This is a genomic window from Nocardioides zeae (genome assembly GCF_030818655.1).
Lineage (GTDB): Bacteria > Actinomycetota > Actinomycetes > Propionibacteriales > Nocardioidaceae > Nocardioides > Nocardioides zeae_A.
In genome coordinates this window covers 2625746-2741088 of record NZ_JAUTAN010000001.1, presented here as the reverse complement: position 1 = coordinate 2741088, position 115343 = coordinate 2625746, and the positions used below count along the sequence as shown (strand labels likewise).

Here is a 115343-nt window from a genome sequence, read left to right as displayed (position 1 = left end):
CTCGGCACCGTCCTCGCTGCCGCCGGCTCCCTGGACGTGCTCCGCGACGGCGGCGACGGCGTCGCGGATGCGGTCGAGCGACGTGATGATCGAGCAGCCGCCCTGCTCGGCGAACCGCAGCGCGGCCTCGACCTTGGGGCCCATGCTGCCGGACGCGAAGTGACCCTCCGCGGCGATGTCCCGCATCTCGCCCACGGTCACGCGGCCGAGCGGGCGGGCGTCGGGGGTGCCCCAGCCGATGACGGCGTTGTCGACGTCGGTGGCGATGACGAGCACGTCGGCGTGCACGAGCCGGCCCAGCAGGGCCGCCCCGAGGTCCTTGTCGATGACGGCCTCGACGCCGGTGAGCGCGCCGTCCTCGCCACGCACGACCGGGATGCCGCCACCGCCGGCGGCGACCACGACGAAACCGGCCTCGACGAGCGCGAGCACGGCGGGGGCGTCGACGATCTCGCGGGGCTGCGGCGACGGCACGACGCGACGCCAGCCCTTCTCGCCGCGGTCCTGCCAGTGCTGGCCCTCGGCGACGAAGCGCTGCGCCTCGGCCTCGGGCAGGAAGCGGCCGACCGGCTTGCTGGGCTGCAGGAAGTCGGGGTCGTCGGCGTCGACGACGGTGCGGGTCACGAGGGCGGCCGCGCGGCGCTCGATGCCCTCGGCGGTGAGCGCGGCGTCGAGGCAGGTCGTCAGCGTGTAGCCGAGGGTGCCCTGGGTCTGTGCGCCGCACCAGTCGAGCGGCACCATCGGGACGACGTGGGCGGTGAGCTCGTTCTTCACGAGGAGGTTGCCGACCTGGGGGCCGTTGCCGTGGGTGACGACGACGTCGGTGCCCGTGGCGACCAGCTCGGCGATCCGCGCGGCGGCCGTGCCGATGGCCTCCCGCTGGGCCTCCACCGTGGCCGTGCCGTCCGGTGCCGTCATGGCGTTGCCGCCGAGTGCGATGAGCGCGCGCACGTGGTTCTCCATCCGTGTGATCTGGCTCTCGCCGTCTGCAACGAATCTAGGCGTGTCGAGAGCGCGGGGGTACGGCGAGGGATGCCCGAGGTGGACGGCCCTCGTTGGCAGACGTTGCTGTCGGTGTCGGGGGGCGGTGCCGACGACGGATCAGGCCGGTGCGAGGCCGAGGTCGCGGCGGAGCGCGTCGCGCACCGTGGTGGGGGTGCGGCCCAGCAGGACCCCGAGCGCGAGCGGGCTGCCGACGAGGCCGTGCGCGTCGTAGTGGTCGAACATCGCGACGAGGTCGTCGACGTCCGGGCGGGTGCCGTCGGGGTCGACGGCGGCGCGCCAGTCGGCGACGGGCTGGCGCTCGGCCACGACGAGCCGGCCCGACAGCTCCGCGACCACGGCAGCGAGGTCGGCGCTGGTGAGCACCTCGGGGCCGGCGAGCTCGAAGGTGCCGTAGGTCGTGGCCGGGTCCTCGAGGACCGCCACCACGGCACCCGCCACGTCGGCCAGGTCGACGGGCGTGAAGGGCCGGGCGACGTCGTACGGGACCCGGTAGGTGCCGCTCGCGACCGCGGCGTCCCAGAAGGGGAGCACGTTCTGGGCGTAGCTGGCGGGCTGGAGCACGGTCCACCGCAGGGAGCTGGAGCGCACCGTGAGCTCGGAGGTGGCCTTGCGCAGGTGGTGCGGCATCGCCGGCACGTGGGGCTGCAGGACCGAGTGGAAGACGAAGCGCCGTACGCCGGCCCGTTCGGCGGCGGCCACGACGTCCGCCGTCAGCGCGTCCTCGGCGGGGTGCATGTTGGGCGGCACGTGGTGCACCGCGTCGACGTCGGCGAGCGCGGCGGCGATCGCGTCGGGGCCGGCGTCCAGGTCGACCAGGCGGGCCGCGGCGCCCTGCTCGCGCAGGGACGCCGCGGCCTCGGGCCGGCGGACCAGGGCCACCGGCTCGTGGCCGGCCTCGAGGAGGCCGGCCACGACGGCGGCGCCGGTCTTGCCGGACGCACCGGTGACCGCCACGCGCAGGGTGGGGCGGGGGTCGGTCATCGGCTCAGACGAAGTCGTACGGCGAGCTCGTGGCCCCGCCGGACAACCGGGCGTAGCCGGGACCGCGGTCGAAGAACGGCGCGTCGGCGTCGCGCTCCGAGCGCACCTTCTCCCGCAGCGCGGTGGTCGCGTCGACGTCGACCTCCGGGGCCGCGGTGCCGTCGGGGTCGACCTCGCCGGCGAACACGACGCCGTAGTCGGCCTCGGCGGCAGCGACCGACACCTTGCGCCACCAGACGTCGCGCGCCACGTGGGCCGGGTCGCGGTCGAGCGGGTCGCCCCAGCCGCCGCCACCCGTCGTGCGGATGCGGATGACCTCGCCGGCCTTCACCTCGACGGCATCGACGAGGGCGTCGACCTCGCGCTCGTTGGGGCCGTCCGGGTCGATGGTGACCCGGAACGGGGCGCCGGCCTTGCCGCCCTTGACGCCCCAGCACGACAGGATCGAGCGGTCGGCGATCGACATGAAGTGCGCGTCCGCGAGCATGCGGATCTGCTTCTCGTAGCCCAGGCCGCCGCGGAACTGGCCCGCGCCGCCCGAGTCGAGCGCGAGGCCGAGGCTCTCGACGCGGAACGGGAAGCGCGACTCCGTGAACTCGGTCGGCAGGTTCCGCGAGTCGGGCACGACGTGGATCGTGTCCTCGCCGTCGGCGTAGTAGCGGCCGCCCGAGCCGCCGCCCAGCACCTCGCGCATGAGGTAGGGGTTGCCCTCGAGGTCGTTGCCGTAGACACCCGTGTAGCGGATGGTCTCCTGGTCGGCGGGCATCTTCCCGTCGACGGCCTTGGCGACCACGCCGGCGAGCACGCCGAGGAGGCGCAGGATGACGAACGTGCGGGCGTTGGTCGGCGCCGGGAACTCGGGCGTCAGCAGGGTGCCCTTCGGCGGGAAGCGCATCTCGATGAGGGGCGTGATGCCCTCGTTGACGTCGAGCTCCGCCATCCGCTCCGGGGTGTCCGCCAGGTTGCGGAGGATGGGCGCGATCCACTTCTTGAGGAACGAGCCGTCGGCGTAGTCGCCGCAGTGGTTGATCGGGCCCTTGGCCTGCGGCGCCGTGCCGGTGAAGTCGATGATGAGGCGGGGGCCGTTGTCGGGCCCGCCCGTCTCCTCCTTCGTCAGCGTGATGCGCTGCGTGTGCAGGCGCGGGTCGTCGACGCCGTCCTGCTCCGCGTAGTCCTCCCACACGAACGTGCCCGTCGGGATCTTGGAGAGGATCTCGCGGCGGAACGTCTGCGTGGTCTTGTCGAGGATCGCGTCGAACGCGGCGAACACCTGGTCGCGGCCGTAGCGCTCGAACAGGTCCGTCAGGCGACGGGCGCCGAGCAGGCAGGCCGAGCACTCGGCGTCGAGGTCGGCGGCCAGCGAGTCGGGCATCCGCGAGTTGCGGGTCATGATCTTGAGCGCCGCCTCGTTGGGCACGCCGCCGTCCCACAGCTTGATCGGGGGGACCATGAGGCCCTCCTCGAACACGCTGGTCGCGGTGCTCGGCATGGAGCCGGGCACCGAGCCGCCGATGTCGTCGTGGTGGCCGAAGGCCTGCACGAACGCGACGACATCGGGGCCGTCGCCCGAGTCGTGGAAGACGGGCGCCGTGATGCACAGGTCGGGGAGGTGGCCGATGCCGCCCTCCGACATGTAGACGTCGTTGTGGAAGAAGACGTCGCCGGGCTTCATCGTCTCGACCGGGTAGTCGCGGATGACCGGCTGCACGAGCGCCGAGTAGGAGCGCCCCGTCAGCTTGCGGGCGTGCTTGTCGTGGATGCCCGCGCGGTAGTCGTGCGCGTCGCGGATCATCGGCGACCGGCTGGTGCGGCCGATGGAGGTCTCGACCTCCTGCTCGACGGAGGCCAGGTAGCCCTCGACGATCTCGACGACGACGGGGTCGACGTCGACGCCGTCCGTGAGCCGGTACGGCGCGTCGCCACCGGGGGCGCGCACGCCCACCACGGTCGCGGTGTCGCTCTCGGGGGTGCTGAGGACGTCGCTGGTCACGAGAGGTTCTCCTTGCGGGTGATGAGGAGGTTGCCGAAGCGGTCGACCTCGGCGACGAAGCCGGGGTGCAGCGGGACGGTGGAGCTGAACTCCTCCACGATCGCCGGGCCGGTCACGACGTCGCCGGCACCGAGGCTGGCGCGGGCGACGACGGGCGCGTCGTACCACTGGTCGAAGTAGACGCGGCGGGTGCCGGTGACGGCGCCCTCGGAGCCGGTGCCGTCGGCGATCTCGCGCAGCTCGGGCTTGCGGATCGGGCCGATGCCCGAGACGCGCAGGTTGACCCACTCGACGGGCTGGGTGGCGTCGCCGCGGAAGTCGTAGCCGTAGAGCTTGCGGTGCTCGGCGTGGAAGGCGTCGGCGACGGCCTCGACGAGGCTGTCGTCCACCGGGCCGTCCGGCACGGGGACCCGCACCTCGAAGGCCTGGCCGACGTAGCGCAGGTCGGCGGTGCGCTGGAACTGGCGCTCGGCGGGCTCGAAGCCCTCGCGGGCCAGCGCCTCGTCGGCGTCGCGGGCGAGCTCGTCGAGCAGGCCCGACACGCGCTCGCGGTCGAGGTCGTCGTGCTTCGTGATCGCCGTGCGCACGTAGTCGTTGCGCACGTCCACGGTGAGCAGGCCGTAGGCGGAGGTGTTGCCCGGGTTGAGCGGCACGATGACGCCCTGCAGGCCGAGGATGTCGACGAGGCGGCACGCCAGCAGCGAGCCGGAGCCACCGAAGGTGACCATGCGGAAGTCGCGGGCGTCGAGTCCCCGCTTGACCGTCACCTGGCGCAGCGCGTTGGCCTGGTTCCAGGCCGAGATCTCGAGGATGCCGTCCGCGGCCTCCTCCACGCCCAGGCCGAGCTTGCCCGCGATGTCCTCGATGCCGGCGCGCGCGGCGTCGACGTCGAGGGGGATCTCGCCACCGAGCAGGTGGGGAGGGATCCGGCCGAGCAGCACGTGGGCGTCGGTGATCGTGGGCTCCTGGCCGCCCTTGCGGTAGCAGAGCGGGCCTGGGTCGGCACCGGCCGACTGGGGGCCGACCTTGAGCATGCCCTCGGGGCTGATCCAGGCGATGGAGCCGCCGCCGGCACCCACGGTGACGACGTCGATCATGGGGATCTTGCTGGGGTACGGCCCGACGGTGCCCTCGGTGGTGAGCGCCGGGTGGCCGTCGATGACGACGGTGACGTCCGTGGACGTACCGCCGCCGTCGCAGGTCAGCACGCTATCGAAGCCCGCGCGCTGCGCGATGACCGCGGCGCCCAGGGCACCGGCCGCCGGGCCGGAGAGGACCGTGGTGATCGGCTGCCGCACGACCTCCTCGGCGGAGAGCACGCCGCCGTTGGACTTCATCACGTAGAAGGGCACCTCGCGGTGCTCGGTCTCGTCGCTGCTCTCGGCGCCGGCGATGAACGAGTTGAGGCGCTCGGTGATGTTGTTGACGTAGGCCCGGATGTTGGGCTTCACCGCGGCGTCGACGAGCGTGGTGACGCTGCGCTCGTACTCGCGGTACTCCCGCAGCACCTGCGAGGACAGCGAGTAGTCGGCCTCGGGGTACTCGCGCTGCAGGATCGCGAGCGCCGCCTCCTCGTGCTCCGGGTTGGCGTAGGAGTTGAGGAACGAGACGCCGATGGTGGTGACGCCCCGGGCGCGGAAGTAGCGGGCCGCGGCGACGACGTCGGCCTCGACCAGCGGGCGCACCTCGGAGCCGTCGACCGCGAGGCGGCCGCCGACCGTGCGCACCAGGTCGACCGGCACGATCCGGTCGGGCTTGACCCAGAAGTACGAATTGCCGTAGCCGTCCGGCACGGACTGGCGGGCGATCTCGAGCAGGTGGCCGTAGCCCTCGGTCGTGATGAACCCGAGGTTCTCGACCTTCTCCTCGAGCAGTTTGTTGGTCGCCACGGTGGTGCCGTGGCTGACGGCCGTCACGGCGTCGCCCTCGAGGCCGAGCAGGCCGAGGACCTTGTCGATGCCGTTGAGGAACCCGTCGGCGGGGTTCGCCGGGGTCGAGGGCGTCTTCGTCGTGACGAGCTCGCCGGTCTCCTCGTCGACGGCGACGACGTCGGTGAAGGTCCCACCGGTGTCGATGCCGATGCGGATGCGACGCGTGGCGCTCATGCAGCCTCCAGGTTCGTTGGTGCGTTCGGAGCATTGAACCGCGCCGCTCGTGACCGGGGCTTCGTCAAAGTTGGCCGTAAAACGGTCGATTCTTCGTCAGGTGCCCACTCTGTTCGTTACATCTGCCAATCCACCCCGCCGGGTCGTGGTGCGACGCCTGCGGAAATCCGTGGGCTCACACCACGACCCGAGGGAGGAGGGGCGGGGTTGGCACAACCCGCCAAGCCGCGGCGGTGCGCTTCGGCACCCCTCCGCCCTGCCGTACGGCGCGGTGCGTGCCTAGGCTGGCCCCTCTGGTCGTCCGGGAGGGCGGCCGGCGGCCCGAGCGGCCCGAGCGGAGGAGGCGGCACGTGCAGGGACCCGAGTCCGTGGCGGCACTGGTCGACGACCTCGCGCGGGTGGGGTACCTCGCGGACGAGGGCACGGCGACCGCCGCGTGGCTGGCCTGGCGCACCTCCCGCCCGCTGCTGCTCGAGGGCGAGCCGGGGGTCGGCAAGACCTCGCTGGCGACGGCGCTCGCGCAGGTGCTCGGACGCGACCTCGTGCGGTTGCAGTGCTACGAGGGCATCGACGCCTCGGCGGCGCTCTACGACTGGGACCACCCGCGCCAGCTCCTCCACGTCCGCGCGCTCGAGGCGGCCGGCGGTGTCGACGCCGACGCGCTCGAGCACGACCTGTGGAGCCGACGGTTCCTCCTGCCGCGTCCGCTGCTGCGCTCGCTGGAGGCGCCGAGCGTGCTGCTGGTCGACGAGCTCGACCGCGCCGACGACGAGTTCGAGGCCTTCCTGCTGGAGCTGCTGAGCGACTTCGCGGTGACGATCCCGGAGTACGGCACCGTCACCGCCGAGGTGCCGCCCCTCGTCGTCGTCACCAGCAACCGCACCCGCGAGGTGCACGACGCGCTCAAGCGCCGCTGCTACTACCACTGGGTCGAGCACCCCGACCTCGAGCGGGAGACCGAGATCGTGCGCCGCTCGGTGCCCGAGGCCGACGCGGCCCTGGCCGCGGGTGTCGCCCGGGTCGTCGCCCGGCTCCGCGACGAGGACCTGCTCAAGGCCCCGGGCGTGGCCGAGTCGATCGACTGGGCGCGCACCCTGGCGGCCCTCGGTGCCACCACCGTCGAGCCCGCCGCCGCGGCGCGCACGCTCGGCGCCGTGCTCAAGTACCGCGAGGACCAGCAGCGCGTCGCCGCCCACCTCGCCGAGCTCCTCGCGGAGCCGGCGTGAGCCTGGCGCCCGCCGCCGGCCCCGCCGCCGGCCCCGACCTGACCGTCGAGCTGACCGGCCTGGCCGACGCCCTGCGCCGCGCGGGCGTCGACGTCCCGGTCGGCGGTGCGCGGGCGGCCGTCGTCGCGCTCGCCGCGCTCGCGGCGACGGAGGACGGCGAGCCGAGCCGGGGCGCGACGTACTGGGCCGCGCGGCTCACCCTCTGCGCCCGCCCCGACGACCTGACGGTGTTCGACGAGGTCTTCGCGCTGTGGTTCGACCGGGCGGAGTGGGCCGGCGACGTACGCCGCGGGGTCACCCTCCCGACCTACCGGGACGTCCCCGTGCCCGGTGACCAGGCGGACGCCGGCGACGTGGAGGTCGCCAGCGCGCCCCCGACGGCCAGCCGGCTGGAGGTGCTGCGCCAGCGCGACGTGGCCGCGCTCGACGCGGGGGACCGCGCCTTGGTCGCCCACCTGCTGGAGCGGATGGCCCACCGGCCGGCGTACCGCCGGTCGCGGCGTACCCGTCCCGGTCACCACGGCCGGGTCGACCTGCGCCGGGTCGTGCGCGAGGCGGTCCGCACCGGCGGCGACCCCGTGCACTGGCCGCGCCGGCAGCGGCGGCCGCGTCCCCGCCGTACGGTCGTGCTCCTCGACGTCTCCGGGTCGATGCGGCGCTACGCCGAGACCTACCTGCTCTTCGCCCACGCGCTCGTGCGGAGCCAGCCGGACGCGGAGGTGTTCTCGCTCGGCACCCGGCTGACGTGCCTGACCCGCGCGTTCCGTTCGTCCGACCCGCAGCGCAGCACCGACGAGGTGGCCCGGCGCGTCGTCGACTGGAGCGGTGGCACCCGGCTCGGGGAGGGCCTGGCGGTGTTCCTCGACCGGTGGGGACGACGGGGTACGGCGCGGGGCGCGGTCGTGGTCGTCGTCTCCGACGGCTGGGAGCGCGGGGACGCGACGCTGCTCGGCGAGCAGATGGAGCAGCTGCACCGCCTCGCCCACCGGGTCGTGTGGGCCAACCCGAACCGCGCCCGTCCCGGCTTCGCGCCGCGGACCGCCGGGCTGGTGGCCGCGCTGCCGCACGTCGACGCCTTCGTCGACGGGCACAGCGTCGCCGCGCTCGAGGCGCTGACCGACGAGATCGCCGGAGGACGACGTGCGTGAGGTGCTGGAGGCGGCCCGGGCCTGGTGGGCCGCGGGGGAGCGGTTCGCGCTCGGGACGGTCGCGGCCACGTGGCGCAGCGCCCCGCGGCCGGCGGGCGCGACGATGGCCGTCGGACCCGACGGCACGGTCGTCGGGTCGGTGTCGGGCGGGTGCGTCGAGGGCGCGGTCTACGAGCTGGGCCGGGACGTCATCGACTCCGGCGAGCCCGTCTTCCAGCGCTTCGGGGTGTCCGACGACGACGCGGCCGCGGTCGGGCTGACCTGCGGCGGGATCCTCGACGTGCTCGTCGCGCCGGTCGACGCCGAGGCCTTCGGGCTCTTCGAGGCGGTGGCGGACAGCATCTCCGCCGAGCGACCGGTTGCGCTGGCGACGATCGTCGACGGGCCCGCCCCCCTCGGTGCTCGACTCGCCGTGTGGGAGACGGAGGCCTCCGGATCGCTCGGCAACCCGTCGCTCGACGCCGTCGTCGCGGCCGAGGCCCGGGCCCTGCTGGGCGTCGGTGAGACCCGGACACTGCGCACCGGCCCCCGCGGCGAGCTGCTCGAGGACGACGTCACCGTGCTCGTCGAGGTCTTCGCGCCGACGCCGCGGATGATCGTGTTCGGCGCCATCGACTTCGCGCGGGCGACCGTGCGGATCGGGAAGGTGCTCGGCTACCACGTGACGGTCTGCGACGCGCGGCCGCTGTTCGCGACGCCGGCCCGGTTCCCCGAGGCCGACGAGGTCGTCGTCGACTGGCCGCACCGCTACCTCGCCGGCACCACGACCGACGAGCGCACCGTGCTCTGCGTGCTGACGCACGACCCCAAGTTCGACGTGCCGCTGCTGGAGGTCGCGCTGCGGGGCCCCGCGGCGTACGTCGGGGCGATGGGCTCCCGGCGCACCCACCGCGACCGGCTCGACCGGCTCCGCGAGGTGGGGGTCACGGACGCCGAGCTCGCCCGGCTGCGGTCGCCGATCGGGCTCGACCTCGGCGCGCGGACGCCCGAGGAGACAGCGGTGTCGATCGCGGCGGAGATCGTCGGGCTGCACCGGGGTGGGACCGGACGGCCGTTGACGGAGCTCGAGGGACCGATCCACGCGGGCCTGCTGCGGGCCGATCCGCCGGGGGTCGGGTGAGGCTGCGGGCCGGCGTCGTCGCGCTGGGTCTCGTGGTGACGGTCGCCGCCCTCGCGGGCGCTCCAAATGTGCGGCTGGGACAGGCCTGAGGCCATCCGGACTGTCCCAGCTGCACATTTCCGGGCCGGCCGGGGCCAGGTCGGGGCGAGCTCGGACCGGACCGGACCGGACCGGGCGAAGAAAACGCGGACGGCGGGCAGCCAAAGGGCCGTCTGGACCGATCCAACCGAGGGCCGGGTCCGCGTTTTCCTCCGCCGGCCCGAGCCCGTCCGCGTTTTCTTCTCGGGCCGTCCGCGCCGGACGCGCCCGAGCGGCTCTGCGAAATGTGCAGGTGGGACACGTCCGCGTCGATCCGGGGTGTCGCAGCCGCACATTCCGGGCGCCCGAGCTACAGCAGCCGCCCCGGCCTACGCCGCCACCCGCCGCTCCGGCCCGAGCAGGGCGCCGACCACCACCTGCGCGACGGCCGCCACGGCCAGCAGGAGGAACGGCACGGTCCACGACCCGAGCGCGTCGTGCAGCGCCCCGACCCCCGTCGGGCCGCCGGCGGCGACGCCGTACGACACGAGGAACGCCATCCCCGCGAGCCGCGCCGAGTCGTGGGCGGTGCCGGCGTGCTCCACGAGCTGCGTCAGCCCCAGCGTGAAGGCGGCCCCGTTGCCGAACCCGAGGAGCAGCACGATCGCCCACGGCACCGACTCGGGCGCCACAACGAGCGCGGTGAGGGCGACCGCGTTGACGGCGCCGGCCGCGGCGTACAGGGCCCGGCGGTCGCGCACCCGGTCGACGACGAGCGGTACGGCGAGGGCGGAGGCCAGCTGCGCCGCGCTGAAGCCGGCGAGGAGCAGGCCGGCGGCGCCCTCGTCCCAGCCGCGGTCGGTGTAGGACGGCGCGATCCAGGCGAGGAGCGCGTAGAACATGATCGAGCTGGTGGTGAGGTAGCCCGTGACCAGCCACGCGGCCGGGCTCCGCCACGGCAGCCGGGCCGGGGCCGGCGTGGCGTCCGCGGCGCGCACGGGCACGGGGCGGCGCCCTGCCCGCACCACCCACCAGACGGCCGCGACGGCCGCGGGCACCGCCCAGGTCCCGAGGGCGAGGCGCCAGCCGACGGCGTCGGCGAGCGGTACGGCGAGGGCGGCGGCCAACGCGGCCGTCGTCATCATCGCGGCCATGTAGGCGCCCGTCATGGCACCGGGCCGCCGCGGGAAGTGGCGCTTCACGGCGCCCGGCAGGAGCGCACCGACGACGGCGATGCCGGCCCCGGCGACGAGCGTGCCGCCGACGAGCACCGCCGCGGGACCCCACGGGCGCACGGCCACGCCGACGGCGATCGCGACGGCTCCCACCGCCAGTGCGCGCTCGAGACCGAGACGTGCCGCGAGCAGCGTCGCCGCCGGTGCCAGCACCCCCATGCAGAGCACGGGGAGCGCGGTCAGCAGCCCGACGGCGACGCTGCTGAGGCCGAGCGCGTCCTGGAGCTCGCCCACGAGGGGCGGCACCGAGGTCAGGGGCGACCGGGTGCTCGCGGCCACCGCCACCAAGGCGGCGACGACCGCGAGGCGCCCGGCGCGGCTCACCCGAGCGTCGGTGCGGCAGCCGCCAGCGCCTGGACGGCGCCCTCGAAGCACTCCATCGGCGGGGTCACGAGACCGGCGCCGACCTGGCCGACGCCCGCGACGCGACCGGCCATGCCGGTGTTGATCTGCGGGAGCACGCCGGAGCCCAGCACCTTGGTCACGTCGATGCCCGTGGGCGTGCCGCGGAAGTCGAGGATCGGCACGCCGAGGCGCTGGTTCTCGGCGGTGGTGATCTGGTACATCAGCCGCGTCGCGGTCAGCGCGTCGCCGACCTCGCCGCCGATGAACCGCACGATCGCCGGGGCCGCCGCCATCGCGAAGCCACCGATGCCGGCGGTCTCGGTGATGGCCGAGTCGCCGATGTCGGGGTTGGCGTCGTCGGGGCCGTAGTCGCCGAGGAACATGCCGTTCGGCGTCTGCGCCGGGCCGGTGAACCACTGCTGGCCGGTGCCCGAGACCTGGATGCCGAAGTCCGTGCCGTTGCGGGCCATGACCGTGACGACGGTCGAGCCCGGGATGTCGGCGGCGGCGCTCGTGATGAGCTTGCAGGTCGGCATGACGAGGTTGAGGGCGAAGTGGTCGTTGCCGCCGATGAACCGCACGACCTCCGCCAGGCGCAGCGGGTCCACGCCGGCCTCGAGGATGTCGGGCAGCAGGTCGCGCATGAACATGAGCGTGCCGGCGCGGTTGCGGTTGTGGCCCTCGTCGCCCATCTGCACCATCTGCGCGACGATCGCCAGCATGTCGAGCTCGGCGCCGCGGTCGCGGGCGCGGCGCACACCGCTCTGCAGGGCGGGGCCGAGCACCTCGCTCATCCAGCGGAGGCGGGTGACGACCTCCTCGCTGTACGCGCCGTACCGCAGCACCTTGCCGAGGCCCTCGTTGAGCGAGCACCACGACGTGCGGCCGCTGGAGGGGTCGGTGAGCTCGAAGACCCACATCGACGGGCTGACGACACCGGCCATCGGGCCGACCGCGCCGCGGTGGTGGCAGGGCTCCCAGGTGAAGGTGCCCGCGGCGAGCTTGCGCTCGGCCTCCTCGGGACCGCTCGCGAGGCCCTCGAAGAGCACCGCGCCGATGAGCGCGCCCCGGAGCGGTCCGGAGGCGCGCTCCCAGGTGATGGGGGGACCGGCGTGCAGGAAGTGCCCGGGCTGGAGGTCGAGCGCCTCGCTCGCCAGGCGCACGTCGACGAGCTCCGCGCCCGCGGCGAGCATGCGCTCGGCGGCGAGCCTGTTCGCCTCGACGCGACGCGGGTCGGCGAGCACGCGCGCCAGCGCGGCGGAGGTGCCGGCGGGCGGCGGGGTCCAGTCGACGTCGGTGACGTCGACGCCCTGCGCGCGCAGGGCGTCGGAGAAGAGGGCGACGCCGGTGCCGACGACGGACGGCGTGCCGTCGAGAAGGTCGAGGGTGTTCATCGCTGGCCTCCGGAGACGAGGGCGACCGCGTAGCGGGTCGCCGCGGCGTTGGACGAGAAGACGGAGGCGCCGGCCGCCGCGAGGGCGGCGGCCTGGGCCTCGAGACCCTGCGGGTCGGCGTCGGTGCCGCACAGGGAGATGACGACGGCGAGCTCGCGGCCCGCGTCGGCGGCGGTACGGCGCGCCGCGGCCACCGCCGGCGCCAGGTCGCCCGCCGGGTCGGCGTGCGCCCCGTGGCCGAGCACCACGTCGAGGAGCACGACGCTGGTGGCGGGGTCGGCCGCCTCCTTCTCGAGCCGCGCGAGACGCAGGCCCGGGTCGATCATCGGGTGGGGACGGCCCTGGGTGAGGGTGTCGTCGCCGAAGTCGATCATCAGGTGGCCGTCGTGCTCGAGGCCGGCCGGGAGGGCCAGCTCGGGCCGCAGCGGGATGTTGGAGCGGATGTCGCCGAGGGTCTCGGCGGCGATGAGCATCGACTCGTCGCAGAGCGTGCCGCCCGCGAAGAGGCCGCGCAGGGCACCGCTGACCCGGGGCGCCTCGTCGGGCACGCCCCACGTGGGCCAGGCGGGACGGTCGACGCCGAGCTCGGCGAGCACCTTCTCGACGCCGGCCGTGATGGTCGGCTGGCCCGCCCCGAGCAGCACCAGGTGCACGGGGGTGGCGAGCGTCGCGGCGTACTCCTGCAGGTCGGCCGCGACCGCCGGGTGCGGCGGCTTCGAGACGACGACGATGACCTCGGTGGCCGGGTCCGCGTCGAGCGCGGCGAGAGCCGCGCGGGCGGAGAGGCCGCCGACGGCCTCGGACAGGTCGCGCCCGCCCAGGCCGAGGCAGTGGGAGACGCCGACGCCCGCGGTGTGGAGCAGGCTGGTGAACTGCTGGGCGCCGGTGCCCGACGCGGCGGCGACGCCGACCGGACCGCGGCGCACGACGTTGGCGAAGCCGAGGCCCACGCCGCCGACGATGGCCGTGCCGCAGTCGGGGCCCATGACGAGCAGGCCGCGGTCGGCCGCGGTGCGCTTGAGGAGCACCTCGTGCTCGAGCGGCACGTTGTCGCTGAAGACGAGCACGGAGCTGCCCGCGTCGAGGGCGCCCATGGCCTCGGCGAACGCGTGCTCGCCCGGCACGGAGACGACCGCGAGCGGGGCGCCGCTGCGCTCGACCGCCCAGCGGGTGGTGCGCGGGGCGGGCTCGCCGCCGAAGGTGTCGCCGGAGCCCCCGCCGCGGCCGATGGACGCGACGGCGTCCTCCATGACGGCCAGGGCGGCCGCGACGGCGTCGTCGCTCTCGGCGGAGACGGCGACGACCATGTCGTTCGGGCCCGCGTCGGCGGGGATCTCGAACCCCATGCCGGTCAGCACGTCCAGGTTGAGCTCGGTCGCCATCGCGACCTGGGCCTTGTGGACGCCGGGCGTCCCCGCGACGGTCGCGGAGACCTGCATCAGGGAGACGGAGTCGACGTACCGGCCCCGTCGGACCTCGACGTGGTGGACGTCGGTACCAGTGGCGCTCATGCGCAGTTCCTCTCGGTGGACGGCACGGGGGAGGGGAGGGAGCGAGACCCGGCGACCGCGAGCAGGCCGTCGCGGATCCCGTCGGCCAGGTCGGCGCCCGAGGTGTGGCCGAGGGCCAGCAGGGCGGCGACGTGGTGGTCGAGGTCCCCGAGGGCGCCGGTGACCTCGGGGACCTCGGGACCGGGGGCGAGCAGGGTGGTGAGCACGCGCCGTACGGCGGGGGTCGCGCGCCCCTCGGCCGCGGCGGCGAGCAGCAGGCGGGACGCCGTGGTGGTGCGGGTGCGGGCCAGGTCGAGCACGACGGCGGCCGCGGCGTCGGTGCCCGGCGTGCCGAGCAGCCGGTGCACGAGCAGCACGCCGGAGCACAGGTCGTCACCGGTGGGCGTCAGGCCGGGGCCGCGTCCGATGAGCGTCGGTGCGTCGAGGGCCAGGGCGGCCGGGGTGGCGAGACCGCCCGTCCAGGTGTGGTCCACGGCCGGCCAGGGGGCGTGGGTGGCCGCGGTCCGGGCGGTGACGCGGTCCCGGGCCGCGGCCAGGCGTCGGGCCGCCGTCGCGGGGTCCGCGGCGTCCAGCCCGGTGGTCCGGAGCCGGCTGTCGGTGTGCGCGCGGACCGGCACGACCACGTCGTCGCAGCGCAGGGCGCCGTCGCCGAGCAGGATCGGGTGGGTGGAGCGGGCCGCGAGCACCTGCTCCCACGCGACACCGCGCGGGAGGCGCACCGCGTCGGGCACGACGACGGCGTCGTGGTCGACGAGCGCACAGACGGGCTGGCCCGTGCCGGCGTCGACGAGGTACGCCGCGGCGCGGGCCGTGAGCGCGACCCGCAGCTCCCGCGGTCGGGCGGCCACGCGGGCGCCCAGCGCGAGGTCGGCGTCCGCTGCGGAGGTCACCGCACGGACGCTAGTCGGAGCGGGTACGGTCCCCCCATGTACGAAAGTGCCAAGGATCACGGCGACTCTGGACAAGTGTCGCCCATGATCTTCGATCGCCCGGTGCAGGAGTCCTGGGGCTACGGCATCTCCGTCGCCCAGATGCTCGAGCTGCCGGAGCTGGCGGGCACGACCTGCGTCGCGGGGGCCGCCGGGCTGCGGCGCCGGATCGAGCGCCTCAACGTCATGGAGGTGCCCGACATCGGGCCCTGGATGCGGGAGCAGGAGCTGCTGCTCACGACCGGCTACCCGCTCCGGGAGGACCCCGAGCAGCTGGTCGACCTCGTCGTCGAGCTCGACGAGCGCGGCGCGGCGGGCCTCGGCATCAAGCTCGGTCGCTACGTCGACGAGCTCCCCGCGAGCGTGCTCGCGGAGGCCGAGCGCCGCTCGTTCCCCGTGCTCACGCTGCCCGACCTCGGCTTCGACGACGTGCTGTCCGTCGTGCTCTCCGAGGTGCTCAACCGGCAGAGCGTGCTGCTCGCCCGCTCCGAGCACCTCCACCACGAGCTGCTCCAGCGGATCACCGCGGGGGAGGGGCTCGCCGAGGTCGCCGACCACGTGTCCCGGCTCGTCGGGGCGCGGGTGCTCGTGACGACCGCCGACGGGCGGGTGCTGGTGGAGACCGACCGCACCGAGCCCGGCCGCGCCGCCCACGGCCCCGAGGGGATCGGGGAGGACGACGGCCTCGAGCGCGACCCCACCGGACGGGTGCGGGTGGAGACGCTGGCCTACGGGTTCAGCGACGGCCCCCCGCAGCGCATCGTCGTGCCCGTGGTCGCCGGACGTCAGGACCACGGCCGCCTCGTCGCGACGGCCACGCGTCGCACCCTCGAGCCGGCCGACGAACACGCGCTGCGCCGCGCCGCCACGGTCATGGCGCTGAGCATCACGAAGCAGCGGGAGCTGGCGGCGGTCGAGAGCAAGTACGAGGGCGACTTCCTGCGCGACGTGCTGGCCGGCCGGGCCGGCGACCCCGAGGAGGTGGTCGCCCACGCCGCGATGCTGGGGTGGCGCTTCGGGCAGCCCGCCGTCGTGCTGGTGGCCCAGCACGACGACCCGCCGCCGCCCTTCCGGCCCGCGGCCGGCGCCGCGCCCCCGCAGGACCGCTTCTTCGCCGCCTGGCGCTCCGTCGTCCGCTCGGCCGACCCCGGCGCCGCCGTCGTCAGCCTCGGCGGGGAGGTCGTGGTCGTCCTCGGCATCGACCCCGGCCGGGGCGGCGACGTGCGCGACCTCGTGCGGCCCTTCGTGACGCGCGTCGCCGGCGACGGGGGCGGTGGCCGACGGACCTTCTGCACCGGCCTCTCGCGCGTCTTCACCGACGTGGGCCACCTGCCCGCGGCGTACGAGCAGGCGCGGAGCGCCGTCCGGGTCGGACGGTGGCTGCAGGGGCCGGGCGCGGTCGTCGAGTTCGACTCCCTCGGCATCCACCGGCTGCTCAGCCTCGTCTCCGACCCCGGGGAGCTGGCCGGCTTCGTCGCGGACACCCTCGGCGAGCTCGCCTCCGACGACGCGGAGAGCGAGGACCTGCGCACGACGTTGCAGGCGCTGCTCGACCACAACCTCAACGTGGCGGAGACGGCGCGGCACCTGCTCTTCCACTACAACACCCTGCGCTACCGGATCACCAAGCTGGAGCGGATGATCGGCCCGTTCACGACCGACGCGCACCTGCGGCTCAACATCGCGGTAGCGCTGCAGGCGCTCTCGCTGAGGTCGGTGAGCGAGGTGTTGCCGCAACGTGTCCCTGTAGCCAGAAGTGCACAACGTGGGAGCGGTGACGCTGGCAGAAGTCGATGATGTAGCGGACGGTGACGTCTCCGTAGGCTCAGCGGACCGCGTGTGGTCGAGGCCACACGTCGGTCCGATGCTCGGGCAGCACGGCACCAGGGCACGCGGGACGTGCCGCCCTTGAGAGGAGACTGCGATGGCATTGAAGTGGACGCTCTACGGGGACGGTGGCACGCCGCCTCCGGGCGGGGTCGTCGCGCCGGACCAGCGCCTGTCGTGGCCCCGGACCATCGGCCTCGGTGCGCAGCACGTGGTCGCGATGTTCGGCGCCACGTTCGTCTTCCCGGTCATCATGGGCCTCAACCCGCAGCTCGCGGTGCTCATGTCCGGCATCGCGACGATCCTGTTCCTGCTGATCGTCAACGACAAGATCCCGTCCTACCTGGGCACCAGCGCCGCGTTCGTCGCGGCCGCCGGTGCGATCCGCGCGCAGGGCGGCGAGAGCTCCGACGTCACCGGTGCGATCCTCGTGGCCGGCGTCATCCTCTTCCTCATCGGTGTGCTGGTGCACTTCGTCGGCGGGCGGATGATCGACAAGATCCTGCCGCCGGCCGTCACCGGTGCCGTCGTCATGCTCATCGGCTTCAACCTCGCGCCGGTCGTGGCCGACCTCTACTGGCCGGCCGACCAGTGGACCGCGCTGGCCACGATGGTCTTCGTCATCGTCGTCTCGGTCGTGGTGCGCGGCTTCATCTCGCGCATCGCGGTGCTCCTGGGCCTCATCTTCGGCACCGCGTTCTCGTGGTTCCTCGACACGGTCTCCGGTCCGATCACGGCGGCGGACGGCTCCGAGGCCGACCGCATCAACTTCTCGGCCGTGGGTGCCGCCGAGTGGATCGGTTTCCCGAAGAGCATCACGCTCGCCGACGGCAGCGTGCTCTCGGGCGCGCACCTGCCGACCTTCAGCGCCACCTTCATCCTGCTCGTCATCCCGGGCGTCATCGCGCTCGTCGCCGAGAACGCGGGCCACGTCAAGGCCGTGCAGGAGATGACCAAGCGCGACCTCAACCCCTACATGGGCCGGGCCTTCATGGGTGACGGCGCGGGCACCGCGCTCGCCAGCTTCGTCGGCGGCTCGCCGACCACGACCTACGCCGAGAACATCGGTGTCATGGCCGCCACCCGCGTCTACTCGACGGCGGCCTACTACGTCGCGGCCGTCGTCGCCATCCTCTTCGGCTTCTCGCCGAAGTTCGGAGCGCTCGTCTCGGCCGTCCCGAGCGGCGTGCTCGGCGGCATCACCGTGGTGCTCTACGGCATGATCGGCCTGCTGGGTGCGAAGATCTGGGTGGACAACAAGGTCTCGTTCGGCAGCCCGCTCAACCTGGTGCCGCTCGCCGCCGGCCTCGTCATCGGCATCGGCGACGTGGCGCTCAAGTTCACCGACAACTTCTCCATCGCCGGCATCGCGCTCGGCACCATCGTGACGATCGTGGCCTACCACGCCGTCAAGCCCTTCGCCCCCGCCGACTGGCTGGGCGACGACGCCCACGGCGCGACGGCCGGCACCCCCGGCCCGACCGGCGGCCCGGCGGACGGACCCGTCGCCCGCTGAGCGTCGCCACCGGCCCTCAGCCGGACACCGCACGGACACGGGGAGGCCTGCAGGAGGGTGCAGGCCTCCCTCACCGGACAGGGAGACCATGAAGACCCCGAAGTTCACCTACCACGCACCCCGCACCGTGGCCGAGGCTCTCGACGTGCTCGCGGAGCACAGCACGGACGCGAAGGTGCTGGCAGGAGGCCAGAGCCTGGTGCCGGTCATGGCCATGCGCCTGGCCTCGCCGGCCCACCTCGTCGACATCAACCGGCTGACCGACGAGCTGTCGGCGCTGGAGGTGGACGACGCCGGGGTCCGCATCGGCGCCCTCGTGCGCCATGCCCGCCTCGAGCGTGACGAGGCCGCCGCCGCGAGCGTGCCCCTCGTCGGCCAGGCGCTGCGACACGTCGCCCACCCGACGATCCGCAACCGCGGCACCACCGTGGGCAGCCTCGCCCACGCCGACCCCTCGGCGGAGATGCCGACCGTGCTCGCCCTCCTCGGCGGGCACGTCGTCGCGCGCTCCGTCCGTGGCGAGCGCACCATCGACGCGGCCGACTTCTTCGTCGGCCCCATGGAGTCGTGCCTCGGCTACGACGAGCTGGCGGTCGCGGCGTACTTCCCGGCGCCCCCGGGACGCTTCGGCACCGCCTTCGACGAGATCTGCCGCCGCCACGGCGACTACGCCATGTGCGGCGCCGGTGTCGTGGCGGTGCTCGACGAGGCGGAGCAGTACGTCTCGCTGAAGCTCTCGCTGGTCTCCGTCAACGACGTCCCCGAGGTGCTCGACCTGACCGAGGTAGTGCGCGGCACCGCGTACGACGAGGTGGACCATGCCGTCCTCGGCGACTGGGTGCGCGACCGGATCGACCCGCCGGGCGACCTGCACGCAAGCGCCGACTTCCGCCGCCACCTCGCGTCGGTGCTGACGAAGCGCCTGACCCGTGAGGCCGCGGCGCGCGCGATCACGACGACCGAAGGAGCACGGGCATGACGAGCACGGACCACACGGACGTCGGCGAGCAGCACCTCGAGGTGCGGCTCCGCGTCAACGGGATGCCCCGCCGCGTCGAGCTGCCGGTGCGCCGCACCCTGTGCGACGCGCTGCGCCAGGACCTGGGGCTGACCGGCACCCACGTCGGCTGCGAGCACGGCGTCTGCGGCGCCTGCACCGTGCTGCTCGACGGCGAGCCCGTGCGCAGCTGCCTCATGCTCGCGGTGAGCGCCGAGGACCCACGACGTGACCACCGTCGAGGGCCTGACGGAACCGGACGGCCGGCTGAGCCCGACGCAGCAGGCGTTCGTCGACTGCCACGGCCTGCAGTGCGGCTTCTGCACCCCCGGCTTCCTCACGACCGTCTCCGCGTTCATCGAGGAGAACCCGGACCCCACGCCCGAGGAGGCCCGCGAGGCCGTCGGCGGCAACCTGTGCCGCTGCACCGGCTACCAGAACATCGTCGCCTCGGTGCTCCGCGCCGCGGAGATCCAGAAGGAGCGGGCCGCGGAGCCCGGCGCGACCGAGCCGTCCGCGAGCGAGGGGAGCGACGCGTGAGCACCCGCAGCTTCGGCGAGCCCGTCAAGCGGGTCGAGGATCCGCGCCTGGTGACGGGCAAGGGCCGCTACGTCGACGACATCGGCGACGACCGCACCCTCCACGCCGCGTTCGTGCGCACCCCGCACGCCCGCGCACGGATCCGCGACATCGACCCCTACGACGCCTACGAGCTCGAGGGCGTCGTCGCCGTCTACACCTGGGACGACCTCTCCGGCCCGACCGCGGAGCCCCTGCCCCTGCTCATCCCGCACCCCGACCTCACCCACCCGCGCACCGGCTACGCCCTCGCGCGCGACGCGGTGAACCACGTGGGCGAGGCCGTCGCGATGGTCATCGCCCGCGACCGGTACGTCGCGGAGGACGCCGCGGCGCTCGTGAAGGTCGACTACGAGGTGCTCAAGCCCGTCGTCGGCCTGCGCAAGGCGGCCGCGGCCGAGGAGCTGGTCTACGACGACATCCCCGGCAACGCCGCCGCGGTCTCGACCCAGGCGTACGGCGACGCCGCCAGCGCCGTGGCCGACGCCCCGCACCGCCTCACCTTCGAGTGGGACATCGAGCGCAGCGCCTGCATGCCCATGGAGGGCAAGGGCGTGCACGCCCGCTGGGACGCGCACGAGGAGAAGCTGACGCTCTGGACGGCGACACAGACGTCCACCGGCGTGCGGGGCGCGGTCTCGGCCAAGCTCGGCCTCGAGCTGACCCAGGTCGACGTGGTCACGCCCGACGTGGGCGGCGGCTTCGGCGTCAAGATCGTGCACCCGTGGCCCGAGGAGATCATGGTCCCGTGGGCCGCGATCCGGCTCGGCCGCGACGTGAAGTGGACCGAGGACCGGCGCGAGCACTTCGTCTCCAGCGCCCACGAGCGCGCCCAGCTGCTCACGGTGCAGGTCGGGTTCGACGACGACGGTCGCGTGCTCGGCCTCGAGGTCGACATCCTCCACGACCACGGCGCCTACATCCCCTACGGCCTCATCGTGCCGATCAACGCCTCCACGCAGCTCCTCGGTCCCTACCGGCCGGGGGCCTACCGGGTGACGTTCACGAGCCTCTACACCAACACGGTGCTCGTGACGCCGTACCGCGGCGCGGGCCGGCCCCAGGGCGTCTACGCCATGGAGCGCACGATGGACCGCATCGCGCAGTACCTCGGCAAGGACCGCCTCGACGTGCGCGCGGCCAACTTCATCCAGCCCGACGAGTTCCCGGTCGACTTCGGCCTCATGTTCCAGGACGGGCGCCCGCTCCGCTACGACTCGGGCAACTACCCGGCGCTCGCCGACAAGCTGCGCACGCTCGTGGGCTGGGACGAGTTCGAGAAGATCCGCGCCGACGCCCGCGCCGAGGGCCGCCAGGTCGGCATCGGCCTCGGGTTCTACGTCGAGGGCACGGGTCCCGGCCCGTACGAGGGCGGCCACGTGCAGGTGCTCACCTCGGGCAAGGTGAAGGTCGCCACCGGCATCACCTCGCAGGGCCAGGGCCACCAGACCGCGTTCGCGCAGATCGTCGCGACCGAGCTCGGCGTGCCCTTCGAGGACGTCATCGTCACGACGGGCGACACCCGGCGGTTCGGCTACTCCGTCGGCACCTTCGCCTCGCGCGGCGCCGTCATGAGCGGCAGCGCCATCGCGCTGGCCGCCCGCAAGGTCAAGGAGCGCACGCTGCGGCTCGCCGCCGACGCGCTCGAGGCCGACCCGGGCGACCTCGAGATCGTCGAGGGCATGGTGCAGGTCAAGGGCGACCCCTCGACCGCCGTGGGCATCGGCACCGTCGCGGTGCTGTCCAACCCGCTGCGCTACGCGTTCGACGAGGCCAGCAAGGCCGCCACCCAGTTCGGCGGCGGCCCGGTCGACTACGCCAAGCCGCCGGTCGCGCCGGGGGAGAAGCCCGGACTCGACGAGACGGACTACTACTCCCCGCCGTACTCGACCTTCGCCGCCGGCGCGCACGCCGTCATCGTGGAGACCGACCCGGAGACGGCGGAGATCTCGATCCTCAAGTACGCCGTCGTGCACGACTGCGGGAAGATGATCAACCCCCGCATCGTCGAGGGCCAGATCCACGGCGGCGTCGCGCAGGGCGTGGGCGGGGCGCTCTACGAGATCATGGCGTACGACGAGGCCGGCCAGCTGGCCAACGCCTCCTTCATGGACTTCCTCATGCCGTACGCCTCCGAGGTGCCCACCAGCATCGACATCGACCACCTGGAGACGCCCTCCCCGCTCAACCCGCTGGGGATCAAGGGCGCGGGCGAGGCCGGCGTCATCCCCACCTCCGCGGCCATCGCGGCGGCCATCGAGGACGCCGAGGGCATCCCCATCGTGCGGATGCCGATCTCGCCGTCCGAGCTGTTCGACCTGCGCCGCGCCGCGGCGTACCCCGAGCCGCTCGTCAACACCATGCCGGGGACGGAGAGCGTGCGCTGGGTCGACCCGGCGTCGGTCCTCCCCGGCAGCCCGACCCCGTCTGCGGCACCCTCCGCAGCATCCACCGAAAGTGAGGCCCGCGCGTGAAGGTCACCGGCGAAGCAACGCTGACCAGCAGCATCGACGCCCTCTGGGCGGCGTTCAACGACCCGGCCGTCCTCGTCGCGACGATCCCGGGCTGCCAGCAGCTCGAGACGGTCACCGAGGACTCCTACCGGATGACCATCAGCGCCGGCGTGGCCGCGATCCGCGGCACCTACGAGGGCGAGGTGCACCTCAAGGACAAGCGGGAGCCGCACTACCTGAAGATGGTCGCGTCCGGCGCCGGCGGCCCCGGGACGATCCAGGTCGAGGTGGACGTCGACATGGAGGCGCAGGGCGAGGGCACGCTCATCCGCTTCGTCGCCGACGCGGTCGTCGGCGGCATGATCGGCGGCGTCAGCCAGCGGATGCTCGCCAGCGTCGGCAAGCGCCTCGCGGCCGAGTTCTTCAAGGCGATCGACGACCACCTGCAGAACGGTCCGGTGCCCGTCGGCCCGACCGCGTCCGCGATCAGCCCCACCGACCAGACCGCGGCGGAGACCCGCGAGGGCGGGGCGGGCAACGCGGGCTCGGCCGAGGGCACGTCCGAGGCGCAGCGCAGCTTCTCCCGGCCGGGCGCGGTCTCGGCGCCCGCTGCGGGCGGCTCGCCGGACGCCTTCCTCAAGGGCACCCTCACCGGGGCCGGTCTCATGCTCGTCGGCGTGCTCGTCGGCGCCCTGCTCGGACGGCGGGCCCGCTGATGCGCGACGTCACCGTGGCCGCGGTCCAGGTCGCCCCGAGCTCGGCGCCGCTGACGCCCGAGACGATCGCGGGCAACACCGAGCGCGCGCTGACCTGGGTCGAGCGCTCCGTCGAGGCCACGGGCGCCGAGCTCGTCGTGCTGCCCGAGACCGTGACGACCGGGTTCGGTCCCGCGATGGGCGCCGAGGAGCTGTGGGACCTGCTCCAGGCGTCGCCGGGGGCCGGCACCGCGCCGTACACCGACCTCGCCCGCCGGCTCGGCATCCACCTGGTGTGGGGCGCGTACGAGGCCGGCGCGGAGCGCGGTGTCGTCTACAACTCCGCGCACCTCGCGGGGCCGGACGGCAGCGTGCTGGGGACCTACCACAAGACGCACCCGTTCGGCACCGAGGACATCGAGCGTGGCGGCTGGGTGACGCGCGGCGAGCACGTCACCGTGGTGGACACCGAGATCGGCACGATCGGGCTGATCATCTGCTTCGACGGGGACTACCCGGAGCTGTCCCGCATCAACGCGGTCAAGGGCGCCGAGATCATCGCGCGCCCCTCCGCGCTGCTGCGCAGCGCCGACCTGTGGGAGCTGACGACGCGGGCGCGGGCGTACGACAACCACGTCTACGTGATCGGTGCCAACGCGACGGGCGTGGACCCGGCGGGCGCGCCGTACTTCGGCAACTCGCTCATCGTCACGCCCATCGCCGAGGTCGTCGCGCGGGGCGCCAGCCACGAGGGCTGGGTCAGCGCCGCGCTGAAGCCGCAGCGGGCGATGGCGACGCTGACGCCCGGCTCGAGCGTGCCGCAGAAGTGGGACCACCTCGACGAGCGGAACCTGGCGCTGCTGGCGAACTACGCCGAGGAGCTGGCCGGTCCGGCGAACACCCCGTTCCCGCTCGGCGGTGGCCGGGTGGGATCCTAGGGGCCGTGACGACGACCGACCTCGCTCCCGCCTCCCAGGACGCTCCCGGATCGGCGGACGGTCGGCCGCCCGTGCTCGAGCTCGCCGGCGTGACGCTGCGCCGCGCCGGCAAGGAGATCCTCCACGGCATCGACCTCCGGGTCGAGGCCGGCGAGCACTGGGCGGTGCTGGGGCCGAACGGCGCCGGCAAGTCGACGGTGCTGAGCCTCTGCGGGGCCAACCAGCACCCGACGACCGGCACCGTCCACGTGCTCGGCCACCGGCTCGGGCGCATCGAGCTGCAGGCGCTGCGCCGGATGATCGGCCACGTCGACCCCCGCCACCGGGTGGCCTCGCCGCTCACGGTGGAGCAGGTCGTGCTGACCGGCCTCACCGGCAGCGCGGACTTGCCCCGCCGCTGGGAGCCGACGCCCGACCAGGCCGAGCACGCGCGCGAGCTCATCGCGAGCGTCGGCATGGGCGACCGCGCCGGGCTGCGCTGGCCCACCCTGTCGCAGGGCGAGCGGGGCCGGGCGCTCATCGCCCGCGCCCTCGTCGGCCGGCCGCAGCTGCTCCTGCTGGACGAGCCGACCACGGGCCTCGACCTCGCTGCGCGCGAGCGCTTCCTGACCGCGCTCGACGGCGTCGTCGCCGAGCAGCCCACCACCTCCACGCTGCTGGTGACCCACCACCTCGAGGAGCTGCCGAGCACGACGAGCCACGCGGCCCTGCTGCGCGACGGAGCGATCGTCGCCGCCGGCCCCGTCGACGAGGTGCTGACCAGCGCGGGCGTCTCGGAGGCCTTTGCACACCCCATCCGCGTCGAGCGCACCCACGGCCGCTGGCACGCGTCGGGGGCGTGAGGGCGGGGGCCTGCCTCGGGGGCCCGCCTCGGGCGGGCCGGGCTGGCGCCCGGGGAAGGAAAACGCGGACCGGGTGCGCCCGGGAGTCCGCGTTTTCCTGATTCTGGCCGGTCTTGGTCCGCGTTTTCTTGGTTCGGGTCCTGCTCTGGCTCGGCCCGGGCCCGGTCGGGGCGCCGAACTGGGACCTCGGTGCGGCCACGGTCGTCCCGGACCCGCCGCAGCCGCACAGTCCTGCGTGCAAGGCGGGACCCCGCGGGCCCCGGTCGGTACGACGCATGCTCGGCCCGCGTCGTACCGGGGATGACGACCCGGGACGCATGGGGGCGACCTGGCGGCGGGGCGCTGGCCCGGACGAGGAGAACGCGGACCGGCAGCGCCTGGGAGTCCGCGTTTTCCTGGTTCTGACCGGGTCCGGTCCGCGTTTTCTTGGCTCGGATCCTGCTCTGGCTCGGGTCGGGCCCGGGCGGTGCGCCGAACTGGGACGTTGGTACGGCTCAGACCCCGGCGGACCTGCCCCAGCCGCACATTTCCCGGCCCGGCCCGGCCCGGCCCGAGGCCCCGAACCCAACGGGCGTCACGCGATCGTTACGCAACCCCGCGACCCGCGAAACACCCACTTTGTTTCATCTGAGCAGACAACGTTTCCTCGCATGATCGGAGCGGCTCAGATGACCACCACCCCCGACGCACCCGCCACGGCCCCCTTCCTCGTCACGTCCGACGCGTGGAAGGACCTCCCGCGGATGGAGGACTACCCCGCGTGCGAGGGCTACATCGGCGACGTCTACGAGAACCCCGAGGGCAGCACCATGTGCTCCGGCTTCTTCGAGCTCAAGCACACGGACGAGCCGCTGGTCTACCTCTACGAGTACGACGAGATGAAGGTCGTCCTCGAGGGCGAGTTCCTCCTCGAGAACGTCGACACGGGCCAGAAGACCGTGGCCCGCGCCAAGGACGCCATCTTCTTCCCGAAGGGGTCGCGGATCGCGTTCTCGACGCCGTCCTACGCGCTGGCGTTCTACGCCGGCGACCGCAACGCCGACCTGCTCTGAGAAGGCCGGGTCCCGAATGACGACCGTGGAGATCGCGGAGACCGCGGCGACCGAGGTCCGGCTCGGCCTGCCGCACTGGCCGGCCGTGCCGGAGCCGGTCGACCCCTCGGCCGCGACCGTGCTGGTGCTCGCCCTCGGCGGCCACCCCCGCACGGCCGAGGTGGCGGGGGCCTGGGTGCGGGAGGCCGAGGGCCGGGTCCCGACGCGGCTCGTCGTGGCGGACGACCTCGTGACCGGGCACGACGACGTCGCCGCCGCGCTCGACGCGGTGCGGGTCGGCGTGCGGATCATGGTCGTCGGCCCCCAGCACGACGTGCTCCTCACCCTCGCCCGGTGCCGCGCGCACGGGGCGAGCGGGGCGGAGCTGCGCGCGTTCGTCGTCGACGCGGTCGGTCCCACCGACCTCCCCGTCTACTGCGCGCACTGCCGTGCCACGCACCGCCTGCACGGCGAGCCGGGTGGCACGGCGGTCTGCCCCGGCTGCACGCGCCTGCTCGAGATCCACCCGCACCACTCGGCCGTGCGGGGCAGCTTCCTCGCCTCGGACACCGGCGCCGAGCCCGACACCGGCGCCGAGCCCGGCGAGCAGGCCGCCGCATGAGCGCCACGCTCCTGCCCGAGGCGCCCGTGCGGTACGCGGCCCACCAGCACGCGGCGTACCGCACGGGTCCCCGGCTCCTCCGCGTCGCGGAGGTGCGCGCGCTGACGGCCGACGTCCGCCACGTCGTGCTCGTCGACCCGACGGGGGAGCCGCTGGCGCCCCACGAGCCGGGTGCGCACGTCGTGCTCACCACCGACCCGGGCGGGCCGCGCGAGAAGCGGAACGCCTACTCGCTGACGGACGACGGGTTCAACCCGCGGCGCTACGCGATCTCGGTGCTGCGCCGCGACCAGGGCTCGGCGTGGGTGCACGGGCTCGCGCCCGGCGACCTCGTCGAGGTGGAGGGCCCGCGCTCCGCGTTCGCCCCGCGCCACGACCAGCGGCACGCGCTGCTCGTCGCCGGCGGCATCGGCGTCACGCCGGTGCTGTCCCACGCCCGCGCGATCGTGCGGTGGGGCGGGAGCGTCGAGGTGCTCTACTCCTACCGGCCCGGCCACGCCGCCCACCTCGACGACCTGCGCGCCCTCGCCGCCCGCCCGGACGTGACCCTGCACGAGGCGACCACCGTCGAGGGGACGGCGGCCCTCCTCGCCGCCCGGCTCGCGGACCAGCCGCTCGGCACCCACGCCTACGCGTGCGGACCGGTCCCCATGCTCGAGGCCTACGTCGACGCGGCCCGCGCCGCCGGCTGGCCCGACCACCGGGTGCACCTCGAGCGGTTCACGGCGCCCGAGCTCGACCCGGGCGTCCCGTTCACGGCCACGCTGGCCTCGACGGGCGAGCGCCTCGCCGTGCCGCCCGGCACCAGCCTCCTCGAGGCGCTGCTCGCGACGGGCCGTGCCGTGCCGAACCTCTGCCGCCAGGGCGTCTGCGGCGAGTGCGAGGTGCCGGTACGCCGCGGCGCGGTCGAGCACCGCGACCTCGTGCTCTCCGACGCCGCCAAGGAGCGCGGCGACCGCATGCTGGCCTGCGTCTCGCGCGCGGCCTGCGCCGACGACGACATCGAGGTGGACCTGTGACCCTCGCGCCCGCCGCACCGACCGCGGCCCCGACCAGCCCCGCGTTCCCCGTGCGCGGCCACACCGCGCGCCTGCCGTGGCCGTTCCCCGACGACCTCGACGCGTTCCGCTACTCCGTCAACGTCGAGCCCGCGCGTCTCCTGCGCCGTACCGCCGCCGGCGAGTGGGGCGCGACGATCGTGGACCTCGGGGGCGAGGAGTACGGCGCGATCATGGCCGACCGGCGCCGCATCCTCGACGCCGATCCCCACCGCGTGCGGATCATGCCCGGGATGCTGCCGGCCTGCTGGGACCTGCTGCTCTACTACCTGCGGGACCTGGCCGCGTCGTACCCCGCGATCATGCGGCTCGACGAGGACCCCCGCGACCCCGACCGGTTCCGGTGGCGCAACGCCGCCCTCGGCACCGACCAGACGTTCGTGCTCGGCGACGCCGCCAGCCTGCCGTGGGACCCGATGACGTTCCTCGGTCGTGAGGTCCCCGACGACCTCCTGCTCGTCAAGGAGCGCGACGGCGAGCTCTGCTTCGACGCCGGCCTCGTGACCTTCGCGGCCGCCTGGTCGGTCTCCTTCGACGTCGGCATGACGATGGCGGAGATCCACAACCCGGTGCCGCGGCTGACCCGGGAGGGCATCACGTCGCGGGCCGAGCAGTTCCTGCGCCGCCTGCCGGTCGACCAGGTCTACCGACGCGTCAACTGGACGCTGTCGGCCTCCGGGTCGCGGCTGCTCGACGTCAGCCTCGAGGAGCTGCCGGCCTGGGCGGGCGACATCCCCGCCCTCGTCGCGGCGGAGGACTGGGGACGCCTGCAGCTCCGCATCGAGGTCGAGCACTTCATCCGGCTGCCGATGACGGGGGCGGTCACGTTCAACATCCGCACCCACATGACCTCGCTGGAGGAGATCCGCCAGGTGCCGGCGTGGCGCGACCAGCTCGCCCGCGTCGTCCTGGAGCTGCCCGAGGACCTGGCCGCCTACAAGGGGTTCCTCGACTACCGGGAGCCCGCCATGGCGTGGCTGACCCGGCCGTGAGGTGCCCGTGAGGCGGATCACCGCGCCCGTGCGTCCGGCGGAACGCCGCGGACACCGGGGAGAAACACCGTCACGTTCGACTACCCGCCACGGCACCGACCGGGGCGGCCGAGGTGGAGAGGGAGGATCGTCGTGGTCAGCATGACCCAGACCAGCGTGCCCCGCTGGGCGTGGGACGCGTCCGCGCCCGCTGCCGAGCCCGACCTGCGTGGGCGCGTGTTCACGCTGCTCGTGCTCCCCGGCGCCGGGGACGTCGCCGACCGCTGGACGGCGACGCTGGCGGGGCGCGACGTACGCCGTCAGGACTGCGGGGACATCGACGCCGCGGTCGCCGCGCTGCGTGCCGACCTCGCGGCGGCGCGGGTGGGGCACCGGGTGCTGGTGGCCGGTACGGCGCGGGAGTGCCTCGCCGTGCGCGCGGCCGGCGTGCGGGCCGGCCTCGGCGACGACGAGATGACCTTCGGTGTCGTCGACATCGCGGAGCGGGCCGTCTGGTGCGTGCACTGCGACACCACGACGCACGCGGCCGTCGAGATCGACGCCGTCGTGCCCTGCACGGGCTGCGACCGACGGCTGCTCGTCCACCCCCACGTCTCGCGCCTGTCCGGGGCGTACCTGGGGTTCATGGTCGACGCGGAGACCCTGGCGTCCGAGGGGGCGGTCGCGTGAGCGCCCGGATCGACCTCGTCGTCACGGCCGTCGACGACGCGGTGCCGGGCATCCGGTCGCTCACCCTGGGCTCGCCCGACGGTGAGCGCCTGGCCTCCTTCACGCCCGGCAGCCACCTCGTGCTCGACGTGCCGGCGGGGGAGGGGCGACCGCGGCCCGCGGCGAACGCCTACTCGCTCACCGGTGAGAGCGTCGACCCGCGGCACTACGCGATCTCGGTGCTCCGGTGCGCCCCCGCGTCCGAGGGCGGCACCGCCGGCGGCGGCTCCGCCTGGGTCCACGGCCTGGCCGTCGGCGACCGGGTCACCGCGACCCCGCCGCGCAGCGCCTTCGCGCCGGTCCACCTGGCCACGCGGCACCTGCTCGTCGGGGCCGGCATCGGCATCACCCCGCTGCTGTCCCACCTCCGCTCGCACGTGCGCTGGGGTCGCGAGGCGGAGCTGGTCTACCTGTTCCGCGACGGCCACGGCGCCCACGTCGACGAGCTGAAGGAGCTCGGCGGCGACCGGGTCACGTTCCTGGCCGACCGGGCCGGCCTCGCCGAGGACCTCGCCGTGCGCCTCGCCGACCAGCCCATCGGCACGCACCTCTACACCTGCGGCCCCGCGGGCTTCATGGACGCCGTGGTCGCGCTCGCGACGGAGCTGGGCTGGCCGTCGAGCCGCGTGCACCTCGAGCCGTTCGGCGTCGAGGCGCTCGACCCCGGGGAGCCCTTCTCGGTGCGGGTGGCCGGCGACGACCGGGTGCTCGACGTGCCCGCCGGCACCAGCCTCCTCGAGGCGCTCGAGGACGCCGGCCACGTCGTGCCCAACCTGTGCCGCCAGGGCGTCTGCGGCGAGTGCCGCGTCGACGTCGCTCCCGGGAGCAGCCCGGTGCTGCACCGCGACCTGTTCCTCGACGAGGAGACGAAGGGCGCGGGCGACTGCCTCATGGCCTGCGTCTCCCGTGCCGTCCCCGCGGCCGACGGCCGCGCCCACCTGGAGGTGACCCTGTGACCCCGCCCCCGACCCTGTCCCCGACGGTGTCCACCGCTCCCGACCTCGTCGCGGGCTTCCCGTTCCCGTTCCCGAACCCGACCTACCGCTACACGACCAACGTCGAGCCCGCGCGCGGCGTCGTCACGACCCCGGCCGGCCAGTGGGGCGCGGCGGTCGTCGACGTCGACTCCGCGTACGGCGAGGAGCTGGCCGAGCGGGCCGCGATCCTCGAGCGGGACCCGTCCCGCCACGCGGTGCTGCCCCACATGCAGGTCGCGTGCTGGGACGCGATGCTCTGCCTCATGCGCGAGCTGGCGCTGTCCCGGCCCGACGCGTTCGCGCTTGAGGTGCTCGACGACCTCGAGGGGGGCTCGCGCGCGGCGTACCGGTGGCGCAACGACCTGCTCGGCATCGACCACACGTTCGTGCTCGGCGACGCGAGCACCCTGCCCGACGAGCCGCTGCGCTGGATCACCGCGCAGGTGCAGGAGGACGTGGTGCTGCTCGACGAGCGCGACGGCGTGCTCTGGGGCGACGCGGGCGTGGTCACGTTCGCGGCCGACTGGTCCTTCGGCTTCGACGTCGGGATGAGCTTCCTCGAGATCCACGGCCCCGTGCCGCGGATCCACGCGGAGGGCGTCATCACCCGGGCGCACGAGTTCATCAAGCGGCTCCAGCCCAACGAGACCTACCGCCGCACCAACTGGACCCTCACCGTGCACCGCCGGCTCGACGTCTCCACCGAGACCTACCCCGAGTGGGGCCCCGACCGGCCGATGGTCCTGACCGTCGACGACGAGACGTTCGGGCGTCTCGTGCACCTCCGCACGGAGGTGCAGCACCTGGTCCGACTCCCCGAGTCGGGCGCCGTCATGTTCCTCATCCGCTCCTACATGCTGCCCTTCGACGAGCTCGCGCGCGTCGAGGAGTGGCGGGAGCGGGCGGCCGCCGTGATCGCGGAGCTGCCCGAGGACATGGCCGACTACAAGGGCATCGCGACCTACCGCGACCGTGCAGCGGCGTGGCTGCGCGCGCAGGCCCCGACCCCCTGAAGCCCCTCGCTCCACCCCCGAGAAGGAGAACCGCATGCCCGCAGCAGACGTCGCGTGGATGCTCGCCGCACTGGCGCTCGTCATCATCATGTTCCCGGGCATCGCCCTGTTCTACGGGGGCATGGTGGGCAGCAAGAACGCGCTCAGCATGATCATGATGACGATGAGCACGCTCGGCACCACCACCGTCCTCTACGTGCTCTTCGGCCACGGCCTCGTCGTCGGTGACTCCGTCGGCGGGCTCGGCCTCATCGGCAATCCCGACGGCTACCTCGGGTTCCTGGGGATCTACGAGGACCCGGGCGAGGCGCAGCTCGTCGACCCCTACTGGTTCGCCTTCTACATCCTCTTCGCCGCCATCACCGTCGCGATCGTCGCCTCCGGCGCGGTCGGCCGCATGAAGTTCGGCGGCTGGCTGGTCTTCTCCGCGCTGTGGGTCACGGCGGTCTACTTCCCGCTCGGCCACTGGGTCTTCGCCTACGACGGCGAGGGCACGCAGGGCGGCTGGCTGCGCAACGACCTCGGTCTCCACGACTACGCCGGCGGCACGGCGGTCCACATGTCCGCGGGCCTCGGCGCGCTGGCGCTCGCGATGGTGCTCGGCCCCCGCAAGAACATGGGCAACCGCCCCCACAACCTCCCGCTGGTGCTCCTCGGCGCCGGTCTGCTGTGGATGGGCTGGTTCGGCTTCAACGGCGGTACCGCGGGTGGCGCGAACTTCCTGGCGCAGTACGCCGTCCTCACCACCCTCATCGCCGGCTCCACCGGCATGATCGGCTTCTGCCTCGTCGAGAAGATCCGTGACGGCGCGCCCACCACCCTCGGCATGGCCTCGGGCATCATCGCCGGCCTCGTCGGCATCACCCCGTCGGCGGACGCCGTGGACTCGCTCGGCGCGATCGTCGTCGGCATCGCCTCGGGCGCCTTCGTCGCCTGGGCCTGCACCTGGAAGACCAAGCTGGGCGTCGACGAGACCCTCGACGCGTTCGCCGTGCACGGCATGGGTGGCATCGTGGGCTCGCTCTGCGTCGTGCTCATCGGCTTCTCGGGCTCGCCGGCGGGCATCGAGGGCGTCCTCTTCGGCGGCAGCTGGGACATCGCCTGGCGCGAGGTCGTCGCGATCGGCGCCGTCTGCGCCTACGCGTTCGTCGTGACCTGGGTGATCGCGAAGGTGCTCGACAAGACGATGGGCCTGCGGGTCAGCGAGGAGGACGAGCTCGCCGGACTCGACCTGTCGCAGCACTCGGAGAGCGCCTACGACCTCGAGCGCTCCAGCGGCCTCGGCCAGACCTGGTCGGAGCGTCCGAGCGGTGCGCCCACCACGGACCGCATCGCGGCCCTGGCCAAGGAGTCCGCGGCCGCGGAGGAGACGGCCCGGGCCTGACCCCTTCCTCGGCACCCACCCGCAGGGGTACGGCGCGGCGCAGGCCGCGGCGTACCCCTGCGGCTGTGGAGGAGGCGTGCGGAAGCGTCGGGCGCGGGTGGCATGCTCGACGGATGAGCTCCTCCGCGTTCACGCCGCCGCCCGCCGACCTGACCCGTCCCACACTCACGGGGTCGTTCGGGATGGCGGCGGGCACCCACTGGCTCGCCGCGGCGAGCGCGCAGTCGGTGCTGGAGCGCGGCGGCAACGCGTTCGACGCGGCCGTCGCCGGAGCCTTCGTGCTCCACGCCGTCGAGCCCCACCTCAACGGCCCGGGCGGTGACCTCATGGGGATCGTCGCGCCCGCCGGCGCCGACCCGGTGGTGGTCGACGGCCAGGGCCCGGCGCCGGCCGGGGCGACCATCGCCCACCTGCGCGCCGAGGGCCTCGACGACGTGCCCGGCAGCGGGGCGCTCGCCGCCGCCGTGCCGGCCGCCGTGGAGGCGCTCCTCCGGCTGCTCGAGGACCACGGCACGTGGGAGCTCGGCGACGTGCTCGCGCCCGCGGTGCACTACCTGGAGGACGGGCACCCGGCCGGTGCCCAGCTCTGTCGCACCATCGCCACGATGCGGGACCACTTCACCGACCACTGGCCCGACTCGGCCGCCCTGTGGCTCGTCGACGGTCGGGTCCCCGAGCCCGGCGACGTCGTGCGCAACCCGGCCTACGCCGCGACCCTGCGGGCGCTCGTGGCGGCGGGCACGGCGGCGACCGCCGACCTGGACGCGGGGACCGACGAGGAGGCCCGGGTCGCGCGCATCCGCGCCGCGCGGGCCGAGTGGCGTTCCGGGCGCGTGGGGCAGGCCCTCGTCACCGGGGCGGGACGGCCCCACCGGCACTCGTCGGGCACCGACCACGCGGGCGTGCTCGCGCTCGCCGACCTCGCCGCGGACCACGTGCGGCTCGCGGAGCCGCTCACGCTCGACTTCCGGGGCACGACGGTCCACAAGGCGGGCTTCTCCAGCCAGGGGCCGGTGCTGCTCCAGTGCCTCGCGATCCTCGACCAGCTGCCCGACGAGCGGCTCGACCCGTCGACGGCCCTCGGGGCCCACACGGTGCTCGAGGTGCTCAAGCTGGCGCTGGCCGACCGGGACGCCTACTACGGCTCCGGCGCCGACCCGGCGGTGCTCGCCCACCTGCTCACGCCGGCGTACGCCGCGGAGCGGGCCGCGCTCGTCGGCGAGACCGCCTCGCTCGAGCACCGGCCCGGGGTGGTCCCGGGGGCGACGCCCTTCGCGCCGCCGCTGCGCACACCGGCGGACGTGGTCGTCACCGGGCCGCGGGGACCGGGGCAGCCGGGACCCGCGCCCGTGGGCGTCGGCGAGCCGACGGTCGCCCGCCACGGCACGACGCGCGGCGACACGTGCCACCTCGACGTGGTCGACGCCGCGGGGCAACCTGGTGGCGCTGACGCCGTCGGGCGGGTGGCTGCAGTCGTCGCCGACGATCCCCGAGCTGGGCTTCTGCCTCGGCACGCGCCTGCAGATGACGTGGCTCGACGAGTCGAGCCCCTCGGCGCTGCGCCCCGGCGCCCGGCCGCGCACGACGCTCAGCCCGACGGTGCTGAGCCGCGACGGACGACCGTTCGCGGCGCTCGGCACGCCCGGCGGCGACCAGCAGGACCAGTGGCAGCTGCTCTACCTCCTGCGGCTCCTCGTCGGCGGGTGGAGCCCGCAGGCCGCCATCGACGCGCCCGCCTTCCACACCACCGCGGCCGTGAGCTCGTTCTGGCCGCGCACCTGGGAGCCGGGTGGCGTCGTCGCGGAGGCCCGCCTCGGGGAGGTGGTGCTGGGCGAGCTGCGCGAGCGGGGACACGTGCTGACGGTGGCGGGGGACTGGACGCTCGGACGCATCTCCACGGTCGGTCGGGACCCGGCGACCGGCTGGCTGTTCGGTGCGGCCAACCCCCGCGGTGCGCAGGGGTACGCCGCCGGTCGATGATGGGCGCGTGACCGCGCCCGCTGCTGCCGCTCCCCGCACCGACTCGCTCCTCGACCACCCGCGCAGCCTCGCCCTGCTCCTGGTGCTCACCTTCTCGACCGGGGTGGCCGACGCGGTCGGCTACCTCGGCCTCGACAAGGTCTTCACCGGCAACATGACCGGCAACGTCGTCATCCTCGGCATGGGGGCGGCCGGCGCGGACGACCTCCCCGTCGTGGGGCCCGTCTGCGCGCTCGCGGCCTTCATGGCCGGGGCCGCCGTGGGCGGCCGGTGCGTGCGGGGCCACGACGCCGGCTGGGGTCGGCGTGTCTCGCTGCTGATGATCGGGGTGGCGGTGCTGCTGGCGGTCACGGCGGCCTGCACGGCGCTCGAGGACGGCGTCGGCGAGGGCGGCGTCGCGACGGTGGTCGTCGCGGCGGTCGTCGCGGTGGCCATGGGCCTGCAGGCGGCCCTCGCGCGGCACGTCGCGGTCAAGGACGTCACGACCGTCGTCGTCACCTCCACGATCACGGGCCTCGCGGCCGACTCCTGGCTGGGGGCGCGCACGGGGCAGCCGTGGATCCGGCGCCTGCTGGCCATCCTCCTCATCGCGGCGGGCGCGGCCGTGGGGGCTCTGCTGCTGCGGGTGGACCTCGCCGCGGGGCTGGCGCTGTCGGCGGTCCTCACCCTCGTGGTGGCCGGGCTCGCGGCGTACTGGTCCCGCCCGAAGGGGTGAGCGACGACCGATCGGCGCAGGGTCGTCGGGGGGCACTCGGTAGGTTGCTGAGGTGACGCTCTGGGAGGGGGCAGGCCCCGACCTGCATGCGCGCTACGACGCCGTGGACTGGGCGTCGACCCCGCTCGGCCCGCCCGAGCAGTGGACCGGCACGCTGCGTGGTGCCCTGCGCACCATCGTGAACTCCCGGTTCCCCGCCGTGCTGTTGTGGGGCGAGGAGTTCGTGCTGCTCTACAACGAGGCCTACGTCGAGCTCATCGCCGACAAGCACCCGGACGCGCTCGGTCGCACCGCGCAGTCGGTGTTCCCGGAGGCGTGGGACGAGATCGGGCCGCTCATGCAGGGGGTGCTCGACGGCGGAGGGTCGTTCCGGGTCGACCGCACCCTCATGCCGCTGCACCGCCGCGGCTTCCTCGAGGACTGCTGGTTCACCTACTCCTACTCGCCCGTCCAGGGCACCGGCGGCCGGATCGAGGGCGTGCTCGACATCGCCGTGGAGATCACGTCGATGGTGCTCGCACAGCGACGGGCGATCACGCTGACCGGGCTCGCCGACGTGCTTGCCGGCGCGACGACCGCGCAGGACCTCCGGTCCCGGTCGCTGGCCCTGCTGCGCGGCCTCACCGAGGAGTTCGCGGCCATCGACCTGCGGCTGCCGGGCGAGCCGGTGGACGCGGGCGCGGACGGCGCCGACCTGCCGCCGGCGCCGTCCGCGCTGCTGGTGCCGACCGCGGCGTACGTGGAGGAGACCGCCGCCGGGCGCGTCGTCTGGCTGCAGCTCGGTCAGCCCGCCCCGGGGGAGGAGGTGCCCGTGCTCGTGGCCCGCCAGAGCGGCCGGCTGCCGTTCGACTACCACTACCGGCACTTCCTCCGCGGCATCGCGAACGCCCTCACGCAGGCCCTCACCCGCATCGAGCTGCTCGCGTCGGAGCGCCGGCAGGCGGAGGCGGAGCGGAACGTGTCCATCGCGCTGCAGCGCGCGCTGCTGACGCCGCCGCCGGAGCACGAGCGGCTGGCGGTGGCGGTGCGGTACGTCCCCGCGGCGCACGTCGCCCAGATCGGCGGGGACTGGTACGACGCGTTCCTCCAGCACGACGGCGCCCTCGTGCTCGCCATCGGCGACGTCGCCGGGCACGACCTCGCCGCCGCCGGCACCATGGCCCAGGCGCGCAACCTGACCCGCGGGATCGCCGTGGCGACGGTCGACGGCCCAGCACGGGTGCTCGAGGGCCTCGACCGTGCGCTCGAGCTGCTGGAGGTGCGCTCGATCGCGACGGCCATCGTGGCGCGGGTCGAGCCGCTCGAGCTCCTGGAGCAGCTCGACCCCGACGCGCAGCGCGACCGCTGGCGCTTCGTGTGGTCGCGCGCCGGCCACCCGCCCGCCGTGCTGCTCCGCCCCGACGGCACCACGCAGGTGCTCGACGCCGGCGGCGAGACGATCCTCGGCATCGACCCGGCCACCGTGCGCACCGACCTCGCCGTCCACCTCCCGGTGGGCTCGACGGTCGTGCTCTACACGGACGGCCTCATCGAGCGGCGCGGCATCCCGCTCGACGTGAGCATCAAGGAGCTCTGCACGGCGCTGGCCGCAGGGGCGCACCTCGACGCCGAGGCGCTCAGCGACCACCTGCTCTCGACCCTCGTCGTGCCCTCCGAGGAGGAGGACGACGTCGCCCTCGTCGTGCTGCGCGTGGTGTCCTGAGCCGCGTCGAGCCGGACCCGGGCACACCGCCGCCGGTGCCTCAGAGCGGGCGCCGCACCGCCAGCACCGTCGTGTCGTCGTCCTCGGTGCCGTCGCGGATCGTGAGCACCCGGTCGACCCAGTCGTCGAGGGCCACGGCGGGGTCGTAGGTCGCGAGCGAGCGCACCACCGCCGTGCGCTCGCCCATGTCGACGCCCCGGCGCTCGACGAGACCGTCGCTGTAGAGCATGAGCGTCTCGCCGGGCGCGAGCGTGAAGGTCGTGACCGGCGCCTCCGACGCCCCGAAGCCGAGGAGCGGCCGGGCCGTCATCGCGAGGTCCGCCGTGCCGCCGGGTGCGGCCAGCAGGGGCGGGAGGTGGCCGGCGGCGGCGAGGTCGACCCGGCCGGTGGCCAGGTCCACCTCGGCGGCCACGGCCGTCGCGACGTGCTCGCGCAGCAGGCTGATCATGAGGTGGTCGAGCTGGTCGAGCGTCTGGGCGACGGTGGAGCCCGCGTACATGTAGGCCCGCAGCGCCGTGCGCAGCTGGATCATCGCGGAGGCGGACTCCACCCCGTGGCCGGCGACGTCGCCGAGCACGATGACGACCCGGCCGGGCGCGATCTCGAACGCGTCCCACCAGTCGCCGCCCATCTGCACGGTGGACGCGGGCAGGTAGCGCGCCGCGACCTCCAGGCCGTCGAACTGCGGCACCTCGCCGAGCACGACGCTCTGCTGGACCGACTCGGCGACCTGCACGTGCTCGCGGGCGCGGGAGAGCAGGAGGCCCGTGACGTGCACGCCGAGCGCGTCGGCCGCCTCGACCTGCCACGGCTCCCACGGCAACGACCGACCCCGCACCACCTGGCGCCACTTCTCGAAGGAACGCCGCGGGCTGAGCCGCACCTCGGGCCCCTCGGCCGCGGCCACCTGCTTGTTGCGGGGGTCGCCGCCCCAGTCGACGGTCTGCTCCTGCTCGGGCCGCAGCCAGAGGATCCACCGGTCGGGCTCGGCGCCGATGCGGAGCGCTCCCGCGGCGTACCGGGCCACGTCGGGGAGGTCGCCGAGCCGCGGCTCGAGCGCCGACACGTCGTCGGTGTACGTCGCGTAGCTCTCCTTGTCGGCCAGCACGCGCGCGACGGCGCGGAGCTCGTCCTCGCCGGGCACGGTGCCCGCGGTGAGGAGCAGGTCGTCGTGGGCCAGCGCGGCGCCGGTCGCCCCCATGAGCGTCAGCAGCTCGGGGTCGGCGATGAGGGTCTCCAGCGGGTTCTCCGGGCTGGTGGTGATGCGGGTGACCATGCCGGCGAGCATCGTGCGGGCACGCAGCGCGGCCTCGCGGCCCTCGGCGCGCTCCCGCTCGCCGATCAGCTGCGAGGCGACCTGGGCGAGGAACTCGGCGGCGCCGCGGGCGTCCTGCGCCGGGCGGTGCGGCCCCGAGTAGTGGTGGCACGCGATGAGGCCCCACAGCTGGTCGTCGACGACCAGCGAGATCGACATGGAGGCGCTGACGCCCATGTTGCCGAGGTACTCGACGTGGATCGGCGAGACGCTGCGCAACCGCGAGGACGACAGGTCGAGGGGCGCGTCGGTGGCCGGGTCGACGATGGGGTCGAGCGGCACCGGGGTGTAGCCGATGTCGGCGATCAGCCGCGTCCAGTTGACCGTGTAGAGCCGCCGTGCCTGGGCGGGGATGTCGGTCGCGGGGTAGTGCAGCCCCAGGAACGGGTTGAGGTCGGGGCGCCGCTGCTCGGCGATCACCTCGCCGTTCCACTGCGCGTCGAAGCGGTAGACCATCACGCGGTCGAAGCCGAGCAGCTCCCGCACCTCGCGGGCGAGGTGGTCGGCGAGGTCGGCGCTCGACTCCGTGCCGCTCAGGCGGGCCATCGCGCCGCGGGCTGAGCCGTAGGACAACGACAGGCTGCCCGTGCCGACGACCGGCTCGAGCTCGATCACGACGCGGTCCCCGCTGCGCACGACGTGCACGTCGAGCTCCGTGCCGCGGAGGGCGCCGGGGCCCTCCGGCAGCACCAGCACCAGCGGCTCGGTGGGCAGGCCCGCGGCCACGCGCGCAGCGATGGTGGCCGTGGCGTCGGGGCCGAGGAGGTCGACGGGGGTGGCGCCGACGACCGCGTCGGCGGGCACGCCCAGGAGCTCGGCCGCGTTGGCCGACGCGATCACGACCGCGCCGAGGTGCTCGTCGAGCGCCAGGAGGAGGCCGTGCGGTTGGATCGCGCCCGGCACGTGGATCGGCTCGCGGTCGCAGTTGGTGAGGTCGGCCTCGGGGTAGGCCGGCGTGTGGGCCACGCCGTGGGGTCGCACCACCGGCTGGGGCACGGGCTCCACTGCTGTGCTCCTTCCCCGAGCGCACCTGGCGCCCCGGGAGGTCCGGACCGGCCGATCAGTCCGGTCGACCCTAGGGTGCGGGCGGCAGGCCGCGCCACGCGAGCGGGCCGCCCTCACCCGCCGGGGTGAGGTCCGCGGGTGGTCAGCCCCGCCGGCCGTGCGCCGCGAGCACGTGCAGCGCCCGGAGCGTGACGAGACTGCGCCACTCGGCGCTCTGCCCCCGTACCCCCTGCGGGACGTCATGCGGCGCGGCGCCCGGGGGCTGCGGCTCGCATGACGTCCCGGGGTGGGGGTGACCGGTGCCGACCGGCGGGGTGCGGAACTGTGCGGTCGGTGCGGGTCGGGTCGGGCGGGACCCGTCCCAGCCGCACAACGCGCGCGCCCTCGGCCCCGCTCTCGCCCGCGACCTGCTCGGTACGCCGCGGGCGAGCCCCGCGCCGTACCCCCTGCGGGACGTCATGCGGGACGTCATGCGGGGCGGCGCCGGGGGGCTGTGGTTCGCATGACGTCCGGCGACGAGGCGGGCGTCACCCCGGGGCGCAGGCCCCGACGGGCCACCAGACCCAGCGCGGCGGCGCCCACCAGCGAGGCGGCGCCCGAGGCGACGAGGAACCGCCAGTCGCCCAGCCACGCCGCTCCGAGCGGGGCGCCGGCGCGGGAGAGCGCGACGGGCACGGTGAGGAGCCCGACGATGCTGGCGAAGCGCGCGACGCCGAAGGTGTCGGCCACGATCGACGGCTTGGCGACGACGCTGACACCGAGCCCCACGCCGACGCACGCCACGCAGACGAGGGCGAGCGGCACGGACGTCGCGACGAGCGGCAGCAGGAGGAGACCGGTGCCCTGGACCGCGAACGCCACCGTCGCGACCCGGGCCATGCCGAACCGCCGCGCGAGCGGGGCGAGGCAGAGCCGCGAGGTGATCTGCATGATGCCGACGACCACCGGCAGGGTGGCGGCGACGGCGGGGGAGTGCCCGACGTCGACGAAGTAGCCGACCATGAGCAGCAGGAACGCCGCGACGGCCCCGGCTTGCGCCACGAGCGCGAGGCCCAGGAGCCAGAGCCGTGGGTTGCGCAGGGCGGCGCCGACCGGGGTGCCGCCGCGGCGCACGCTGCCGAGCCGGTGGCTGCGCCGGTCCGGCACGACGAGGAAGTGCGCCGGCACCGCCACCACGGCCAGGGCCGCGGCGTGCACGAGGAGGGTGCCACGCCACCCCAGCTGCGTCTCGAGCCAGCCGGTGAGCGGGTAGTAGAAGCTCGTCGCCAGCCCGGCCGCCATCGTCACGGCGAGGATCGCGCCATCGCGCCGTGCGGCGTCGGCCACGGCGACGAGCACGGCGAACGCCGCCTCGTAGGTCGACATCGCCAGCGCCATGCCGACGAGCGCGAACGCCAGGTAGACCCCGCGGATGTCCGCGGCACGTGACCAGGCGACCACGGCGAGCACCCCGACCACCGAGCCGGTCGTCATCAGCATCCGCCCGCCCCAGCGGTCGAGCAGGGATCCCACCGGCAGCGCGGCCAGCGCGCCGACGATCGTCGACACCGTCGCCGCCCCCGCCACGGCGGTGCGGGTGACGCCGAGGTCGGTGGCCATCGGCACGAGGAGGACGGAGAACGACTGGGACATGGCGCCGTAGGCCAGCGTCGAGGTGACGGCGAAGACGATCACCAGGCGACGCGCGGCCGCCGGGTCGCGCGTGGCGCGGGTGGAGCCGGGACACGCGGGGGGAGCGACCTCGGCGGTCATCCCCGCAGCAGCGGGAGGAGGCTCCGGCCCTGACGCTCGATCTCGCGGAGGTACGGCGTGTCGGACAGCACGAAGTGCGTGATGCCCAGGTCGGCGTAGCGGCGCAGCGACGTCGCCACGTCCTCCGCGGAGCCGACGAGCCACGTCGTGCCCGCGCCGCCCCCGCCGTACCGACCCGGTGCCGTGTAGAGGTTGTCGTCGAGGACGTCGCCCTGCTCGGCGAGGCGGAGCAGCCGCTGCTGGCCCTCGGCGGCCCGGCGGTCGGGGTCGTGCGCGAACTCGCCGTGGGAGCGCGCCATCTCCGCGACCTTCGCCTCCGCGTCGGCCCATGCCTCGTCGGTGGTCCCACGCACCAGCGTGGTGATGCGGAGGCCGAACTCCAGCGGCGCGTGCTCGCGCTCGAGCCGGTCGGACAGGGTGCGGAGGCGGTCGATGCGCTCTCCGACGCCGTCGAGGGTCTCGCCCCAGAAGAGCTGCACGTCGGCCTCCGTGGCCGCGACCCGCTCGGCGGCCTCCGAGGCCCCGCCGAAGTAGAGGGTGGGGTGGGGGCGGCCCGGGGTCGCGGTGATCCGCGGCGTGACGGTCGAGTTGGTGACCGAGAAGTGCTCGCCCTCGTAGGTCACGCGCTCCTGGGTCCACAGGCGACGCACCACCTGGAGGAACTCCTTCGTGCGGCCGTAGCGGTGGGCCTGGTCGCCCTCGGCGTCCCCGTACGCCGCGAGGTCGTCGCGGCCCGACACGATGTTGACGCGGAGCCGGCCGCCGGTGAGGTGGTCGAGCGTGGCGGCTGCCGCGGCGAAGTTCGCGGGACGCCAGTAGCCCGGCCGGATCGCCACGAGCGGCTCGAAGGTGGTGGTGCGCGCCGCCAGGGCCGTCGCGACCGTGAAGGTGTCGGGCCGGCCCCAGCTGGTGCCGATGAGCGCGCCGGTCCAGCCGTTGTCCTCGAGCGCGCGGGCGTGGCTCGTCAGCGTCTCGAGGCTGTTGTGGTCGGAGCGCACCGCGTCACCGCGGTGGCCGGGCTCGATCTGGTTGGGGATGTACCACAGGTACTGGGCGCTCACGGTCGTCGTTCTCCTCGGCGGGTGCGGGGGCTGGTGCGGGGGGCTGGTCAGGGGGTCAGCGGGCGCCGGCGAGGTCGGCGAGGTGGGTGAGCTGGGCGTGGCGCACGTCGTCGTTCTGGCCCTGCACGAGGGCGAACAGCGCGGAACGCGCGTGGAGCTGGGCGGTGTCGTCGGTGGCGAGGCCGCGTCCGGAACGCGCCGCGAGGAGCGCGCGCGTGAGGACGCCGAGGGCGTCGAGGGTCGCGACCTTCGTCGCGAGACGGTCCGACAGGCGGTGACCGCCCACGCCCGTGGCGGTGACCTCGTCGGCGAGGGTGTACGCCGTCGACCGCAGGGTCGCGATCCGCGGCCGCCAGGCGCGGGCGACGGCGTGGGCGTCGGGGTCCGCGGCGGCCTCGAGCTCCTCGAGCACGGTGGCGGCGAGGCCGAAGTGGTGCGGTCGGGCGTCGCCCGCGACCCCGAGGTCGCGCGCCCGCCACGCGGCGAGCGGCACGGTGTCGAGCACGTGGGAGTCCGGGACCTGCACGGCGTCGAGGCGGGCCCGCTCGGTGCGGCTGCCGGCCACGGCCGCCAGGCCGAGCGGGACGGTGTCCAGGTCGCCCGCGGGCACGAGGGCGGTCACGACCTCGAGGGCCACGGGGTCGACCGCCTCCACCGTGACGGCGTCGTTGAGGCCCCACCCGCTCACCCACGAGAGCTCGCCGTCGAGCGTCCACCCGTCGGTGGCGCGGCGGGCCGCGACGTACCGCTCCGGGAACCGCCTCACGTCGCTGACCCCGGCGCCGAGCAGCACGTGGCCGCGCAGCACCGCGGCGGCGAGCGGGGGGAGCCGACGCCCCGCGGCGGCGAGGCCGGCGAGCCGGGCCACCTGCGGAGCGTGCTGCGCCCAGACCAGCCAGGTGCTGAAGCAGGCGCCCGCGAGCACCTCGTGGAGCCGACGGTCGACGCTGCGGCCGGCGTCGGCGCCGCCGTGCGTCGTCGCGGCGGCGTGGTGGAGGAGTCCGGCGGCGGCGAGCGCGTCGACGTGCGATCGCGGCACACCGTCACGGTCCGTCGCGAGGGCGGCCGGACGCAGCACCTCCGCCGCCAGCGTGCGGGCCGCGACGACCAGCGGGTGGGTGTCCGCAGCGTCCACGGCCTCGGCGGCGTCCGACAGTGAGGGGGCGGGGCGAGAGGTGGGCGCGGTGGTCATGCGGCTCCTTCGGTCACGGTCCGGACGGGGGCGGAGGCGCATCGGCGAGACGCGTGACCACCATGTGGACAGCAATCTAGAGCAAAATTCCTAAGTTGATACGAATAGTCCACTTACAGGACACCCCGCCGCACGGACCCCCGAAGCCGCGCGGCGCTTCGAGAAGGAAACCCCCGAGATGACCCCGCCCCGCCTCCGCCAGACCCTGGCCTCCCTCGCCGCCGTCGCCGTCCTCGGGGCCGGTCTGTCGGCGTGCAGCAGTGCCTCCGACGCCGCCGGCGCCGTGGGCGACCCCGTCGCCGGCGGCACGCTCGAGGTCTACGACCCGGTCGAGTACGGCGCCTGGCAGATCACCAACACGCTGTGGTCGAACAGCAACGTGACCGACAACCTCGTCGACCGCCTCACCTGGCAGGACCCGGAGACCGGCGAGATCAAGCCGTGGCTCGCCGAGTCGTGGGAGATCAGCGAGGACGAGCTGAGCTACACGTTCCACCTCCGCGACGGCGTGACCTTCTCCAACGGCGAGCCGGTCGACGCCGCGATCGTGGCGGCGAACTACGACCAGCACGGCTACGGCGACGAGGCCCTCGGCGTCGCGCCGGACCAGTTCTTCACGGGCTACGCGGGCTCGGAGGTCGTCGACCCGCTCACCGTGACCATCAACTTCACGGAGCCCAACGCGGGCTTCCTCCAGGTCACGTCGATCTACCGGTCCGGCATCCTCGCGCAGTCCTACCTCGACCTCGACTGGAACGCCAAGGGACAGGCCGAGAACCTGATCGGCTCCGGGCCCTTCGTCGTCGCCGACGTCGAGGGCACGACGGGCATCACCCTCGCGCGCCGTGACGGCTACGACTGGGCGCCCACCGGCGCCGCCCACGACGGCGAGGCCTACCTCGACGAGATCGTCTTCACCTCGGTGCCGGAGGCCAGCACCCGGGTCGGTGCCCTGCAGTCGGGCGAGGCCCACGTCGCGCGCAACATCGCGCCGTACGACGAGGAGACCGTCACGGCCGCCGGTGGCCAGCTCCTCGCCGTACCCGTCCAGGGGCAGGTCAACAAGCTGTCGATCTCCCTCGGCGCGGACGCGCCGACGCGGGAGCTCGCCGTGCGTCAGGCCCTACAGGCGGCCACGGACCGCGAGGAGATCAACGCGACCGTGCTGTCCGACAGCTACGGCATCCCGACGAGCAGCCTCGTCGCCTCGACGCCGGGCCACGGGGACGCGTCGTCCTACCTCGAGACCGACACGGCCCGTGCCGAGGAGCTCCTCGAGGACGCCGGGTGGGTCGAGGGCTCCGACGGCATCCGGGAGAAGGACGGCGAGCGGTTGTCGTTCACGCTCTACGTGACGCCCTACTACCAGGTCTCGCAGGCGGTGCTCGAGCTGCTGCAGGCCCAGTGGGAGGAGGTCGGCGTCGAGACCGAGCTGCAGACGCCGTCGCTGACGGAGTACGAGGCGCTGCTGGCCGACGACCCGCAGGCCGTGGTGTTCCAGCAGGGCCAGCTCTCGCGCGCCGACGTCGACGTGCTGCGCACCGCCTTCGACTCGACGGCGCAGGACACGACCCGCGCCACCACCCCGGACGCCACGCTCGACGAGCTGGTCCGTGCCCAGGCCCTCGTCTTCGACCCGACGGAGCGGCAGGCAGCCGTGCAGGCGGTCGAGGACCACGTGTTCGAGAACGCGCTCATCATCCCGCTCTACGAGGAGACGCAGGTCTTCGGCCTCGCGCCCAGCGTGCAGGGCTTCGGCACCGAGGCGGTCGCGCGCGCCTGGTACTACGACACCTGGATCAACGAGTGAGGCGCTACGTCGCGCGGCGCCTCGGGCAGGCGGTCCTGGTCCTCTGGGCCGCCTACACCCTGTCGTTCGTGCTGCTGAGCGCCCTCCCGGGGGACGCGGTCTCCAACCGCATCAAGAACCCGGACGCGCAGGTCTCGCCCGAGGCGGGACGCATCCTGCTCGACTACTACGGTCTCGACCGGCCGCTGTGGGAGCAGTACGTGCACGGCCTCTGGTCCGCGCTGCGGGGTGACCTGGGGTTCTCCCTGTCGACGGGCTCGGAGGTCACGTCCCTCGTCGCGGACGCCCTGCCGTCGACGCTCCAGCTCACCGGCCTGGCCCTCGTGGTCGCGGTGCTGCTGGCCGTCGCGGTGGCGCTGGTCGCGAACTACGCGCCGTGGCGGTGGGTGCGCTCGCTCGCCGAGTCCGTGCCCGCCCTGTTCGCCTCGGTGCCCACGTTCGTCGTCGGCATCCTGGCCCTGCAGTACCTCTCCTTCCGGTTCCACCTCGTGCCGGCGGTCGACGACGGCACGCCGCTGGCGCTCGTCGCCCCGGCGGTCACGCTCGGCATCGTCGTCGCGGCGCCGCTGAGCCAGGTGCTGACGGCGTCGATCGCCGGCACCCGGCGCCAGCCCTTCGTGCACGTGCTGCAGGCCAGGGGCGCGGGGGAGGGCTACATCTTCCGCAAGGACGTCCTGCGCAACTCGTCCCTCCCGGTGCTGACCCTCCTCGGCCTCGCGGTCGGCGAGCTCATCGCCGGCTCCGTGGTCACCGAGGCGGTCTACGCCCGCCCCGGGATCGGCCAGCTGACGGTCGGCGCGGTGCAGACCCAGGACCTGCCGGTCGTGCAGGGCGTCGTGCTGCTCTCCACCGCGGCGTACGTCGCGGTGAACCTCGCGGTGGACCTCGCCTACCCGCTCATCGACCCCCGGATCCTCGTGGACGGCCGTGCGCGGTCGTCGACACGGGCGCGCGGCGCGGCCGCGGAGGTCGTGGCCGGCGAGCCCGTCGTCCCGGTGCCGCCGACCGGGGCGGTCCAGCCGACGCCGTCGGGCCGGCGCGGGCTGCCGGTGGAGGTGGCGATGCCATGAGCACCGTCCTCGCGAAGCATCCCGCACCGGCGTCGCCCGCCCCGGCGGGCGAGCCGGCCGCACCCGCGGTCACCGCCGGCTCCCGGGCCCGCGCCGTCCTCCGCTGGACCGGGGCTCGCTGGAGCCTCGGCCTCGCGCTCGCCGTCGTCGGTCTCGTGCTGCTGTGGGCCGTCGTGCCGCAGCTGTTCACCAGCTACGACCCCGTCGCCGTCGACCCCGCCAACAACCTGCGTCCGCCGGGCGAGGGCCACCTGTTCGGCACCGACAACCTCGGACGCGACGTCTACTCCCGCGTCGTCCACGGCGCGCGCGCCTCGCTGTCGGGGTCCGCCATCGCCGTCGCGGTCGGCGTGCTCGTCGGGTCGCTCGCCGGGGCCGTCGCCGGCTGGTTCGGCGGGTTCGTCGACACCGTCGTCATGCGGGTCATCGACGTGGTCCTCTCCATCCCCGGCTTCCTGCTGGCGATCACCCTCGTCGTGCTCCTCGGCTTCGGGATCGTGCAGGCGGCCATCGCCGTGGGCCTCACCTCGTCGGCCACGTTCGCGCGCCTCATCCGTTCCGAGGTGCTCAAGGCCCGGGCGAGCACGTACGTCGAGGCCGCGATCACCAGCGGCGCCTCGAGCCTCGCGATCCTGCGCCGCCACGTCGTGCCGAACTCGATCGCCCCGACGCTGTCGCTCATCACGGTGCAGTTCGGCATCGCGATCATCTGGATCGCGTCGCTGAGCTTCCTCGGCCTCGGTGCCCAGCCGCCGGACCCGGAGTGGGGGCGCCTCGTCGCCGACGGTCGCAACTACATCGCGACGCGCGGGTGGCTGACGCTCTACCCGGGGCTCACCGTCGTCGCCGTGGTGCTGGCGACCAACCACATCTCCCGCCACCTCGCGAAGCGGAGCACCCGATGACCGACACCCCCGAGGCGTCCCCGCTCCTCTCCGTCGAGGGCCTCTCGGTCGCCTACCGCGTGGGCCGCTCGACCCGACGGGTGCTGCACGACGTGTCGTTCGAGCTCGCGCCCGGCCAGGTCCTCGCCCTCGTCGGCGAGTCCGGCTCCGGCAAGACCACGACCGGTCATGCCGTGCTGGGCCTGCTCCCCGAGAACGGGGAGGTCGTCGGCGGCCGCATCCGGTTCCGCGACCAGGTCCTCACCGACCTGAGCCCGCGGGGCTGGCGCGCGGTCCGTGGCAGCGCGGTCAGCCTCGTCCCGCAGGACCCGACGGTCTCGCTCGACCCGGTGCGCCGGGTCGGCGCCCAGGTCGAGGACGTGCTGCTGCTCCACACCGACCTCGACGCCGAGGCCCGGGCCCGCCGGGTGCACGAGCTGTTCGAGCTCGTCGGCTTCACCGACGTGGCGCGCCGCGTGCGGCAGTACCCCCACGAGCTCTCCGGCGGCATGCGCCAGCGCGTGCTCGTGGCGGCCGCCGTCGCCGCCGAGCCGGAGCTCATCGTCGCCGACGAGCCCACCTCGGGCCTCGACGCGACGGTGCAGCAGCAGGTGCTCGACCTCGTCGACGACCTCCGCCGTCGTTCGGGCACGGCGGTCGTGCTCGTCACCCACGACCTGGGTGTCGCCGCCGACCGCTCCGACCTCATCGGGGTGATGCACGAGGGCCGCCTCGTCGAGCTCGGTCCCACGGCCGAGGTCATCGCGGCGCCGCAGCACGCCTACACCCGTCGCCTGCTCGACGCCGTGCCGTCGCGCCGGCCCGTGGTGCCGCGCCCGCCCCGCTCGGCCGCTCCGGCGGACCGGGTGGTGGAGGTGCGCGACCTGACGCGGACCTACGGCGACCTCACCGCCGTCGACGGCGTCTCCTTCGACGTACGCCGCGGGGAGACCTTCGCCATCGTCGGCGAGTCCGGCAGCGGGAAGTCCACGACGGCCCGGGTGCTCACCGGCCTGACGGAGGCGACGTCGGGCACGGTGCGCCTGCTGGGATCCGACGTGACGCACCTCGACCGCGCCGGCTTCCGCCCCCTGCGCCGTGCCGTGCAGATCGTCCACCAGAACCCGTTCGCCTCGTTCGACCCCCGCTTCGACGTGCGCGACGTGGTCGAGGAGCCCCTGCGCTCGTTCGCGCCGCGGTCGCTCCACCCGGGGCGCCGCCGGCAGCAGCGGCGCGAGCACGAAGAGCGCGTCGTCGCGGCGCTCGAGGCCGCCGCGCTGTCGGCCGACTTCCTGCGGCGTCACCCCCGGGAGCTCTCGGGCGGCCAGCGCCAGCGGGTCGCGATCGCGCGCGCCCTCGTGCTCGAGCCGGAGGTCGTCGTGCTCGACGAGCCGATCTCCGCGCTCGACGTGTCGGTGGCGGCGCAGATCCTCGACCTCCTGCGCCGGCTGCAGGACGAGCGGGGCCTGACCTACGTCTTCATCTCGCACGACCTCGCCGTGGTGCGGGCGATCTCCGACCGCGTCGCGGTCATGCAGCACGGCCGGATCGTCGAGCAGGGCCCCACCGAGCGGGTCTTCTCCGCCCCCGGCGACCCCTACACGGAGCGGCTGCTCGACGCGATCGCCGGCCGCGCCCTCACCCCAGGAGCAGCGTCATGACCGTCGACGGCCCCCGCACGATCCCCGACGGCACCCGCACCGGTGCCGCCGGCCAGCCGCGCACGCTCGCCGCGGCGTTGCCCCGCATCCGGGCGGTGCTCGCCGACCTCGCGGTCGGGGCGGGGGAGCGCGACCTGCGGCGCGAGCACCCCTACGCCGGCGTGCGGGCCCTCGCCGACGCCGGCTTCGGGCGGCTGCGCGTCCCGGCCGAGCACGGCGGGTTCGACGTCGACCTGCCCACCCTGGTCGGTCTCCTCGTCGAGGCCGGGCAGGCCGACTCGAACCTCCCGCAGATCTGGCGTGGCCACTTCACCGCGACGGAGATCCTGCGCCAGGAGGTCGACGCGGAGGCGCGGCGCCACTGGTTCGCGGCCATCGCGGACGGGGCGGTGTTCGGCAACGCCCAGTCCGAGCCGTCGACGGTGCCGGGAGCCGAGCCCACGACGACCCGCGTGCGGGTCGCCGCGGACGGGGCGCGGCTGGTGTCGGGGCGCAAGTTCTACTCGACCGGCGCCCGGTTCGCCGACTACGTGCGCGCCGCCGTGGTCCACGACGACGACCGCCGCGGCTTCGTCGTCGTGCCCGCGCGCCACCCCGGCGTCACGCACGTCGACGACTGGGACGGGGTCGGGCAGCGCCAGACCGGCAGCGGCACCACCTTGTTCGACGACGTCCCCGTGGAGCCCCACGGCGACGTCGGCGGGTTCAGGGAGGCCCTGCGCGGGCTGGACTCGTTCGTCCAGCTGGTGCACCTCGCCAACCTCGTCGGCATCGCCCGCGACGTGCTCGCGGAGACCACCGCCGTGGTCCGGTCGCGCACCCGCACCAGCCTCCACGCGCTGAGCCAGGACGCGACGAGCGACCCCGAGGTGCTCGGCGTGGTCGGCCGCATCCACACCCGGGTGCTCACGGCGGAGGGCCTGCTGCGCACCGCCGTGGAGGCGCTCGAGGAGGCGCACGCCGTGGGGGAGGAGGCGGCCTACAGCGCGGCGTACGTCGTGACGTCCTCGGCGCAGGTCGGCGTGATCGAGGCCGTCCTCGACGCCGCGACCACCGCGTTCGACGCCGGCGGCTCGTCCGCGGTGCGCGAGCAGGTGCACCTCGACCGGCACTGGCGCAACGCGCGCACCCTCGCCTCCCACAACCCGGTCGTCCACAAGCCGCGCATCGTCGGCGACCACGTCGTCAACGGCCGCACCCCCGAACCGGGCTACTACCGCGATCGGCGGTCGCTCGACGACGCCGACGCCCCCGTCGACCGCTCGCAGGAAGGGGCCCTCTGATGGCCGATCAGCTGCACCTCAACGTCAACATCCTCAACGCCGGGGTCTTCGGCGGCTCGTGGCGGTTCCCCGGCACCGACGGGCTGGCGAGCTACGGCATCGAGCACTACACGTCCATCGCGCGACGCGCCGAGGCCGCCAAGCTCGACGCCGTCTTCCTCGCCGACGGGCCGGTGCTCGACCCCAGCATCCGGCACCGCACCGGCAACAACCTCGAGCCGACCACCGTGCTCGCCCGGATCGCCGCCGAGACCGAGCGCATCGGCCTCATCGCGACGCTCTCCTCGTCGTACAACGACCCGGTCGAGCTCGCCCGCCGCCTCGGCGACCTCGACCACGTGACCGGCGGGCGCTTCGGCTGGAACGTCGTCACGACGGCCGGGGCGGCCGCGGCCGCCAACTTCGGCCGGTCGGGCGAGCCGGAGCACGCGCTGCGCTACCGCCGTGCGGCCCTCGTGGTCGAGGAGGTCGTCGGGCGCTGGGCGGACCGCGAGGCGCTGGTCTCGCCGCAGGGCCGCCCCGTCGTCGTCCAGGCGGGCGGGTCGAGCGACGGCAAGCGGCTCGCCGCCCGCGTCGGCGAGGTGATCTTCTCGGCCGAGCAGGACCTCGCCACGGCGCGCGCGTTCCGCACCGAGCTGCGCACGCTCGCGGCCGAGCTCGGCCGCGACCCCGACGAGATCGTGGTGCTCCCCGGCCTCTCGACCGTCATCGGGAGCACCGAGGAGGAGGCGCGCCGGCGTCGCGAGGTGCTCGACGAGGTGCTGCCCGACGCCTACGCGCGGGCCCGGCTCGCTGGCCAGCTCGGCGTCGACCTCACGGAGCTCGCCGACGACGAGCCGATCCCGACCGAGATCCTCCACGACCCCGACACGGCCGGCGGCTCGCAGACCTTCTACCGGGTGGTGCGCGACCTCATCGACCGCGAGAACCCCACCCTCCGCCAGCTCCTGCGCACGCTGTCCGGCGGCGGCGGGCACCGCATCGTCGTCGGCACGCCGGAGCAGGTCGCCGACGACGTCGAGCGCTGGTTCCGTCACGGGGCCGCCGACGGCTTCAACCTCATGCCCGACGTGCTGCCCTCGGGGCTCGACGGCGTGGTCGACGGCCTCGTGCCCGAGCTGCAGCGACGGGGCCTGTTCCGCCGGGACTACGAGGGCACCACCCTCCGCGACCACCTCGGGCTCGGCCTGCCGGCCGTGCCAGGTCGCCTCGACCCCACCTCCGACCTGTCCACCTCGACGAAGGCCAGCGCATGACCGTCCCCCTCCTGCTCGACCTCACGGTCGGCGAGCCCGACCCCGGCACCGGTGTCGTGTCGCTCGCCGTGGCGGTCGACCTCGTGACCGCCGCCGCGGGTGCCGGGGTCGTGGCCGTCCGCCTCCGTGACGGCGACGCCGCCCCGGGCGTGCTCGACCCCAGCGTCGTGGCGTCCTACCTGGCACCGCTCGCGCCGTCCCTGGGCTACCTCGTCGACGTGCCGACGACGCAGCACGCGCCGTACAACACCGCGCGGCGGGTGCTCTCGCTCGACCGCGCCACCGGCGGACGCGCCGGCGTCGTGCTGCGTCCCGGCGTCGGCGACGACGTGAGCGACGGTGTCCCGGACCGGCCGGTGCCGGCGGTGACGCCGGGGGAGCGGTGGGCGGAGTACGCCGCGGTCCTCACCGGCCTCTGGGAGTCCTTCCCGCGCGAGGCGCTGCTGGGGGACCAGGAGGCCGCGATCGTCGTGGACGACACCCTGCTGCGCCCGATCCACCACGAGGGCGCGGCCTACCGGGTCGCCGGTCCCCTCGACGGCCCCTCGTCGGTGCAGGGCCGTCCGGTGCTCGCGGTGGCCGACGTCGCCGCGATCGGGTGGGAGGCCGCCGCCTCGGCCGACCTGGTGATCCTCGACCCGGACGACCTGGACGGAGCCGGTACGGCGCTGGCCGCGGCCCTCGAGGCCACGGGGCGCCAGCGGACCGAGGTCGTGCTCGCGGGCCGCTGGACCGGGGCCGGCGGATCGGACGTCGCCGACCTCCCGACATGGGCGGCCGACCGCGGCCTCCAGGCGCTGCTGCTCGCCCCGGAGGGGGGTGCCGCCGACGTGCGGGAAGTGCTCTCCACGCTCTCCGCGCTCGCCCCGCCGCCGAACGACGCCACGGGCCGCGACACCCTGCGGCGCGCGCTCGGGCTCGCCACGACCCGGACGGAGGTCCCGGCGTGACCGCCGTGCAGGACGCCCCCACCCAGCCGCACGCCGTTCCCGGTGGACCCGGTGGACCCGGTGCTCCGGATGCTTCCGACCTCACCGTCGCGGGTGTGCGGGCCGCCGTCGCGCCGGTCCTGCAGCGCCTGGCCGCGACCTCGGCCGCGCGGGAGGCCGCCCGCGACTTCGCCTTCGACGACGTCCGCGCCCTGGGCGCCGCCGGCGTCGGCCTCCTCGTCGTGAGCCGCGACGAGGGGGGCGCGGGCGGGTCGCTCCGCGACGCCGTCGACCTCGTCATCGAGGTCGCGCGCGCCGACTCGAGCGTCGCGCAGGCCCTGCGCTCGACGTTCCTCGCCTCGGTCCAGGTCGCGAGCCGGCCCGACCTGCCGCACCGCGACCGCGCCCTCGCGCGCCTGCTGTCGCGGGGCCTCCAGGCGGGCACCGGGAACGAGCGCTCCGGCGGTGCCAGCGGCTCGGTCTCGACGACGGCCGAGCGCGTGGAGGGCGGCTGGGTCGTGACGGGTGAGAAGTACTACTCCACCGGCGGCCTCTACGCCTCCTGGTTCTCCGCCCAGGCGCAGGCGGCCGACGGGACGCTGGTGCGGTTCACGGTGCCCACCGACCGCGAGGGCGTCGAGCTCGTCGACGACTTCGACGCCGTCGGCCAGCGCCTCACGGCGAGCGGCACGACGCGGCTGCACGGGGTGCGCGTCAGCGACGACGAGGCCGTCGTCGGCGGCGAGGCCGTGCCCGACAACCCGTGGCAGGGCAGCTTCGCCCAGCTCTACCTGGCCGCCGTCCAGGCCGGGGTCGCGGCCCGGGCGCTCGACGACGCCGTGTGGTGGGTGCGCGAGCGCGCGCGGCCGATCAAGCACAGCAGTGCGACGACGAGCGCCGAGGACCCCTACGTCCGGCAGACGGTCGGCGAGATCGCGGCCCGCGCGCAGGCCGCCCGTGCCGTGGTGCTGCTCGCCGCGGAGGAGCTGCAGGCCACCTGGGGGCTCACCGGCGACGAGGCCCGCGCGGCGGGTTCCGCAGCCGCGGTGCACGTCGCGCAGGCCGGCGTCGTCGCGATCGAGTCCGCCCTCAAGGCCGCCGAGCTGCTCTTCGACACCGGCGGCGGGTCGATCACCGACCGGGCCCTCGGCCTCGACCGGCACTGGCGCAACGCCCGCACCGCCGCCAACCACAACCCGCGCCAGTGGAAGCAGGCCGTCGCCGGCGCCTGGCACGTCGCCGGGGAGGAACCACCCACGACCGGTCTCTTCTGACCCCCGCCCCGATCGACCGCCCACCCGACACCACCCCCCGAAAGGCCCGTCTGATGACCATCGAGGTCAACCGCGTCCTCGGCCGCACCGGCGTCCTCCTCAGCCCGCTCACCCTCGGCACGATGAACTTCGGCCGCTGGCAGGAGCGCGACGAGAGCATCCGGATCATCCACGCGGCGCTCGACGCCGGCATCAACGCCGTCGACACCGCCGACGCCTACGCCCAGGGGCTCTCCGAGGAGATCCTCGGCGAGGCCCTCCGGGGACGCCGCGACGACGTCTTCGTCGCCACGAAGTTCCACGGGCAGATCGGCGACGACCCGCGGCACGCCGGCAACTCCCGCTGGTGGATCACCCGCGCGGTCGAGGACAGCCTCCGCCGACTGGGCACCGACCACATCGACCTCTACCAGGCGCACCGCCCCGACCCGCGCACCGACCTGCTCGAGACGCTCCAGGCGCTCGACGGCCTGGTCCGGGCGGGCAAGATCCGCTACTACGGCACCTCCACCTTCCCCGCGCACGAGCAGGTGCGGGCGCACTGGCTGGCCGAGAAGCACGGGCTCGTGGCCCCGCACACCGAGCAGCTGCCCTACTCCCTGCTCGTCCGCGGCGCCGAGCGCGAGGTCTTCCCCGTCGTCGAGCGGTACGGCGTCGGCGTGCTCAGCTACGGCCCCCTGGCTGCCGGCTGGCTCTCCGGCCGCTACCGCGTCGGCGGCGAGCAGCCCGAGTCGGCACGTGCCGACCTCATCCCGGGACGCTTCGACATCGCCGCCGAGCGCAACCAGCGCAAGCTCGTCGCCGCGGACGCCCTCGCCGCCCTGGCCGAGGACAACGGCCTCACGCTCGTCGAGCTCGCCATCGCGTTCGCCCTCAACCACCCCGCGATCAGCAGCGTCATCATCGGGCCGCGCACGCAGGACCACCTGGAGGCCTACCTGAAGGCGGTCGCGGTGTCGCTCCCCGACGCGGTGCTCGACCGCATCGACGAGATCGTCGACCCCGGCACGCAGTTCCTCGAGCGCGACACCGGCCAGCACACGCCGTCGCTCCAGCCCGCCGCGCTCCGCCGCCCCCGCTCCTGATCCCCGCCACCCGGAAGGAACCCCATGACCACCTCGCCCCGCTGGGACACCCCGTACGTCGCGAACCCCGACCGCTACGCCAGCATCGCCACCCGCCGCGTCGGCACGCACGGGCTGCGGCTGCCGGCCCTCTCGTTCGGCCTGTGGCAGAAGTTCGGTCGCGACTACGACTTCGAGACGCAGCGCGAGATCATCCTCCACGCCTTCGACCTGGGCATCGGCAGCTTCGACAACGCCGACCGCTACGGCCCGCCGCACCGCGCCGCCCAGCAGACCTTCGGGCGCGTGCTCGCCACGGACCTCGCGCCCTACCGCGACGAGCTCTTCCTCTCGACGAAGGCCGGCGGCGACCTCGGCCCCAGCCCCTTCACCAGCGGTGGTTCGCGGAAGGCGCTGCTGAGCTCGTTGGAGCACAGCCTGCGCGACCTCGGCACCGACTACGTGGACGTCTTCTACCACCACCGGCCCGACGAGGACACGCCGCTGGAGGAGACCGCGGCCGCGCTGGCGAGCGCGGTCCAGCAGGGCAAGGCGCTGCACGTCGGCATCTCGAACTACGCCCCCGACCGCGCGCACGCGATCGCCGGGCTGCTGCGCGAGGCGGGCGTGCCGCTCCTCATCCACCAGCCGCGCTACTCCATCTTCGACCGCCGCATCGAGCAGCCGGGCGGGCTCATCGAGACGGCCCGCGAGGACGGCTTCGGCCTCATCGTCTACTCGCCGCTCGCCCAGGGCCTGCTGACGAACAAGTACCTCGAGTCGATCCCCGAGGGTGCCCGGGCCGAGAACTCCTCGTTCCTCAGCCCGGACTCCATCGACGAGACCTACCGGCAGCGCGCCGCGGAGCTCGACAAGCTCGCCGCCGCCCGCGGCCAGTCGCTCGCGCAGCTCGCCCTGCAGTGGGTGCTCCGCAAGCCCGAGGTCAGCACGGCGCTCGTCGGAGCCAGCTCGACCTGGCAGCTCGACCACAACATCCAGGCGCTCGAGGCCGCGCCGTTCACGGACGAGGAGCTCGCCCTCATCGACGAGCACGGCGTGCACGGCACGGGTCTCAACCTGTGACCTCCGCCTGACCCACCCCTCTCCCACCCCCTCTTCCACCCCCCTCCCGGGTCGTGGTGCGAGGCCGCGGCTTTCCGCAGGCCTCACACCACGACCCGGGTGGCTCACCGGACCCCGAGGACCCCCGTGCCCGAGACCCCGTCGCCCACCCCGTCGGGTGCGCCCCACTTCATCGCCTCGCTCATGACGCCCGGTCACTTCCGCACCGCCTGGCGGCTCCCGGAGGCCGACCCGGGCCTGCACCTGAGCATCGACCACTACCAGCGCCTCGCCCGGATCGCGGACGAGGTCGGCCTCGACGCGGTCTTCCTCGGGGACGCCCCCGCGCTGGGACCCGACATCGCCTCGACGCCCGGCGGCGGCATCGACCCGCTGGTGCTCCTCGGCAACCTGCTCGCGGTGACCGAGCGCGTGGGGGCCGTGGCGACCAGCTCGTCGACCTACAACGCGCCGTACAACCTGGCGCGCCGGTTCCAGTCGCTCGACATCGTCAGCAAGGGCCGGGCCGCGGTCAACGTCGTCACGACCTTCGCGCCCGCCGCGGCGGCCAACTTCGGGTGGAGCGCCGCGCCGGAGAAGGAGGTGCGCTACCGCCGCGCCCACGAGTTCCTCGAGGTCGTCACGAAGCTGTGGGACGCGTGGGGCCCGGGGTCGCTCCCGCGGGACAAGGAGTCGGGGATCTACGGCGACGTCGACCGGATCCGCCGGATCGACCACCGGGGCGAGTTCTTCTCCGTCGCCGGGCCGCTGCCCGTGCCTGCCGGTCCCCAGGGGCGTCCCGTCGTCGTCCAGGCGGGTGGCTCCGAGGGCGGGCTCCGCCTCGCGGGTGACTTCGCCGACGTGGTGTTCACCGTGGCCCAGACGCAGGGCAAGGCCGTGGCCTTCCGGGAGGACATCCGTGCGCGGGCCGCCGCCGCGGGGCGTGACCCCGACGCCGTCAAGGTCTCGCTCGGCGTCATCGTGCTCGTCGGCGAGACGGACGCCGACGCGCAGGAACGGCTCGCCGCCCTCCAGGCCACGCTGCCGCTGGTCGACGTCGCGCAGAACCTCCTCGCCACCCTCGGGCTGCCCGACCACGGCGTCGACACGCCGATCCTCGTCGAGGACCTGCCGGAGCTGGCGCAGGGCGGCGAGGGCTCGACCGGGTTCCAGGTCAGCCTCCGGGCGCTCGTCGCCGAGCAGCCCCGCACGGCCACCGAGCTCGCGCGGCTGACGGTCGGTGCCTCGGCCGGCGGCCACCGTCTCGTCGTCGGCTCACCGGAGGCGATCGCCGACGACCTCGAGGACTGGTGGCGGGCCGGCACGGCGGACGGCTTCACCGTCATGTACGCCGACACGGCCGTCGACTTCGAGCGCTTCGCACGCCTGGTGCTGCCCCTCCTGGCGGGACGCGGTCTCTTCCGGGAGGCGCCGGTCGGATCGACGCTGCGGGCGCGGCTCGGCCTCGCGGGCGATCCGCGCCGTACCCGGGACGTCATCCCGTCCGGCGCCCGGGGCGACCGCCCCGCATGACGTCCGGCGGGCGGGCACGGGGGAGGAGCCTCAGCCCGCCCTCGGATCGGCGGCGGTCGCCAGGTGCACCTCGACGGTCGTCGCGCCGGCGTGGGTCGTGACCTCCCACCGGTCGGACAACCCGTCGACGATGAGCAGGCCGCGGCCGCGGGGCGCGTCGAGCTCGGGCTGCTGCACCTGCAGCCGCGCCCCGTCGCCCGTCACCGGCGGCAGGCCGGCGGCGGGCGCCCGGCGGGGGTGGCAGCGGGGGCACCGCGGGTGGGGGCCGTGGTCGGTGACCCGCAGCACGACGGTCTCGGGGGTCGCCTCCCACGCGAGGTGCAGCGTCTCGTTGGGGCAGGGGAAGCCGTGGTCGAGGCTGTTGGCGACCAGCTCGTGGAGGACGAGGAGCGCGTTCTCCGTCACCACCTGGGCGGTGCCCGCCGTGGCGAGGTGGTGACGCAGGAGCCGGCGGGCCAGGTCGGCCCCACGGTCGGTGAAGGGCACCTCGGTCTGGAAGGCCACGACCTCAGCCATCGCTCTCCACCACCTCGACGCCCGTGATCGTCAGCACCCGGTGCGCGACGGTGCCCGGCGCGGCGACGACCGTGAGGTCGGCGCCGTGCAGGCGCATGCGGCGCCGCAGCGACAGCAGCGTGCCGATCCCGAGGCTCGGCAGGAAGTCCGCCCGGCTCAGGTCGAGGGTGATCGACCGGGTGAGGCCCTCCGAGGCCGCGGTGATGGCCCGGTCGAGCTCCTCGACGTCGCGGAACGCCCAGACGCCGCCGGTCACGGTCACCGTGCGCGTGGTGGGGTCCAGCGCAGACGCGAAGGGAGGCTCCTCCATGGGAGAAACCTAGCGGGCGCCGTGCGGCTCGAGGCGCACGACGACGGACTTCGAGGTCGGGGTGCGGGAGGTGTCGGCGTAGGAACCCAGCGGCACGAGCACGTTCGTCTCGGGGTAGTACGCCGCGGCGCACCCCCGCGGTGTGCTGTACGCCACGCAGCGGAAGGCCTCGGCGCGGCGCTCGCCGTCGCTCCACTCCGAGACGAGGTCGACGACGTCGCCGTCGGCGAGCCCCTGCTCGGCCAGGTCGTCCGCGTGCACGAGCACGACCCGGCGACCGCCGTGGATGCCCCGGTAGCGGTCGTCCTTGCCGTAGATCGTGGTGTTGTACTGGTCGTGCGACCGCAGCGTCTGCAGCAGCAGGCGCCCCGCGGGCACGCGCGGGAACTCCAGCTCGTTGACGGTGAACTCCGCCTTGCCCGACGGCGTGGTGAAGCCGCGCTCGTCGCGCGGGCGGTGCGGCAGCACGAACCCGCCGGGCACGTCGATCTTCGCCTCGAAGTCCTCGAACCCCGGTACGACGCGGGAGATCGACGCCCGGATCGTCGCGTAGTCGTCGCGGAACGCGCGCCAGTCCGCCTGGGGAGCGTTGTCGCGGCCGTCCAGGAGCCGCTCGGCGAGCTCGGAGATGATCGCCACCTCGCTGCGCAGCTCGTCGCTGGCGGGGGCCAGCCGTCCCTGGGAGGCGTGGACGGCACTCATCGAGTCCTCGACGGTGACGCGCTGCGGTCCGCTGGCCCGCACGTCGGCCTCGGTGCGTCCGAGCGTCGGCAGGATGAGCGCGCGACGTCCGTGCACGACGTGGGAGCGGTTGAGCTTCGTCGACACCTGCACGGTGAGGTCGAGCGAGCGCAGGGCCTCCTCGGTGACGGCGCTGTCCGGGGTGGCGCGGGCGAAGTTGCCGCCCATGCCGAGGAACACCTTGGCCTTCCCCGCGGCCATGGCCTCGATGGCCGCCACCGTGTCCCACCCGTGCTCGCGCGGCGAGGTGAACCCGAACTCCGCGTCGAGGTGGTCGTGGAACCACGCGGGCATCTGCTCGAAGATCCCCATGGTGCGGTCGCCCTGCACGTTGGAGTGCCCGCGCACGGGGCAGACGCCGGCGCCGGGGCGGCCGATGTTGCCCTGCAGGAGCAACAGGTTGACGACGTCGCGGAGCGTGGCGACGGAGTGCTTGTGCTGGGTCAGGCCCATCGCCCAGCAGACGATGGTGGAGCCGGAGCCGAGCAGGAGCGCGGCGACCTCCTCGATCTGCGACCGCTCCAGGCCGGTCGCCTCCGCGACGTCGTCCCAGTCCAGCGAGGCGAGGTGCGCGGCGTACTCCGCGAAGCCCCGCGTGCGCTCCTCGACGAAGGCGTGGTCGAGGACGGTGCCGGGGGCGGCCTCCTCGGCGGCCAGCAGGAGGGCGCCGAGGGCCTGGAAGAGCGCCTGGTCGCCGCCGAGCCTGACCTGGAGGAACACGTCGGCGATCGGGGTGCCGCGGCCGACGACGCCGCGGGCCTTCTGGGGGTTGTCGAAGCGGAGCAGCCCGGCCTCGTGCAGCGGGTTGACCGCGACGACCGTGCCGCCGTTGCGCTTCGTCTTCTCCAGCGCCGACAGCATGCGCGGGTGGTTGGTGCCGGGGTTCTGCCCGGCGACGATGACGAGCTCGGCGGTCTCGACGTCGTGGAGCGACACCGAGCCCTTGCCGATGCCGATCGTCTCGGTGAGGGCGGAGCCCGACGACTCGTGGCACATGTTCGAGCAGTCGGGGAGGTTGTTGGTGCCGAGGCCGCGGGCCAGCAGCTGCCACAGGAACGCGGCCTCGTTGGAGGTGCGTCCGGACGTGTAGAAGACCAGCTCGTCGGGGGAGTCGAGCGCGGCGACCTCGTCGGCCACCACGGCGTACGCCTCCTCCCACGTCACCGGGCGGTAGTGCTTGGCCCCCTCGTCGAGCAGCATCGGGTGGGTGAGCCGCCCCTGCTGGCCGAGCGCGAAGTCGTCCCAGGTCTCCAGCTCGGCGACCGGGTGCGCGGCGAAGAACTCCGGCGGCACCCGGCGCCGGGTCGCCTCCTCGGCGACGGCCTTCGCGCCGTTCTCGCAGAACTCCGCCGCGCTCCGGTGGTCACCCTCCGGCCACGCGCAGCCCGGGCAGTCGAACCCGTGCTTCTGGTTGACGAGCCGCAGGGTCTCGCCGGTGCGGACGGGCCCCATCTGCTCGACCGCGATCTGCATCGCGTGCGCCACCGCCGGCACCCCGACGGCACGCTGCTTCGGCTTGCCCACCGTCACGGCGCTCTCGTCGATGTTGGCGACGGCGGGGGTCACGTCCTCTCGTCCCATGTCCGCCATCATCCTCCACGGGTGGCGGGCGCGTGCTCAGCCCTCGTAGTTGCGGGTGGGGTAGTAGGTCGTCGGGTTGGCGTTCTGCCGCGCGCGGAGCCACTGCGTCCAGAGCACGACACCGATCGTGTCGGTGCGCTGGCCGCGCTCCCACGTGCCGCCGATGGGCTGGTAGTACGGCGCCAGCGCCTGCGTGCCCATGACGATGCCGGTCGGTGCCTGGTCGCAGGTGGCCGTGACGCAGTGCCGCAGCGCGAAGGTGCGGTTCGCGACGCGCCACATGCCGATCTCGTCCTTGCCGTCGCCGTTCCAGTCACCCGTGGTGACCTGGTACGCCGCGGAGACCGCCCCGAACTGGAAGCTGGTCGACGTCGTGGCGCTGGTGCGGATCGCGAAGACCTTGCTCTTGGTGTCGAGCAGGCCCACCTCGTCCTTGCCGTCGCCGTTCCAGTCGCCGGCGATCGGCTCGTAGCTCCGGCTGCGGGAGCCGAAGGAGAACGACCCGACGCGTCCCTCCTGGGTGCGCAGGTGGAACGTCGCGGTGCTGGGGTCGAAGACGCCGATCTCGTCGGTGCCGTCGCCGTCCCAGTCGCCCACGACGAAGCGCCAGCCGACCTTGCCGAGCGTGATGATGCGCTCGGACTCGCCGGAGCCGGGGGCCACGTACTCCACCGAGCCGGCGTCGGACGCCTCGTTGGTGAGGTGCACCCGGTTGCCGAGCACGCCGGCGGGCGTGTCGACGCCGTCGCCGTCCCAGTCGCCGGTCAGTGCCTGGTCGAACTGGCTGAACCGGCCGTAGGACCGGGCCGGCACGTCCCGCGGCAGGAACTGCGACTGGTCGAGGGAGGAGAGCGAGCGCTGGTTGTAGACCGCGCTGCTCGACACCGGCAGGCGGGGGTCGCGCTTCACGTGGCCGCCCTGGTCGGTCCACTGGCCCGAGTAGCGGCAGTAGGTGCCGCGGATCGGGTCGGTGTGGCGGCGGGTCGGCGGGCCGTACCAGAGGTCGGTGCGGGTGACGTTGCCGCGCCCGTCGAGGCAGTACGGCTGCACCGACGCCGGCCCGTCGGGCCAGTCGCGGGTGGCGCCGAGCATGATGTTGTCCTCGATGAGCGAGCCCGAGGTCTCGAAGGCCAGACGCACGTTCGTCCACGCGCCGAGGAAGGTGTTGCGGCGGATCGTGATGCCCGCCGTGCCCGCGTTCGCCGTCGTCTGCGACGAGGCGCCGAGCTTGATGTTGGACCCGTTGGAGGACCCGGCCAGCACGTTGCGCTCGATGTAGCCCGGACCGGAGCCCGTGTTCGGGTGCACGTAGATCAGGTGGTCGGTGTCCGCCGTGGCGCCGCGACCGGGGTTGGACCAGATCGTGTTGTGGCTGATCGTCCAGTCCTTCGGCTGGCCCCACACCTGGACCATGCCGTAGGTGCCGAAGCAGCAGATCTTGGAGTTGCGCAGGATCCAGCCGGTGCCGCCCACGAACTGCACGAGGTAGCCCGGCGGCTCCGTCGTGTCGCGGTAGCGCGCGCCGTTGCCGGAGATGTTGAAGCCGTCGAACGTCCAGTACTGCGCGTTGTCGATCGCCAGCGGCTCGTCGAGGAACACCTGGTCGTTGGCGGCCTGCACGGTGATCCGCTTGTCCGGCGTGCCCGCCGCGAGCCCGTTGGGCCGGATCACGTAGCTGTTCGGCGACGCGTAGCGCCCGCCCTTCACGAACAGGGTGTCGCCCGCCCGCAGCTTCTGCATCGACTGGCGGAGGTCCTTCCACGGCGCCGCCGACGTGCCGGGGTTCGCGTCGTTGCCGTTCGTGGCGACCCAGAAGACGCGGCCGGTGGGGGCGGCGGCTTGGACGGCTGCGGCGGCTGCGGCGGTCGGGGCGGTCGGGGCGGCTGCGGCCACGGAGCCGGCCACCTGGGCCGCCACGGGGGAGCCGTGGGCGCCGAGCAGCACCGTCAGGGCGAGCACGAGCAGGACGGCGGCACTACCACGCCGAGCACGCCGGCGGAGCGGGAGGGAGGGCATCCTCGGAGCGTAGGGCCAGACCTCGCCCGTGGCGACGGTTTCGGCCCAGTTGCCCCCGCGCGGGCGAGGAGGTCGAGCCGGGGCGCTCGAGGAAAGAGAACGCGGACGGATCCAGCCGGGCCGAGGAAAGTGCGCGGCGGGGGCGACGCTCGGAAAGAGAACGCGGACCGGGAGGGGCAGGGCCTCGGCGTGTCGGGCCTCATCGTCCGCGTTTTCTTTCCCCTGCCGAGGTCCGGTCACCGACCGGTCCGCGTTTTCTTTCCCCGGGGCGCCCGACCCCGCCGCGCATCCCGGTCCGAGCCCCGGGCCGAGCCCCGGGTCAGGCCGTGGGCAGGTCGGCCGGGAGGTGCACGTCGAGCCACCGGTCGAGGGCCGCGTACGCCGCGGCGCGGGGCTCCGCGAGCGAGAGGAACACGTCGTGCCGGGCGCCGGCGACGGGTACGACGTGGGTCTCGCCGCCCAGGCAGCCGGCCCACCGGGCGATCTGGCGCACGTCGAGGATGTTGTCGGAGCGGTCCGTCAGCTCCGTGACGCGCCGCGAGAAGCTGGTGCGGTCGGAGCGGAGGACCAGGGACGGCACGCCGACGTCGAGCCCGCGGTGCAGGGCGGCGTGCCCGCGGCGTACGGCGTTGAGCCAGCCCACCGTGATCGGGAAGCCCGCGAGGGGACGCAGGGCGAGGTCGTAGTCCCACTCGCCGCGACCGCTGACGTGGAGCGCGTCGCCGTAGACGGTCGTCACGGGCAGGTCGAGGCGGCGCAGGGGCTGCACGCGGGAGACCGCCCGCAGCGCCTGGGTGACGGGTCCGCGCATGACGGGCTTGCCCTGCAGGTCGAACCAGGGGCTGTTGAGCACCTGGCCCACCACGGGCGCGACGCGGTCCTCGCGCCGGCGACGGTCCAGCCACAGGGGCAGCACGAGCCCACCGGTCGAGTGGCCCATCACGACGACCGGCGCGCCGGGGTGGTCGGCGGCGATCGCGGTGAGGGCGGTCTCGAGCTCGGTGTCGTAGAGCGCCAGGTCGCTCGCGTAGTGCGCCGTCTGGTGGGGCTCCCGGGCACGGCCGCACTTGCGCAGGTCGAGCGCGTGGAAGGCCAGGCCGCGGGCGGCGCAGTGGTGGGCGAGGTCGGTCTGGAAGAAGTAGTCGGAGAAGCCGTGCACGAACAGCACGGCGCCGACGACGGTCTCCTCGGGGCGCACGACGCGACGCACGAGCACGGCGTGCACGTCGCCGCCCTCGCCGTCGGGGTCGGGCCCGAGGTCGATCCGGGCCTGCTCGAAGCCCTCGCCGAGGATGTCGGGACGCCAGTCCTGCACCGTCGCGGTGGTGCCCACGCCCGTGCTCACGCGTCGACCAGGCCGGGCTCGGCGGCGTCGGGGGTGGCCGACGCGGCGGGGACGGCGACCGGTCGCGGGCGCAGCCCGGTGAGGGTCCGCCCCAGGTCGCTGCGCAGGGTCGTCGCCGCGTCGAGCACGTAGTTCTGCCGCACGCGCCAGGGCGCCTTGTCGCCCTGGCGCGGGAAGGCGTCGATGGAGCGCTGCACGTAGCCCGCGGCCAGGTCGAGCAGCGGTCGTGAGCCGAGGTCGCCGTCCGGGGTGGGCACGGCCGCGGCGTACCCCTGCTCGTCGGTCCACGCCAGCACCTTGCACACGAGGCGGTGGGTGAGGTCGGCGCGCAGCGTCCAGGAGGCGTTGGTGTAGCCGATGCAGACCGCGAAGGAGGGGATGCCGGTGACCATGGCGCCGTTCCACGTGTGCTGCTCGGGGAGCGTCACCTCGACCCCGTCGACGCTCGGCGCGATGCCGCCGAAGGCGCGCAGCCGCAGGCCGGTGGCGGTGACCACCACGTCGGCCTCGAGCACCCGGCCGGACTCGAGCCGGATGCCCTCGGGCACGAACGACGCGATGCGGTCGGTGACCACCTCGGCCGCGCCGCTCTTGATGACCTTGAAGAGGTCGCCGCCGGGGACGGCGCAGAGGCGCTGGTCCCACGGGTCGTAGGTCGGCGTGAAGTGGTCGGCCACGAGCTGCGGGTCGCCGAGGAACTTGGTCGTCAGCCCGGTCAGCAGCTTCCGCGCCTGCTGCGGACGGCGGCGGCAGAACTGGTAGAAGGCCGTCGAGAAGGCGATGTTCTTCGCCCGGATCGCGTGGTGGGCGGCGGCCGGCGGGAGCAGCCGCTTGAGGCGCTCGGCGTTGGCATCGACGCGGGGCACGGCGCTGATCCAGGTGGGGGTGCGCTGCAGCATCGTCACGTGGCCGGCGGGCGCGCTGCCGCCGTTCGTGCTCTCGTCGGCGAGCATCGCCGGCACGAGGGTGACCGCGGTGGCGCCGGAGCCGATGACGACGACGCGCTGGTCGGCGTAGGAGAGGTCCTCGGGCCAGAACTGGGGGTGCACGACCTGGCCGGCGAAGTCCTCGATGCCGGGCAGGTCGGGGTGGTGCGGCTCGTCGTAGTCGTAGTAGCCGGCGCAGGAGTAGAGGAAGCCGCAGGTCAGCGCGCGCCGCTCGCCCGTGCGGGGGTCCTCGACCTGGACCGTCCACCGGCAGGTGGCGGTGTCGAAGTCGGCGGCGACGACGCGGGAGGAGTACCGGATGTGCTCGTCGATGCCGAACTCGCTGGCCGTCTCCTCGATGTAGCGGAGGATCGACGGACCGTCGGCGAGCGAGCGGCCGTCGCGCCACGGCTTGAAGGAGTAGCCGAGCGTGTACATGTCCGAGTCGGACCGCACGCCCGGGTAGCGGAACAGGTCCCACGTGCCGCCCATCGCCTCGCGGGCCTCGAGCACGACGTAGCTCGTGCCCGGACGCTCGCTCTGCAGGCGGTACGCCGCGCCGACGCCGGAGAGGCCGGCGCCGACCACGACGACGTCGACGTGCTCGGTGCTCTGGTCCGTGGAGGTGCTCATGATGTCGATGGTGCTCCGCGGGGCCGTCCGAAACTTGTCCCTGTACGACAGGATCTTGTCCTGACGCGACACCTGGGAGGGACGATGGGCTACATCCGCTCGGCCGCGCTGCGCGGGTTCGCCGACGAGGTGACGGTCCACGGGGGCGATCCCGCGGCGTACGCCCGCGCCGTCGGCCTGCGCCCCGACGCCCTGCTGGCCGACGACGTGCTCGTGCGGGACGAGGCGGCCGCCCAGCTGCTCGAGCTCGCCGCGCACGCCCTCGGGCGCCCCGACCTCGGGCTCCGCATCGCCCGCCGCCAGGACATCACGACGCTGGGCTCCCTGGCGGTCGCGATCCAGCACTCGCCGACGCTCGGGGACGCGCTGGACTGCACGTCGCGCTACCTCTTCGTCCACAACGGCTCCCTCAGCGTGCGGCTCGGCGGCGACCCGCAGGGGGAGCGGGGCGTGGCGGGGCTGCACTACGGGCCGGCCGGCGAGGGCCTCGTGCAGGGCACCGACATGGGCCTGGCCTTCGCCCACGGCGTCATCACCTACCTGCACGGCGGGCCGTACGGCCTCCTGGGCGTGGAGCTGCCCTACCGGCCGGCGGCCGAGCCCGCGGCGTACGAGGCGGCCTACGGCGCCCCCGTCACCTTCGAGGCGCCCGGGACCGCGGCGGTGCTGCGGCTCCCGCAGGCCCTCGCGGGTCACCGGCTCGCCGGCGTGAACGCCACGCTGCGCCGGCTCGCGCTCGCCCACCTGGCGGCGCAGACGCCGCTGCCGGGCACGGGCGGCGGCACCAGCGCCCGGGTGCGGGCCGCGGTGCGGGAGTCGCTCGGCACCGGCAGCGTCGAGATCGCCGCGGTCGCGCGGCTCCTCGCGGTCCACCACCGCACGCTGCAGCGGCGGCTCGAGGCGGAGGGCACGACGTTCGGGGCGCTCGTGGACGAGGTACGCCGCGGCGAGGCCCGGCGTCTCCTCACCGGCACCGACCTGCCCCTGGCCCAGGTGTCGGCCATGGTCGGCTTCGCGGAGCAGTCGGCGCTGTCCCGCGCCGCCCGGCGGTGGTGGGACGCCGCGCCGCGGGCCGTGCGCGCCGGCGCCGCCCCGGATCGGGTGTCGTGGGGCACCCTGGAGGGGTGAGCACCCCAGCCTCCGCCCCCCGGCCCGACCCCACCGTCCTGCCCAGCATCGCCGTCACCGGGGCCACCGGCGCGGTCGGCGGTCTCGTCGCCCGCGACCTGGCGGGCCGCGGCGTGCCGCAGCGCCTCCTGGCCCGGACCCCCACCCGCGTGCCCAACCTGCCGGGGGCCGTCCCGCTGGCTTGCGACTACGCCGACCCGGACGCCGCGCGCGCCGCGCTCGAGGGCGTCGAGACGCTGCTCATGGTGTCCGCCGGCGAGACCGCCGACCGGGTGGACGTGCACCGGGCGTTCGTCGACGCGGCGGCCGCGGCCGGGGTGCAGCACGTCGTCTACACGTCGTTCGCCGCCGCCGCCCCCGACTGCACGTTCACGCTCGGTCGCGACCACCACGCCACCGAGGAGCACCTGCGGGCCAGCGGGATGGCCTGGACGTTCCTGCGCGACAACTTCTACCTCGACGTCCTGCCCCTCTTCGTCGGCGACGACGGCGTGCTCCGCGGTCCCGCCGGCGACGGTCGGGTCGCCGCGGTCGCGCGGGCCGACGTCGCGCGCGCGGCGACCGAGGTGCTGCTCGACCCCGTGGCGCACGCGGGCCGCACCTACGAGCTCACCGGGCCCGTCGCGATCACGCTGGAAGAGGCGGCCGCGGTGATCACCGCGGTGACCGGCCGCCCCACGTCGTTCCCACGACGAGACGGTCGAGGAGGCCTACGCCTCGCGGCGCCGGTGGGAGGCGCCGGAGTGGCAGTACGACGCGTGGGTCTCGACCTACACCGCCATCCGCTCCGGCGAGCTCGCCGCGGTGAGCGACGACGTCCGCCTCCTCACCGACCGCGAGCCGCTCGACCTCGCCGCGGTGCTGCGGGGGGCCTAGGCCGACGCATTTCGCCCCGCCCACCGCGCCCGTGTGAGGCTGAGGGCGTGACCGAGCTCGACACCGCCACCCCGCCCGACCGCCCCGCCCCCGACCGCCCCGCCCTCGACCTGCCCGTCCTGCCCGACGGGCTGCGGCTCGCGGTCGTCGACATGGACGGCACGCTCCTCGACGGCGACGGCGAGGTGCCGGACACGCTGTGGCCGCTCCTCGACCGGCTGGCGGCGGCGGGGGTGGCGTTCGCGCCGGCGAGCGGTCGGCAGTACGCCACGCTGCGCCGCATGTTCGACCGCGCCGCGGACGGCATGGTCTTCATCGCCGAGAACGGGGCCTACGTCGTGCGGGACGGCGCGGAGGTGTCGTCCACGGCGATCGAGCCCGCCGTGGTCGCCGACCTCGTCCGCACGCTCCGCGAGGTGGTCGCCGACCGCGACGCCGGGGTGGTGCTGTGCGGCAAGCGGGCGGCGTACGTCGAGCGTGACGACCCGGCCTTCCTCGCGGAGGTGGACCGCTACTACGCCGCGCGCGAGCTCGTCGACGACCTCGGCGCGGTCGACGACGAGATCGTCAAGGTCGCCATCAACGACGCGCACGACCCGCAGGTCGTCGCCGACGCGCTCGCCGGTTTCGCCGGCGACCACCAGGTCGTCGTGTCGGGCACGAAGTGGGCGGACGTCATGGTCGCCGGTGTCCACAAGGGCGCTGCGGTGCGGCGCCTCCAGGAGGCGCTCGGCGTCACGCGGGCGCAGACCGCGGCGTTCGGCGACTACCTCAACGACCTCGAGATGCTCGACGAGGCGGCCGCGTCCTTCGCGATGGCGGGTGCCCACCCGACGGTCAAGGAGCGCGCGGCCCACCTCGCGCCGGCGCACACCGAGGCCGGGGTCGTGACGGTGCTGGAGGCGCTGCTCGCCCGGCTCGACCAGCACGACCGGTGACCGAGGCGCTCCTGCTCGTCCTGGCCGGCGTCGCGGCCGGCCTGTGCGGCTCGATCGCCGGTCTGGCCTCGCTCGCGTCGTACCCCGCCCTCCTCGCCGCCGGCCTCCCGCCGCTCGCCGCGAACGTCACGAACACGACGGCGCTGCTCGCCAACGGCGTGGGCACGGCGCTGGGCTCGCGCCGCGAGCTCGCCGGGCAGGGCCGGCGGGTGGCCGTGCTGTGCGCGTGGGCCGCGCTCGGGGGGACCCTCGGTGCGGGGCTCCTGCTCCTCGGCGGCGAGGAGACCTTCGAGGTGGTGGTGCCGGGCCTCGTCGCGCTCGGCGCCGTGCTGCTGCTCGCCCGCGACCGCATGCGGGCCTGGGTGGCGCGTCGCGGCCGCGGTCCCCTCGACACGGGTGCGGTGCCGGGCGCGCAGGTCGCGGCGGTGGGGGTGTACGGCGGCTACTTCGGCGCCGCTGCCGGCATCATCATGCTCGCCGTGCTGTCCGTGCGCACGACGGAGCCCCTCGCCGTCACCAACGCCGTGAAGAACCTGGCGACGAGCGCGGCGAACGCCGTCGCGGCGGTCGTCTACGCCGTGCTGGCCCCCGTCGACTGGTCGGCCGCGGGCTGCGTCGCCGCCGGTGCGCTCGTGGGTGGCTGGGTCGGCCCGCAGGTCGTGCGGGTGCTGCCCGAGACCCCGTTGCGCTGGGCCATCGGCGTCGCCGGGCTCGGCCTGGCGGTGCACCTGGGGCTCGCGGCGGCGTGACGGTCCCGCGCCCCGGCTGGTGCCGGGGTGCATGCTGGCGCCCATGAGTGAGCAGTCGGACGTGCACGAGGTGGACCTCGTCGTGGTCGGGACCGGACCGGGTGGTGAGGCGCTCGCCGGGGGCGCCGCGCGCGCCGGCCTCGACGTCGTCGCGGTCGAGAAGCACCTCGTGGGCGGTGAGTGCCCCTACTACGGCTGCATCCCCTCGAAGATGATGCTCCGCGCCGCCGACGCCCTCGCCGAGGCCCACCGCGCCTCGCAGCTCGCCGGCGACGTCGTCGTGACACCCTCGTGGGCGCCGGTCGCGCAGCGCATCTCCGACGAGGCCACCGCCGGCTGGGACGACACCGCCGCCGTGCAGCGCCTCGAGGACGCGGGCGGCCGGCTGGCGCGCGGCGCCGGGCGGCTCGAGGGGCCCCGCCGGGTGGTCGTCACCGCCGACGACGGCTCCACCACGACGTACGTCGCTCGCCGCGGTGTCGTGCTCAACCCCGGTACCCGCCCGGCCCTGCCCCCGGTCGAGGGCCTCGCGGACGTGCCCGTCTGGACCAACCGCGACGCCGTGCGTGCCACCGAGGTGCCCGGCCGGCTGGTCGTGCTCGGCGGCGGCCCGATCGGTGTCGAGCTGGCGCAGGTCTTCGCGCGCTTCGGCGCGCGGGTGACGGTCGTGCAGCACGGGGACCGGATCCTCGCCGGCGACGAGCCGGAGGCGGCGGCGATCCTCACCGACGCGCTGGTGGCGGACGGGATCCGCGTGCTCACGGGCGTGGAGGCCGTGCACGCGTCGTACGTCGACGGCCAGGTCACCCTCCGCCTCGACACGGGGGAGGAGGTGCAGGCCGACCGCCTGCTCGTCGCGGCGGGCCGCACGCCCAACCTCGACGACCTCGGCCTGGAGACCGTGGGCCTCGACCCGTCGGCGCGCGTGCTCGACGTCGACGACCGGCTCCGGGCGCTCGACGCCGACGGCGCGGAGGTCGACGGCCTGTGGGTGATCGGCGACGTCACGGGCAAGGGGGCGTTCACGCACGTGTCGATGTACCAGTCGGGGATCGCGCTCGCCGACGTGCTGGCGGAGGGTGGCGACGGGGATCGGCCGCGGGCCGGCTACCACGCCCTCCCGCACACCACCTTCACCGACCCGGAGGTGGCCGGTGCGGGCCTCACCGAGGCCGCCGCCCGCGACGCGGGCCTGCGGGTGCGGGTGGGCTCGACGCCCCTGGAGCAGTCCTCGCGCGGCTTCACCCACGGACCGGGAGCGACGGGGATCGTCAAGGTCGTCGAGGACGCCGACCGGGGCGTGCTCGTCGGGGCGACCGTCGTCGGCCCCGCCGGCGGCGAGATCCAGGGCTTCCTCACCCTCGCCGTCCACGCCGCGGTCCCCGTGGCGGAGCTGCGCGGCATGATCTACGCCTACCCCACGTTCCACCGCGCCATCGAGAGCGCGCTGGCCGACCTGCACGCGTGACCGCCCCCACGCGTCCCGCACCCATCCGGGTGGGGGGACCGTGTCGAACCTGTCCGGGTGTCGGTGCCGCCTGCCAGACTCCATGTCGCGCGCCTCGAGAGGGAGAGCCGTTTGATCGAGTTCCGTTCGGTCCGCAAGGAGTACGCCGACGGCACGGTCGCCGTCGGTGACCTGAGCCTCGTCGTCCCCGAGCGCAGCACCACGGTGCTGCTCGGGTCGTCCGGGTGTGGCAAGACGACCCTCCTCCGGATGGTGAACCGCATGGTCGATCCCACGTCGGGCACCGTCCTCGTCGACGGCCGCGACGTGAAGGATCAGGACCGGGTGCGGCTGCGTCGCTCGATCGGCTACGTGCTGCAGGCCGGCGGGCTCATGCCCCACCGCAGCGTGCTCGACAACGTCGCCACCGTGCCGCGTCTCGAGGGGGCGACGCGGCGGGCCGCCCACGCCCGGGCCGCGGAGCTGCTCGAGGTGGTCGGCCTCGACCCGGCGCTCGGGCGGAGGTACCCGGGGCAGCTCTCGGGCGGCCAGCAGCAGCGCGTGGGCGTCGCCCGTGCCCTCGGCGCGGACCCCGACGTGCTGCTCATGGACGAGCCGTTCGGTGCCGTCGACCCGATCGTCCGCGCCGACCTGCAGGCGGAGCTGCGGCGGCTGCAGGCCGAGCTCGGCAAGACGGTGCTCTTCGTGACCCACGACGTCGACGAGGCGCTGCGGCTCGGCGACGAGGTCGTCGTGCTCCGCGCCGGCGGGGTCGTCGCGCAGCGGGGCGCGCCGGCCGAGCTCGTGGCCGCGCCCGCCGACGACTTCGTGGCGGACTTCCTGGGGCTGCGCAGCCGGCAGCGGCAGCTGCGCGTGCGGGAGCAGGACGGGCGGCGTCTCGTGGTGGACGCCGACGGGAGGCCGGTCGGCGTGCTCGACGGGGCCGTTGACGGGGCCGCTGGCGGGACCGCTGGCGGGGCCGCTGGCGGGGAGGTCCCCGGCGCGTGAAGTGGTTGTCCCAGAACTATCCCCAGGTCATCGAGCTCTTCCTCACCCACCTGGCGCTGAGCGTGCCGGCGGTCGTCGCGAGCTTCCTCATCGCGGTGCCGCTGGGCTGGTCGGCGCAGCACGGCCGGGGGCTGCGCGGCCCGGTGCTGGTCGGGGTGGGCCTGCTCTACGCGATCCCCTCCCTGCCGCTCTTCATCATCGTGCCGGTGCTGATCGGCACCCCGCTGCGCTCGTCGGCCACGATGATCGTCGTGCTGACGGTGTACGGCGTCGCCGTGCTCGTCCGCTCGGCCGCCGATGCCTTCGCGTCGGTGCCGGCCACGACCCTCGACGCCGCGGCCGCCGTCGGGCACACCCGGTGGTCGTCGTTCTGGCGGGTCGAGCTCCCGCTCGCCGGGCCGGTGCTGCTCGCCGGCGTCCGGGTCATCACGGTCAGCACCGTCAGCCTGGTGAGCGTCGGTGCGGTCATCGGCATCCAGAGCCTCGGCACCCTCTTCACCGACGGCTTCCAGCGCGGCATCCGGTTCGAGGTGGTCACCGGGATCGTCCTCATCGTCGCGCTCGCGGTGCTGCTCGACGGGCTCGTCGTGCTGGCCGGCCGGCTGCTCATGCCGTGGACGCGGGGATCGGTCGGTCGCGCTCGGGCGAAGCGGGTCCGTGACGACGCGCCGGTGCTCGCGGAGCCGCAGCTGGCGAGCGCCGGCAAGCACGAGGAGGCGCCGCGGTGAACCTCTTCGTCGACGCCTGGCGCTGGCTCACGACCGGCAGCAACTGGACCGGTGACGGCGGTGCCGCGACCCGCCTCGTCGAGCACCTCCTCGTCTCCGGGCTCGTGGTCGGGATCGCCGCGGTCATCGCCGTACCGCTCGGGGTGCTCGTCGGCCACACCGGTCGGGGACGCACCGCGGTCGTGCTGGCGGCCAGCGCCGCGCGCGCGGTCCCCACGCTCGGACTGCTCACCCTGGTCGCCCTCGCGACCGGCATCGGCCTCACCGGCCCCGTCGTCGCGCTCGTCGTGCTCGCCGTGCCGTCGCTGCTGGCCGGCGCCTACGCGGGCGTCGAGTCCGTCGACCGCGTGACGATCGACGCCGCCCGCGCGGTGGGCATGACGGAGGCGCAGGTCGTGCGCCGCGTCGAGCTGCCGCTGGCGGCGCCGCTGCTGGTGGGCGGCCTGCGCAGCGCGACGCTGCAGGTGGTGGCGACGTCGACGCTCGCGGCCTACACCGCCGACGTCGGCCTCGGCCGCCTGCTGTTCGCGGGGTTGAAGGCGCGGGAGTACGACGTCATGCTCGCCTCCGCGCTCCTCGTCGTCGCCCTCGCGCTCGTGCTCGAGGGCGTGCTCGCCCTCGTGCAGCGCCTCGTCACCCCGCGCACCTCCGCCCGTGCGGGGAATGCGCGCCCGATCTCCACCGTTCCCGAGCAGAGCCCCACCGAGAGGACGTCATGACCACCACCCTGCGCCGCCGCCTGAGCGCGGCCTTCGCCCTCGTCCCCGCCCTGGCGCTCGCCTCGGCGTGCGGCGGTGGGGACGACTCCGACCCGCTGGCCGCCGGAGGCGGTGACGGCGACACGATCGTCGTCGGGTCCCAGGACTACTACTCCAACGAGATCATCGCCGAGATCTACGCGCAGGCGCTGGAGGACGGTGGCTACGACGTCACCCGCGACTTCCGCAACGGCCAGCGCGAGACCTACCTCCCCGAGATCGAGGAGGGCAACATCGACCTGTTCCCGGAGTACACGGGCCCGGTGCTGCAGTACTGGGAGCCCGACACGGAGGCCCGTCTCGCCGACGACGTCTACGCCGCGCTCGAGGAGGCCGTGCCCGAGGGGCTCCGCGTGCTCGACCAGTCCGACGCGACCGACCAGGACGCCTACGTGGTGACGCGCGAGTTCTCGGAGGAGTACGGCGTGACCTCCGCCGCCGACCTCGCCGACGTGCCGGTGCCGCTCACCCTCGGCGCGAACTCCGAGGCGGAGAGCCGCCCCAACGGGCCGCAGGGGCTGTCGGGTACCTACGGCGTCGACGTGGACTTCGCCCCCATCGAGGACGGCGGCGGCCCCCTCACCGTGCAGGCGCTGAAGGACGACGACATCCAGATCGCGATCATCTACACGGCGACGCCGTCGATCGCCCAGGAGGACCTCGTCGTGCTCGACGACCCCGAGGGTCTCTTCCTCGCGTCGAACGTCGTGCCGCTCGCCAGCGACAACGTCGACGACGAGGCGGCCGCGATCATCAACGAGGTCAACGCCAAGCTGACCGCCGACGGCCTGCGCGAGCTCAACGTGCAGAGCGTCGAGGACCAGTCGCCGGCGTCGACGATCGCGTCGGAGTGGCTCGAGGAGCAGGGCCTGGTCTGACGTCCGGTCCCGGACCTGTCGAGGTCCGGGCCTCGTCGATCGACGGGGTGGGGCTGCCCGCACGCGGGTGGCTCCGCCCCGTTCGTCGTTCCCGGGCACGCGCGTGTCACTCGCGGCGGGTGAAGCGGAGCTTGCCGGTGCCGAGGCGTTCGACGAGGTAGAGCGGGTCGTGGATCTGGTGGTGGTGTTGGTCGCAGAGGAGGCAGCCGTCTCTCGTGTTGGTGTGGCCGCCTGCTGACCATTCGGTGAGGTGGTGGGCGTGGGTCTGGTGGGGTGGTCTCGTGCAGCCTTCGGCGACGCAGCCCTTGTCCCTGACGGCCATCGCGGTGCGCATGGCTTTGGTGTGGAAGCGGGCGGTGCGGCCGAGGTCGAGGACCTCGCTCTTCGTGCCGAGGACGGCGGGGATGAGGCCGGCGTCGCAGGCGAGGCGTCGCGCTTCGCTAGCGCTGATTTGGCCGCCGGTGTCGAGGGATGCTGGTGCGAGTCCGCCGAGGAGTGAATCGAGGGTCATGGTGACGACGACGGTTGCGCCGGTGCCGCCCGTGTTGGGGAGGTCTTTGTGGTCGAGCATCTCGAGGAGCTGTTGGAACGCTCGTCCGTAGCGTTCGGGGGTCGTCCGGTCCCGTTGGAAGCGTCGCTCGGGGTCGTCGGCGGCGTTGAGGTGCTGCGGCGCGGCGTAGGCGTCGAGGGCTTTGCGGAGCATGGCGCCGTGGAGCTCGGGGATCACGAACCGTCCCCAGACGCGGCCGAGTCCGTCGGAGACGATGCTCAGGCGTGACGCGGTCCGTGCTTCGCGTTCTTCGCGTTCCAGGAGCGCGGCGTCGTGGGCTTCGCCGATGTCGGGGGCGATGACGGTGAGGATCTTCTTCCCGATTGCGCGTAGGGCGCGGGCGTCGTGGTCGACGGCGAAGCCGACCAGTGTCTTCTCGGCCTGGAGTCGCAGGTCGGGGTCGAGGTCGTCGGGTAGCGCGGCGAGGGCCTTGACGATGACGTCGGCCTGCTCGGTGTCCACCGCACCGGTCTCGCACGCCGGTGCGAGGTGGGTCCGGTAGCGGCTCGTGTCGCCGGCGATGGCCTCACCGATCCGCGCGAACCGGTAGGCGTCGCGTCGGGTCATGGCCGTGGCGTTGGCCAGCCACACCGCGGCGGTGGAGGCACCGTTCTCCCGATAGAGCTCGACCTCGTCCGCGTGCTGCACCAGTACCGCGACCAGCGCGGAGGCCCGCGCAACCAACCGGTGCGCGTCGATCAGCGCGATGCCGGTCTGCGGTGCGCTCAACCAGCCGAGCCCGGTGCGGCCATCGGCAGCGAGCACGTCCGTCGCCGTCCGGATCGCCTCGAGCAACGGGTGTCCCGCGTCGACACCCGGCACTGTCCATCCGGGCTCCGATTCCCTCGGGGGCCCTGGCGCGTCGTACCGCTCCTCGTCGCTCGCGACGATCCGGCACCCCAGCGTCGCCTCGACCGGCCACTCACCCGTGGTGAACGCGTGCTCCAACCAGTCCGGCTCCGGCGCATCGACCAGGAACTCGGCAGGGGGTTCCGGCACCGGTGGCCCGAAGCCATCGGCGTCCCCAGTTGAGCTGACCCCCGTCATGGCCACCACTCAACCCGAGACCACCGACAGTTCTCGACGCGGCCGCACCCAGCGCCGTACCGCCTGGGGACAACCGCGGCGACATGACAACTCGACGCCCGCCGTACGACCCAACTCGACGCCTACGCCGCGCCGTCCGACCCACCTCGCCGCGCCTGCCGCGCTGTTCGACCCAACTCGACGCGCCTGCCGCGCCGTCCGACCCACCTCGACGCGCCTGCCGCGGCGTACGACCCAACTCGACGCACGAACCTCAGTGCGGCACGGGGCAGCCGCCGGGGCGGGCGGGGAAGGTGCCGAGGGCGGCGAGGTCGAAGCCGCCGGGGTAGCTGCGGATCCGCGGCATGTCCTGCGCGCGCTTGGGCCGACGCCGCGGGGGCAGCGCCCGCAGCACGCGGGCCCGCGCCTTCAGCGCGGCGCGGGCGCCCTGGCGCACGACGCGTCCGGGGTCGTCGTAGCCCAGCGCCTCCCGCAGCGGCTCGTCGAGCATCCCCAGCACGAACAGCCGGACACCGCCGGCGAAGGGGCGGGGGTAGAACGTCGTCGCCAGCTCCACCAGCGCGTCCGCCACCCGCCGCGAGGCGGGGGAGAAGGCGAAGTGCTCCGCCTCGTAGGAGTCCATGAGGTCGGCGAACTCGTCGTACGTCGCGGGCACGTCGCGGATCGCCATGTGGCGCCCGAGGGCGCGGTAGTAGTTGACGCTCGCCCGCAGCTCGACCTCGGAGAGCGGACGGCGGCCGACGTCGTCGATCCAGCGCTTCGGCACGACGACGAAGGTGGAGAGCACGTAGCGCATGTCGTCGTTGCTGATGTCGTAGGCACGGTGCATCTGGTTGATGCGCCGGACCGCCGTGCGGCCCTCGGGGCTCTCGAAGCCGTGGACCAACGGCGCGTCCAGCAGCAGCACCGTGTCGTCGTAGCGCTGCTGGCGACGCTCGGTGAACTCGCCCGTGGCGTCGAGCAGCCCGCCGATGCTGGGCACCGCGTAGGTGCGGAAGAGGGCGAAGCTGAGGGCCTGCACCATGTCCCACCAGAACTCGTGCTGGCTCAGGTCGCGGTAGATCTCGACGTACGCCGTCTCGGGGTCCATCCGGTCGTGCCGCCGCTGCCAGTAGTCCTTGTCCATGACGTCTCGTTCCTCCGCCCGCCGGGTCCGTAAGTCAGGTTATGGCACCCGGCGGCGGAGGGGAAGGGTCACGAGCAGGGGCGCGTCACTGCCCGTTCTGGCTCGCGTCGCGGTCGTCGATCGCGATGTCCAGGCTCACGGGGTCGGTCGCGCCGCTGCGCGCGGTGACGGCGAGGTCGACGGGCCCGGCGTCGGTCGTCTGCGTGCAGTAGACGCGGATCCCCAGCTCGAGGTCGAGGTCGTCGAGACAGGTGACCTCGCCCGCGCCGCCCTCGTCGGTCAGCTCCTGCATCACCAGCGGGGTGAGCTGCGTGGTCGTCAGGTAGGTGCGGACCGGGTCCACCCGGAACTCCACCTCGGTGCCGTCGACGGCCGACACCACGACGTCGGCGTCCTGGGTGCGGTCGCCGAGCACGTAGGTGCACGTCGTGCGGGCGTCCACCTCGGGCTCGAGCCCCCCGCACGAGATCGGCGAGGGCGGGTCGGTCGCCGACCGGCCGACCTGCTCGGCCACCGCGTCCGCGACCTGGGCCTGGGTGAAGTCGGGGATCTCGTCGCTGCAGCCGGCGAGCAGGGCGACGCCCGCCAGTGTCGTGACCGTCCCGACGATCCGTCGACGCATCAGCTCCCTCTCCGGCGACCCCTCCCGGGCGCCCCGGGGGGCGCGTGTGGAGGCGACCCTCTCACGCCCGGGCGTGCTCCGTGACGACGACACCGGAGGAGTACGGCGTGACCCGCGTGCGCCGCAGGTGGCGGGGCGCGTAGGGCCCGGCGAAGAGGCTCGGTCCCTCGCCGAGGACGAGCGGGTTCACCTTGAGCACGAGGTGGTCGATCTCGTCGGCGAGCGCTGCGGCGAGCACCCCGCCCCCGCACAGCCAGATGCCGCTCCCGTCCTCCTCCTTGAGCCGCCGTACGACGCGGACCGGGTCCTCGTCGGTGACCGTGACGCCCGGTGCGGCGTCGGCCTGGGTGTGCGAGCGGGAGAAGGCGACCTGGCGCAGGTGGGGGTACGGGTCCCGCGTGTGGGCGAAGCCCGCGGCGTACGTGCTCCAGCCCATGAGGACCGTGTCGAAGCGGGCGCGGTCGGCCTCGATGCCGAGGGCGTCGAGCGCGGTTGGCCGACGCGGCCATCGGGGTCCTGGCCGACGAGGGTTCCCGGGGGCTGACGCACCGCGCGGTCGACCGGCGGGCGGGGGAGCCCGCCGGCACGACGTCCAACTACTTCCGCTCGCGGAGCGACCTGCTCGCCGGCGTCGTCGCGCGGATCGGCGAGCGCATCGCGCCCGACCCCGCCGTGGTCGACCGGTTGCGGTCGGCGCCGCCCGGCCGCGCGTCGTACGCCGCCCACCTGCGCTACGTCGTCGCGCGCATGACGGCCTCGCGGGAGGTCGCGCTGGCCTGGTTCGAGATGCGTCTCGAGTCCGCACGGCGGCCCGAGGTCGCGGAGCTGATGGGCGCGACGTTGACCGCGGGGTTCGCGGCCGACGTCGCCTACAACGCCGAGGCCGGGCTGCCGGGCGGGGCCGCCGAGATCGCGCTCCTCCACCACGCGGTCGACGGGCTGCTGCTCGACCGCCTCACGGTGTCGATCGACCCCGCCACGCCCACCGACGCCGTCGTCGACGCGCTGGTGGCCGGACTGCTGCCGGAGGCCTGAGCGCGGATGTTCACGGACTCGTCGCCGCGCGGTCGGGCGACGGTGGGGGAGCGGGCGCGCCGTCCTGCCTAGCCTGCCCCGGTGCTGTCCCCCGCCATGATCGCGCGCGGCGTGCTCGGCTCGTCGCTCGTGCTCGTCGGGGGCTTCGTCGTCTCCACCATCCCGCGCTCGGCGCCCGTGATGGAGCTGCAGCTGCTCGCCGACGCCCGGGCCACCACGGTCGGTCGCATGGCGGGTCTCGCCCTCGTCATGCTCGGCCTCGGGCTCCTGGGGGCCGCGTGGCTCTCGTTGTGCCGCGCGGTGGCCCGCGACGGCACCGACCCGCACGACGCGGTCGACCGCGTCCGCTACTGCACCCTCCTCTGGTGCGCGCCCCTGCTGCTGGCGCCCCCGCTGTTCAGCCGGGACGGCTGGTCGTACGCGGCCCAGGGCACGATGACCAACGTCGACGCGTCGCCCTACCTCTACGGGCCCAACGTGCTCGGCGGTCCCGTCGTCGAGGCGGTCGACCCGCGGTGGATGGGCACGGTGACGCCCTACGGCCCGCTGCCCCTCGCCATCGGCGACCTCGCCGCGACCGTCACCGGCAACCCGTGGGTGCTCGTCGTCATCCACCGGCTGGCGGCGCTCGCCGGACTCGCGCTGCTCGCCTGGGCCGTGCCCCGGATGGCCGGCTGGGCGGGGGTGAACCCCGCGCTCGCGACCGCGATCGTCTGCGCGTCCCCGCTCATGCTCGCGAACGGGGCCGGGGGTCTCCACAACGACCTCACCATGGTCGGCCTCATGGCCGCGGCCCTCGTCGTCGCCGCGGAGCGGTCGTGGGTGCTCGGCGCCGTGCTGGGCGGGCTGGCCGCCGCGGTGAAGGCGCCCGGCGGCCTCGTCTGCATCGCCGTCGCGCTCGTCGGCCTCCCCCTGGCGGCGACCCTGGTGCAGCGGCTGCGCCGGCTCGCGGCGGTCGCGACGATCTCGGTCGCCTGCCTCGTCGCCCTCGGCCTCGCCTGGGGCGTCGGGCTCGGCTGGATCGAGGCGTTGACGGTGCCCGGCACCGTCAACACGCCCCTGTCGCTGCCCACGGTCGTGGGCGGGGCGCTCGACGACGTCGCCACGCTCACCGGGCTGGGGACCCCGCCCGCGACGTTCCTCGAGATCACCCGCCTCGTCGGCAACGTCGCCGCGATCGCCTTCGCCGGCTGGGTGGCGCTCCGCTGGCCGACGGGCCGCCGAGAGCGGGCCGTCGCCGCGGTCGCCGCCGTCATGGGCGTGATGGTGCTGCTCAGCCCCGTGGTCCACCTCTGGTACTTCCTCTGGGTCGTCCCCTTCCTCGCCCCGCTCCGCCTCCACCGCCTGGGCGCGCTCGGCGTGCTCTTCGTGTCGGTCGTGGCGGGCGTCGTCGCCCCGCTCGACTCGTCGTTGCACGGCGCCTACCTGGCGATCGTCATGGGGTCGATGATCGCGACGGGCACGGCGGCCCTGCTGTTCGCGACCCACCGCTCCCGCGCCCGCGTCGAGCGCATCGTCGCGCCGCCCTCGTGGCTCGCGGCCCCCGCGCGCCCGCCCGCGTCCCGACCGTCCGGCTGATCCGCTGCGCCGCGCGGCGATCTGCTCCATGATCCTGCTCAGGCCTCACCCCCACGTGCCGATGGTGGGGCGAGTGACGGGGGGTCGGAGGAGACATGGACGCTGGGTCAGGGGTGCTCCTCGTCGTCGAGGACACGGACGACCCCCGCGGGGCGCGGGTCGCCGCCGTGCGCGGCACCGTCCCGGCGGCCGTGCGGGAGCGGCTCCTCGACGCCGCCGTCGTACGGCGCGTGCCCGACGCCCTCGCCGACGGGGGCTCGGTGGAGGAGGTGGCGGGCCTCGCGGCGTACGCGCTCCTCTGGGTGGCGGACACCGTCGGTCCGGACGACCGGGGCGCCGCCGAGCAGGGCCGCCGGGCGACGGCCGCGCGCGCGGCCGTGCGGGCCGCGGTGGCCGCCGAGGACCCCGGCGCGGTGCTGGCCGCCTCCGAGAGCGAGCTGCTCCGGGCGATGGGTGCGCGGGCGGTGAAGACCCGGATCTACGAGGGCGTGCCCGGCACCGACGCCCTCCACGCCATCCCGAGCCGGCTGCCGCCGGTGCCCGAGGCGTTGCAGCCCACCATCCGCCGGGTCATGGGGGAGTGCTGGCGGACGCAGGAGACCTGGTCGCTCGCGGCCGACGACCTGGACCGCGTCGTGGAGCTCTCCGACGACCGCTACGCCCACCTGCTGCTCGGTGGCTGGATCGTCGACCTGGCGCGGATCGGGCTGTCCCGGCTGTTGCTGGCGCCGGTCGGGGCGGGGGACGACTGCCTCGGTGCGTTCTCGGTGTTCCGCGGTCCGGACGACCCGCCGTGGTCCGACGCCGAGCGCACCACGGCGCTCGACCTCGGCCACGACCTCGGCCAGGTCGTGCTCGCGGCCCGCGCCCGGCACGTCGAGCGGCGGGCGGCCGAGGAGCTGCGTCGGCTGGAGCAGTACCGCGGCCGCATGATCACCACGCTCGCCCACGAGCTGCGCACGCCGCTGACCACCATCTCGGCGGCGCTCGACCTGATGGCGGCCCCCGCCGACGGCGACCTCGACGGCGCCGCCTACATCCGCCGGGGCGTCGACCTCATGGGCAGCACCATCGACAACCTGCTCGTCGTCACCCAGGCGCAGGCGCCCCGGGCGACGGCGGCCACGCCCTGCGACGTGGCCACGGCCGCCCGCTGGGCCGTCGAGGCCGTCGAGGTCGCCGCCGAGGCCAAGTCCATCCACCTGGGGCTCGAGGTGCCCGACGACGCGCCGCTCGTGCTGGCCGACCCGACCGACCTCGGCCACGTGCTGTCCAACCTCGTCGGCAACGCCGTGAAGTACACGCCGCACGGCGGTCGGATCCGGGTCGCCGTCGTCGCCGACGCCGCGCACGTGCGGATCGAGGTGCACGACACCGGCATCGGGATCAGCGAGGGCGACCAGCGCCACCTCTTCGCCGAGTTCTTCCGCTCCACCAACCCCGCCGCGCTCGAGCAGTCCGGGTCGGGTCTCGGCCTGACGATCGTGCGGAGGCTGGTGGAGCGGCTCGGCGGCCGCGTCGCGGTCGAGTCCGAGCTGGGCCGCGGCTCGTGCTTCAGCGTCGAGCTGCCGCGCGCGTGACGCGGGCCCGACCCACGACGTACGCCAGGGCGGCGGCCGCGAGGATGCCGACCACCGGCGGGATGCCGACGCCGAGGTGGTCGGAGCCCCACGCCAGCGCGCTGGCCACGACGTAGCAGCCGAGCACCGGCAGGTCGACCCGGGGCAGGACCGCGCCCTCCGGCATGCCCGCCCGCCAGCGACCGAGGTAGTCCCCGATGATGACGCCGCCCAGCGGCGGCACGAAGATCCCGAGCAGCACGAGGTAGTCGACGAGGTGCTCGTGCACCCCGAGCAGCGCCAGCACGGTGCCGATCACGGAGCCGCCGACGACGAACGGGATCTTGCTCGGCCGGTCGAACATCGCGGCGCCGGCGACACCGAAGGCGTAGGCCGTGTCCGCGTTGGACTTCCACAGGTTGCCGAAGAGCAGGAACAGGCCCCAGCCCACGAGGCCGAGCTGGTAGAGCACCAGCACGAAGTCGCCCTCGCCGAACGTCATGGCCCCGACGGCGCCGAAGAAGATCATGAGGCCGTTGCCGACGAGGAAGCCTATGCAGCAGGCGAGCACGGCGTGCCGGCCGCGGCGGGCGAAGCGCGTCCAGTTCGGGGTCTGGGTGCCGGCGGACACGAAGGTGCCCACCACGGTCGTCACCGCGACCGCGAGGGTCATCGAGCCGCCCGGCTCGACGTCGGCCAGGCCGCTCCAGCCGCCCACCTCGTCCAGCGAGCGCTGCAGCACCCAGAGCGCGAGCACGAGGATGAGCGGCGTCGAGACGAGCGACACCCAGTACATGCCGCGGTATCCGTAGCAGGCCGTCAGGCACATGAGCGCGCTGGCGAGCACCATGACGGTCGCCTCCGCGGCGTAGGACTCCCAGCCGAAGGCCTGGGCGGTCAGCGCGCCGACGGTGCCGATGATGACGCCGTACCAGCCCACCTGCGTGCCGCCCAGCAGCAACGAGGCGAAGCGGGAGCCCGCGGTGCCCAGCACGTAGCGGGCCATCACGACGGTGGTCAGCCCCGTGCGGGCGCCGATCCAGCCGAGCACGGCGACGTACGCGCCGAGGATCGCGGAGCCCAGCAGGATGACGCCGAGCAGGCCGTCGAGGCGGAACGCGTTGCCGAGCTCGGCGCCCGCGAGCATCGTCGGCGTGAACACGGTGAACCCGAGCAGCACGACCGCCAGCGAGAAGAACGACTTGCGGGCGTGGAGCGGGACCGGGGTGACGGGGTAGTCGGGGTCGACGACCGGGGCGGCCGTGCCGGTGCCCTCCTCCAGCGAGGCGCTCACGCCTCCTCGCCGATGTCCTCGGCCCACACCTCGGGACGCTCGCGCACCATGCGCTCCATCAGCTCGCGGCACTCGGCGTCGTCGACGACGTCGACGGTGATGCCGTGGGAGCGCAGCCAGTCCTCGGAGGCCTGGAAGCTCCGGTTCTCCCCGACGACGATCCGCGGGATGCCGTAGAGCACCGCCGTCCCGGCGCACATGTAGCAGGGGGAGAGCGTCGTGTAGAGCACGCTCTCGCGGTAGACGCGCGCAGGCTGGCGGCCCGCGTTCTCGAGGCAGTCGGTCTCGCCGTGCCGGATCGCGCTGCCCAGCTGGACGCGGCGGTTGCGGCCGGTGGCGAGCAGCTCGCCGCGGTGCACGAGCGCGGCGCCGATGGGCACGCCGCCCTCCTCCCAGCCGGTGCGGGCCTCCGCGATCGCGTGCTTCAGGAACTGCCGGTCGTCGTCCACGGGTCCACCTCGTCGTCGCAGTTGCCGGGCCGTCCGCCCGGTGGGGCTTGTGGGTGCGACGCCCATGCTGGTGGGATGGGCCGCCCGGCCCCAAGGGACGGAACGTCACCGGTGAGCGGTGACAAGGTGGACGGTCCGACCGGTGACCGATGCCGGGAGAGGGGGTACGTCGGTGGTCCCGTTGCAGGAGGTGCTGCGGCTGCCGTCGTTCCTGGCCGCCGCCCCCGAGGTGCGGTGCGGCGACGTCGCCGCGGCGCAGGTGCGCTGGGTGCACTCCTCCGAGGTCTACGAGATGGGCGGTCTCCTCGGGGGCGGCGAGCTGCTGCTCACCACCGGCCTGGGCCTCCACGGGCGCAGCGACGCGCAGCTCGCGGCGTACGTCGACGAGCTCGTCGCCGCCGGGTGCGTCGCCCTCGGGCTCGAGCTCGGTCGCTCGCTCCTCGACGTGCCGGCGCCGCTCGAGCGCCGGGCCGCGGAGCGCGGGCTCGTGCTGCTCGTGCTCGGCGCCGGCACCGTCGTGCCCTTCGAGCGGCACGTCGAGGACTTCCACGAGCTCGTGGTCCGCCGACGCACCGCGCCGGGCGGCGGGGAGACGGTGGCGCGGCGGTTCGTGGACCTGGTCGTGCGGGCGGCCGGGCTGCCCGCGCTCCTCGACGAGGTCGCCCGGGCGGCGGGCTGCCAGGTCGAGCTGCACGACCTCGCGGGGCGCCTGGTGGAGCGCAGCCGCATCCGCACGGTGGCGGCGCCCGACGCGACGACGACGGCGCCGGTCGCGGGGGCTCGGGGCGTCCGCGCCGTGCTCGTGCTCCGCGCGGAGGAGGACGGGCTGCGCCGGCGCACCGCCGACGAGGCCGCCGTCGCCGTGGCCCTCGAGCTGGGTCGGCACGCCGACGTCGGCGGCCACGCGTCGGTCGAGCAGGCCCTGGTCACCGACCTCCACGCCGGCGGCCTGGTCTCCACCGCGGAGGTCCTGGCGCGCCTCCGCCACGCGGGCCTGCGGGTCGCCCCCGGCGACCCCCTCGCGACCCTGGCGCTCGACGCCGGCCCCGCGGTCGCGCCCACCGACCTGCTCGCCGCCCTCCAGACCTGCGCCGAGGGCGTCGCCCTGGTGTCGGGCGTGCTCGGCACCCACGTGGTCGGCGTCGTCCGGCTCGCGCCGGGCGGCGACACCAGCGTGCTGCGCCGTCGGCTCGAGGACCTGGCCGCGCGCCTGTCGGGGCACCTCGGCCCGGCCGTCGACGACGAGGCCGACGTGCGGGTGGCGCTCACGACGCCCGACCCGGACGCCGGCACCCTCGCGGCCCGGCTCGAGGACGCGCGGGACCTGGTGCGGCTGGCCCGCCGGCACGGCGGCCCGGCCGGGGTCGTGCTCGCGCGCGACCTGGGGGTGCAGCGGCTCCTCACCGGCGCGACCGACGCGCAGGCCCTCTCCGACTTCGTGGTCGAGCAGATCGGCCCGCTCGTGGACGCCGATCGCGCGCACGGCCCCCACGGCCCCCACGGCGCCGCCCTGCTGCGCACGCTGGACGCCTACCTCGGCCACGGGCTCAGCAAGGCCGCGACCGCGGAGGCTCTCGGGATCCGGCGGCAGTCGCTCTACGGCCGGCTCGAGCGGATCGAGCGCCTGCTGGGGGTGCGGCTGGACGACCCCGGGCACCGCGCCGGGCTCGTCCTCGCGCTCACGGCGTGGCGCCTGCGCACGGGCCTCGACCCGCAGGCCGCGTTCTGACGGACCTCAGCCCGTGACTGCCGCCGAGGCCGCCACCCGGTCGGCGACCTGCGGCGCCGGTACGTCGACGCGTCGGCACCACCGGCGCGTGCGTTCGAGGGTGGCGGCGTCGAACGCGGCCCAGGCCGCGGTGGCGCTCCCGGCCAGGAGCCGGGCGGCCTCGTCGGGCTCGCCGTCGAGGCACGACCGCACGGCGGCGAGCACCGCGACGGGGTCGCGGTCGCCGCGCACCGTCTCGGTGGCGACCTCGCGGTCGAGCGCTGCGTCGACGAGGGCCGTCCAGACCTCCGGCCGGGTGGCGTCGAGGCCCACGACCAGGTCGGCGTACCCGATCTCGTCGAGGGCGGCCTCCGCGCCGTACCCGCCGACGCCGGTGGGGAGCACCACCGTCACGGGCACGTCCTCGGGCAGGGTGCCGTCGTCGCGCAGGGGGTCGAGCGCGGCGACCACGCGGCGCACGTTGCCCGCCGGGTCGGCAGCGTCGCGCAACGTCGTGCGCACGCCGGCGAGCACCAGGCCGGCGCGGGCGGCCAGGCCGAGCGGACCGGCGACCTGGGCGGCACCCCCGGTGCCGACCACCGTGACGGGCAGCCCGGGCGCGTGCTCGCGGACCGTCGGCAGGAGCAGGTCGTCGACGGCGACGGCGCCCACGAACGGGGGAAGGTCACCGGGGAGGTCCGCGGGGCCGGCGTCGGGGGCGACGATGAGCGTGACGAGTCCGGCGAGGGCAGGAGCGGTCATGACCCGAGGCTAGCGAGGGAGGTCAGCGGCCCCGGCGGGCCGGGGCGGCGGCTGGTACGGCGGCGTCGGGACCTCGAGGCCCTCGTAGGCCGCGAGGCGCTCGGCCGCGACCACGCGCATCGTGCGCACGAAGACCGGGTGGCGGCGGAGCTCGCGCTCGTCGGCCTCCCCGCGGCGTACGGCGACGGCCAGCGCGTGCAGCTCCCTGTCGTCGGTGCGCCGCAGGACCTCCGCCACCGGGTCGAACCGTCGGCGGGGCGCCCCGGGCAGGCCGGAGTCGAGCTTCGGCAGCCGGCCGGTCTCGGAGCGGAAGGCGGAGAGGGCGCGGGGCAGGTGCGCCTCGATGTGCTCGTTGACCGCCGCGACGTTCGTGCGGGGCGGTGCCGGGACCGAGGTGGCCCGGGCGGGGAGGCGGCCCGCCACCGGGCTGCGCCACCCGTCGTCGGGGCGCGTCACGGGCCGTCCACGTCGGAGGGGGTGAACGTCGTCGCGTCGCCGTGGGGGACGGCGAGCCCGGGGTAGGTGTTGATCTGGCCGAGCGTGAGCGGGAAGACCGCCACGAGGGCGAACAGCAGGTCGATGATGAGGAAGATGAGGTCGATCGCCTTGGCGACGGCGGTGATCCACTTGAGGATCTGGCTCGTGCCACGGCGCATGGCCTGCAGGATGTCCGCGGGGTCGAAGCCGGCCCACTCGATGAACACCCCGAAGAGCCAGTCGATGAGGCTGCAGAGGGCGTCGGTGAGCATCCGCATGCCCATCGCGAACCCGTGGAAGCCCTGGCTGGTGCGCCCCAGGTCGCTCTGGTGGGAGGCGAGCACCTCGCAGAACCCGGCGAAGGACGTGAAGGCCGCGTCGGCGGCGTTGCCCGACCAGCTCGGCTGGACGGCGAGGACGGAGGCCGCGAGCTCGGCCTCGGCGCGCTCGAAGAAGTCCTTGAGCTCGGCCAGCGACAGGGCCGCGGTGCCGATGGTCGTCCAGTCGCCGTCGAAGGTGTCGCGGAGGCTCTGCGTGGGGTCGGGCATGTGCGCGAACAGCGGGATCTGGAGGAGCGCGTCGATGGCCCACGTGAGACTGATGACGTAGCTGGTGTTGTCGAGGATGTCGCCCCACACGTCGAGACCCTCGAAGAAGTCGCCCGGCGCGGCCAGCTCGGCGGTCAGGTCCGCCGTCGTGATGCCCGCGGTCTCGCCGTCGGGGTCGAAGGCCTCGGCCAGGTCGAGCGGGGTGGTGATCTGGCTCAGCAGCGCGTCGTACGCGGCCCGCTGGGCGAGGTCGGTCGCGTCGTAGTCGTCGGCGTTCGCGGCGAGCGCGTCGCCCGCGCCCTGGAGGTAGGACTGCACGGGGCCGTCGGGGGCGTACGCCGCGCGCAGGTCCTCCCGCGCGCGGTCGAGCTCCGCGACGATGTTGTCGAAGGTGACGCCCCCCGTGGGGGCCCGCACGTGCGACTCGGCGTAGGTCAGGGCGGACGGGATCGCCGCCGCCATGGCGTGGAGGTCGTCGGCCACGCTGCGCAGGGCAGCCGTGTCCACGTCGAAGCTCATGGCGGCGGTCGTGCCCCGCTCTCGGCGTGGCGAAACTCAGCTCAGTCGACGACCGAGCGAAACCGGCGGACCGTCGGGCCAGGAGGGTCTCGGGTGTCGGGTGTCGGCGGTGCGGCCCCCCGCGTGGCTTCCCCGGCTGGGAAGCGGGTACCGAGGAGACGTGAATCCTGAGCCGGCACCGGGGCGGTGCTCGCCGTCCGTCTGGGTCCTGCTGGCCCTCGTCATCACCCTGCTGTCGGCGTGCGGTCTCTCCATCCCGACCGATCCTGACGGCACGCTGGACGCCGTGCGGCGCGACGGCGTGCTGCGCGCGGGGGCTTCGCCGAGCCCCGGGTGGGTGGAGACCGGGACCGACGCCCCCACGGGTCGTGAGCCCGAGCTGGTCGAGGGCTTCGCGGACCACCTCGGGGCGCGTGTCGAGTGGACGGTGGCGGGCGAGGAGCACCTCGTCGAGATGCTCGAGAAGGGCGAGCTCGACCTCGTGGTCGGTGGGCTCAGCGACCAGAACGCCTGGACCTCGAAGGCGGCACCGACCCGCCCGTACACGGAGGAGCGGACGGCGGACGGCGCGAGGGCGCACGTGATGCTGGTGCCGATGGGCGAGAACGCCTTCCAGTCGGAGCTCGAGCGCTGGCTCGACGGGGCGACGTCGTGAGTGCGGCCCGGGGTGCGGACGAGGCGGGGGAGCGCGGCTACCCCCGCTCACGGTTCGGCCACACCGACCTGCCCGAGGAGCAGGCTTCGGCCCTGCGCCGCGCCGTACGCCTGGAGATCGCCACGCTGGCGTTCATGGTCACCGCCGTGGTCGTCGTCTTCCTCACCATGGGCAGCTCGCAGGCCATGCAGAACGCGTGGGCCGAGGACCTCCTGGCGCTGATCCCGCCGCTGGCGTTCCTCGTCGCCGTGCGTCGGGCGCGCAAGCGGCCGACCAGCGACCACCCGTACGGCTTCCACCGCGCCACCGGGGTCGGCCACCTCACGGCCGCGGTCGCGCTCCTGGCGGTCGGGGTCAGCCTCGTCGTCGACTCCGGGCTGGGGCTGCTGCGTGCCGAGCACCCACCGATCGGCACGACCGAGCTGTTGGGCCACGCCGTGTGGTCGGGCTGGTTGATGATCGCCGCGATGGTCTACACCGGCATCGGCCCGTTCGTCCTCGGCCGGCTCAAGCTGCCGCTGGCCGAGCAGCTGCACGACAAGGTGCTCTACGCCGACGCCGACATGCAGAAGGCGGACTGGATGACCGCCCTCGGCACCATCGTCGGGGTGATCGGCATCGGTCTGGGCCTCTGGTGGGCGGACGCGGCTGCGGCGCTGCTGATCGCCGGCTCGATCGTCCACGACGGGTGGCGCAACCTGCGTGCTGCCTCGAGCGGGCTCATGGACCGCCGCGCCCGCACCTTCGACGACGAGCACCCCCACCCGCTCACGCTCGCCGTCGACGAGGTCCTCGCCCGTCAGGACTGGGTGGTCGACAGCAGGTCCCGCGTCCGCGACCAGGGCCACGTCTTCCACGTCGAGGCGTTCGTGCGGCCCCGGCCGGGACGGCACGTCGACATCGACGATCTCGAGACCGCCGTCGACAGGCTGCGGGAGCTGGACTGGAAGATCAACGACGTCGTCCTCATGCCCGTGCGCGAGCTCCCCGAGACCATCCCCGACCCCAGCCGGGACCAGGACTGATCTCGCGGCGCGGGTGCTCTGTCGCCGGCCGGGAGGACCCCGCCCTCAGGCCACGAGCGCCCGCGGGGCGCGGCCGCCGAGCCCCTCGTGCACCGCGAGCATGCGGTCGACCGTGGCGCTCCACGGGAACTCCTCGGCCCGCGCCCGGGCCGCGCGTCGTCGCTGCGCCTCGGGCCGCGCGGCCACGGCGAGCACGGCCTCGGCGAGGGCGGAGGGACGCGGCGGCGCCCAGGCGCCCGACTGCTCGTCGACCAGCTCGCGGGCACCGCCCGACGACGCGGTGACGACGGGGGTGCCGCAGGCCAGGGCCTCCAGCACGGCCAGGCCGAAGGTCTCGCCGGGGCAGACCGAGAGGGCGACGTCGGCGGCGGCGACGCGGGCGGCCAGCTCGGCGCGACCGGCGACGTGCCCGTGGAAGGTCACGGGCGCCCGGCCCGCGATGGCCCGGAGCTCGTCGAGGTGGGGCCCGTCGCCGTACACGTCGAGCCGGACGTCGACGCCCCGCCGGTGCAGCTCGACGGCCGTCGCGACGGCGAGGTGGGGCGACTTCTCCCGCGACAGGCGGCCGACGTGGACCAGCCGGAGGGGACCGCCGCGTCCCTCCACGGGGGCCTGGACGGGGCGGAAGGTCTCGAGGTCGACGCCCAGCGGGACCCGCACGAGCGGGCAGCCCGCGGCGGCGGCCGGGAGGCGGAACTCGGCCCGCGCGAACCCCGACGTGACGACGACGGCGTCGAACTGCCGCACGAGGATCTTGTTGTAGAGGCCGATGGTGGTCTTGACGCTCGCGTCGAGGCCCATGCGCATCGAGAGCATGTGGTCGAGCCGCTCGTGGGAGAACAGCACGGAGGCGACGCCGCTGCGCCGCGCCCACCGGGTGACGGGCAGGAGGGTCGACTTGTCGTTGACCTCGATCGTGGTCGGCCCGAACTCCTCGAGGGCGTCGATGACCCGCCACGGCTCGACGATGAGGCGGTAGCTCGCTCCCACCCGCGGTGCGCGCAGCTGGACCACCTCGCCGAGGTCGGTGGTGTAGCGGGCGTCCGTGGGGCCGGGGACGACGAGGAGCCGGTCGGCGCCGGCCGCGACGTACCCCTCCGCGAGCGCCTGGACGGCGGTCTTCATCCCTCCCGAGGCAGGGCCGATGAAGTTGGCGAGCTGAGCGATGCGCACGCAGGCAGAGGCTGCCGGGGCCGGGTGAACGGGCGGCGCCGTGCCGGTGGAACCGGGGTGTCGGGTGGGGGCTGGGGACGCGTCGGGTGCGGTTGTCGGTGGGGGGGCGGCAGGATGGCTCCATGAGCAACACGGAGACGCGTCCGGACGAGGTCGAGTGCCGGGCGGGCGACGCTGCGGGTGGTGGCGTGGAGATCCTCGAGCCGCGTGACGTGCCGCTGGGCGGCCCCCGCGCGATGCTGGTGCGGCGCACGCTTCCGCAGCGGGAGCGCTCGCTGATCGGGGCGTGGTGCTTCGTGGACCACTACGGGCCCGACCTCGTCGCGGAGTCCGGCGGCATGAAGGTGGCGCCCCACCCGCACACGGGGCTGCAGACCGTCTCGTGGCTGTTCACCGGCGAGATCGAGCACCGCGACTCGGTGGGCTCCCACGCGATGGTGCGGCCCGGCGAGGTCAACCTGATGACGGCGGGCCACGGCATCAGCCACTCCGAGGTGTCGACACCGGACACGACGGAGCTGCACGGGGCGCAGCTGTGGGTCGCGCTGCCCGAGGCGCACCGCGACACGGCGCCCGCCTTCGAGCACCACGCGCCGCCGACGGTGCACGCCCCCGGCGTGGAGGCGCGCGTCTTCCTCGGCAGCCTGCTCGGCTCGACGTCGCCCGTGGCGACCTTCACCCCGCTGCTGGGGGCCGAGCTGGTGCTCGCGCCGGGTGCCAGGGTGACGCTGGACGTCGACCCGGCCTTCGAGCACGGGGTGCTCGTCGACCTCGGCGACGTGACGGTGGAGGGGGTGGCGGCGGCGCGCGCCGACCTGGCGTACGTCGCGCCCGAGCACGCCACGCTGACGCTCGTCGCCGGCGGGGAGGGCTCCCGGGTGCTGCTCCTCGGCGGCCCGCCCTTCGGCGAGGCCATCGTCATGTGGTGGAACTTCGTGGGACGCACCCACGAGGAGGTCGTCGCCTACCGCGAGGCGTGGCAGGCGCAGGTCACGGCGGGGACGGACACCGTGGTGGGCGACTCCCAGGACGTCGCCGACGGTCGCTTCGGGATCGTGGTCGGTGACCACCTCCCGCCGATCCCCGCCCCCGTGCTCCCCAACGCGCGGCTGCGCGAGCGGCGGTGAGCGACGTCGACCTGGGGGACGCCCACCGGGGGGACGCGGTCCTGGGGGAGGGACGGCGTGGCGCGCTGCCCGTGGGCAGCACGCCCGGGGCCGATGCGGGACTACCACGACACGGAGTGGGGCGTCCCCGTCGCGGGTCGCGGCGTCGATCGCGAGACGGCCTACTTCGAGCGCCTGACGCTCGAGGCCTTCCAGTCGGGCCTGTCGTGGTCGACGATCCTGGCCAAGCGCCCGGCCTTCCGGGAGGCATTCGCCGGGTTCGACGTGGCGCGGGTCGCGGCGTACGGCGACGAGGAGCGCGCGGCGCTCCTGGCCGACGCCCGCATCGTGCGCAACCGCGCGAAGGTCGACGCGACGATCGTGAACGCAGGCGCGGTGCTGGCGATGCGGGAGGAGGGCCCGGAGGTCTTTGCCGACCTGCTGGAGTCGTTCCGTCCCGAGGAGACGCCCGCGCCGCGGGTGGTCGCCGAGGTGCCCACCACGTCGCCGGGGTCGCTGGCGCTCAGCAAGGCGCTGAAGAAGCGAGGCCTGACCTTCGTCGGGCCGACCACCATGCACGCGCTGATGGAGGCGACGGGGCTCGTCGACACGCACCTGGTGGCGTGCCACCGGCGCGGGGTGGGGCGAGCCGGGTCCCGCTGAGCGGGGTCGGGTCGGGTCAGAAGATCCAGATGCTGCCGATGGCGGCCGGGAGCAGGCCCAGCAGGAGCAGCCAGTGCAGCGGCGAGCGCCGATGCACGAGCAGCCCGCAGGCCATGCCGATCACGCCGACGATCGCGGCGATGACCACGAGGCCGACGCGGGAGGCCAGGTGGCCGTCGATCGCGAGGGCCGCGACCACGAGGCCGCCCGCGAGGTGCAGGGCCGTGGTGACGATGAGCACCGACATGACCCATTGCTGCACGCTGGTCAGGCGCTCCTCGGCGACCTTCGGCGGCGCCGCCTGCGGCGGGTTGTCGAAGTCGATCAGGTGTCGGCGCTTCTTCGGCGTCGAACGTGCGGGAGTGGTGGACGGCACCTCCTCACGGTACCCCGATCGCTCCTGCTTGAATGCCTCGCCATGACCTCCCGCGCCCGGCCCCCTCGCCCTGCATCGGTGGTCTTCCTCGACGGCCTCCTGTGGCTGCTCGGCTTCTGGTTCGTCGGTGAGCTCGTGGTGCGCACGTTCGGCATCCCGGTCCCCGGGGCCGTCGTCGGCATGCTCGGCCTGTTCGTCGCCCTCCAGGTGCGCCGACCCGGCCCCCGCTCGGCGACGCTGACCGCCGCGGACGGGCTGCTGGCCCACCTGCAGCTGCTGTTCATCCCGGCCGGGGTGGGCATCGTCGCGTTCCTCGCGGTGGTGCGGGACGACGCCGTGCCGATCGTCGGTGCGCTCCTGGCGTCGTGGGCTATCGGTCTCGTGCTCGTCGGCTGGGTCGTGACGCTCCTGCTGCCGCGGCGGGGCCGGTGACCCCGCTCCTCGCCTGGCAGCCCGAGGCGACCTGGGCCTGGCTCCAGGGGTCGCCCCTGCTGGGCGTGCTGCTGACGCTCGCGGCGTACCGGGTCGGACGGGCCGTGCACCACCGTTGCGGCCGGCACCCGGCGACGCAGCCGGTGCTCGTCGCGATCGTCCTCGTCTCGGCGGTGCTGCTGGCGACGGGGACGTCGTACGGCGAGTACTCGCGCGGCGGCGACCTCCTCGCCTTCCTGCTGGGCCCGGCCACGGTGGCGCTCGCGGTGCCGCTGCACCGGCAGGCCCACCACCTCCGCCGGCTGCTCCTGCCGCTGCTCGTCGCGATCCCGCTCGGCGTCGTCGTGTCGGTCAGCACGGGCTTCTGGCTGGTGACGCTGCTCGGCGGGGACGAGCAGCTCGCGATCACGATGGCGCCCAAGGCGGCGACCACGCCCGTGTCGCTGGTGCTCTCCGGGGACGCCGGCGGCATCGCGGCGCTCACCGCCGTGCTGACGATCGGCGTCGGCATCGTCTCCGCGGTGCTCGGCCCCTGGCTGATGACGCTCGCCCGGGTGCGCCACCCCCACGCCCGCGGGGTGGCGATGGGGGCGGTGTCGCACGGGATCGGTACGTCGCGGTCGCTCGCCGACGACCCCGAGGAGGGCGCGTTCGCGGGGTTGGCGATGGGCCTGACGGCGTTCAGCACCGCGGTGCTGCTGCCGGTGTTGCTGGGGTTGTTCGGGGCGTGAGGGTGGAGCCGCTGCACGAGCTCGCGGGCCGACGAACTGTGCGGATGGGGTGGGCCCGAGGGGCTGGAGCTCGTCCCAGGAGCACATTTCTGGCCCCCCCCGGGGGGACCGGCGCGTTCGACGCCCTCGCCGGACCTGCGGGCGTTCGACCGGGGCGGAGGTGGCCCGCCGTCGGGTCGGGCCTGCGAACTGTGCGGCTGGGGTGGGCCGGAAGCGCCGCGGACTGCTCCAGGTGCACAGTTCTGGGCCCCGCGCGCCCAGGACCGTCACCGTCGACGCCTATCGTCCGACGCATGACCCTGACCCTCGGCATGATCACCCTCGACACGACCGACCCGAGCCCCCTCGCGGCGTGGTGGTCGGCGCAGACGGGCGCCACGGTGGAGGCGGAGAACGACGGCTGGTTCGTCGTGCTCCAGCTCCCCGGCGGGCCCCGGCTCGGCTTCCAGAAGGTCGACGACCCGACGCCCGGCAAGAACCGGATGCACCTGGACCTCGGGGCTGCCTCCGGTGACCTCGACGCCGAGGTGGAGCGTCTCGTCGACGCCGGGGCGACGCTGGTGGCGGAGCGCTCGATGGGCGACTTCCGCTGGGTCACGCTGGCGGATCCCGACGGCAACCAGTTCTGCGTCGCGGAGCACTGAGCCCGGCCCGCCGGGAGCGCGGGACCTCAGAGCACGGGACCTCAGAGCGCGCGACCTCAGAGGGCGGTGTACCCGCCGTCCGCCGTCACCACCGAGCCGGTCATGAACGACGACGCGTCGGACAGCATCCACGCCACCACCGGGGCGATCTCCTCGGGCTCGGCGATGCGGCCCTGCGGGGTCAGGGACTCCATGTGCTCGAGCGCTCCCGGCTCGGCGAGCCAGTCGGTGAGGATCGGGGTGCGCACCGAGCCGGGGGCGAGCACGTTGATGCGCACTCCCCGCCGGCCGTAGTCGGCGGCGGCCGACTTGGAGAGGCCGACCACGGCGTGCTTGCTGGCGCAGTAGGGCGCGATGCCGGGGGCGGCGATCACACCCCCGACGGAGGCGGTGTTGACGATGACACCGCCGCCGGCGCGGAGCATGGCCGGCACCTCGTGGCGGAGGCAGGAGATGACGCCGAAGAGGTTCACCTCCAGCACCTGGCGCACGGTGGCGTCGTCCTGCTCGTGGAGGGGCGCGGCCGGCCCCTGCGTGCCGGCGTTGTTGAACGCCAGGTGCAGTGCGCCGTACCGGGCCTCCACCTCCGCGACCGTCGCCGCGACGGCGGCGTCGTCGGTCACGTCCAGCTGCATGGCGACGGCCGTGCCGCCCGCGGCGGTGATGTCCTCGACCGCGTCCTCGCAGGCGGCCAGGTTGCGGGCGGCCAGCACGGTCGTGGCGCCGCACTCCGCGAGGTAGCGCGCCGTCGCCTCCCCGATGCCCTGGCTGGCCCCGGTGACGAGGCAGACCTTGTCGCGCAGGTCGGGGTGGCCGGGGAGCGGGAGGGTGGCGGTCACGGGGTTCCTCCTGGGGTGGTCGAGCGGTGCGCGGCGAGCCGGTCGTGGACGGGGCCCAGCGCCGCGTAGGTCTGGCGGTAGAGGGCGAACAGCTCGTCGTACGTCGCGGTGACGCCCGGGTCGGGCTCGAAGACGCGGTCGACCTGGGCGAGGCTCGCAGCGGCCCGCCACGGGTCGTCGCCCGTGAGGGCCGAGGCGGCCAGCGTCGCCGCGCCGACGACGGCGGTGTCGGCCTCGCGGGAGCGTCGGACGACCCGGCCGGTGACGTCGGCGGCGATCTGGCACCACAGCTCGCTGCGCGAGCCGCCGCCCGACAACGTCAGCGCCTCGGCCCGCGGGGTCGCCACCTCGACGGCCTCCAGCAGCTCGCGCAGGGAGTACGCGACGCCCTCCAGCACGGCGCGCGAGAGGTCCGCGAACGTGGTCGACGAGCTCATCCCGGTGAACCAGGCCCGGACGTGGTCGTCCCACAGCGGGGCCCGCTCGCCCATGAGGTGCGGCGCGAAGACCACACCGCCGCAGCCGGGAGCGGCGGTCGCGGCCGCGGCGACGACCTCCTCGACCGAGTGCCCCGACAGCCGCGCCCACCAGCGCAGCGAGTCCCCGCCGGACTGGGTGGGGCCGGCGTGCACGTGCCGCGAGCGGAACGGGGCGAAGGCGACGACGCCCGGCGCGGGTGTGCCGTCGGCGCCGAGGGCGGCCACGATGACCGACGTCCCGATCGTCGCCATCGTGTGGCCGACCTCGTGCAGGCCCGAGCCGAGGACGTTGCCGAAGGCGTCCATCGTCCCCGTGGCGACCACGGTGCCGGCCGGGATCCCGTGCCACGGCCGCACGGTGCGCCCCGCGGGCACCTCCGGCGACGCCAGGGGCGCGAGGCGCTCGGCGAGGCCCGGTGCGTGGGCGACCCCGGCGACGTACCGCCCGTCGGGGCCGACCACCTTGAACGACCCCAGGGGGTCGGCGGACGGCGCGCCGGTCAGCCACGCGACGACGAGGTCCTTCGGGAGGAGGAGCCACCGGGTGGCGGCCCACACGTCGGGCTCGTGCTCGGCGAGCCACAGCGCGCGCGGCACCGGGTTGGAGGCGTCGATGGGCCGCTCGTCCCCCCAGCCGGCGAGCCGGCCCTCGGGGCCGAGGCGCTCGTTGAGGGCCTCGGCCGTGGCGGCCGTCCGCACGTCCTGCCACAGCAGGGCCGGGCGGAGCGGGCGGAGCGCCGCGTCGACCGGCACGTGGGTGTCGACCTGGCTGGTGACACCGATCGCCCGGACCGGGCCGAGGTCCACCTGCGCGGCGAGCCGCGCGACGCACGCGTCGACGGCGTCGATCCAGTCGTGGCCCTCCTGCTCCGCGCGCTCGGGCGCCGGCCGGCTGATCTCGTAGCCCGCCGAGCCCGAGGCGAGGGGCGACCCGTCGGCGCTGAACGCGATGGCCTTCGTGGTCGTGCTGCCGATGTCGACGCCGACGTACGTCGGGACGCCCGGCTCCGCCGTCGCCACCGGGGGCGTGGGCTCAGGCACCGTCCACCGCCGTCCGCAGCGAGGACAGCAGGGAGACGAGCGCTCCCCGCCCGGCCTCGGCGGCGCGCACGCAGGCCGAGCCGACGATGACCCCGTCGGCGCCCATGGCGAGCGCGGCCCGCACGTGGTCACCGGTCGAGAGGCCGAAGCCGAGGAGGACGGGCGCCGTGACGCCCTGCTCCCGCAGGCGGGCGATCGTCGCCGCGTTGCCGGGAGCCACGTGGTCGCGGTGCCCGGTCACCCCGTCGGCCGCGGCCAGCATGACGTACCCCTCCGCTCGCCGCGCCGCCGCGACCTCGGCCTCCGTGGGCGCGTGCGACAGGAACGGGACGCCCGCCAGGCCGGCCGCCGCGGCCGTGTCGACCAGGGCGAGCTGGTCGGCGTCGGGCAGGAGGACGCCCCCGGCCCCCGAGGAGGCGACGACGTCGAGGTACGCCGCGCCCGGCTCCTCCTGGTAGCTCATCCACACGGCCGCGCTGTCGTCCACGTCGCCCAGGTCGGCGGCGAGGCGTTCGGCGGCGGCGGTCCCGGTGCACCCGGCGGCCGTCGCGCGCTCCATCGACGCGCTGACGACCGGGCCGTCGAGCAGGGCGTGGCCACCCGCCACGCCGACCTCGAGCACGTCGACGCCGTGGTCGGCGTAGAGACGTGCCGTGGCGTCGGGGGTGGCGGGGTCGCCGTGGGGGAGGTAGCACACCAGGAGCCGCCCGGCACGGCTCCGGACCACCGTGCCGAGCCCGTTCGCGAGGGTCCTCACGACGAGAGCACCTCCGGGGCGCCGGCCTCGACCGCGGGGTCGGAGGCGGCGACCTCCGGGCGGAGCAGGTCGCGGATCTCGTGGCGCAGCGGCACGAACTGCGGGTGCGCGAGCACGGAGTCGAGCGCGCGCTCGCGTCCGAAGGGCACCGTCACGACCCGCTTGATCCGCGCCGGACGGCTCGACATCACGACGATCCGGTCGGCCAGGAGCAGGGCCTCGTCGATGTCGTGGGTGACGAGGAGCGTCGTGGTGCCGAAGCGGCGCACGATCGAGAGCAGCTCCTCCTGGAGGTAGCTGCGCGTGAGCGCGTCGAGCGCACCGAACGGCTCGTCGAGGAGCAGCAGGTCGGGCTCGAGGGCCAGGCCGCGGGCGAGCGCCGCCCGCTGCTGCATGCCGCCGCTCAGCTGGTGCGGGTACTTCTCCCCGTGCTCGCCCAGGTGGACGAGCTCCAGGGCCTCGTTCGCCCGCCGGCGCCGCTCGGCGGCGGGCACGCCCGCCTGCTCGAGCCCGAACTCGACGTTGTGGCGCACCGAGCGCCACGGGAGGAGCCGGGGGTTCTGGAAGACGTAGGCGCTCCGCAGCTCCTCGGTGCCGGCGCTGCCCGCCACGTCGATCGTCCCGGTCGTCGCGTCGGTCAGCCCGGCGAGCAGGTTGAGCAGCGTCGACTTGCCGCAACCCGAGGGGCCGATGAGCGCGACCAGCTCGCCGCGCTCGATCTCGAGGTCCACGCCGGTCATGACCGGAGCCGTGGTCTTCGGGTAGGTCTTGCCGACGTCGCGGAAGGCGATCATCGGCGCGGAGGTGGTGGCCATGGGTCAGCCCTTCTTGACGTGACGGGTGAGGCGGCGCTCGGCCGGGCGGAACGCGCCGTACTCGAGCACCAGGGTCATCGCGACGACGCTGAGGCCCCACATGAAGACGGCCTTGGTGTCGAGCAGCTTGATCGCGCTGCTCACCTGGAAGCCGATGCCCTCGGCACCCATCAGGTACTCGGCGAACAGGGTGATCTGCCACGCGACACCGAGGGTGATGCGGGCGCCGGCGAGGAAGTACGGCACCACGGCGGGCAGCACGACGGTGCGCATGATGGCGCCCTCCGAGGCCCGGTAGGCCCGCGCCATGTCGACCAGGTCCTGGTCGATGGCGCGGGTGCCCTGGATGACGTTGAGCAGGAAGTAGGTGATCGACCCGGCCACCGTCACGCCGACGACGGAGCTGGTGGAGGCTCCGGCGACGACGAGCGCGAGGGCGATCAGCACGATCGTGGGCACGGTCTGGAGGAAGACGAGCACGACCCGGCTGAGGTCCTCGGCGATCTTCGAGCGGCCGATGACGATGCCCAGCGGCAGTCCGGCGACCAGCACGATCCCGAACGCCAGCAGCAGGTGCTGCAGGGTCGCCCAGACCTCCTCGATCCACACCCCGCGGTTCCACGTGGAGGTGAAGGAGGTCCAGACGTCGATCGGGGCGGGCAGGACGTAACCGGGGTAGTGGGGCGCCGCCAGGTTCCACGCCAGCAGGATCACGAGCGCGGCGAGCACGACCCGCGCGGGACGGATCCAGCGCCGTACCAGCCCGCGGCCGCGGCCGGGGCGGGCCGCACGCTCCCCGCCCCGGTCGGGCTCACGCCGAGGGCGGGAGGGGCCGCTGCCCTCGGTGCCGCCCGGCTGGGCCAGGCGCCCCCCGGCCTCGATGTGGGTGCTCACGTCACTCGCCCGTGATCTGGAAGAGCGCGGCCGGGTCGGCGGGGGCGGACTCGATGAAGCCCGACTCGGCGAGGAGCGGGTAGATCTCGGTCCAGGTCTCCACGTCCTGCTCGGTGACCTTCTTCTGCTCCTCGGTGGTGCCCGAGAGGTTGAGCACCTCGCCGACGAGCGTGAGCTGGTCCGCCGCGATGCCGCTGACGTCCGCGGCCTCCGCGATGACGGTGTCCGGGTCCTCCTGGTAGAGCGTCCAGGCCTCCTGGGTCAGCTGCACGAGGGCGTCGACGAACTCGGGGTTCTTGTCGACGAAGTCGGTGCTCGCGATGAACCCGCCGTTCATGACGGCCGGGTCGCCGAACGCCTCCTCGAAGGCCTCCTGCACGCTGAAGACCGGGCGGTAGCCCTCGGCGAGCAGCGGGGCGGTGGCGGGCGCCTCGACGAACGCGGCGTCGACACGGCCGAGCGTGAGCTCCTGGGCGGCGGCGTCGGTCTCCGTGAGGTCGAAGTACTCGTCGATGGTGTCGCCGGTGGCCGCGGCGACGGCGGCCTGCTCGGCGCCGAAGCGGCTGCTGAGCGGGGCGATGGCGACGCTCTTGCCGGCGAGGTCCTCGATGGAGTCGACCGAGGAGTCCGGCGCGACGAGGAGCTCCGGGCCGGGGGTCCAGCGGGCCATGGGGAAGAAGTAGGTCGTGTCGATCCCGTACTGCTCCTGGATCCGCGGCTGGAACGACGGCACGGTGGTGATCACGTCGACGTCGCCCCGCCCGAACGAGGGCACCTGCGTGGTGGCGTCCAGCACCTCGAACTCCACGTCGTAGCCCATCTCCTCGAAGTCGGGCGCCGAGGTGGCCATGAGGTAGTCGAAGATCGGGTGGAACGGCACGTCGATCGCGATGGTGATGGTGCTGGTCTCGGCGTCGGCGGCGTCGGCGTTCGTGCCGGTGTTGTCCTGGTTGGACGCGCATCCGGCGGCGACGAGCGTGACGGTGGTGGCGAGCGCGGCGAGCGAGGTCCTGCGGCTGATGGCCATGGTGACTCCTGGAGAGTGTCCTGCGGGGGTTCGGGTGGTGCTCGGGCGGTGGTGCTTCAGGTCGGTCCGACGGCGCCGTCGTCGTCGGACCGGCTCGTGGGGACGAGCTGGAGCGGGAGGTCGTGGACCCGACGCTCCGTGGAGATCTCCACGGCGTCGCCGGGCATGGTGGCGCGGTCGTCGATGACGGCCACGCCCTCGGCGGTGTAGGTGATGCGGCTGCTGACCAGGGCGGGCGAGCCCGCCGACCGGCCGAGTGCTGCCGCCGCGTCGGTCGCCATGGCGGTGGCGTGGAAGGTCTCCACCGCGCGTTCGACCCGCAGCCCGAGCTGCTCGGCGAGGGCGTCGTAGAGCGACGCCCCGCCGACCTCGTCGATGCGCAGCGCCGTGCCGATCTCGACGGGCAGCAGCGACATCGTGTAGACGAAGGGCACTCCGTCCACGGTGCGCAAGCGGGCGAGCGCGAAGACCCGGTCGGTCTCGAGCCCCATCCGCACGGGGACGCCCGGGGGTGCCGGCACGACCTCGGCGCTGAGGATCTGCGTGCCCATGGCGCTGCCACGGGCCTCGACCGACGCGCGGAAGCTGGTCAGCACGTCGATCGGCAGTCGGTAGGGGCGGCGCGCGACGTAGGTCCCGCGGCCGTGCTCGACGCGCAGCAGTCCCTGGTCGGAGAGCACGCCGAGCGCCTGGCGGAGCGTCATCACGGTGACGCCGAAGTGGTCGGCCATCTCCTTCTGCGAGGGCAGGAGGGAGCCGGGCACCAGACGCCCCGTCTCGATCGCCTCGGTGACGTCGCGGCAGATCGCCAGGTACTTGGCCGTGCCCCCGGCGTCGGGGCGGCTGCGGCGCACCGCGCGCGCGAAGGCCTCGGGATCGTCAGGCACGGACGCGGTCCTCGCGCTCGGCGGCCCGGCGCACGCTGCGGACCAGCCGGCGCACGGCGTGCTCGCCCTCGCCGGCGGCAGCGACGAGCGTCGTGCCGATCACCGCACCGTCGGCGCTGGTGTCGACGAGCAGTTCGACCTCGTCGGGTCCGCGGACCCCGAAGCCGACCAGCACGTGGGCGTCGCGCCCGCCCATGGCCTCGCGCAGCTCGGTGACCCGCTCGCGGGCCTTGGCGGGGTCGAAGGTGCCGCCGGTCTGGAGGTCGGCCGACTGCACGTAGACGACCGGGTCGGCGAAGGGCAGGTCGCGCAGCAGCGCGAGGTCCTTCTCGAGGTGGATGAACAGGACCTGCTCGAGCCCGACCCGACGCGCCGCGGTGGCGGCCTGGATCTGCTCGGCGAAGGAGTGCTCGGGCATGAGGACCGCGTCGACGTCGGCGTCGAGGCACGTCTGGAGCAGCCCCTGCTGGCCGAGCTCCTCGGCGGGCGTGGCGGTAGGCGAGGGCGACGACCGCCTGGTCGGGCTCCCGCCGCTGCAGCGCGGCCAGGCGGAGGCCCTCGTGGGGTCCGCTGATGGCGGCTGCACCCTGTTGGCCCGCGGCCTGGATGAGCGGGCCGTCCAGCGGCAGGGGCGGGTTGGGGATGGCGATCTCGAGGGCGTCGGCGCCGGCGTCGAACGCGGCGGCGACCCCGGCCACGAAGCCCGAGCGCCCGGGGTAACCGGCCGGCAGGAAGCCGAGCACGAACAGGCGTCCGCTGGCTCGCACCGCGCGCAGCCGGGACGTCAGGCGGTTCATCGTCAGGTCACTCCCACTCATCTAGAAGACTAGAAGAGAAGGTAGGGACGGCGGCGTCGACGCGTCAACGGTTTCCCGGGACGTCCCGCGTTCCGTGGACGACGGCCGCGCTCGGCGGACAGGGCCCCGCCCCGTCCACGGGAACGGCGGGAGAGGTGGCCCCCCGGGTGACCCGTCAGTAGCGTGCGCGCATGACGAGAGTGCACGCGTTCGGTGACGACGCCCTGGGCGACCTCGACGCCGTGGGTCTCGCGGAGCACCTGGCCGCCGGGAGGGTCTCCGCGGTCGAGGTCGTGGACGCCGCGATCGCCCGGTGCGAGGCGGTGGGTCCGACGCTCAACGGCCTGGCCCTCGACACCTACACGCGGGCGCGGCGGCAGGCGCGCGACCCGCGCCCCGGGTTCTTCTCCGGGGTGCCGACGGTCGTGAAGGACAACGTCGCGGTCGCCGGGCTGCCGACGCAGGACGGCTGCGACGCGTTCGTCGCCCGGCCGGCGGCCAGGGACGGCGACTTCTTCCGGATGTACGGCGCGACCGGGGTCGTGCCGATCGGCAAGTCCCAGCTGTCGGAGTTCGGCTTCTCGGCCTCCGCGGAGCACCCGCGGCTCGGGGCGGTGCGCAACCCGTGGGACCCGACGCGCACGGCGGGGGCGTCCTCCGCGGGCTCCGCGGCGTTCGTCGCGGCGGGGGTCGTGCCGATCGCGCACGCCAACGACGGAGGAGGCTCGATCCGCATCCCCGCGGCGGCCTGCGGCCTGGTGGGGCTGAAGCCGACCCGCAACCGCTTCGCGCAGGACAAGGTGTTCCGCGACATGCCCGTGCGGATCGTCGCGGACGGCGTGGTGACCCGGTCGGTGCGGGACACGGCGGCGTACCTCCGCGAGGCGGAGCGCGTATACCGCAACCTCGCGCTCGCCCCCGTCGGGGATATCACGCGGCCCGGCACCAAGCGGCTGAAGGTGGCCGTCGTGACCACGTCCGTCGGCACGGTCGCGAGCCCCGAGGTACGCGAGGCGACGCTGGGCGTGGCCCGCCTGCTCGAGGAGCTGGGTCACCACGTGGTGGAGCTGGAGCAGCCGCCGGTGCCGCCGTCGTTCCGCGACGACTTCCTGCTCTACTGGGGCTTCCTGGCCACCTTCCTCGTCGCGACCGGGCGAGCGAGCCACCGCGGCACGTGGGACCCGTCCCGGCTCGACGACCTCACCCGGGGGCTCGCGCGCCACGCGGCGCGGCGGATGCACCGCCTCCCCGGCGCGATCGCCCGGCTGGCGCGCTCCGAGCGGCTCAGCGCCGCGTTCTTCGCCGACCACGACGTCGTGCTGACCCCGACCGTCGCGACGGTCACGCCCCCGGTCGGCCACCTCGACCCGACCCTGGACTTCGCGACCGTGATCGACCGGCTCCTGGACTGGGTGGCCTTCACGCCGCTCCAGAACGCCACGGGCGAGCCCGCGATCTCGCTGCCCCTCGCGACCACGGCGGACGGTCTGCCCCTCGGCGTGATGATCGGCGCCGGCCGCGGACGGGAGGCGACGCTGCTGGAGGTGGCCTACGAGCTCGAGGAGGCGCGCCCCTTCGCGCGGATCCAGGGCTGAAGCCACCCGGGTGCCGCGGCGCGGAACGCGTCCCGGTCCAGCGCGCCGGCGCCGGCGGGCACGCAGCCGAGCAGCGGTACGCCGCTGACCCGCGCCAGGTCGTCGCGGTTGCAGCGCTCGGCGAGGTCGGGCTCGGCGGGCCAGGAGCCGATCACCAGCCCGGCCGGCTCGATGCCGCGCGCCCGGAGCGCCCCGACGGTCAGCTCCGTGTGGTTGAGGGTGCCGAGGCCGGCGGCGACCACGACGACCACGTCGACGTCCAGGTCCCCGAGCTCGGCGGCCAGGTCGAGCAGCGTGCCGCCCTCGGTGTCGAGCCGCACCAGCAGGCCGCCGGCTCCCTCCACCACCACGGTGTCCTCGAAGGCCGCCAGCACGCGCACCCGGTCCGCGTGCTCGGCGACGCGCGGGATCCCCACCCCGCGCAGCCGGGCAGCGGTGTCGGGGGCGAGGGGGTCGGCGAGGGCGGTGTGCTCCTGCACGGCGCACCCGGTGAGGCGGTGCACGACGTCGGCGTCGGCCTCGTCGCCGGGCGCGGCGACCGTGCCGATGCCCGTCTGCACCGGCTTCACGACGGTGACGGAGCCGTGCTCCGCGGCGACCACCGCGAGTGCCGCCGTGACGACGGTCTTGCCGACGCCCGTGCTGGTTCCGGTCACGACAACGACCCGTCCGGTGCTCACGCGGCCTCCCGCACGCCGCCGACGACGTCCGTCAGGAGGGCGAGGGCCCGGTCCCAGGCGGCGTCGTCGACGCCCGCCGAGGCGGTCACGCGGAGCCGGGCGACACCGTCGGGCACGGACGGCGGGCGGAAGCACCCGACGCGCACGCCCCGCCCGAGCAGGTCGGCCTGGGCGGCCACGGCCGCCTGCGGGGACGGCATCGGGACGGACAGCACCGCCCCGGCCGCCGGGGGTACGCCGAGGGCCGCGGCCAGTGCGCGCATCCGGGCGCGCACGCGGGCGGCGTGCCACGGCTCGTCCCGGGCGACGCGCAGCGCGGCGAGGGCGCCCGCGGTCGACGTCGGCGCGAGCCCGGTGTCGAAGATGAAGGGCCGTGCGCGGTTCACCAGGTGCTCGACGAGCGCGACCGGCCCGAGCACGGCACCGCCCTGGGCGCCGAGCGCCTTCGACAGGGTGGCGGTGAGCACGACGTGCGGCTGGCCCGCGAGCCCGGCGGAGGCCACGAGCCCGGGTCCGTGCACGCCGAGTCCGTGGGCCTCGTCGACGACGAGGAGGGCGCCGTACGCCGCGGCCACGTCCGCGAGGGCCGTGAGCGGGGCCGCGTCGCCGAGCACGGAGTAGACGGACTCGACGAGCACGAGCGCCCGAGCGTCGGGGGCCTCGGCGGCGTGGGTGGCGAGCGCGCGGCGTACCGCGTCGACGTCGGCGTGGGGCACCACCGCCACCCGGGCGCGGGCGAGCCGGACGGCGTCGATGAGGGAGGCGTGCACGTGGGCGTCGGAGACGACCAGCGTGCCCGGGTCGGCGAGCGCGGTGACGAGGGCGAGGTTGGCGTGGTAGCCCGTCGAGCACACGAGCGCGGCGGGCTGGCCGGTCCAGGCGGCGAGCTCGTCCTCGAGCTCCACGTGCACGGCGAGGGTGCCCGTCACCAGCCGTGAGGCGCCGGCCCCGGCGCCCCAGGTGCGTGCCGCCGCAGAGGCCGCCTCGACGACGCGCGGGTCACGGGAGAGCCCGAGGTAGTCGTTGCCCGCCAGGTCCGTCGTCGGGTCGTCGGCGGGGCGGGGCCGCAGCGTGCGCGTCAGCCCGGCGGCCTCCCGCTCGCGGGCCTGGCCGGCCCACCAGGCGGCCCAGGTCATGCCGTCACCGCCGCGGTCATCCCGGCGACGATGGTCGCCACCTCGGCGTCGGACGCGACGTACGGCGGCATCGCGTAGACCAGGTCGCGGAAGGGGCGCAGCCACGCGCCCGCGGCGACGGCGGCGTCGGTCGCCCGCGGCACGTCGACGGGCCGGTCGAGCTGGACGACCCCGACCGCGCCGCACGTGCGGACGTCCCGCACCCCCGGGAGGTCGCGCAACGGGGCGAGGCCCGTCGCGAGCCCCCGCTCGATGCGGGCGACGTCGGCCGCCCACGAGCCGTCGGCGAGCAGGTCGAGGCTGGCCAGCGCGACCGCCGAGGACAACGGGTTGCCCATGAAGGTCGGGCCGTGGAGCAGGCCGCCGCCCTCGCCGTCGCTCACGGTGCGGGCCACCTCCCGGGTGCAGAGCACGGCCGCCGCGGAGAGGTAGCCGCCCGTGAGCGCCTTGCCGACGCAGAGCACGTCGGGGCGCACCCCGGCGGCGTCGCAGGCGAAGAGGGTGCCGGTGCGGCCGAAGCCCGTCGCGATCTCGTCGAGCACGAGCAGCAGGCCGTGCTCGTCGGCGATCTCCCGCAGCGCGACGAGGCACGCCGCCGGGTAGGCGTGCATGCCCCCGGCGCCCTGCAGCAGCGGCTCGGCGACGATCGCCGCCAGCTCGTCGGAGTGGTCGCGGGCCAGCGCGCGCACCTCGTCGACCCACGCCGTCACCGCGGCCGGGTCGGAGCCGCGGGCCGGGGGGCGGGGCGCGAAGACCTGCGGGGCGAGCCGGCCCGGGAAGAGCGCGTGCATGCCGCCGACGGGGTCGCAGACGCTCATCGCGCCGGAGGTGTCGCCGTGGTAGCCGCCGCGGAGGGCGAGCATGCGCGTGCGGCGCGGGCGACCCGCCCCGCGCTGGTGCTGCACCGCCAGCTTGAGCGCCACCTCGACCGCGACGGACCCCGAGTCCGCGAGGAAGACGTGCTCGAGCCCGGCGGGGGTGAGCTCCACCAGCCGCTCGGCCAGGCGGACGGCGGGGGCGTGGGTGAGCCCGCCGAACATCACGTGGGCCATCGCCCCCAGCTGCTCGGTGACCGCGGCGTCGAGGGCCGGGTGCGCGTAGCCGTGGACGGCCGCCCACCACGAGGCCATCCCGTCGACGACCTCCCGCGGCTCGCCCGGGCGGGCCGGGTCGTCGGCGAGCACGAGGCGCGCGCCGTACGCCCGCTCGACGAGGCGCACCGGGCCCGGCCGGGTGGCCGAGGCGTAGGGGTGCCAGACGTGGGCGCGGTCGGCGGCGAGGAGGTCCGCGACCGTGCGGGGGGTGGTGGTGGTCGACATCGGGACGCGACCCTAGCCGTTCGACGGCCAGACCTGAACACCGTTCAGAAAAATTCCTTAACGGTGTTCAGGTCGAGGCGGATCCGGGCTACGCTCCGGCGCCGTGACCGACCTCCAGACGCCCGTGCCCCCTGCCGCGAGCCCCGCCGATCCCGTCGGCGCGCTCCTCGATCGCGCCCGTCGCACCGTGCTGGACGGCGGGCAGGGCCTCGGCCTCGCGGACCTCGTCGAGGTGCTCCGGGTGCCCGACGACCGGGTGCCCGAGCTGCTCGACCTGGCCCACGCCGTGCGGATGGCGCACTGCGGCCCCGAGGTCGAGGTGGAGGGGATCATCAGCCTGAAGACCGGCGGCTGCCCCGAGGACTGCCACTTCTGCAGCCAGTCCGGTCAGTTCACCTCGCCGGTGCGGGCGGTCTGGCTCGACGTGCGCCAGCTCGTGGCGGCCGCGAAGGAGACGGCGGCGACCGGCGCGACCGAGTTCTGCATCGTCGCCGCCGTGCGCGGGCCCGACCAGCGGCTGATGGCGCAGGTGCGCGAGGGCGTCGCGGCGATCCAGGCGGAGGTCGACATCAACGTCGCGTGCTCGCTCGGGATGCTGACCCAGGAGCAGGTCGACGAGCTCGCGGCGATGGGCGTGCACCGCTACAACCACAACCTCGAGGCCGCGCGGTCCTACTTCGACAAGGTCGTCACCACCCACTCCTGGGAGGAGCGGTGGGAGACCTGCACGATGGTGCGCGAGGCCGGGATGGAGCTCTGCTGCGGCGGGCTCGTCGGCATGGGGGAGTCGCTCGAGCAGCGCGCCGAGCTCGCCGCCGAGCTGGCCGAGCTCGACCCCCACGAGGTGCCGCTCAACTTCCTCAACCCGCGCCCGGGCACGCCCTTCGGCGACCTGCCGCTCATGGGGTCGCAGGACGCGCTGCGCACCATCGCCGCCTTCCGGCTGGCGATGCCGCGGACGATCCTGCGGTACGCCGGGGGCCGCGAGCTCACCCTCGGCGACCTCGGCACGCGCGACGGCCTCCTCGGTGGCATCAACGCGGTCATCGTCGGCAACTACCTGACGACGCTGGGCCGCGAGCCGGATGCCGACCTCGAGCTGCTCGCCGAGCTGCGGATGCCGATCCGGGAGCTGGCGAAGACGTTGTGAGTGCGTACTGCGGGCACTGCGGGGAGGGGGCGGCCGGTCGCGACCACGACGCGTGCGCCCGCAGCCTCGCCCTGGAGCCGCCGCGGTTCTGCGGCGCCTGCCGGCGGCGGATGAAGGTGCAGGTCACCCCGCGCGGTTGGACCGCCGCGTGCGTCGAGCACGGGGTGGTCGGGTCGGGCTGAGGCCCGGTGCCTGGTCCCGCCCGTCCGTCCGCCGGCCCGCCCGGCCCGCGCAAGCTCGGCCCGCGCAAGCTCGGCCCGCGCAAGCTCGCGAAATGTGCGGTTGGGGTCGGTGTGGGTCGGTCTGGTGCGTCCCAGCTGCACAATTCCGCCCGCCAGGCTCGGCCCCGGAATCGGTCGGGTTCGGATGACAACCCATCGGTGGCCACGGGACTCTCTTCTCGTCGACGCGTGCTCGTCAGCACGTGTGGCGGCAAGGGGGCGGAATGCGGAGGGACCGGAGCGCTGAGGCGTTCGACGAGTTCGTCGCGGCGCGGGGCGACGCGCTGTGGCGCAGCGCGTTCCTGCTGACGGGCGACCGCCACGTCGCGGAAGAGCTCGTCCAGGACGCGCTGGCTCGGTGCTGGCCGCACTGGCGTCGTGTCACCGCGGGCGGCGACTTCGAGTCCTACGTGCGCCGTGTCCTCTTCACCACCCACACGCGCCGCTGGCGTCGACGGGCGGGGCACGCCGTTGCCGGCGACGAGGTCGCCTGGTCGCACGATCGGCTGGCGTCGACGGATGGCCCCGACGGTGTCGAGCAGAGGCGCGACCTCGCGGTCGCCCTGCAGGACCTGTCGGCCGGGCAGCGAGCCGTGGTGGTGCTGCGGTGGTTCGAGGACCTCAGCGTGGACGAGACCGCCCGGGTGCTGGGCGTCAGCAGCGGCACCGTCAAGAGCCAGACAGCGCGTGTGCTCGCCGCACTGCGCCGCTCGACCCACCTGAGCGAGGAGGTCCGATGAGTGACGAGATGTGGCTGCGGCAGGGCCTGGCCGACCTCGCGGAACGGGACGCGCCGCCCGCTGGGTTCGGGGAGCGCGTGACCGGCGTGCGCACGAGGGGCGCGCGACGGAGGCGGAGGCGGAATGCGTGGGCGGGTGCGGCCGCTGTCGCCGCTGTCGCCCTGGTGGTACCGGTCGCTGTGATCGTCACCGATCGCCTCGACCGGTCCTCGGACGTGGCGGGGGAGACGATCACGGGCGACGCGGTGCCGGGCGACTTCACCTGCGACGCCCCGCGCGCCGTGGGGGACACCACCGACGGTGCGCTGCCGGCCGGTGCCGTCGCGCTGCGGATGTGCAGCCTCGCCGCGGGACCGGGCACCGAGCCCGATGCGACTCCCGTCGCGCTCCCGCCGGACGCGCTCGTGTCGGACGTCGAGGCCGTGCTCGCCCTGGTGGACGGCGAGACGGTGCCGGTCGGCACGACCCCCCCGTATGTGCCTCAACGACGGGAGCCTGCTTTGGTCGATGGCGGTGCAGTACGCGGACGGCTCGGTGCGGACGATCGAGGGCGACAACGGCTTCTGCCGCGATGTGGTCGTGGGGGACACGGTCTACGTCGGCGCCGGGCCGGAGGTGTACGGCGCGTTCATCGCCGCGCTGGCCGAGCAGCGCGCCGTCGGCACGCCGCCCGCTGACCTGGTCGCGTCCCCACCGGCGTGCGAGCGCGACCCGGACGATCCCTTCGGGCCGACGGCCGTGATGCCCGCGACCCCGCCCCTCGGCGACCTGCTTGTCGAACCCCGACTGTGCTGGCAGGACGCTGACCGCTCGTGGCACGGCACCCCACTGAGTGTCGACGACGTCGCGGTCGTCGACGCCGACATCGCGGCCAGGCTCTCCGACCGCGAGGACGTCGACGCGCCGTTCGGTGATGGGTGCCCTCCCTGGCGCGAGGCGGCCATCGCCGGTGTGAGCCGGTGGGGAGAGCCGGTGTGGATCGGGGGGTCATGCGCCACTTTCCAGTGGTCGGACGGCCGGGGCGGGGTCTACTCGTGGACACCGTCGCCCGACGTGCTCGAGCGGATCCTGGAGCTGACCGGAGAGGGATCGCCCTGAGACGACCGAGTTTTTGGGGCGACCACCGCCGCCGGGAAGTGTGCGGTTGGTGCCGGTCCGAGTCGATCCGGTGCGTCCCAGCCGCACATTTCCGCCCGCAAGGCTCGGCCCCCGCCGCGCCCCCGCCGCGCCCCCGCCGCGCCCCGCACGCCCCCGCCGGGCCGAGCGCAGCGGAACTCGCTCGCCCCCCGCCCGGCCGGGTGGCAGGGTGGGACGGGTCACACCCTGCACCTCGACCTCGGGAGGACCCCATGACCGACAACTCGGCACCGGACGACGTGAAGGCCAAGATGCGGGAGGCGTTGAAGCGCAAGCAGGCCCACGACCACCCCGACGACTCGGTGGCCGGCGAGGGCAAGGCGCACGGCCCGGAGGTCACGGGCGGCGCCGCTCCGCAGATGCACCGGCGCAAGGCGGGGGGCGGCGGCTCCTGACCCCACCGGGTGGTGCTCCCGTCAGCCGCGCGTGCGTCGGCGGGGCACCACCAGCGGGGTCCCCGTCTCCGGGTCCGGCACGACACGGCAGCGCAGCCCGTAGACGTGCTCGACCAGCTCCTCGGTGACCACCTCGGCCGGGGGACCGGACCGCACGACCTCGCCGTCCTTCATCAGCACGACGTGGTCGGCGTAGCGCGCCGCCTGGTTGAGGTCGTGCAGCACGACCACGATCGTGCGGCCGTGGTCGGTGCGCAGGTCCTCGAAGAGCTCCAGCAGGCCGTACTGGTGGGCCACGTCGAGGAACGTCGTCGGCTCGTCGAGCAACAGCACCGAGGTCTCCTGCGCGAGCGCCATCGCGACCCACACCCGCTGGCGCTGGCCACCCGACAGCTCGTCGACCAGCCGGCCGGAGAGCTCCGTGACGCCGGTGGCCTCCAGCGCGGCGACGACCGCACGCTCGTCGTCGGCCGACCACCGGTCGAACATCCCCTGGTGGGGGTGACGCCCGCGCGCCACCAGGTCGGCCACGCGGATGCCGTCCGGGGCCAGCGAGGTCTGGGGCAGCAGCCCGAGGCGGGTAGCGAGCTCCCGAGGTCGGTACGACGCGATGTCACGCCCGTCGAGGACGACGTGGCCCGCGCTCGGTCGCAGCAGCCGGGCGAGGGCACGCAGCAGGGTCGACTTGCCGCACGCGTTGGGCCCGATGACGGCGGTGTAGCTGCCCCGGGCGACCTCGACGTCGACGGCACGGCAGACGAGCCGGTCGTCGTAGCCGACGCTGACGCCCGTCGCGGCGAGCGTGGTCGGGGGCGGCCCGTGGGTGCCGCCGTCCGGTACGGCGCGGATGGGGGCCGGTGCGGATCCGGTCATCGTGTCCTCCTGAACTCGGTGGCGAGCAGCCAGGCGAGGTAGGCGCCGCCGACGCAGACCGTCACGACGCCCACCGGGAAGCCGACCTGCTGGGCGACCACGTCGGCGACCAGCAGCACGAACGCGCCGACGAGCGCGGACGGCAGCAGCACGAGGCCGTCGCCGCGCACGAGCCGGCGTGCGATCTGGGGCGCGGCGAGCGCCACGAAGGTGATGGGCCCGGCGGCCGCGGTCACCAGTGCGGTGAGCGCCACGCCGAGCACCACCGCCGCGGCCCGGACCCGCTCGGCCCGGAGCCCGAGGGACCGGGCCGCGTCGTCACCCAGCTCCAGCTGGCGGAGGCCGTCGGCGACGAGGACGAGCAGGACCAGCAGCACGGCCAGCACCCCGACCATCGGCCACAGCTGCTCGTGGCCGAGCGCGTTGAACGAGCCCGCGGCCCACACCGCCGCCAGCATGGCGCTCTCGACGTCGACGGTGAGCATCAGCCACGAGTTGAGGGAGCCCAGCAGCGCGCCCACGCCGATCCCCATGATGATGAGGCGGAACGGCTGCACGGAGCCGCGGTGGACCGCGAGCAGGTACACCAGCAGGGCGGTGGCGCACCCCCCGAGGAGCGCTCCGGCGGCGATGTCGAGGTAGCGGGTCGAGCCCAGGGCCAGCATGACGACGAGCGCCCCCGTGTGGGATCCGGCGCCGAAGCCGATGATGTCGGGCGACCCGAGGGGGTTGCGGGTGAGCGACTGGAAGATCGCCCCGCTCAGGGCGAGCGCGGCGCCGCAGGCGACGGCGAACAGCACCCGGGGCAGGCGCCACTCGACGACGACCAGGCGGGCCGCCTGGCTGTCGCCCGTGCCGAGCAGGGCCTCCACGACCTCAGAGGCCGTCAGCTCGTAGGTACCGGTGCGCAGCGCGAGCACCGCGGTGCCGAGGGTGGCGGCGACCAGCAGCGTGCCGACGACGATGCTCCGCAGGCCCAGCAGTGCGGAGACGCGTCCGACACGGACGGCGACCACGCGGTGGCCGTGGTCGAGGGCGGGCGCGGTCACAGGCCGCTCACCGACCTGCGGCGCGCGAGGACCAGGAGGACGGGTGCGCCCACCAGGGCCGTCACGAGCCCCACCCGCAGCTCGCCGTTGGGCATCGCGATGCGCCCGACGACGTCGGAGGCGAGCAGGAGCACCGGGGCCGCGAGCACGGTGAACGCCAGGATCCAGCGCTGGTCGGGTCCGACGAACCAGCGCACGACGTGGGGGACGACCAGCCCGACGAAGCCGATCGGGCCCGCCAGCGCCGTCGCGGTGCCGGCGAGGAGCGTCACGGCGACGACCACGAGCACCCGGACCCGACCGGTGCGCACCCCGAGGGCCGTGCCGAGGTCGTCGCCGAGCGCCAGCGCGTTGAGGGGGCGCGCGACGACGAGCGCGAGCAGCAGGCCCAGCACGATGAGCGGCGTGAAGGACAGGACCAGGTCGAGCTGCCGCCCGCCGATCGAGCCCACGCCCCAGAAGCGCAGGTCGTCGAAGGTCTCGCGGTCCGAGAGCACGATCGCCGTCGTCAGCCCGCCGAGCACGGCACTGAGGGCGACCCCCGCGAGGGTGAGCTTCGCGGGCGTCGCCCGGCCTCCGCCCGCGGAGCCGAGCAGGTAGACGAGCACCGTGACGGTGCCTGCCCCCGCGAGGGCGAACCAGACGTAGCCGAGCGGGGCGGTGAGGCCGAGGAACCCGACGGCGGCGGTGACGCCGAAGGTCGCCCCGGCGTTCACCCCGAGGATGCCGGGGTCGGCGAGCGGGTTGCGGGTGAACGCCTGGATGAGTGCGCCGCACACCCCGAGGGCCGGGCCGACGACGAGGCCCACCACCGTGCGGGGGACCCGCAGCTCCCGCACCATGACGTGCTCGTCGACCGTGTCGTCGTAGGCCGTGAGCGCTGCCCAGAGCGTCGAGGGCGCGATGTCGCGGGCTCCGACGGCGATGCTCGCGACGCAGGTGCCGAGGAGCACCAGGAGCACGACGAGGAGGCCCGCCGTCCGCACCCGGTTGCTGCCGGTGAGGCCGACGGGGACCCGCTCGGCCTCACGCGCCGCGGTCGTGACCGTGGCGCTCACAGCCCGACGGCCTCGTAGAGCCGCTGGACCTCGTCGACGATCTCCTCCGTGTCGCGGGTCTCGTCGGCCCAGAGGGCGTCGAGCCGCTCGGAGAAGTCCGGTCCGAGCGCGTCGTACCGCTCCCGCCACTCCTCGGCCCGCTCGGTCCAGTAGCCCACGCACTTGTAGCGGTCGCCCGGCAGGCCCAGGTCGTGGCGCAGGTAGCGCCGGGCCGCGCGGTTCTCGCGGGTCTCCGACGCCACCCACACGTACGTCGTGTCGGTGACCTCGGTGCGACGGAGCGCCTCGACGAGGTGGCTGGGCGAGTGCCCGTTGCCGGAGCCCCGGAGCCACACGTGCTCCACCGCCGCGCCGTCCGGCACCCGGGCCTGCAGCTGGTGCTCGGCCCCGCGCACCTCCAGCAGCAGGGTCGTGGCGAGGCGGTCGGCCGTCGCCTCCGCGATCCGGAGGGCCGCCGGCAGGGCCGGTTCGTCGGCGACGAGCACCTGACGGGTCGTGCCGGCGGGCGGGTCGTAGAGGCCGTACGGCGCGTTCAGCCCGACCACCTGGCCCACGGCGGCCTGCTGGGCCCAGGCTGCCGCGACGCCGCCCTCGTGCACCACGAAGTCCAGGTCCACCTCGCCCGCCCGGTGGTGCCGGACGGTGTAGACGCGCATCGCCGCGGGCTCGACCCCCTCGTCCCACTCCCAGCCGCGGTCGGTCACGTGCGGCAGACGGGGCTCGGAGTCCGGGGTGTCGGGGAAGAAGAGGCGGACGTACTCGTCGCCGATTCCCGTCGTCGGGTAGTCGGTCAGGTCGGGCCCGCCGAGCGTCACCCGCACCAGGCCGGGGGTCAGCTGTCGGACGGCGGTCACCTGGGCTCGGTGGATGCGCGGGAGGTAGCCCGCGGGGAGCCGGGGGTCGTCGGCGGTGGGCACGGCGGGTCCTTCGGACGGAGGGGTCGGGACGGGGAGGAGGATCAGTCGGCGGCGCGCACGACGCCCTCGCCGGCGGCGGCCGCGACGAGGTCGTCGACGAAGCCGCGCTCGAGCGCCCACGGGATGCTGAGCGGCGTGGGGGCGTTCGTCGCCATCGCCAGCGCGTTGTCCTCGATGAAGTAGTAGGTGCCCTCCGCGAAGGGCGCCCAGCGGCTCACGACCGGGTTCGCCAGCGTCGCCTGCGTCTCCGCCGGCCCGTTGGACCACCCCACGAACAGGTCGGTCTCGAAGGTGTCGAGCTCCTCGATGCTGAGCGCGCCCACGAAGTTGGAGAAGCCCTCGCCGAGGATCTCGAGGCTGGGGGTGTCGACGAGCCCGAACTCCCGCAGGAATGCCACCCGCGGGTCCTCCGAGCGGTAGATGCCCAGCTCGGTGTCGCCGTCGGCGACGATCCCGCCGTACGCGACGGTCGTGCCCTCGAGGCCGGCGTCCGCGGCGGCGTCGTCGATCAGCGCGCTCGTCGCGGACACGAGCGCCTCGGCCTCGGCGTCGCGCCCGAGGGCCGTGCCCACCTCGAGGACGAGGTCGTCCCAGGATCCCGAGAACCAGGGCTCCTCCGCGTAGGCGACCGTCGGGGCGATCTCGCTGAGCCGGTCGTACTGGACGTCGGTGATCCCCGAGTGCGGCGCCAGGATGACGTCGGGCTCGAGGGCGAGGACCTGCTCGAGGTCGGGATCGCCCGCGTCGTCGAAGGAGAGGATCTCGGGCAGGGGGGCGTCGAGCTCCTCGGTCACGTGCTCGCGGAACCAGGGCGTGAAGCCCTCGTCGTCGCCGCCCCACGTCTCGGGCACGCCCACGGGGACGACGCCGAGTGCCGCCACGATGTCCTGGGTCATCCACCCGATCGTCACGACCCGCTCCGGCCGCTCGGGGATGGTGGCGGCGCCCAGGGCGTGCTCGATCGTGACGGGGAAGGCGCCGTCGCCCGACGCGGCGGACGCCTCGTCGTCGGAGGTGCCGCAGGCGGTGAGCAGGCCCGCCGTCGCGGCGAGCGCGGTCGCGGCTCCCAGCACGCGGGCGAGACGGGGCTTGGAGTAGTTCATGGATGCTCGGTTCTCTCGGGTCGGGGGCCGGGAAGTGGCCCCGCGAGACGCTAGGCAGCGCGAGCGTCGAGCACCGGACAACCTCTGTCGCGTGCGGGACAAGTGAGGTGAGGCTGTGCTAACTCGAGGGACCTGTCGGCAACCGCCCCGGTGTCCGTGCGCCGACACGGGTTGTCCGCAGTGTGCCGTTCGACGCCCCTAGCGTTCGGGCCGGTCCGGAGCGCCCGGACCCCGGCCCGAGGAGAGTCCGACGTGACCACCACGCACCACTCGTTCCACCCATCCCGCCTGCCCCGCTGCGCTGCCGGCGCCCTCGCGCTCGCGCTCGCCGTCGCCGGCTGCTCCGCGACCGCGGGTGGCGACGAGGGCGACGCGGAGCGGCACGTCTTCGCCGAGGCGGAGCCCGGGGCGTTCCCCGTGACCGTCGAGCACGCCCTCGGGTCCACCACCATCGAGGAGCAGCCCGAGCGCGTCGTCGTCATCGGGTGGGCCGGCGCCGACCTCGCGGTGGCTCTGGGCACCGTTCCGGTCGCCCAAGGCGTTGCCGCCGGCATCGACGCCGACCACTACCCGTGGTTCGCCGAGGCGGT

The 115343-nt window shown here is 74.6% G+C and carries 104 protein-coding genes and 2 pseudogenes (2 of these 106 running past the window's edge); 61 read left to right on the top strand and 45 right to left on the bottom strand.

Annotated features, from left to right (window positions below; genetic code table 11):
- The 4 genes from QE405_RS13020 to QE405_RS13005 all read right to left on the bottom strand — a co-directional run.
- Positions 1 to 951, bottom strand: the 5' portion of a protein-coding gene (locus tag QE405_RS13020) for a carbamate kinase (RefSeq protein WP_307201382.1). Its footprint begins 48 nt before the window's first position; only the first 951 of its 999 coding nucleotides appear in the window; its start codon is at positions 949 to 951; the stop codon falls past the left edge of the window.
- Positions 952 to 1101: 150 nt separating this feature from the next.
- Positions 1102 to 1986, bottom strand: coding sequence for an SDR family oxidoreductase (locus QE405_RS13015; RefSeq protein ID WP_307201380.1), 885 nt, complete (start codon positions 1984 to 1986; stop codon positions 1102 to 1104).
- A 4-nt stretch (positions 1987 to 1990) separates the two neighbouring features.
- Complete coding sequence (locus tag QE405_RS13010) at positions 1991 to 3976, bottom strand: hydantoinase B/oxoprolinase family protein (protein WP_307201378.1); 1986 nt, start codon at positions 3974 to 3976, stop codon at positions 1991 to 1993.
- Positions 3973 to 6081 carry a hydantoinase/oxoprolinase family protein gene (locus tag QE405_RS13005; RefSeq protein ID WP_307201377.1) on the bottom strand — a complete coding sequence of 703 codons (2109 nt, stop codon included), beginning with the start codon at positions 6079 to 6081 and terminating at the stop codon, positions 3973 to 3975. Before QE405_RS13005 ends, QE405_RS13010 begins: the two co-directional genes overlap by 4 nt.
- A 350-nt stretch (positions 6082 to 6431) precedes the next feature.
- Here QE405_RS13005 and QE405_RS13000 point away from each other — a divergent pair, with 350 nt between their 5' ends.
- From QE405_RS13000 to QE405_RS12990, 3 genes are read left to right on the top strand one after another with little or no spacing between them, the layout of a single operon-like run.
- Positions 6432 to 7307: an AAA family ATPase gene (locus tag QE405_RS13000; RefSeq protein WP_307201374.1), complete on the top strand. Its 876-nt coding sequence runs from the start codon at positions 6432 to 6434 to the stop codon at positions 7305 to 7307.
- Positions 7304 to 8455, top strand: coding sequence for a vWA domain-containing protein (locus QE405_RS12995; RefSeq protein ID WP_307201372.1), 1152 nt, complete (start codon positions 7304 to 7306; stop codon positions 8453 to 8455). The genes QE405_RS13000 and QE405_RS12995 overlap by 4 nt, the downstream gene beginning before the upstream one ends.
- Positions 8448 to 9575 (top strand): XdhC family protein, encoded by a 1128-nt coding sequence (locus QE405_RS12990; protein ID WP_307201370.1) that lies wholly within the window; start codon positions 8448 to 8450, stop codon positions 9573 to 9575. The genes QE405_RS12995 and QE405_RS12990 overlap by 8 nt, the downstream gene beginning before the upstream one ends.
- A 407-nt stretch (positions 9576 to 9982) precedes the next feature.
- Here the strand turns inward: QE405_RS12990 and QE405_RS12985 are convergent, their stop codons facing one another.
- The 4 genes from QE405_RS12985 to QE405_RS12970 are packed head-to-tail and all read right to left on the bottom strand — an operon-like array spanning position 9983 to position 14968.
- Positions 9983 to 11152 carry an MFS transporter gene (locus tag QE405_RS12985; protein ID WP_307201368.1) on the bottom strand — a complete coding sequence of 390 codons (1170 nt, stop codon included), beginning with the start codon at positions 11150 to 11152 and terminating at the stop codon, positions 9983 to 9985.
- Positions 11149 to 12567, bottom strand: a complete 1419-nt coding sequence (locus QE405_RS12980; protein WP_307201366.1) for a YlbE family protein — start codon at positions 12565 to 12567, stop codon at positions 11149 to 11151. Before QE405_RS12980 ends, QE405_RS12985 begins: the two co-directional genes overlap by 4 nt.
- Complete coding sequence (locus tag QE405_RS12975) at positions 12564 to 14078, bottom strand: FdrA family protein (protein WP_307201364.1); 1515 nt, start codon at positions 14076 to 14078, stop codon at positions 12564 to 12566. Before QE405_RS12975 ends, QE405_RS12980 begins: the two co-directional genes overlap by 4 nt.
- On the bottom strand, positions 14075 to 14968 hold the full coding sequence (locus tag QE405_RS12970; RefSeq protein ID WP_307201362.1) for an oxamate carbamoyltransferase subunit AllH family protein: 894 nt from the start codon (positions 14966 to 14968) through the stop codon (positions 14075 to 14077). The genes QE405_RS12975 and QE405_RS12970 overlap by 4 nt, the downstream gene beginning before the upstream one ends.
- 84 nt (positions 14969 to 15052) lie before the next feature.
- On the opposite strand from QE405_RS12970, the gene QE405_RS12965 reads away from it, so the two are divergent.
- The 21 genes and pseudogenes from QE405_RS12965 to QE405_RS12865 all read left to right on the top strand — a co-directional run bounded on the left by QE405_RS12965 (position 15053) and on the right by QE405_RS12865 (position 37036).
- On the top strand, positions 15053 to 16804 hold the full coding sequence (locus QE405_RS12965) for a PucR family transcriptional regulator (RefSeq protein ID WP_307201360.1): 1752 nt from the start codon (positions 15053 to 15055) through the stop codon (positions 16802 to 16804).
- A gap of 133 nt (positions 16805 to 16937) precedes the next feature.
- Entirely contained in the window at positions 16938 to 18350 is a 1413-nt protein-coding gene (locus QE405_RS12960) for a uracil-xanthine permease family protein (RefSeq protein WP_373459491.1), read from the top strand.
- Positions 18351 to 18438: 88 nt separating this feature from the next.
- The gene (locus QE405_RS12955; protein ID WP_307201356.1) at positions 18439 to 19329 is read left to right on the top strand and encodes an FAD binding domain-containing protein; all 891 of its coding nucleotides are present in this window, start codon (positions 18439 to 18441) and stop codon (positions 19327 to 19329) included.
- Positions 19326 to 19490 (top strand): annotated as a pseudogene (locus QE405_RS12950) (hypothetical protein); the annotation flags it as partial. The gene QE405_RS12955 and the pseudogene QE405_RS12950, both read left to right, overlap by 4 nt.
- Before the next feature lie 85 nt (positions 19491 to 19575).
- Entirely contained in the window at positions 19576 to 19887 is a 312-nt protein-coding gene (locus tag QE405_RS12945; protein ID WP_307205811.1) for a (2Fe-2S)-binding protein, read from the top strand.
- Complete coding sequence (gene cutA / locus QE405_RS12940) at positions 19884 to 22400, top strand: aerobic carbon-monoxide dehydrogenase large subunit (RefSeq protein WP_307205805.1); 2517 nt, start codon at positions 19884 to 19886, stop codon at positions 22398 to 22400. The genes QE405_RS12945 and cutA overlap by 4 nt, the downstream gene beginning before the upstream one ends.
- A complete protein-coding gene (locus QE405_RS12935) occupies positions 22397 to 23095 on the top strand; it encodes a CoxG family protein (protein WP_307201354.1) in 699 nt (232 codons plus the stop codon). Before cutA ends, QE405_RS12935 begins: the two co-directional genes overlap by 4 nt.
- Positions 23095 to 24012: a carbon-nitrogen hydrolase family protein gene (locus tag QE405_RS12930; protein WP_307201352.1), complete on the top strand. Its 918-nt coding sequence runs from the start codon at positions 23095 to 23097 to the stop codon at positions 24010 to 24012. Before QE405_RS12935 ends, QE405_RS12930 begins: the two co-directional genes overlap by 1 nt.
- 5 nt (positions 24013 to 24017) lie before the next feature.
- On the top strand, positions 24018 to 24854 hold the full coding sequence (locus QE405_RS12925; protein WP_307201350.1) for an ABC transporter ATP-binding protein: 837 nt from the start codon (positions 24018 to 24020) through the stop codon (positions 24852 to 24854).
- 668 nt (positions 24855 to 25522) lie between these two features.
- Positions 25523 to 25906, top strand: a complete 384-nt coding sequence (locus tag QE405_RS12920; protein ID WP_307201348.1) for a cupin domain-containing protein — start codon at positions 25523 to 25525, stop codon at positions 25904 to 25906.
- Between the two features lie 16 nt (positions 25907 to 25922).
- Positions 25923 to 26507 carry a dimethylamine monooxygenase subunit DmmA family protein gene (locus QE405_RS12915; protein WP_307201346.1) on the top strand — a complete coding sequence of 195 codons (585 nt, stop codon included), beginning with the start codon at positions 25923 to 25925 and terminating at the stop codon, positions 26505 to 26507.
- Positions 26504 to 27526, top strand: a complete 1023-nt coding sequence (locus QE405_RS12910; protein ID WP_307201344.1) for a PDR/VanB family oxidoreductase — start codon at positions 26504 to 26506, stop codon at positions 27524 to 27526. The genes QE405_RS12915 and QE405_RS12910 overlap by 4 nt, the downstream gene beginning before the upstream one ends.
- Positions 27523 to 28557 carry a heme-dependent oxidative N-demethylase family protein gene (locus QE405_RS12905; RefSeq protein ID WP_307201342.1) on the top strand — a complete coding sequence of 345 codons (1035 nt, stop codon included), beginning with the start codon at positions 27523 to 27525 and terminating at the stop codon, positions 28555 to 28557. The genes QE405_RS12910 and QE405_RS12905 overlap by 4 nt, the downstream gene beginning before the upstream one ends.
- Positions 28558 to 28698: 141 nt before the next feature.
- Complete coding sequence (locus QE405_RS12900) at positions 28699 to 29226, top strand: dimethylamine monooxygenase subunit DmmA family protein (RefSeq protein ID WP_307201340.1); 528 nt, start codon at positions 28699 to 28701, stop codon at positions 29224 to 29226.
- The gene (locus QE405_RS12895; protein ID WP_307201338.1) at positions 29223 to 30221 is read left to right on the top strand and encodes a PDR/VanB family oxidoreductase; all 999 of its coding nucleotides are present in this window, start codon (positions 29223 to 29225) and stop codon (positions 30219 to 30221) included. The genes QE405_RS12900 and QE405_RS12895 overlap by 4 nt, the downstream gene beginning before the upstream one ends.
- A complete protein-coding gene (locus QE405_RS12890; protein ID WP_307201336.1) occupies positions 30218 to 31255 on the top strand; it encodes a heme-dependent oxidative N-demethylase family protein in 1038 nt (345 codons plus the stop codon). Before QE405_RS12895 ends, QE405_RS12890 begins: the two co-directional genes overlap by 4 nt.
- 34 nt (positions 31256 to 31289) lie before the next feature.
- A complete protein-coding gene (locus tag QE405_RS12885) occupies positions 31290 to 32639 on the top strand; it encodes an ammonium transporter (protein ID WP_307201334.1) in 1350 nt (449 codons plus the stop codon).
- A 113-nt stretch (positions 32640 to 32752) separates the two neighbouring features.
- A pseudogene (locus tag QE405_RS12880) lies at positions 32753 to 34015 on the top strand (gamma-glutamyltransferase); the annotation flags it as partial.
- A gap of 64 nt (positions 34016 to 34079) precedes the next feature.
- Positions 34080 to 34619, top strand: a complete 540-nt coding sequence (locus QE405_RS12875; RefSeq protein ID WP_307205802.1) for a gamma-glutamyltransferase — start codon at positions 34080 to 34082, stop codon at positions 34617 to 34619.
- Positions 34620 to 34626: 7 nt separating this feature from the next.
- Positions 34627 to 35334: a DUF1275 family protein gene (locus QE405_RS12870; protein WP_307201332.1), complete on the top strand. Its 708-nt coding sequence runs from the start codon at positions 34627 to 34629 to the stop codon at positions 35332 to 35334.
- A 52-nt stretch (positions 35335 to 35386) separates the two neighbouring features.
- Positions 35387 to 37036, top strand: coding sequence for a PP2C family protein-serine/threonine phosphatase (locus QE405_RS12865; protein ID WP_307201330.1), 1650 nt, complete (start codon positions 35387 to 35389; stop codon positions 37034 to 37036).
- Positions 37037 to 37076: 40 nt separating this feature from the next.
- Here QE405_RS12865 and QE405_RS12860 read toward each other — a convergent pair whose 3' ends face one another.
- The 4 genes from QE405_RS12860 to QE405_RS12845 all read right to left on the bottom strand — a co-directional run bounded on the left by QE405_RS12860 (position 37077) and on the right by QE405_RS12845 (position 43361).
- Positions 37077 to 39356, bottom strand: coding sequence for a SpoIIE family protein phosphatase (locus QE405_RS12860; protein ID WP_307201329.1), 2280 nt, complete (start codon positions 39354 to 39356; stop codon positions 37077 to 37079).
- A gap of 468 nt (positions 39357 to 39824) precedes the next feature.
- Positions 39825 to 41108 carry an MFS transporter gene (locus QE405_RS12855; RefSeq protein ID WP_307201328.1) on the bottom strand — a complete coding sequence of 428 codons (1284 nt, stop codon included), beginning with the start codon at positions 41106 to 41108 and terminating at the stop codon, positions 39825 to 39827.
- Positions 41105 to 42169: an LLM class flavin-dependent oxidoreductase gene (locus tag QE405_RS12850; RefSeq protein WP_307201326.1), complete on the bottom strand. Its 1065-nt coding sequence runs from the start codon at positions 42167 to 42169 to the stop codon at positions 41105 to 41107. Before QE405_RS12850 ends, QE405_RS12855 begins: the two co-directional genes overlap by 4 nt.
- A 55-nt stretch (positions 42170 to 42224) precedes the next feature.
- Positions 42225 to 43361 carry an acyl-CoA dehydrogenase family protein gene (locus QE405_RS12845; RefSeq protein ID WP_307201324.1) on the bottom strand — a complete coding sequence of 379 codons (1137 nt, stop codon included), beginning with the start codon at positions 43359 to 43361 and terminating at the stop codon, positions 42225 to 42227.
- Between the two features lie 178 nt (positions 43362 to 43539).
- On the opposite strand from QE405_RS12845, the gene QE405_RS12840 reads away from it, so the two are divergent.
- The 11 genes from QE405_RS12840 (at position 43540) to QE405_RS12790 (ending at position 57187) form a co-directional block, all read left to right on the top strand.
- Positions 43540 to 45171 (top strand): ABC transporter substrate-binding protein, encoded by a 1632-nt coding sequence (locus QE405_RS12840; protein ID WP_307201322.1) that lies wholly within the window; start codon positions 43540 to 43542, stop codon positions 45169 to 45171.
- Positions 45168 to 46241: an ABC transporter permease gene (locus QE405_RS12835; RefSeq protein ID WP_307201320.1), complete on the top strand. Its 1074-nt coding sequence runs from the start codon at positions 45168 to 45170 to the stop codon at positions 46239 to 46241. The genes QE405_RS12840 and QE405_RS12835 overlap by 4 nt, the downstream gene beginning before the upstream one ends.
- The gene (locus QE405_RS12830) at positions 46238 to 47146 is read left to right on the top strand and encodes an ABC transporter permease (RefSeq protein WP_307201318.1); all 909 of its coding nucleotides are present in this window, start codon (positions 46238 to 46240) and stop codon (positions 47144 to 47146) included. The genes QE405_RS12835 and QE405_RS12830 overlap by 4 nt, the downstream gene beginning before the upstream one ends.
- Positions 47143 to 48786 carry a dipeptide ABC transporter ATP-binding protein gene (locus QE405_RS12825; protein ID WP_307201316.1) on the top strand — a complete coding sequence of 548 codons (1644 nt, stop codon included), beginning with the start codon at positions 47143 to 47145 and terminating at the stop codon, positions 48784 to 48786. Before QE405_RS12830 ends, QE405_RS12825 begins: the two co-directional genes overlap by 4 nt.
- Positions 48783 to 50069: an acyl-CoA dehydrogenase family protein gene (locus QE405_RS12820; protein WP_307201314.1), complete on the top strand. Its 1287-nt coding sequence runs from the start codon at positions 48783 to 48785 to the stop codon at positions 50067 to 50069. The genes QE405_RS12825 and QE405_RS12820 overlap by 4 nt, the downstream gene beginning before the upstream one ends.
- A complete protein-coding gene (locus QE405_RS12815) occupies positions 50069 to 51325 on the top strand; it encodes an LLM class flavin-dependent oxidoreductase (RefSeq protein ID WP_307201312.1) in 1257 nt (418 codons plus the stop codon). Before QE405_RS12820 ends, QE405_RS12815 begins: the two co-directional genes overlap by 1 nt.
- Positions 51322 to 52275, top strand: coding sequence for an LLM class flavin-dependent oxidoreductase (locus QE405_RS12810; RefSeq protein ID WP_307201311.1), 954 nt, complete (start codon positions 51322 to 51324; stop codon positions 52273 to 52275). Before QE405_RS12815 ends, QE405_RS12810 begins: the two co-directional genes overlap by 4 nt.
- Positions 52272 to 53528 (top strand): acyl-CoA dehydrogenase family protein, encoded by a 1257-nt coding sequence (locus tag QE405_RS12805; RefSeq protein ID WP_307201309.1) that lies wholly within the window; start codon positions 52272 to 52274, stop codon positions 53526 to 53528. The genes QE405_RS12810 and QE405_RS12805 overlap by 4 nt, the downstream gene beginning before the upstream one ends.
- Positions 53529 to 53581: 53 nt before the next feature.
- Positions 53582 to 54613 carry an aldo/keto reductase gene (locus QE405_RS12800; RefSeq protein WP_307201307.1) on the top strand — a complete coding sequence of 344 codons (1032 nt, stop codon included), beginning with the start codon at positions 53582 to 53584 and terminating at the stop codon, positions 54611 to 54613.
- 24 nt (positions 54614 to 54637) lie between these two features.
- Entirely contained in the window at positions 54638 to 55675 is a 1038-nt protein-coding gene (locus QE405_RS12795) for an aldo/keto reductase (RefSeq protein ID WP_307201305.1), read from the top strand.
- Positions 55676 to 55801: 126 nt separating this feature from the next.
- Complete coding sequence (locus QE405_RS12790; RefSeq protein ID WP_307201303.1) at positions 55802 to 57187, top strand: NtaA/DmoA family FMN-dependent monooxygenase; 1386 nt, start codon at positions 55802 to 55804, stop codon at positions 57185 to 57187.
- 30 nt (positions 57188 to 57217) lie between these two features.
- Here the strand turns inward: QE405_RS12790 and QE405_RS12785 are convergent, their stop codons facing one another.
- The 6 genes from QE405_RS12785 to QE405_RS12760 all read right to left on the bottom strand — a co-directional run bounded on the left by QE405_RS12785 (position 57218) and on the right by QE405_RS12760 (position 65255).
- Positions 57218 to 57703, bottom strand: a complete 486-nt coding sequence (locus tag QE405_RS12785; RefSeq protein ID WP_307201301.1) for an ATP-binding protein — start codon at positions 57701 to 57703, stop codon at positions 57218 to 57220.
- Positions 57696 to 58013 (bottom strand): STAS domain-containing protein, encoded by a 318-nt coding sequence (locus QE405_RS12780; RefSeq protein WP_307201299.1) that lies wholly within the window; start codon positions 58011 to 58013, stop codon positions 57696 to 57698. The genes QE405_RS12785 and QE405_RS12780 overlap by 8 nt, the downstream gene beginning before the upstream one ends.
- Before the next feature lie 9 nt (positions 58014 to 58022).
- Positions 58023 to 60335 carry an FdhF/YdeP family oxidoreductase gene (locus QE405_RS12775; RefSeq protein ID WP_307201297.1) on the bottom strand — a complete coding sequence of 771 codons (2313 nt, stop codon included), beginning with the start codon at positions 60333 to 60335 and terminating at the stop codon, positions 58023 to 58025.
- A 36-nt stretch (positions 60336 to 60371) separates the two neighbouring features.
- Complete coding sequence (locus tag QE405_RS12770; RefSeq protein ID WP_307201295.1) at positions 60372 to 62351, bottom strand: FG-GAP repeat domain-containing protein; 1980 nt, start codon at positions 62349 to 62351, stop codon at positions 60372 to 60374.
- Between the two features lie 319 nt (positions 62352 to 62670).
- Positions 62671 to 63696 carry an alpha/beta hydrolase gene (locus tag QE405_RS12765; protein ID WP_307201293.1) on the bottom strand — a complete coding sequence of 342 codons (1026 nt, stop codon included), beginning with the start codon at positions 63694 to 63696 and terminating at the stop codon, positions 62671 to 62673.
- Positions 63693 to 65255: a flavin-containing monooxygenase gene (locus QE405_RS12760; RefSeq protein WP_307201290.1), complete on the bottom strand. Its 1563-nt coding sequence runs from the start codon at positions 65253 to 65255 to the stop codon at positions 63693 to 63695. The genes QE405_RS12765 and QE405_RS12760 overlap by 4 nt, the downstream gene beginning before the upstream one ends.
- A gap of 84 nt (positions 65256 to 65339) precedes the next feature.
- Between QE405_RS12760 and QE405_RS12755 the strand changes: the two genes are divergently transcribed.
- From QE405_RS12755 to QE405_RS12720, 8 genes are all read left to right on the top strand, one after another.
- Positions 65340 to 66383 (top strand): AraC family transcriptional regulator, encoded by a 1044-nt coding sequence (locus QE405_RS12755; protein WP_307201288.1) that lies wholly within the window; start codon positions 65340 to 65342, stop codon positions 66381 to 66383.
- Entirely contained in the window at positions 66380 to 68197 is a 1818-nt protein-coding gene (locus QE405_RS12750) for a Cof-type HAD-IIB family hydrolase (protein WP_307201286.1), read from the top strand. The genes QE405_RS12755 and QE405_RS12750 overlap by 4 nt, the downstream gene beginning before the upstream one ends.
- Positions 68194 to 68946, top strand: a complete 753-nt coding sequence (locus tag QE405_RS12745; protein WP_307201284.1) for a sulfite exporter TauE/SafE family protein — start codon at positions 68194 to 68196, stop codon at positions 68944 to 68946. Before QE405_RS12750 ends, QE405_RS12745 begins: the two co-directional genes overlap by 4 nt.
- Before the next feature lie 43 nt (positions 68947 to 68989).
- Entirely contained in the window at positions 68990 to 70414 is a 1425-nt protein-coding gene (locus QE405_RS12740; RefSeq protein WP_307201282.1) for a dihydrolipoyl dehydrogenase family protein, read from the top strand.
- A gap of 111 nt (positions 70415 to 70525) precedes the next feature.
- On the top strand, positions 70526 to 71401 hold the full coding sequence (locus QE405_RS12735; RefSeq protein WP_307201281.1) for an ABC transporter ATP-binding protein: 876 nt from the start codon (positions 70526 to 70528) through the stop codon (positions 71399 to 71401).
- Positions 71398 to 72129, top strand: a complete 732-nt coding sequence (locus QE405_RS12730) for an ABC transporter permease (RefSeq protein WP_307201279.1) — start codon at positions 71398 to 71400, stop codon at positions 72127 to 72129. The genes QE405_RS12735 and QE405_RS12730 overlap by 4 nt, the downstream gene beginning before the upstream one ends.
- Positions 72126 to 72848, top strand: a complete 723-nt coding sequence (locus QE405_RS12725; protein WP_307201277.1) for an ABC transporter permease — start codon at positions 72126 to 72128, stop codon at positions 72846 to 72848. The genes QE405_RS12730 and QE405_RS12725 overlap by 4 nt, the downstream gene beginning before the upstream one ends.
- A complete protein-coding gene (locus QE405_RS12720) occupies positions 72845 to 73765 on the top strand; it encodes an ABC transporter substrate-binding protein (RefSeq protein ID WP_307201275.1) in 921 nt (306 codons plus the stop codon). Before QE405_RS12725 ends, QE405_RS12720 begins: the two co-directional genes overlap by 4 nt.
- Positions 73766 to 73871: 106 nt before the next feature.
- Here the strand turns inward: QE405_RS12720 and QE405_RS12715 are convergent, their stop codons facing one another.
- The 4 genes from QE405_RS12715 to QE405_RS12700 all read right to left on the bottom strand — a co-directional run bounded on the left by QE405_RS12715 (position 73872) and on the right by QE405_RS12700 (position 77546).
- Positions 73872 to 75362: an HNH endonuclease signature motif containing protein gene (locus QE405_RS12715; RefSeq protein WP_307201273.1), complete on the bottom strand. Its 1491-nt coding sequence runs from the start codon at positions 75360 to 75362 to the stop codon at positions 73872 to 73874.
- A gap of 253 nt (positions 75363 to 75615) precedes the next feature.
- On the bottom strand, positions 75616 to 76488 hold the full coding sequence (locus QE405_RS12710; RefSeq protein ID WP_307201271.1) for an oxygenase MpaB family protein: 873 nt from the start codon (positions 76486 to 76488) through the stop codon (positions 75616 to 75618).
- Between the two features lie 85 nt (positions 76489 to 76573).
- The gene (locus QE405_RS12705) at positions 76574 to 77110 is read right to left on the bottom strand and encodes a DUF4333 domain-containing protein (RefSeq protein ID WP_307201268.1); all 537 of its coding nucleotides are present in this window, start codon (positions 77108 to 77110) and stop codon (positions 76574 to 76576) included.
- 61 nt (positions 77111 to 77171) lie between these two features.
- Positions 77172 to 77546 (bottom strand): dihydrofolate reductase family protein, encoded by a 375-nt coding sequence (locus QE405_RS12700; protein WP_307201267.1) that lies wholly within the window; start codon positions 77544 to 77546, stop codon positions 77172 to 77174.
- 56 nt (positions 77547 to 77602) lie between these two features.
- Between QE405_RS12700 and QE405_RS12695 the strand changes: the two genes are divergently transcribed.
- The 3 genes from QE405_RS12695 (at position 77603) to QE405_RS12685 (ending at position 81303) form a co-directional block, all read left to right on the top strand.
- Positions 77603 to 78145 (top strand): TetR/AcrR family transcriptional regulator, encoded by a 543-nt coding sequence (locus tag QE405_RS12695; protein WP_307201265.1) that lies wholly within the window; start codon positions 77603 to 77605, stop codon positions 78143 to 78145.
- An 81-nt stretch (positions 78146 to 78226) separates the two neighbouring features.
- Entirely contained in the window at positions 78227 to 79723 is a 1497-nt protein-coding gene (gene mptB / locus QE405_RS12690) for a polyprenol phosphomannose-dependent alpha 1,6 mannosyltransferase MptB (protein ID WP_307201262.1), read from the top strand.
- A 95-nt stretch (positions 79724 to 79818) separates the two neighbouring features.
- A complete protein-coding gene (locus tag QE405_RS12685; RefSeq protein WP_307201260.1) occupies positions 79819 to 81303 on the top strand; it encodes a sensor histidine kinase in 1485 nt (494 codons plus the stop codon).
- On the opposite strand, the gene codB is transcribed toward QE405_RS12685, so the two are convergent.
- Positions 81278 to 82576, bottom strand: coding sequence for a cytosine permease (gene codB / locus QE405_RS12680; RefSeq protein ID WP_307201258.1), 1299 nt, complete (start codon positions 82574 to 82576; stop codon positions 81278 to 81280). The two genes, QE405_RS12685 and codB, sit on opposite strands and share 26 nt — an antisense overlap.
- Entirely contained in the window at positions 82573 to 83025 is a 453-nt protein-coding gene (locus QE405_RS12675) for a nucleoside deaminase (protein WP_307201256.1), read from the bottom strand. Before QE405_RS12675 ends, codB begins: the two co-directional genes overlap by 4 nt.
- Before the next feature lie 172 nt (positions 83026 to 83197).
- On the opposite strand from QE405_RS12675, the gene QE405_RS12670 reads away from it, so the two are divergent.
- Positions 83198 to 84754 carry a helix-turn-helix domain-containing protein gene (locus QE405_RS12670; protein WP_307201254.1) on the top strand — a complete coding sequence of 519 codons (1557 nt, stop codon included), beginning with the start codon at positions 83198 to 83200 and terminating at the stop codon, positions 84752 to 84754.
- Positions 84755 to 84760: 6 nt separating this feature from the next.
- Here the strand turns inward: QE405_RS12670 and QE405_RS12665 are convergent, their stop codons facing one another.
- From QE405_RS12665 to QE405_RS12655, 3 genes are read right to left on the bottom strand one after another with little or no spacing between them, the layout of a single operon-like run.
- On the bottom strand, positions 84761 to 85495 hold the full coding sequence (locus QE405_RS12665; RefSeq protein WP_307201252.1) for a hypothetical protein: 735 nt from the start codon (positions 85493 to 85495) through the stop codon (positions 84761 to 84763).
- Between the two features lie 9 nt (positions 85496 to 85504).
- Positions 85505 to 85951, bottom strand: a complete 447-nt coding sequence (locus QE405_RS12660; RefSeq protein WP_307201250.1) for a hypothetical protein — start codon at positions 85949 to 85951, stop codon at positions 85505 to 85507.
- Positions 85948 to 87039: a hypothetical protein gene (locus QE405_RS12655; RefSeq protein ID WP_307201248.1), complete on the bottom strand. Its 1092-nt coding sequence runs from the start codon at positions 87037 to 87039 to the stop codon at positions 85948 to 85950. The genes QE405_RS12660 and QE405_RS12655 overlap by 4 nt, the downstream gene beginning before the upstream one ends.
- 160 nt (positions 87040 to 87199) lie before the next feature.
- Here QE405_RS12655 and QE405_RS12650 point away from each other — a divergent pair, with 160 nt between their 5' ends.
- Together QE405_RS12650 and QE405_RS12645 are read left to right on the top strand one after the other, a co-directional pair.
- Positions 87200 to 87694 carry a transporter substrate-binding domain-containing protein gene (locus QE405_RS12650; RefSeq protein ID WP_307201246.1) on the top strand — a complete coding sequence of 165 codons (495 nt, stop codon included), beginning with the start codon at positions 87200 to 87202 and terminating at the stop codon, positions 87692 to 87694.
- The gene (locus QE405_RS12645) at positions 87691 to 88719 is read left to right on the top strand and encodes a cation transporter (RefSeq protein ID WP_307201244.1); all 1029 of its coding nucleotides are present in this window, start codon (positions 87691 to 87693) and stop codon (positions 88717 to 88719) included. Before QE405_RS12650 ends, QE405_RS12645 begins: the two co-directional genes overlap by 4 nt.
- 45 nt (positions 88720 to 88764) lie before the next feature.
- On the opposite strand, the gene QE405_RS12640 is transcribed toward QE405_RS12645, so the two are convergent.
- Complete coding sequence (locus QE405_RS12640; protein ID WP_307201242.1) at positions 88765 to 89892, bottom strand: glycosyltransferase; 1128 nt, start codon at positions 89890 to 89892, stop codon at positions 88765 to 88767.
- A 122-nt stretch (positions 89893 to 90014) separates the two neighbouring features.
- Between QE405_RS12640 and QE405_RS12635 the strand changes: the two genes are divergently transcribed.
- Together QE405_RS12635 and QE405_RS12630 are read left to right on the top strand one after the other, a co-directional pair.
- Positions 90015 to 91019, top strand: coding sequence for a pirin family protein (locus QE405_RS12635; RefSeq protein WP_307201240.1), 1005 nt, complete (start codon positions 90015 to 90017; stop codon positions 91017 to 91019).
- 57 nt (positions 91020 to 91076) lie between these two features.
- A complete protein-coding gene (locus tag QE405_RS12630) occupies positions 91077 to 91661 on the top strand; it encodes a DNA-3-methyladenine glycosylase I (protein ID WP_307201237.1) in 585 nt (194 codons plus the stop codon).
- Positions 91662 to 91677: 16 nt separating this feature from the next.
- Here the strand turns inward: QE405_RS12630 and QE405_RS12625 are convergent, their stop codons facing one another.
- Positions 91678 to 92037, bottom strand: coding sequence for a hypothetical protein (locus tag QE405_RS12625; protein ID WP_307201235.1), 360 nt, complete (start codon positions 92035 to 92037; stop codon positions 91678 to 91680).
- A 42-nt stretch (positions 92038 to 92079) separates the two neighbouring features.
- On the opposite strand from QE405_RS12625, the gene QE405_RS12620 reads away from it, so the two are divergent.
- The 3 genes from QE405_RS12620 (at position 92080) to QE405_RS12610 (ending at position 93844) form a co-directional block, all read left to right on the top strand.
- A complete protein-coding gene (locus QE405_RS12620; RefSeq protein ID WP_307201233.1) occupies positions 92080 to 92469 on the top strand; it encodes a CidA/LrgA family protein in 390 nt (129 codons plus the stop codon).
- The gene (locus QE405_RS12615) at positions 92466 to 93200 is read left to right on the top strand and encodes an LrgB family protein (protein WP_307201231.1); all 735 of its coding nucleotides are present in this window, start codon (positions 92466 to 92468) and stop codon (positions 93198 to 93200) included. Before QE405_RS12620 ends, QE405_RS12615 begins: the two co-directional genes overlap by 4 nt.
- Before the next feature lie 293 nt (positions 93201 to 93493).
- Positions 93494 to 93844: a VOC family protein gene (locus tag QE405_RS12610; protein WP_307201230.1), complete on the top strand. Its 351-nt coding sequence runs from the start codon at positions 93494 to 93496 to the stop codon at positions 93842 to 93844.
- A gap of 56 nt (positions 93845 to 93900) precedes the next feature.
- On the opposite strand, the gene QE405_RS12605 is transcribed toward QE405_RS12610, so the two are convergent.
- From QE405_RS12605 to QE405_RS12570, 8 genes are read right to left on the bottom strand one after another with little or no spacing between them, the layout of a single operon-like run.
- Entirely contained in the window at positions 93901 to 94683 is a 783-nt protein-coding gene (locus tag QE405_RS12605; protein WP_307201228.1) for an SDR family NAD(P)-dependent oxidoreductase, read from the bottom strand.
- The gene (locus QE405_RS12600; protein ID WP_307201226.1) at positions 94680 to 96203 is read right to left on the bottom strand and encodes a xylulokinase; all 1524 of its coding nucleotides are present in this window, start codon (positions 96201 to 96203) and stop codon (positions 94680 to 94682) included. The genes QE405_RS12605 and QE405_RS12600 overlap by 4 nt, the downstream gene beginning before the upstream one ends.
- Positions 96196 to 96960, bottom strand: a complete 765-nt coding sequence (locus tag QE405_RS12595) for a tryptophan synthase subunit alpha (protein ID WP_307201224.1) — start codon at positions 96958 to 96960, stop codon at positions 96196 to 96198. Before QE405_RS12595 ends, QE405_RS12600 begins: the two co-directional genes overlap by 8 nt.
- Entirely contained in the window at positions 96957 to 97775 is an 819-nt protein-coding gene (locus tag QE405_RS12590; RefSeq protein WP_307201222.1) for an ABC transporter ATP-binding protein, read from the bottom strand. Before QE405_RS12590 ends, QE405_RS12595 begins: the two co-directional genes overlap by 4 nt.
- 3 nt (positions 97776 to 97778) lie before the next feature.
- On the bottom strand, positions 97779 to 98669 hold the full coding sequence (locus QE405_RS12585) for an ABC transporter permease (RefSeq protein WP_307201220.1): 891 nt from the start codon (positions 98667 to 98669) through the stop codon (positions 97779 to 97781).
- Between the two features lies 1 nt (position 98670).
- Positions 98671 to 99696 carry an ABC transporter substrate-binding protein gene (locus tag QE405_RS12580; RefSeq protein WP_307201218.1) on the bottom strand — a complete coding sequence of 342 codons (1026 nt, stop codon included), beginning with the start codon at positions 99694 to 99696 and terminating at the stop codon, positions 98671 to 98673.
- 56 nt (positions 99697 to 99752) lie between these two features.
- Positions 99753 to 100583, bottom strand: a complete 831-nt coding sequence (locus QE405_RS12575; RefSeq protein ID WP_307201216.1) for a GntR family transcriptional regulator — start codon at positions 100581 to 100583, stop codon at positions 99753 to 99755.
- Positions 100576 to 101169: a tryptophan synthase subunit alpha gene (locus tag QE405_RS12570; RefSeq protein ID WP_307201214.1), complete on the bottom strand. Its 594-nt coding sequence runs from the start codon at positions 101167 to 101169 to the stop codon at positions 100576 to 100578. The genes QE405_RS12575 and QE405_RS12570 overlap by 8 nt, the downstream gene beginning before the upstream one ends.
- Before the next feature lie 402 nt (positions 101170 to 101571).
- Here QE405_RS12570 and QE405_RS12565 point away from each other — a divergent pair, with 402 nt between their 5' ends.
- Positions 101572 to 102975, top strand: a complete 1404-nt coding sequence (locus tag QE405_RS12565) for an amidase (RefSeq protein ID WP_307201212.1) — start codon at positions 101572 to 101574, stop codon at positions 102973 to 102975.
- On the opposite strand, the gene bioD is transcribed toward QE405_RS12565, so the two are convergent.
- The 3 genes from bioD to QE405_RS12550 are packed head-to-tail and all read right to left on the bottom strand — an operon-like array spanning position 102930 to position 106110.
- Positions 102930 to 103631: a dethiobiotin synthase gene (gene bioD, locus QE405_RS12560; protein ID WP_307201211.1), complete on the bottom strand. Its 702-nt coding sequence runs from the start codon at positions 103629 to 103631 to the stop codon at positions 102930 to 102932. The genes QE405_RS12565 and bioD overlap by 46 nt on opposite strands.
- A 20-nt stretch (positions 103632 to 103651) precedes the next feature.
- Positions 103652 to 104791 (bottom strand): 8-amino-7-oxononanoate synthase, encoded by a 1140-nt coding sequence (locus QE405_RS12555; RefSeq protein ID WP_307201209.1) that lies wholly within the window; start codon positions 104789 to 104791, stop codon positions 103652 to 103654.
- Positions 104788 to 106110 (bottom strand): adenosylmethionine--8-amino-7-oxononanoate transaminase, encoded by a 1323-nt coding sequence (locus tag QE405_RS12550; protein ID WP_307201207.1) that lies wholly within the window; start codon positions 106108 to 106110, stop codon positions 104788 to 104790. The genes QE405_RS12555 and QE405_RS12550 overlap by 4 nt, the downstream gene beginning before the upstream one ends.
- A 103-nt stretch (positions 106111 to 106213) precedes the next feature.
- Here QE405_RS12550 and bioB point away from each other — a divergent pair, with 103 nt between their 5' ends.
- The 5 genes from bioB to QE405_RS12530 all read left to right on the top strand — a co-directional run bounded on the left by bioB (position 106214) and on the right by QE405_RS12530 (position 109753).
- A complete protein-coding gene (bioB, locus tag QE405_RS12545) occupies positions 106214 to 107260 on the top strand; it encodes a biotin synthase BioB (protein ID WP_307201204.1) in 1047 nt (348 codons plus the stop codon).
- Positions 107257 to 107442 carry a biotin synthase auxiliary protein BsaP gene (gene bsaP, locus QE405_RS21085; protein WP_309632551.1) on the top strand — a complete coding sequence of 62 codons (186 nt, stop codon included), beginning with the start codon at positions 107257 to 107259 and terminating at the stop codon, positions 107440 to 107442. Before bioB ends, bsaP begins: the two co-directional genes overlap by 4 nt.
- 263 nt (positions 107443 to 107705) lie before the next feature.
- Entirely contained in the window at positions 107706 to 108221 is a 516-nt protein-coding gene (locus QE405_RS12540) for a SigE family RNA polymerase sigma factor (RefSeq protein ID WP_307201202.1), read from the top strand.
- Between the two features lie 507 nt (positions 108222 to 108728).
- Complete coding sequence (locus QE405_RS12535; RefSeq protein WP_307201200.1) at positions 108729 to 109319, top strand: hypothetical protein; 591 nt, start codon at positions 108729 to 108731, stop codon at positions 109317 to 109319.
- 251 nt (positions 109320 to 109570) lie between these two features.
- The gene (locus tag QE405_RS12530; protein ID WP_307201198.1) at positions 109571 to 109753 is read left to right on the top strand and encodes a DUF5302 domain-containing protein; all 183 of its coding nucleotides are present in this window, start codon (positions 109571 to 109573) and stop codon (positions 109751 to 109753) included.
- 21 nt (positions 109754 to 109774) lie between these two features.
- Here QE405_RS12530 and QE405_RS12525 read toward each other — a convergent pair whose 3' ends face one another.
- From QE405_RS12525 to QE405_RS12505, 5 genes are read right to left on the bottom strand one after another with little or no spacing between them, the layout of a single operon-like run.
- A complete protein-coding gene (locus QE405_RS12525) occupies positions 109775 to 110626 on the bottom strand; it encodes an ABC transporter ATP-binding protein (protein ID WP_307201196.1) in 852 nt (283 codons plus the stop codon).
- Complete coding sequence (locus QE405_RS12520) at positions 110623 to 111675, bottom strand: FecCD family ABC transporter permease (protein WP_307201194.1); 1053 nt, start codon at positions 111673 to 111675, stop codon at positions 110623 to 110625. Before QE405_RS12520 ends, QE405_RS12525 begins: the two co-directional genes overlap by 4 nt.
- Positions 111672 to 112733 (bottom strand): FecCD family ABC transporter permease, encoded by a 1062-nt coding sequence (locus QE405_RS12515; protein WP_307201192.1) that lies wholly within the window; start codon positions 112731 to 112733, stop codon positions 111672 to 111674. Before QE405_RS12515 ends, QE405_RS12520 begins: the two co-directional genes overlap by 4 nt.
- Positions 112730 to 113650, bottom strand: a complete 921-nt coding sequence (locus QE405_RS12510) for a siderophore-interacting protein (protein ID WP_307201190.1) — start codon at positions 113648 to 113650, stop codon at positions 112730 to 112732. The genes QE405_RS12515 and QE405_RS12510 overlap by 4 nt, the downstream gene beginning before the upstream one ends.
- A 41-nt stretch (positions 113651 to 113691) precedes the next feature.
- Positions 113692 to 114753, bottom strand: coding sequence for an ABC transporter substrate-binding protein (locus QE405_RS12505; RefSeq protein WP_307201188.1), 1062 nt, complete (start codon positions 114751 to 114753; stop codon positions 113692 to 113694).
- 252 nt (positions 114754 to 115005) lie between these two features.
- Between QE405_RS12505 and QE405_RS12500 the strand changes: the two genes are divergently transcribed.
- On the top strand, positions 115006 to 115343 hold the 5' portion of the coding sequence (locus QE405_RS12500) for an ABC transporter substrate-binding protein (RefSeq protein WP_307201186.1). Its footprint extends 718 nt past the window's final position; the window shows 338 of its 1056 coding nt (coding positions 1-338); the start codon lies at positions 115006 to 115008; its stop codon lies off the right edge, out of view.

Bases quoted from the DNA above. Each gene is read 5' to 3' on its own strand.
- QE405_RS13015 (WP_307201380.1), bottom strand. From the start codon at position 1,986: ATGACCGACCCCCGCCCCACCCTGCGCGTGGCGGTCACCGGTGCGTCC.
- QE405_RS13005 (WP_307201377.1), bottom strand. From the start codon at position 6,081: ATGAGCGCCACGCGTCGCATCCGCATCGGCATCGACACCGGTGGGACC.
- QE405_RS12980 (WP_307201366.1), bottom strand. From the start codon at position 12,567: ATGAACACCCTCGACCTTCTCGACGGCACGCCGTCCGTCGTCGGCACC.
- QE405_RS12975 (WP_307201364.1), bottom strand. From the start codon at position 14,078: ATGAGCGCCACTGGTACCGACGTCCACCACGTCGAGGTCCGACGGGGC.
- QE405_RS12965 (WP_307201360.1), top strand. From the start codon at position 15,053: ATGATCTTCGATCGCCCGGTGCAGGAGTCCTGGGGCTACGGCATCTCC.
- QE405_RS12955 (WP_307201356.1), top strand. From the start codon at position 18,439: ATGAAGACCCCGAAGTTCACCTACCACGCACCCCGCACCGTGGCCGAG.
- QE405_RS12930 (WP_307201352.1), top strand. From the start codon at position 23,095: ATGCGCGACGTCACCGTGGCCGCGGTCCAGGTCGCCCCGAGCTCGGCG.
- QE405_RS12920 (WP_307201348.1), top strand. From the start codon at position 25,523: ATGACCACCACCCCCGACGCACCCGCCACGGCCCCCTTCCTCGTCACG.
- QE405_RS12915 (WP_307201346.1), top strand. From the start codon at position 25,923: ATGACGACCGTGGAGATCGCGGAGACCGCGGCGACCGAGGTCCGGCTC.
- QE405_RS12910 (WP_307201344.1), top strand. From the start codon at position 26,504: ATGAGCGCCACGCTCCTGCCCGAGGCGCCCGTGCGGTACGCGGCCCAC.
- QE405_RS12900 (WP_307201340.1), top strand. From the start codon at position 28,699: ATGACCCAGACCAGCGTGCCCCGCTGGGCGTGGGACGCGTCCGCGCCC.
- QE405_RS12885 (WP_307201334.1), top strand. From the start codon at position 31,290: ATGCCCGCAGCAGACGTCGCGTGGATGCTCGCCGCACTGGCGCTCGTC.
- QE405_RS12855 (WP_307201328.1), bottom strand. From the start codon at position 41,108: ATGACCGCCGAGGTCGCTCCCCCCGCGTGTCCCGGCTCCACCCGCGCC.
- QE405_RS12845 (WP_307201324.1), bottom strand. From the start codon at position 43,361: ATGACCACCGCGCCCACCTCTCGCCCCGCCCCCTCACTGTCGGACGCC.
- QE405_RS12840 (WP_307201322.1), top strand. From the start codon at position 43,540: ATGACCCCGCCCCGCCTCCGCCAGACCCTGGCCTCCCTCGCCGCCGTC.
- QE405_RS12830 (WP_307201318.1), top strand. From the start codon at position 46,238: ATGAGCACCGTCCTCGCGAAGCATCCCGCACCGGCGTCGCCCGCCCCG.
- QE405_RS12825 (WP_307201316.1), top strand. From the start codon at position 47,143: ATGACCGACACCCCCGAGGCGTCCCCGCTCCTCTCCGTCGAGGGCCTC.
- QE405_RS12820 (WP_307201314.1), top strand. From the start codon at position 48,783: ATGACCGTCGACGGCCCCCGCACGATCCCCGACGGCACCCGCACCGGT.
- QE405_RS12815 (WP_307201312.1), top strand. From the start codon at position 50,069: ATGGCCGATCAGCTGCACCTCAACGTCAACATCCTCAACGCCGGGGTC.
- QE405_RS12810 (WP_307201311.1), top strand. From the start codon at position 51,322: ATGACCGTCCCCCTCCTGCTCGACCTCACGGTCGGCGAGCCCGACCCC.
- QE405_RS12800 (WP_307201307.1), top strand. From the start codon at position 53,582: ATGACCATCGAGGTCAACCGCGTCCTCGGCCGCACCGGCGTCCTCCTC.
- QE405_RS12795 (WP_307201305.1), top strand. From the start codon at position 54,638: ATGACCACCTCGCCCCGCTGGGACACCCCGTACGTCGCGAACCCCGAC.
- QE405_RS12785 (WP_307201301.1), bottom strand. From the start codon at position 57,703: ATGGCTGAGGTCGTGGCCTTCCAGACCGAGGTGCCCTTCACCGACCGT.
- QE405_RS12780 (WP_307201299.1), bottom strand. From the start codon at position 58,013: ATGGAGGAGCCTCCCTTCGCGTCTGCGCTGGACCCCACCACGCGCACG.
- QE405_RS12775 (WP_307201297.1), bottom strand. From the start codon at position 60,335: ATGGGACGAGAGGACGTGACCCCCGCCGTCGCCAACATCGACGAGAGC.
- QE405_RS12770 (WP_307201295.1), bottom strand. From the start codon at position 62,351: ATGCCCTCCCTCCCGCTCCGCCGGCGTGCTCGGCGTGGTAGTGCCGCC.
- QE405_RS12760 (WP_307201290.1), bottom strand. From the start codon at position 65,255: ATGAGCACCTCCACGGACCAGAGCACCGAGCACGTCGACGTCGTCGTG.
- QE405_RS12755 (WP_307201288.1), top strand. From the start codon at position 65,340: ATGGGCTACATCCGCTCGGCCGCGCTGCGCGGGTTCGCCGACGAGGTG.
- QE405_RS12740 (WP_307201282.1), top strand. From the start codon at position 68,990: ATGAGTGAGCAGTCGGACGTGCACGAGGTGGACCTCGTCGTGGTCGGG.
- QE405_RS12720 (WP_307201275.1), top strand. From the start codon at position 72,845: ATGACCACCACCCTGCGCCGCCGCCTGAGCGCGGCCTTCGCCCTCGTC.
- QE405_RS12715 (WP_307201273.1), bottom strand. From the start codon at position 75,362: ATGACGGGGGTCAGCTCAACTGGGGACGCCGATGGCTTCGGGCCACCG.
- QE405_RS12710 (WP_307201271.1), bottom strand. From the start codon at position 76,488: ATGGACAAGGACTACTGGCAGCGGCGGCACGACCGGATGGACCCCGAG.
- QE405_RS12705 (WP_307201268.1), bottom strand. From the start codon at position 77,110: ATGCGTCGACGGATCGTCGGGACGGTCACGACACTGGCGGGCGTCGCC.
- QE405_RS12700 (WP_307201267.1), bottom strand. From the start codon at position 77,546: ATGGGCTGGAGCACGTACGCCGCGGGCTTCGCCCACACGCGGGACCCG.
- QE405_RS12685 (WP_307201260.1), top strand. From the start codon at position 79,819: ATGGACGCTGGGTCAGGGGTGCTCCTCGTCGTCGAGGACACGGACGAC.
- QE405_RS12665 (WP_307201252.1), bottom strand. From the start codon at position 85,495: ATGACCGCTCCTGCCCTCGCCGGACTCGTCACGCTCATCGTCGCCCCC.
- QE405_RS12655 (WP_307201248.1), bottom strand. From the start codon at position 87,039: ATGAGCTTCGACGTGGACACGGCTGCCCTGCGCAGCGTGGCCGACGAC.
- QE405_RS12635 (WP_307201240.1), top strand. From the start codon at position 90,015: ATGAGCAACACGGAGACGCGTCCGGACGAGGTCGAGTGCCGGGCGGGC.
- QE405_RS12620 (WP_307201233.1), top strand. From the start codon at position 92,080: ATGACCTCCCGCGCCCGGCCCCCTCGCCCTGCATCGGTGGTCTTCCTC.
- QE405_RS12610 (WP_307201230.1), top strand. From the start codon at position 93,494: ATGACCCTGACCCTCGGCATGATCACCCTCGACACGACCGACCCGAGC.
- QE405_RS12590 (WP_307201222.1), bottom strand. From the start codon at position 97,775: ATGGCCACCACCTCCGCGCCGATGATCGCCTTCCGCGACGTCGGCAAG.
- QE405_RS12580 (WP_307201218.1), bottom strand. From the start codon at position 99,696: ATGGCCATCAGCCGCAGGACCTCGCTCGCCGCGCTCGCCACCACCGTC.
- QE405_RS12565 (WP_307201212.1), top strand. From the start codon at position 101,572: ATGACGAGAGTGCACGCGTTCGGTGACGACGCCCTGGGCGACCTCGAC.
- QE405_RS12555 (WP_307201209.1), bottom strand. From the start codon at position 104,791: ATGACCTGGGCCGCCTGGTGGGCCGGCCAGGCCCGCGAGCGGGAGGCC.
- QE405_RS12550 (WP_307201207.1), bottom strand. From the start codon at position 106,110: ATGTCGACCACCACCACCCCCCGCACGGTCGCGGACCTCCTCGCCGCC.
- QE405_RS12540 (WP_307201202.1), top strand. From the start codon at position 107,706: ATGCGGAGGGACCGGAGCGCTGAGGCGTTCGACGAGTTCGTCGCGGCG.
- QE405_RS12535 (WP_307201200.1), top strand. From the start codon at position 108,729: ATGGCGGTGCAGTACGCGGACGGCTCGGTGCGGACGATCGAGGGCGAC.
- QE405_RS12530 (WP_307201198.1), top strand. From the start codon at position 109,571: ATGACCGACAACTCGGCACCGGACGACGTGAAGGCCAAGATGCGGGAG.
- QE405_RS12525 (WP_307201196.1), bottom strand. From the start codon at position 110,626: ATGACCGGATCCGCACCGGCCCCCATCCGCGCCGTACCGGACGGCGGC.
- QE405_RS12505 (WP_307201188.1), bottom strand. From the start codon at position 114,753: ATGAACTACTCCAAGCCCCGTCTCGCCCGCGTGCTGGGAGCCGCGACC.